The organism is Oceaniradius stylonematis (assembly GCF_003149475.2).
Lineage (GTDB): Bacteria > Pseudomonadota > Alphaproteobacteria > Rhizobiales > Rhizobiaceae > Roseitalea > Roseitalea stylonematis.
Genome location: NZ_QFWV02000008.1, coordinates 170431 through 285773 on the forward strand (window position 1 = coordinate 170431; position 115343 = coordinate 285773).

The window sequence follows — 115343 nt, forward strand, 5'->3', positions numbered from 1 at the left end:
TGACCGTTTTGCCGTAGACCATGTCGGTCGTGTACTGGACGAGTTGGGACGCGCCCGATGCAGCGGTGTGCGCCATGATGTTGGCGGCGCCGAACGTGTTGACCGGATAGAAGAACGGATAGCGGTCGATGCGCTTCTGGATCGGCGACAGCATCATCGCCGACAGGTTGTAGACCATGTCGTCGCCATCGACCGGCACGCCGGAGACGGACGCCGAATTGGTCACGTCGCAGTGTACGTGATCGACGGTGGCGTAGTGCGGCAGGTCCGATTTGTTGATGTCGGCGACCAGTACCTTTTCGCCGCGTTCGGCGAGATCCTTGGCGAGAAAGCGGCCGACGAAACCGTCGCCGCCGAAGATCACATGTTTCATGACTGTGCTTCGTCCGTAATGGCGGTTGCGGGTGAGGAATGGGTCGTGCGCGGCGTGTCCGACAGCGGCGAACCCGATTGCGCGACGAGGACCGTGCCGACGCAGATGAAAGCGATGCCGGCGATCTTGTAGGCGCCCAGATCCTCGCCGAAGAGCTGCCAGGCCAGAACCGCCACCGCCACATAGGCGAGCGACAGGAACGGATAGGCAAAGCTCAGATCGACCTTGGACAGGACGAACATGTGCGAGGCCATCGAAATGACGAACGTCGCCAGTCCGAAGAACACCCAGGGCTGGAAGATGATCAGCAGCGTCTTGAAGATCAGGTTCGGCTGTCCGAGGACCGCCGGCGACAGCGTCATCATGCCCTGCTTGAGCATGAGTTGCGCCGCTGCGTTGGTCGCGACCGTGAACAATATGAACGGTATGTATTTCATTGTCTGCGCCCGGCCCTCATCCGGTTTCTGTCTTAGGAGACCTTCGTTAGAGTTTGCTGAAGATCGTCGGTCGCAATTGACCCATTCCCGTTTTTGGACAGCATCAGCGCCGTCCGCCGCCAGAAATCCGAGCAAAGCGCGGGGTCGCGCAGTGCCTCAAGTTGGTGCCAATGCGGAAAGCAGGCGGCGAACGTCTCCGCGCCCATGCGGGCATCCTTGTAGGGATTGACGCGTCCGCCCGCCTCCACCGTGATCCGGTCGAGTTCGTCCAGAAGCGCCAGCGTCTTCGGTCCCCGGTTGGGAAAATCGAGCGTCAGCGTGTAGCCCGGCACCGGAAAGCTCATCACGCCGGGCGATGCGATGTCGCCGAACCGCTTGAGAACGGTCAGGAACGAGGCCTGCCCCGCCCTGCGCGATGCGGCCAGCATGGCCGGGATCGCCGCGCGCGCCGTCTCGAACGGTATGGCGCTCTGGTGCTGGAACAGGCCCGCCGGCCCGTAAAGCCGGTTCCAGTTGCCGACCGCATCGAGCGGATAGAAGAAACCGGCAAAACCGGTGACGCGGTCGCGTCCGGCCTTGCGCGCCTTGGCGAAATGGAACGCCGCATTGAAGGCTCGGAGGCTGAAATGGTTGAGCGCCGAGAGCGGCAGTTCGAACGGTACCGACAGGCGCGGCGCGTGAACGGCGGTGCGGTAGTCGCCATCATCGGCGTGGTTCGCCGTCATCAGGACGCCGCGTTCGCCGTTCAGCTGATCGAGCCAGGCGACCGCATATTCGTTGGCCGCATCGGCCGCATCGGCCTCGTCGAAATAGGCGTCGAGCGTCGCAAAGGGCTGCAGCCGCTCGATGAGGTTGAGCGAACCGACCTTCATCATTTTCAGGCGCACGCGCGTGATGATCCCGGTCAGCCCCATGCCGCCGATCGTCGCGGCGAACAGTGCCGGGTTCGCGGTGCGCGACAGCGTGTGGGTGCCGTCCGAGCGGACCAGTTCGATCTGCTCGACATGCCGGCCCAGCGTGCCGCGGACATGATGGTTCTTGCCGTGCACATCGTTGGCCACCGCGCCGCCCAGCGTGACGAAGCGGGTGCCCGGCGTCACGGGCAGGAAGAAGCCGTAGGACGCGCAATAATCGATGATCCGATGCAGCATCACGCCGGCTTCGGCTTCCAGAACGCCGCTGTCCGGGTTGAACGCGACGATCCGCGCCGAACCGCGCATGTCAGCGAGTGTGCCGGCATCGTTGTGGCAGGTATCGCCATAGGAGCGGCCATTGCCGTACGGCAGAAGTGAGCCGGGCGCCGCATCGCGCAGCGCCTCGGCGGTCAGCGGGCCGGCAACCGCCGCACGCCTGGCCGGACGGACCCGGCCGAACCCGTCATAGACCGAGCGCATGGAAATCGACCGCGCCGGCGGCGAACATCAGAGCGGCGCCGAAGACGATCATCAACTGGCTGCGCCAGTCGGTCGCGATGAAAACGACCGGGTCGTCGTTGAACTCGCGCCGCTTGGCCAGAATCCAGATGCGCATGATCAGATAGAGGACCAGCGGGCAGATCGGCCAGATCATCCAGGGATGGTCGTAGAGCTGGTAGACCGCCGGGCTGTCGAGATAGAGTGCCAAAACGACGATCGCCGAAAAACCCGACGCCATGCCGGCCTGGGCGATGACTTCCTTGTCCTCGGGACGATAGCCGCGGCCCGACAGCCGCTGTCTTTCCGAGATCTTGGCCAGATCGAGTTCGACATAGCGTTTGACCAGCGCCAGCGACAAAAAGAAGAAGATCGAAAAGGCCAGAAGCCAATAGGACGGCTCGGCGCCAACCGCCGCCATGCCGGCAATGATGCGCACCGTATAAAGGCCGGCCAGCGTCAGCACATCGAGCAGCAGCCAGCGCTTGACCTTCAGCGAATAGGCGGTCGTGGCGACGAAATAGAGCGCCAGCACGATGCCGAACAAGGGCGGCAGCGTCATCGTGATCAGCACCGAAAACGCCATCAGACCGAAGGCGATCTTGATGCCGGTCGCCGGATCGATGCGCCCGGCGGCCAGGGGCCGCTTGCACTTGGTCGGATGGCGGCGGTCCATCGACAGGTCGAACAGGTCGTTGAAGACGTAGACCGCCGACGCCAGGAAGCTGAACGCGAAGAAGGCGCCGATCAGATGCACCAGCGTCACCGGCTCGAAAACCGTATGCGCCAGCACGGCCGGCACGGCGATCAGCACGTTCTTGGCCCATTGATGGACGCGCAGCATCCTGACCACGTCGGTCAGGCTGGTCTGGCCGTGATCGACAAGGATCGCGCCGCCATGGGCATCCGACCAGGCGCGCGCCTCGCGGTCGGGCGCCACCACATAGGACCGGCGCGCGGCTTCGAAGACGGCCACATCGTCTCGGCTGTTGCCGACATAGTCAAAGCCCGCATCGCCATAGTCGGCGACGAGGCGCGCCCTCTTGGCGGCCGATTTGAGATTGGTGTCCGGCGTCGATCCGATCACCCGGTCGAACAGGCCGAGATGGGCGGCGATCCGTCCGGCATGGTCCTGGGCGCTGGCCGTCGCCAGTATCAGAACGCGACCGCGTTCCTTTTCCGCTTCCAGAAAGCGCAGCACTTCGGGCCGATAGCCAAGGCTGGCAGGATCGACGCTGACCCGGGAGAACACCTCATGTTTGAAGCGCGCCTTGCCGCCGAGCAGCCAGACCGGCAGCATCAGCGCGAAAAGCGGATTGGCGCGCACGAGGCGGAACACGCATTCCCACAGAAGATCGCCGGAAATCAGCGTCCCGTCGAGATCCACCGCAAGAGCGATTGCTGTGTCGTCAACGCGCGCATCCATGTCCGGCCCCTTGAAATTTCCCTTGGGTTAGGCGGACAAATTACCGGATCGGCGCGAAAAATGCGGTGAACGGCTTGGGTTAATGGGGGTTGAAGCGCCGCTTATCGGCGGTGATGGTTAGCGCATGCTGAATGCCTGCGAAGGCATTATCGTCAAATGCTGCCTATTGGCTGATGATGGCATCCGAGCCGAGCAATTCGACGGATTCGGAGCCGGCCAGCGCGGCGCGATCGCCATTGGGCAAGGTGATGAAACAGCCCGCGGCGCAGAATGACACCGTCTGCCCCGCGCCGATAACCAGTTCCGATTTCACCCCGTTTTCCGTGACGACAAGCGTGCGTGGCTCGCTGTCCTGATTGGTCAGCGAAGCGGCCAGAGCCGGCGATGCGATTTGGACGGACACCGCCAGAACGGTTATCGCCCGGAAAACATGTCGCTTTTCAGACATGGCGCCAACCTAGAACCGAAACGGCAATCGTTCAACTGTCATCGGGCCGGCGTGCTTCGCCCGCTTCGATCTCACCGAACGGCTCCTGCGGCAGCTCGACCGGAACGTCCGCCTCGGGCTGCACCATGCGCAGATTGACATCGCGCTGCGGGAACGGGATTTCGATGCCCGCCGCCTTGAAGCGCTCGAAGATCGCCATGCGCAGTTCGGTGCGAACCGTCAGCCCGTAGCCGATGTCGGACAGGAAACCGTACAGCGTGAAATCCAGCGAGGACGCCCCGAAATCGTCGAACGAGACGAACGGTTCGGGATTGCCCAGAATGCGCGGATGGTCGGCGGCGATCTCCAGCAGCAGATCGTGCACCTGTTGCGGGTCGCTGCCATAGGAGACGCCGACCGAAACCGTGACGCGCCCGAACGTGTTGCGGTGCATCCAGTTGGACACCGCTGAATTGATCAGTTCCGAATTGGGCAGGATCAGCGTCTTGCGGTCGAAGAGCTGGATCTCGGTCGCCCGCACCGAAATGTTGGTGACCGTGCCGGTATAGCCGCCCGCCTCGATGATGTCGCCGGACTTGAAGGGCCGTTCGGCCAGAAGGATGAGGCCCGAGACGAAGTTGGAGACGATGTTCTGCAAGCCGAAACCGATGCCCAGCGACAGGGCGCCGGCGACGAGTGCCAGCTGGCTGAGGTCCAGCCCGGCGGCCGAAACGCCGATCAGCGCGGCGACGGCGATCCCCGCATAGCCGATTGCGGTTCGGATGGAGTTGCGCACGCCCGGCTCGACCCGGCTGCGCTCGAGCACGCTGCCGTCGAGCCAGCGCTGGAAACGCTTGGTCACCAGATAGCCGACAAAGAACAGCACGACGCCGGCGGCGATCGAGGTGAGCGAAATGGAGATCGAACCGACCGGAATGTCGGTGAAGAAGCGCGCGCCGAAGGCGCGGATTTCAGGCCAGCGAAAACCCCATTGCAGCGCCAGAACCGGAAGCCCGACGAGGAAGACGATCGCCGACAGCGCCATGCCGAGCACCAGCGCCAACTGGTCGACGGAGGTTTCCGAAAGCGACAGTCTCCGGGTGAGTGCCGTGCCCAGCCGCGACTGCCCAAAGGCATGGTCCTGCGCGATCGCCTGCGCCGCCCGGTGACCCAGATAGACCGTCGCAAGGATGGCGCCCGTGATGACGATCTGCTGGGCGGCGAAGCGGGCAAAGCCGATATAGCCGGCCAGGGCCGCGCCGATCAGCAGCAGGCCCGACGCCACCAGCGGCCATTTAACCCAGCCCGGCCATGGGCGGGCCGCGGCATCGGCGGCCACATCGTCCGACACCGCGCCGGCATGGGGCGGGAACGGGCGAAGAAAGGCGATCACGACGAGCAGCGCGCCCACGGCGAGGCTGGTGATCAGGCTGCGCGCCACCGTGATCGGCAGCGATGCGCCGACGATCGTGTTGACCTGTTCGATGACGGTATCGATGACCGTCACCGTCGCCATGGCGACAAAGAACGCCTTGAGCGAACGGGCGGCCTTGTCGGTCACGCCGATCAGCCGCCAGTTGGGCTTCGACGGCGCGAAGACCGCTTCGGACAGGCGCCAGACCAGAACGACCGCCGCAACGCCGACCAGCAATCGCGTCAGTATGAACAGGATATCCGGCCGCATCAGGCCGGCCTGGTCGAGACCCAGAAGCGAGATCGCCAGGAACGCCCAGAACGCCAGCGTCGGCATCAGCGTGTACCAGAAGGCGTTGGTCATCCGCGCGAAATAGGTCGGCGGATCGTCGCCCTCGGCCCGCTCGATCCAGATGACGATGGTCCTGCGCGAGGCCCGGATCGCCACCAACGCCAGAGCAAGGATCATGAACACGCTTGCCAGAACGGTGTTCTGCTTGGTGCGCCAGGTGAAGCTGGCCCATGACGCAACCCGCCTTTCCAGCGCCGCACTGCGTTCGGCCAGATCGGCGATGAGCTGCGGACTGAATGCGCTGGTGATGTCGTATCGGCGCGAAAGCGTGTCGGTGAACAAGGTCCGCCGGCGCTCGGCGATCCGGTCGACGCCGTTGCGCGCCCGGATCGATTGGGCCTCCAACTGCCCGATCAGATCGTTGATCAGCGCCCGCTCGGCGGTCAGCGCATCACGCTCGTCCAGCCTGTCGGGGGCTTCGGCCGGCTCGCTTTCCGGCGGCGCAGGACCGAGCTGGTCGAGGCGGCCCCGCACGGTGGAAAGGCGCGGCGTCAGCGCGACACCCGCCGCAAGCAGATCGTCCTGCAAGGCGGTCAGTTCGGTCGCGATCTCCGCCAGCCGCGCATCGTCGTTCGCGCTCTCCTCGATATCGTTGATCAGCCGCTCGACGTCGCGGGTGAGCGCGACGACCGGCGTTTCGGCTCCGCTGCCGACGGGCTGGGCCTGCACCGGAATGACCAGGATCGAAAGAGAAAGGCAGAGGAGAAAAGTGCGCAACCAGATCATGCGCACACGCATATCACATCTGGAAGGAGTCGAAAGATGGCTTGACGGTCAATGACCGTCGCGGGAACGTCATCGGACGGCGAATTTGTATCATGCACGAAACGCCGCGCTGATGCAGATTGCGGGCGGCGTGCCGAAAGGTCCTTCATCCATGGCGGAATATTCTGCCCTCTCCATCGTGAAGAACGCTCTGACCGGAAACCGTGACTGGAAGCCGGCCTGGCGCAAGCCCGAACCAAAGCCGGCCTATGACGTGATCATCATCGGCGGCGGCGGGCACGGGCTGTCGACGGCCTATTATCTGGCCAGCGAGTTCGGCATCCGCAACGTCGCCGTTCTCGAAAAGGGATGGGTCGGCTCCGGCAATATCGGCCGCAACACCACCATCGTGCGCTCGAACTACCTGCTGCCCGGCAACACGCCTTTCTACGAGCATTCGATGAAGCTGTGGGAGAACCTCTCGCACGAACTCAACTACAATGTGATGTTCTCCCAGCGCGGCATCATCAACCTGTTCCACACGCCGGCCCAGGAAGACGACCATGCCCGGCGCGGCAATGCGATGATCCTGCAGGGCGTCGATGCGCGCTTCGTGCGGCCGCCCGAACTCAAGCGCCGCGTGCCGGCGCTGAACCTGTCGGGCTCGTCGCGCTTTCCGGTCCTTGGCGGGCTCGAACAGCCGCGCGCCGGAACGGCCCGGCACGATGCCGTCGCCTGGGGCTATGCGCGCGGCGCCGACCGGCGTGGCGTCGACATCATCGAAAACTGCGAAGTGACGGGCTTTGTCCGCGAGGGCGATCAGGTCACCGGCGTAGAGACGAGCCGCGGCCGCATTCACGCGCGCAAGGTGGCTGCCGCCGTCGCCGGCTCGACATCGCGCGTCATGGCGTTGGCCGGCATCAACCGGCTGCCGATCGAAAGCCATGTGCTGCAGGCGTTTGTCACCGAAAGCGTCAAGCCCTGCCTCGACACGGTGGTCACCTATGGCGGCGGGCACCTCTACATTTCGCAGTCCGACAAGGGCTCGCTCGTCTTTGGCGGCGACATTGACGGCTACAATTCCTACGCACAGCGCGGCAACCTGCCGATCGTCGAAGACGTGATGAGCGAGGTGCTGGAGCTGTTCCCGGCATTTGCGAAACTCCGCCTGCTGCGCTCATGGGGCGGCATCATGGACATGTCGATGGACGGCTCGCCCATCATCGCCAAGGGCCCCCTGCCCGGCCTCTATCTGAACGCCGGCTGGTGCTATGGCGGTTTCAAGGCAACGCCCGCCTCGGGCTGGTGCTTCGCCCACACGATCGCCCGGGACGAGCCGCACGAATTCAATGCCCCCTTCACGCTCGACCGCTTCCACCGCGGCTATGTCATCGACGAAAAGGGCCAGGGAGCGACACCGTGGAAGCATTGAGCATGTCGACGATTCCTCTCCCTCGTCCTTCGAGGTTCGCATCCCATCCCCTCATCCTGAGGTGCGAGCGCAGCGAGCCTCGAAGGGCGAGGGATGGGATGCTCGCACCTCAGGATGAGGGAAAGACATGATCATCCCCTGCCCCTTCTGCGGTCCGCGCGATCTGAGCGAATTCGCCTATTGCGGCGATGCGGACAATCTCGCTGCACGGCCCGATCCGGCGGCATCCGATCAGTCGTCCTGGAACGCTTTTGTCTATGACCGCACCAACCCCGCCGGCGATCATGCCGAAATCTGGCAGCATGCCGGCGGCTGCCGCCGGCATCTGCGCATTGTCCGGAACACGGTGACGCACGCGATATCTGACGTGACCATGCCGGGGGCGAAGGCATGAGTTCTCCGATTGACCTCGCCCCCACCCTTCATCCCTCCCCCGCAAGCGTGGGAGGGAAGACCTCGGCCCTACCGCCTTCTCGGCCAGAACCATCGCCCGGCTCAGAAATCGGCAATGCGTGTGCGATGACCACGCCCCCCCTCCCACATTTATGGGGGAGGGGTAAGGGGTGGGGGCTCGCCGCCGCCACACGCGAGGCCGCCCCATGACCAGCCATCGGTGCGCAGAAGGCGGAACGGCCATCGACCGAACCGACACGGTCGGCTTCACCGTCGATGGCCGGCAATATTTCGGCCTTGCCGGCGACACGCTCGCCTCCGCGCTGCTGGCCAATGGCGTGCGCGTGATGGGCCGCTCGTTCAAATATCATCGCCCGCGCGGGCTGATGGCCTTCGGCGTCGATGAGCCGAACGCGCTGTTCACGGTCACCACGGACGGCGTGCGCGAGCCGAACGTGCGCGCCACCGAGATCGAGATTTTCGACGGGCTTGCGGTCGAAAGCCAGAACCGGTGGCCCTCGCTCGACAACGATCTGATGGCGATCAACCAGCTCGGCGGCAAGGCGCTCGCCGCCGGGTTCTACTACAAGACCTTCATGGGTCCGGTGATCGGCCCGCTGAAGGGAACGCGTTTCTGGATGATGTGCGAGCATGTCATCCGCCGCGCGGCAGGGCTTGGCCGGCCGGGCACGGCGCCCGACAAGAGCCGCTATGAGCGCATCAACGCCTTCTGCGACGTGCTTGTCATCGGCGGTGGCCTCGCCGGACTTAAACAAGCGCATGAAGCGGCCGAGACCGGCAGGCACGTCATCGTCTGCGAACTGGAGCCGCGATGGGGCGGCGCGGCCGATGGCAAAAAAGAGTCTGAAATCAGACAGATCGTCGAATCGCTTGAATCACGACCCAATGTCACGCTGCTCACGCGCACGACGGTTTGGGGCTGGTATGACGGCAACATGTTGGCCGCGACCGAGCGCGTCAGCGACCATCTGAAGACGGCGCCCGAAGGCGCGCCGCGCCAGCGTCACTGGGTGATCCGCGCGGAGCACGTCGCGCTGGCGACAGGCGCGCTGGAACGCCCCATCGTCTTCCCCGGTAACGACCGGCCCGGCGTGATGCTGGCCGACGCGGGCCGGCGCTATACGGAGACGTTCGGCGTGCTGCCCGGCCAGCATCTGGCGGTCTTTGCCAACAATGACAGCGCCTATGCGACCGCCGCGGCCCTGCGCCATGCGGGCGCCAACGTTCGCGCCATCGTCGATGTCCGGCCGGAGATCGGCGCCGCAGCGCAACGGTTGGCCGACCGCGCCGGCGGCGCCCTGAAGCTCGGCCACGCGGTGGTCGGCACGAGCGGTGCCAAGGGGCTCAAGTCGATCTCTGTCGCCCGTTACAATCACGAGACGCGAAGCTTTTCGGGCGGCGCCGAGGAGATCGAGACCGATTGCCTGCTCGTCTCGGGCGGCTGGTCGCCGGTCGTCCATCTGGCGAGCCAGGCCGGCGCCAATCCGGTTTGGGATGATGCCCTGCAAGCCTTCCTGCCGCCCAAGCCTGACGCACACTGGTCGGTCCATGGCGCGGCCGCCGGCGATCTGGATTTCGATCACGATCTCTCCCCTGCCCCAGCCCCGGTCTTCGAGATAGGGCATCCGGGCAAGGCGTTCGTCGACTTCCAGCACGATGTGACCGCCGACGATGTGCGCCTCGCCCATCGCGAGGGCTTCCGCTCGGTCGAGCATCTCAAGCGCTACACGACGCTCGGCATGGCGACCGACCAGGGCAAGACCTCCAACGTGCCGGGCCTGGCCATCATGGCCGACGCGCTCGGCAAGCCGATCCCGGACGTGGGGACCACGCGCTTCCGCCCGCCCTATACCGCTGCGTCCCTGGGCTCGATCGCCGCGGAACGCTATGGCGATCTGTTCCCGCACCGGCTGACACCAATGCACGACTGGCATGGAGACCATGGCGCGCGCATGTATGCCGCCGGCCACTGGGAGCGGCCCGAAAGCTACAACCGGCCCGGCGAGACCGTCGAACAGGCCTATGTGCGCGAGGCGAAGACCGTGCGATCCGGTGCAGGCCTCGTCGATGTGTCGACGCTGGGCAAGATCGACATTCAGGGGCCTGACGCGGCGGACTTCCTCAACCGCGTCTACACCAACGGCTTTGCAAAGCTCCCCGTCAACAAGGCGCGCTACGGATTGATGCTGCGCGAGGACGGGTTCGCCATGGACGACGGCACCACGTGGCGCCTCGCCGAGAACCGTTTCCTGATAACCACCACCACGGCCAATGCCGGCAAGGTGATGAGCCATCTCGAACTGTGCCTCGATGTCCACTGGCCGGACATGCGCGTCCATGTCACCTCGGTGACCGACCAGTGGGCCGGCGCGGCGATCGCAGGGCCGAAATCGCGCGACGTGCTGGCCGCATGCGTCACCGGGACCGATGTCGGCAACGACGCCCTGCCCTTCATGGGCATTGTCCACGGCGCGGTTTCCGGCGTGCCGGTGATGATCTGCCGCCTCTCATTCTCCGGCGAACTGGCCTATGAGGTCTATTGCGGCGCCCATCACGGCACCCATGTCTGGGAAGCGCTGATGGCGGCCGGCGAACCTTTCGCCATCGCACCCTACGGGCTCGAGGCGCTGGGCACGCTGCGCATCGAAAAGGGCCATGTCACCGCCGCCGAGATCGACGGACGCACCACGGCGCGCGATCTGCATCTCGACTGGATGCTGTCATCGAAAAAGCCGTTCGTCGGCTCGGCCATGATGAACCGCGAGGGCCTGACGGACCAAAGCCGCTGGACGCTGGTCGGCGTCGTCTCGCGCTCGGGTGAAAAGCTGCACGGCGGCTCCCATGTGGTCGCCGGCGACCGCGACGGACCGGGCCCCGGCCTTGGCCATCTGACCGCGATGGCCTTCTCGCCCGAGATCAACGCCTATGTGGGTCTCGCGCTGGTCGAGGATGGCGGCAACAGGATCGGCCAGCATCTTTACGCGACCGATCCGGTGCGCTCGGGCACGCACATCCCGATCGAGATCGTCAGCCAACACATGGTCGACCCGAAGGGGGAGCGGATGCATGGCTGAACCCTTCGTCTCGACCCCGGTCATCACCGATGCCGCCGAAAGCCCGCTCGCCGGCCACTATGAGCAGGGCGAGTTCGGCAATCTCGATCGCGGCGCCCGGGTCACGCTCACCGAACGCTTTGCGTTGGCCATCTGCGATGTCTGCGCGTGGCCAGGCAGCGAAACCAAGGCGGCAAACGCCATCAAGCGCGCATCCGGTGCGTCTGTCACCAAGACGAAGGACGCCATTGCCGAAGACGCGCAGGCGTTCCAGCACGCGCCGGGGCGCTGGAGCGTGGTCGCCCAAAATCCCGCCCTGCCCGAAGCGCTGGCCAAGGCGGTGGGTGAGAACGGCACCGTCGTCGACCTGTCGCATGGCCGCACGGTGTTGCGCATCGACGGGAGGCAATCACGCCGGGCGCTGTCGAAGCTCTTTCCGATCGATTTCAGGTCGGACGCTTTCCCGCTGGAAAAGGGCCTGGCGACCAGGCACCACGAGATCTTCGCGCAGATCCAGCGCGTCGGCGAGGATGCCTTCGACATCATCGTCTTCCGCTCCTACGCCCGCGCCTTCTGGCACGCACTTCGAAAGGCCAGCGAGGAAGTGGGCTACGCGGTGGCGTGAGCCCGGCCGGGCCTAGTGGCAGTGAACAGAGCCAGCGCGGTTGTCCATATGACAGCATTGGCCGGGGGGTGAGCTCTTTCTGCAGCCGCCGCCGTGAGCATTGGCGAGCGTGGGCGCGAAAACGCTCAGCGCAACAAGAATAACAAGAAACCTAATCATCACGTCCTCCTCCAACTGAACGATCAATAGTTGTATTGCAAGGTATCGCACAACATTGACGTGAATCAAGCGGGCGAGAGAAACCCGACCAAAATCAGTCAAGAAGCATCGGCCGGGCGACGTCCGCCGATTAGATGCTCTAGCAACCGCTCTTCACATAGGCGTCCGGAACCGCCTCGGTCCAGGCAACGGACTGCGCCGCTTCGCGATGACCGTAGGGACCATCCACCAGACAGAAGAAACCGTTGCGGAAGTTCGGATAGTCGCCGGTGTCGATGACGTCCAATCCCGCCCCGCCGCCGGCCATCGGGCCGCCCCAATAGTTCATCCGGTCGACGAGGGCCGACCGGTCCTGGCCGCACCCGAGAACGACATACCAGCCGCAACCGCGAAACGAAGCCTGTTCCACGTGGTCGGGCGTGCCGATCTGATTGGCGCCCGCAGCGCCTGCAGCGCCCGCCGATGCCAGAAGTGTCGCCGCGACAGTCCAGTGCCGTGCCATGTCAAGAACCTCAACCGATCAACCACAATGGTGCGAGACTGCCAAAGCCCTGCAACGGCGTCACGTCAGTCACGGCCCGCGGGCCGTCCCGCCACATAGGCCGCCGTCACCGCCCGGTCGTCGCCGAGCGTCTGCAGGACGAACAGTTCCTCTGCCAGCGTCTCGACTGTTTCCATGCGCAACGCCATCGCTTCGGTCGCCCGTGCATCGAGCACGATGAAATCGGCTTCGGTGCCCGCGTCGAGCGTCCCGATCCTGTCCGCCATGCCGATGGCTTCCGCATTGCCCAGCGTCGCCTGCCAAAAGGCACGCATCGGATGATAGCGATGGCCCTGGAGGTTCAGCACCTTGTAGCCTTCGTCGAGTGTCTTCAGCAGCGACCATGATGTGCCGCCGCCAATGTCCGTGGCGATCGCATGCCGCACGCCGTCGCCCTTGATGCGGTCGAGATCGAACAGGCCGCTGCCCAGGAACAGATTGGAGGTCGGGCAGAACACCGCTACCGCACCGGTCTCGGCCATGCGCCCGATCTCGCGCGCGCTCAGGTGAATGCAGTGGCCCATCAGGCTTTTGCCGGTCAGAAGGCCGAAGCGCTCATAGACATCGGTATAGTCGGCAGCGTCGGGAAACAGCGCCTCCACCGCTTCGATCTCGCTATGGTTTTCGGACAGATGCGTCTGGATCAGGCATTCGGGATGCTCACGCGCCAGCGCCCCGGCCGCCTCCATTTGCGCATCCGTCGAGGTCAGCGCGAAACGCGGACTGATCGCGACTTCCAGCCGTGCTTCGCCGTGCCAGTCGGCGATCAGCGCCTTGGTGTCGTCATAGCCGGACTGGGCGGTGTCGGTCAGCGCCTCGGGCGCGTTGCGGTCCATCATCACCTTGCCGGTGACCAACCGCATGTTGCGCGTTGCCGCTTCGGCCAGAAGCGCGGTCGCCGACCCCTTGTGCACCGAGCCGAAGGCAACGCATGTCGTCGTCCCGTGCGCCAGCAGCATGTCGCAAAAGCGTTTGGCCATCGTGGCGGCGAAGCGCGGATCGCCATATCTCTGCTCTTCGATGAAGGTGTATGTGTTCAGCCATTCCAGGAGCGAGCCGGCATAGGAAGCCACCACCTGACCCTGCGGGAAGTGGATGTGCGGATCGATGAAGCCCGGCACGATCAGGTGCGGACGATGGTCGGCATAATCCGCGCCGCGATGGTCGGCCGGCAGGTCGGACCAGTCGCCCACCCAGGCGATGCGGCCGTTGCGGCAGACCAGCCCGCCATCCTCGATCAGGATGAAGGACGCTTCGTCGTCGGCACCCAGCGGCTCGTGGTGAAACCACAACAGCCGCCCGCGCACGATGGTGATGGTCCCGCCCTGCGTGCCAGATGCCATGTCCCGTTCCTTCCGGCCAAACGAGTCGACTATGGGCGAGATATGGGGCGGTTGGAAGGGTCGCGCTGCGACTTGGGCGGCAAGGCGGTTCGGCGGACGGTTAGCGGTTTTGCATGGGCGCGAAACCGCCTATGCTGGCGGCCCGGACACGGCGAACGCAAAGGCCCGCACCCATGACTTCCTGGCCCGACATGCAAGACATCACCATCGCGGACTTCGAGGCGCGCCGGCAAAGCGCGGTGAAACTCGTCGCCGAAGGCGAGTCGATGCCGCTCGAGATCGCCGAGATCAACCCGATGGGCCAATCGCAGCGCGAGGGCGGCGCCTTTTCGGTGGTGCTGCGCGGCCCGCGCGAACCGGTGGTCGACCAGGCGACGCACCATCTGGTGTTCGAGGATGACGGGCCGATCGACCTGTTCCTGGTGCCCGTCGGCGAGGACGCCTCGGGCATGCTCTATGAGGCGGTGTTCACCTGACGGCGAGCTTCGTCGCCGCTCAGTCGGCGTCCCTGCGCATCAGCCAGTAAACGCCCTTGTCCTCGCGCGGCGTGAAGCCGAGGCGCTCGTAAAGCCGCATCGCCGGATTGTTCTTTTCGACATGGATGCCGACGCCGAGGCCGCCGGCGCCGGCCAGCGAGATGACGTCCTCCATCATGGCGCGGCCGAGCCCCTGCCCGCGAACATCGGGCATCAGGGCGATGTCGATGACCCGGATCTCCGAGGGCCAGCGCTCCAGATAGAGCCGGCCGGCCGGCGCGCCGCCGCGCTCGGCGATCAGCCAGTCGGCATCCGGATAGTGCTCCATATAGTGGGCGTGCTGGGCTTGGAATTGCTGGTCGAGGAATGCCGCCTTCTGCGCATCGCTCCACGGGAGCGGCGCGACCTCCTCGGCGCGGGTGGCGGCATAGAGCGCGGACAGAAACCCCATGTCGGCGTCGGCGATGCGGCGGAAGGCCAGGCCGTTTGCGGCGGCGCGCGGCAGATGCGGCAGCGTCCGCGCGGCGGGCGCCCCGCCGGCCGCCGGCGCATGTGTCGGCATGTCAGTTCGTCTCGGGGGGTGTCAGGTCGCGCACGACGCCATAGGTGAAGATGCCATTGTCGGCCAGCATCGACCATCCGGCGGACCAGCTCGTCGAATCGGTGACGAACTGGGTGACGATCTTCAGGCTGTTGGTCTTGCTCATGCCCTGGAAATAGGTCAGCCGGCCATCGGCATTGTAGTCCATCTTCATCAGGCCGAAATCCTCGACCTTGCCGACCTGCTCCCAGGCCGTCCATTGCTGCAGCAGCGAATCGACCTGCTGCTTGTAATAGAGCTGCGCATGCTCGCCGACGGCCATCAGCGAAATGTGCCCGTCACCGTCGATCGCCGAGGTGACATTGAAGATGACGCCGCCCGTCATGCCGGGCCGCACCCATTCGCTCCAGCCCTCACCACCGGGAGGATCCTGCCGGATCTGCACCACTTCGGCCAGATTGCCGACCATGAAGATGTTGACCGCGCCCTGCCGGTCGAGAACGGCGGTCGGCACCGAACCGGCGCCGCCGCTCATCGCGTCATCGATCCGGACCCAGCCGGTCCAGTCGCCGGCCGCCAGCGCCGTGCCGGTCTTTTGCTGGTTGACATAGACCGCGCGGTCCTTGGGATCCTGCCCCAGCCCGATCACAAGAACGCGGCCATCGGCGTTGTTGGTGACGGCGATGGACGACACGTGCTCACCGGGCAACGGAATCCAGGCGCTCCACGGCTCGTCGGGCGGCTCGGCCACCTTGACATGCACGGTGATCGGTTCGGTCTGGCCGGGCGGCGTGATCTGCTCGGTCTTGTCGACGATCTTGGGCGGGTTCTGATAGATCCACCAGACATTGCCGCCGGAATCGTCGACACCGAAAATCTCGATCCGCCCGTCGGCGTCGCGCGTCATCGCGAGCACATGAAACCCGGCAAGCCCGTCCGGCATGCCAAGGCTCACAGGCGCGTTCCAGCGCTCGGCGCCGCCGGGCCCCTGCGGCGCCTCGTCGATATAGTGCACCGCAAGCGGCGCATCCTTGGTCTGCGCGACAAAAGCCACACGGCCATCGGTGGTCGAGCCGGTGCCGAGCACGATATAGGCGTTATCGTTGATCGTCGCCCATGTGCCGCTCCACGGCCCGTTCGGCGCGGTCTGCGCGGTCCACATGGGCTTGTTGCCCTGATTGACGTCGAGCCCGACCACCATCAGCCGCGACAGTTCGGCGAACGGCGTCTCTTCCAGTTCGCCAGCGGCCGGCAGGCCGGTTTCGTCTTCAAGGTCGATTTCGGTGCGTTCGGCGTCGCTCATGGTCGCGCTCCCTGATGTCCGTCTTGTCGGTCGGCTAGCCGCGCGACGGGTAAAGCCCGACCAGCGCGATGATGAAGTTCATCACCAGAAAGGGCTGCAAATTGTTGTGGGCCTGACTGCCGCCGGCATTTGGCAGCGCCGCCATCGGCACGAGATTTGCCGATGTGTTCGACTGGTAAAGCGAACCGCCCCTTGACCTTGCCAAGGCAACATTGGCCGCCAGCGTGCCCTGTTCACCATTTTCGCCCGACGCGCGCATCGTGTGGTTGTGGTTGGGCATTTGCGCTTCGCTCAGCGTCACCATCTCGGTGCCGCCGCGCTGGCCCAGGCGCCGCGATGTCAGCCCCGGCCCGCGGCCGGGATGCATCGGCGCACGCCCCTGCATGTTCGGCAGTGCGGTGGTCGACCGGCCGTCACCGCCATAGGTGGTGCCGATCAGCGAAAACAGGGCCGTGTTCTGCGAAATCGGCAGCAGCTGGCCGTTGCAGAACGCCCAGCCGCGCGGCGCGAAATTGCCGGCAAAGATGCGAATCTCGGCGGTGAACGGTTCGGACATGGTGCGTCTCCCTCAGTGCCGGCTCGGATAGATGCCGAACAGCGCGATGATGAAATGGACGCACAGATACGGCATCAGATTCGTGTGCGATTGGCTCCCACCGGTCCGGGAGACCGCCGTCGCGGCCATGTTCACGTCAAGCGCCTCTGTCGCGCTGAAAGGTTCGAGCACCGTACTGGTGCCAAGTCGGTTGCCGGAAGGATCGGGCAAGTTGGCGTTGCTGGTCGTTCCCTGCTCGGGATGGGTATGGCTTGGCAGTTGGTTGACCGTAAGCGTGACCTTCTCGGCGCCACCTTTCGCGCCCAGCCGGCGTTCCGAAAGGCCCGGCCCGTGGCCGGCGTGGATCGGCAGCCGCCCGCGCATGTCCGGCAAGCCGAAGGTGGTGCGGCCATCGCCGCCATAGATGGTGCCCAGAAGCGAGAACAGCGCATCGTTCTGCGACACGGCCAAAAGCTGGCCATCGCAAAAGGCCCAGCCGCGCGGGGCAAAATTGCCCGCAAACATCCGGATTTCTCCGACGAAAGGTTCGGACATGTTCGCGGCCCTCCCAAGCCCTTGGTAACGTACTGGCGCCGATCAGTTGCGCGAGGGAAACAGGCCCTGCAGGGCGATGCAGAAATTGACGGCGATGTAGGGCTGCATGTTTTCGTGCGACTGGCCGCCGCCCACGTTTGCGATGGTGCCGGATCGCAGGTTTGCCAGATTGCTCGCCGACGCGGAGTATGGCCCGCCGACCTCTCGCGCGAGAACGGCGCCGGTCGTGTTGATCGAGTTTCCGTCGGTCGACGACGCCTCAACATTGTGCGTGTGTTGCGGCATCTCGTTGGCCGCAAGCGCGTGGGTTTCCTCACCGCTCTTCTGCCCCTCGGTGTGGAACTGGCCGCCATTGGAGCGGCCGGTATGCATCGGCGTGCGTCCGCGCAGATCGGGCAGAGCGAAACTCGTTCGCCCGTCGCCGCCATAGGTGGTGCCCAAAAGAGAATAGAGCGACTGGTTCTGATTGATCGGCAGAATCTGCCCATCGCAGAAAGCCCAGCCTCGAGGCGGAAAGTTGAACGCCATTATGCGAACTTCGGCAAGGAACGGTTCGGACATTCGGAAACCCCTCGGCGAAACTGGTCAGCCAAGCCTACTTGTCAGCATTATGTCATTTTTTACTGGCTGTCTTTTTTGAAGGCTGCATGACAATCGCCCTTACTGTCAATGAAATATTTGAAGATTATTTGTTGCACTGCAATGACTTGTCGCCTTTGCCGGGTATCGGAACACTCTTCTATCGGAAGGTGCAACGCACCCTGCGGGGGATGCCGGCCAACGCGGATACACCGCGACCACGAGCGTCTCGCATTGCCGAGCTTTCAGGCGTCGACAAGGCAAGGCGCCCGCCGGCGCCAGGATGACACGGGGCGGAGCCGGCGTGTTGGCCTACGGTCCGTGTCGGCCTCTACGGCCTATGGCAGCGCACAGGGTGCCACACCGAAACTGATCGTGCCGGCGGTCTGCCGCAGGCGCATGACGCCGGTTGTGGCGTTGAACGGCGTATCGCCTCGGATTGTGCCGAAGAAGGCATTGCCGGAAAAGTTGGGCAGACCGTCGCGCCTATGGCAATGTGCAGGCAGCACTGCCGAAGTTGATTGTGCCAGTAACCGTTACAATACCGGTTCCGCCATTCACAGCCTGTATATTGGCACCGCTTGTCTGAACAGAGTTATGCGTACCTGCAGTCTGTCGAACTCGAATGATGCGGGAACCTGCACCAAAGGGTGCTCCATCAATTGTTCCGGAGAATGAATTACCGGAAATATTGGAGCATGTTGTACCGCCTGCAATTGTGTTGGCAACCTGGATCGGCCGGTCGAAGTCATGTTCCCTGAAGACGTTGTTGGTGATGGTGATGTTGCTGGTTCCCGCCATCACGTTGTTAGAGGCGAACACGCCTTCAAAACTTGCGATCTCCTGAATCGTGTTGTTGTTGATGTTGACGGTCATGGTGCTGCCGCCCTCGTTGCCGACACGGATGCCGCTGCCCAGTTGCGATCCCGACCCGGCCGTCCCGAGCGTGCCGATCGTGTTGTCGGTGATCGTGGCGCGGAGTGTGCCGACACCGGGCCCAAGCGTGCCGTTGGTGAACAGGTTGATCGCATTGGAGCGGATGCCGGTAATGGTGTTGCCAGCCCCTCCCGCATCGGCGCCATCGCGGATGTTGACCGTAAGCTGTGGCCCGGCGCCGACGCCATCTGAATCCAGGGTACCGGAGATTGCGACATTCATGCCATTGAACGTGCTGTCCTCGACGGTCAGCGTGCCGACATGGCCACGACCGACGTCCAGTTCCAGGCCGGTGCCCTGCAGACCGCCGGCAGCCCCCGACGCTGTGCCGTTGCCGAATATGGACGTGTTGACCGAGACATTCGTCGTTCCGGCATTGCTTGTGTTCACGCGGAGACCACCCGCTCCCACACCGGCCAATGTTTCCTGGAAGGTCGATCCGGTCACCGTCATGGTCAGGTTGCCACCGGCGGCGGTTCCCCCATCGCCGGTATTGTCGATGGCAAACAGATCGCTGCCCGTATCCCGGTTGATGAGGTTGGTGATGGTCACAGTGCCCGTCAGGCCCTGGAACTGGATGTTGTCCTCTCCAGCCGCATTGCCGAAGGCCTCGACGGTCGTATCGGTGATCGTCAACCCGGAAACAGATTGACCGGAAATGCCCACCTGACCGGCATTGTTGTTGCCATTGATATCAAGATTGTTGAGCGTCAGATTGGCAACGTTGGTCAGCTTCACTCCCGCATTGTAGTTCGCGATGTTGCCGCCGAACACGGATGAACCCGCGCCTTGCGTCGTTGCCACATTGGTCAGGTTCATGTTGCGCAGGTCGACATTGCTGGCGTTGGTCAGCTGAATGGCGTTGCCCGTTACGTTCTGGATCGTGCCGCCCGAGCCGTCCGTTGTGCCCGTTCCCGTCACCGTAAACCCGCCCGCACCCGTATTGTTCAGCACGATGGCGTTGGTTCCGCCATTTTGGGTCACGCTCTGGAACGTCACGCCCGCCGCGCCGATCGTCGTCCCGGAGATCGTGATGCTCGTCCCGCCCGTCGAATTCACTGTGTTGCCGGCATCCTGAACCGTCACCGTGCCGCCGCCGGTGGCGCTGAAACCCGTGCCGGAAGTGGTGTCGATATCCAGCGCGCCATTGGTGAAATTGACCGTGCCGTTGGTATTGCCGGTGACGACGACACCCGCGTTCGTGACCGTATTGACCTGCTTGGTGGTGCCCGAAAAGGTCACCGTCGCGGCCGTACCATTGTTGATGCCGCTGACAAGCAGGCCGCCCCCAGTGGCGTTGTTGTCGGTGAAATTGCCCGAAAGCGTGACCGAACCGCCCGTCAGTTCGGCCACTTCGGCGGCCAGACCGGTCGCGCCGGACGAGTTGACGTTCGTTGCGATGTTGATCGTCGCGTTGCCGCCGCTGGTGTTCGACCCGGCAGAACCAATCCTGATGGCCTGGAAGTTGCCCGTATTCGTGATCGTGCCGCCTTGAACGGTCAGACTTCCGGAGACGGTTTGCAGGTCGATGGCGCGATCGCCGCTGATGGCACTCACGTTCACGCTGGCGAATGTGGCGTTGAGCGCAGCATTGAAATAGCCGCCGATGGCCATTCCGCTCGTCGTCTGGATCGTGTTGCCCAGGCCCGAGACATTGACAGTGCCGCCGCCGGCCGCCCGGAACGCCCTGCCGACGGTCGTCGTGATGGCCAGTCCGCCATTGGTGAAATTGATGGTCGACGTGCCATTGTCTCCAACCGCCACGGCCGCGCCGGCCGCGCCGGTCGCACCGGTCCTGTTGACCACCTTGCTGGCGCCCGAGAAGGTATAGGTGCCTGCGGTGTTGGCTGCGACCGAAATCGCGGCATTGGCACCGGACAGGTTCAGGTTGCCCTGGAAATCGACGGTGCCGGCAGTGTTGCTGCCGGCGCTGATTCCACTGCTCGTTCCCGTCGTCGTCACTGAACCGCTAATGGTGACATTACCGCCACTGCGGTTGATCACGTTCGCGCCGGCGCCAGAAGCGCCGCTATGGGTCACGTTCGCGGCGATATTGACGGTGGTGTCGCCACCATTGATGAGAAGAGCGCTATTTGACTGGGTGGCGGTTGCGCCGAATGTGCCGCCATTGATGTTAACCGTGCCTGTCGGCGCGAAGCCACCGGTTTCGCCGACAAAAAGACCGAATCCACCGCCGTCGATGTCCACGGTTGTGAAGGTTACGGTTCCCGCCGGATCGAGAATTCTGATGCCTATTCCGCTTGCATTGTCGATCGTCGCCGATGCAAAGCTCATATTGGAGGTCGAACCTCCGGTTATCTCGATGGCGTCGCGCGTGCCGCCACCGGTCGTCCCGGCGCTGGTCACCGCACCGCCGCTCAAAGCGCCGCCATCCACATCCGACAGGAAGATCGCGTCGCCCGCCACCGAGCCGCTGTTCTGCAACGTGTCGAAATTGACCCCGGTGCCGATTGTGACCTGATTGAGGTTCAAGATCTGGCCCGTCGTCGTGTTGATCGTCTCGGTGCCGGCATTGGCGACGTTGAGCGTCAGCGAGCCGCCGGAACCGTCAGCGATGAAACCGGTGCCGGTCGTCGTGTCGATGTCGAGACCGCCGGTGAAGCTGACTGTCCGGTTGCCGGCACCGTCGATCTGAACACCACCGCCGGCAGTGCCCGTATTGTCGATGACCGTGTTGCCGAAACTGATCGTACCGTCCGAGGCGTTGACGTGAATGCCGGCGTTGGTCGAGTTGGTGATGGTCGTTGTGCCCGTGACCGTGAAAGTGGAGCCGGCGCTGCCCAGATCGATCTCGACGCCTGAGTCGGTCGAATTGGTCGAGGTCACGTTCTGCAGCGTGATGTTTGTGACCGTCGGGTTGATGAACACCGCCGTGCCGTTGTTGGAGGTGATCTGGTTGGTGCCACCCGGATCGTTGACGGTCACCGTACCCGAGTCGGTCGCACGGAAACCGAACGCGCCGACGCCGTTCACGGTGATGTCGACGCCGTTGAACGTGTAGGTGCCGGTGTTCGCGCCGCCTGCGCTGGTGCCCAGATCGACGCCGTCGCCATCGAAGCCGACGGCATTGCTGATCGTCGTCGTGCCGCCGAATGTGACATTGCCGGCCGAATTCTCGATCCGGATGCCGTCCAGCACCGCATTGTCGATGGTCGTTGTGCCCGTCACGCCGACCGCGGCGCCGGCAATATCCACATTGTCCACCCAGAAGCCGGTCCGGGCCTGGTTTGTGGTCAGCGACGCGAAATCGGTGCCGAAGCCGGTTGCGCCGGCACCGACACCGCTGACGAGAACGCCGAGCGTCGTGGTGGTTCCGCCCAGCCCTATTCGGGTGGCGCCGAAATCGATATCGACGCCGGTGCCGCCGATGCTGTCGATCACGATGCCGCGACCGGTTGCCTGGGCCGCCGTCCGGTTGATGTCGGTGGCGGCGAAATCGATGTCCTGATTGTTGCTGCCCAGGTTCGTGATCTGGATGCCGGCATCGGTGTAATTGTCGATCGTGGTCGTGCCCGTGACGGCGAAGCTCGAGTTGGCGGCAAGATTGAAAAGCACGACCCCGTCGGCGACGGTGCCGCTGCCATTGGCCGTGATCGAGGTCAGGGCGAAATTGAGCGCCCGAACGCTGCTCAAATTGACCGCCGGGCCACCGGTGATGTTGAAGTCGCCGGAGGTCGCAGACACGGACAGTCCTGCGCCGCTGGCGGTAAGTCCCGCGCCGTTGGCCGTGGCGACGTCGAGGTCGGCAAATGTCACCGAACCGGTGCTGCCGCCGGGGCCGGTCAGCTCGATCGCAGTGTCCGTGCCGCCATTGCCGTAGCCGGTGATCGCCACATTGCCGAAGGTCAGCGTGCCAGCGCTGTGGGCAGTCACTTCGATAACGCTCTCACCGGTCGCATTGGCCGATGTCACCGCGCCGAACTGGATGGCGCCGCCCGATTGGCTGGCAATGTCGATCACATTGTCGACGTTGTTCGCCGCGTTGATGGCCGCGTTGAACGTGACATTGCGCGCGCCCGCGCCGATGGAGACGACGGTGCCGGTCGTGCCGTCAATGTCGGATGCCGCGTCCACCGTGATTGCGCCGGTCGATGCGCCCGTGGCATCGATGGAAAGCGCGCGGCCGACATTGGCGGCGACCTGCGCGGTCAGATCGACATCGGTCAGCGCGACGCCACCTGCATTGTTGTTGAGCGCGATGCCCGTTCCGCTCGGCGTGATATTGGTGATCTCGACATTGTTGATGGTCACCGCATTGGCGGCGCCATTGACCGAGATCGCCGCATCGCCCGCGCCCAGACCCACCCCGTCGAACACCGTGTTGCGGATGGTCGAATTGCCTGCACCTGCCGCCGTCGCGACGATCGAGGTCGCTCCGCCATTGGAGTTGCTGGCGATGACCGTGTTCTGCGTGACAGTGCCGCCGGTGGCGCCCAGATTGCCCTCCACATTGGCCGGCTGCGTGGTGCCGAACGCGATCACGCGGCCGTCGTCGAAGCCGTCGAGCGACTGGCCGTCCTTCAGCGTGAAACCGTCCGCGCCGCCGCCGGTGACATCGATCGTCCCTCCAGCCGTGTGCGCGACAAACACGAACGTCTGGTCCGCATCGGCAAGCGCTTCTGCCGCAGCGACCGTGATCGTGTTCAGGCCGCCGCCGGTCGAAACGTTGAGCCCGTGCGTGCCGGCGGCGATCACGCCGCCCGTCTGGCTGACGAACACCGCCGACCCAGCCGCGCCGGGCAGGTTGGCGCTGTCGCCGGCGCCGAACATCACATCGTTGAAATCGAAGCTGGAAGCCGCCAGCGTGCCGCCGCCCACATCGACGGTGAAGGCGCCGGCCTGGCCGTTGACGTTGATCGACGATCCGGTGTCGCTGCCGCTCTCGCCGTCGCCGAAGGTGAACTGGACCGCGGCCGTGTTGTCGATGACCACGCCGCGATGCAAGTCGGTGATCGAACTGGACGGGCCACCGGCCGGGTCGATCTGGCTGCCCAGATTGACGATCTGGTTGCCCAGCACGCCGGTCAGATCGACGCCGATGGAACTGGTCGACGTGTCGGGTCCCGAAATGGCGACGGATTGGAAACTGACCGTGCCGCCCAGCGTCGCCGTTGAAAAATCGATGCCCTTCTGGTTTGCCGCGGCGCCCACATTGGTGATCGTGGTGACACCGAAGGTCACCGTGCCCGGCGTTCCGGCGATCGAGATCGCATCGGCGTTCGCAGCCCCGGCTGCCATCTCGATATCGACCTGGCCGAAACTGACATTGGCATTGGCGTTGACCAGCGCAATGCCGCCGGCGCCGGCATTGTTGATGTCGACCGCGCCGTTGAAGGCGATCGCACCGGCATTGTCCGACAGGTTGATGCCGGTATTGGCGGGACTATTCAGCGTGACCGTTGTTCCGGCGGAAAAGGCGACGTTGGCGCCAGCGGCCACGTTGGCGATCTGTATGCCGATGGTATCGGTAATGGTCGCGCCGGTGAAGCTGACCGTGCCGCCTGTCACGGTGTTGATGTCGATCGCGCGTCCGCCGGTCGTGTTGGCGATCGTGCCCGACACGGTGATGTTGCCGGTCGTGCCGCCCCGGATCGAGACCGCGTCGCCGCCATTGGAGGTGTGGCTGATGTTGGCGCCGAAATTGACGGTCATCGCGCCGCCATTGATGTCAAGCGCCTCGCCGGTTCCGCCCTTGGTCACCGTGCCGCCGGTGGCGGTGAAAGAACCGCCGCCATTGTTCTCGATCAGCACCGCGGTGCCCGTGGTGCCGCTGACATTCAGAGTGCCCAGATTGACCGCCGCGGTGGAATTGACCACACGCACGCCCTGGGTCGTCGAACCGGTGACCGATGTCGTGCCGGTGACCGTGAAGGTGCCGGCGATCGTATCCAGATTGACGCCGCGCCCGGCGCTGTTGGCCGACGACAGATTGTCGAAACTGACGCCGGCCGCGCCGATGGTCACGCCGTTGAGGTTGATGGCCTGGCCGGCGGTCGTCGTCACGCTCTCGTCGCCGCCGGTCGCGGCCACGGAGATCGTGCCGCTCAAGGCCTCGAAGCCGGTCCCGTTGACGGAGTCGATATCCAGCCCGCCGGTGAAATCGAAGGTGCCGCCCGCATTGGAATTGGCGATGGACACGCCGGTGCCCGCGCCGGTCACATCGATGTCGACAAGCCCGGCGAATGTCGCGGTGCCGCCGGTGGTGGTATCGATGTTGATCGCACCGGCATTGTTGGAACCGGTGCCGGTGATCGTGCCGTTGAAGGTGACATTGCCGCCGGTGTTGTTTTGCAGCGAGACCGCGCCGGTGGCGCTGGTCACCGTGCCGCCCACCGTGATCGCGCCAGACGCGCCGTTGCGGTTGGCGACCTGCACCGCGTAACCGGCGTTCTCGGAGATGTTGGCGTCGATCTGGACGGTGCCCGCGCCGGTGCCGTTGATCCGCGCGCCGTTGGCGATCGTGCCGCCCGAGACCACGACATTGGACGTGCGGGCATTGCCCGAGATGTCGAGGCCGGTGGTGACCGCCGTGCCGTCGATGTTGACGCTGGCCAGCGTGATCGTGCCGCCCATTGCGTCATTGATGTCGATGCCGCTGCCGGTCGAGGTGCCCGCCGTCGTCGCCTGATCGAAATTGATGCCGCCGGCCGCAACCGTCACACCATCGAGATTGAGCGCCGTACCCGTCCCCGTGGCGACAAGCCGCTCCGTACCCGCATTGGCGACACCAACCGTGCCGCCACCGGTGGCATTGAAGCCGATACCGTCTGCGGTCGTCACATCAAGCCCGCCGGTGAAATTGGCCGTGGTGTTGAGCAGGTCGACACCGTTGCCCGCTGTCGTCGCGACCGTCGTGTTGTTGAACGTGACCGTGCCGGTGACATTGTCCAGATCGATGCCCTGGCCGCCGGTGATGTTGCGGATCGTCAGGCCGGTGGATGTGATGCCGATGGCACCGGTGCCGGCCAGCCCGTCGCCGCCGGCCGTGTTCTCGATGATGAAATCCTGGGTCGTCACCGCGCCCAGCGCGGTCAGCGTGTCGCCGGCGCCGGTGTTGGTCAGCGTGGCCGCGCCGTTGCCGGTCGGATCGTTGATAACGGCCCCAGCGCCGGGCACGCCGGTGAAGTTGGCCGGAATGATCAGGCCGCTGGAGGCGAAGGTGCGGCCGTTGCCGAACGAGGCCATCGTCTGGTTATTGTGCAGCGTGAAGCCGTCGACATCGTCGATCGCAGCGCCGTCATTGATCAGTACGAATGTCGTGTTGGCGGTGATGATCGCGTCGGCGGTGATGACATTGGCGCGGTTGTTGACGTCCGAACCCGAGCCGTCGCCGGTGGCCGTCGCGGCGACGAAGACGAGGCCGTTGCCGCCGGCAGCGTTGAAATCGAGCGTGCCGGTGAAGATCACATCGTCGAAATCGTAAGAGCCGTTCGTCACCGCCGAACCGTTGGCGATCGCGGTGGTTCCGGCAATCGTCGAGCCCTGGTCGGTCGGGCTTTCGCCGTCGCCGAAAATGAAGGTTGCGTTGGACGCGGCGCTGAACTGCACGCCGACATTGACGCCGGCGATCGATGCGCTCTGTCCCGCGACATTGCTGTCGCCCAGCTGGACGGTGCCGGTGCCCGACGTGCCGGACAGATCGACGCCGGTCGTGCCGACGGCGGTGGTCGATGTCACATCGAAATCGGTGGCCGTCACATTGGCGTTTATCGTTGCGCCATTGAGGTCGAACGCGGTGCCATTGGCACCGGAGAGCGCGATGTCGAGATCGGCGAAGGTCACGGCGCCGCCGGTCGTGCCCTGGAAATCGACGCCCGTGCCTGCGCCCGCCACATCCACCTGCGTCATGGCGCCGAAACTGACCGGCGCCGTGTTGCCGTTCAGGTCGATGCCCGTGCCGGTGGTCGTGTCGATATCGAGATTGCCGGTAAAGGCGATCGTGCCGGCATTGTTCTGGAGATTGATGCCGGTCGCCGTGCCTGTGTTTGCGGTGACCGGGCCGCCGAAGGTGACGGTGCCGCCCGTCCGGTTGCGGATGTCGATGGCGCTGGCGGCACCTGTCTGGGTGACCGCGCCGTCATGGCTGATCGCGCCGTTGCCGCCCTCGATGCGGAACCCGCCGCCGGCGCTCGTGACCGTGCTGCCGGTCATCGAGAACGTGCCGGTGAGATTGGTCAGCGCAACCCCGATGCCCGCGCCGCCATCGAACATCGAATTGGAGACGTTGATCGTCGCGCCCGTGTTCTGGAACGCCAGACCGCCATTGGTGCTGCGCACGTCGTCGATGGTGGCGATACCGGTGAAACCGTTGCCGCCGATGCCAGCCGCCCCGTTGGTGGCGATGCCGCGCACGAAGGGGTCGGCATTGGCGCCGAAATCGACGCTCGCCACCGTCGGCCGGCCGCCAAGCCCGCCCAGCGTCAGCACCGACTGCAGCGCATCGGTCAGCGGCACGCTTAGCGTGCCCGTGTCTCCTGCGCCGACGACCCGCTGGTTGGCCGCGTTCAGCGCAAAGGCCGATGCGATGTCGCCAGCGACATCGACGGCGACGAACGTGTCGCCCGCACCGGCCAGCGACTGCGCGACGGTGAAGGTACAGGCATTCTGGACGCTCGAACAATCGCCCGTGCCCTGGGCGGTCTGCGCCACATGGAAGACCTGCAACGTCTGGCCGGTCGCCGCGTCGGTCACCGGTCCCATGTCCTCGACCGGCCCGTCCACTTCCGGCGCCACGACATTGTCGAAGCGCTGCACCGGCCGCACCATCAGATCGTCGATGTCGCCGAAACCCGCGCCCTCGTCGCCGCCATTGCGCGATATGCCCAGCGGCATGCGGAAGCGCAGCGTCGCATTGCCGTGCGTGCCGTTGTAATTGTCGTTGCGAAGTTCGCCGCCAATGCTCAGGCTGGCGCCGTCGAAGCCGAACGGATCGTCGAACTGCAGTTCGGCGCGGGCCAGCCCGCCCTCGACCCTGGTGCCGCCGCGCGCAAACCGGTAATAGCCGGCATTGACCCGGAACGTCGTGTCGGGATCGAGCTCGAAACGCAGGCCGGCCTCGACATCGAAGCCGGGAAGCGCCTGCTCCTGCCGCGAGGTGCCCGTCAGCACCACATTGGTGCCCTGCAAGGTGATGCCGCTGGTGGTCGTTCCGGCAACCGTGTAGGTGCGCGAGCCCGGCAGATAGCCATTGATGCGCACTTCAAACCGCTCGGTAATCAGTTCGGCGCCGATCGTGCCCTGGACGAAGCTGTTGCCATTGCTCGAATTGCGGAAATCGACAAAGCCGTAAACGCCCAGGATCGTGTCCTGGCCGAAGATGAAATCGGGCACGATGTGCCGCACGCCGCCGCCCAGTCCTGCTTCCTGGGAGGGCTCGCTGGTCAGGGTGCCGCGGGCATTGAGGAAAACCAGCCAGTCGTCGGCCTGCGCGACCGGCACGAAAAGATCGACCGTACCCGTCGAGCTGGGCGTGCCCGGGCGGGCGATGAAGTCGATATAGGGGCCCCATTTGGGTCCGGTCGATAGCGGGTCCGACGTTGCGCCGAATGCGTTGAGAATGCGCTCGCCGGCCGTCAGCGCGTAAGTCTCGGTATCGTGCCCGGACGGACCGGCGGCGGCCGTACCGACGTCGGCATCGCGGTCGCCGCTGAACGCGGCCCCGATCCGCTGGTCGATCGTCGCACTGCCGGAAGGTGAATCGAGAAAATAGTCGTGCGTCGCGTCTGTCCCGACCGGCACCATGGCCGGCTGGGCACCGGCGGATTGGATGGATGCATCTCCGGACGTCGGATCAAGACCGTCCAGCAATCCCGAAGCCAATGTGTCGCCGATACCGGCTGCGACCGCGAGCGCCGTCAGCGAAGCCGTCGCTGCAAGCCTGTGCCGGACTGCCTCGGGAACACGAAGGTGCTGCGACTCCGCCACGTCGAAACCGAAGGCGCCAGCCCGACCAACATGCAACATCCTGTCCACCCCCAACCAGGGCCCATAGCTCATCGCGGAATCGCGTCGATCCGCACAGCCATTGTTAGCCCGCCTGCCTTGCGCAGACCTGCCTTGCTAGGTCCTTGGCGGCATTGGAATTCTTCAATGCAGACTTGGCCGGGCCAGCAAGACACTTTCCCCTGGGAAATCGTTAACTGATGTTGCGCTTGTACGCCATGCGTTTGAAAACTCTATTCTTCCGATTGTTGCCATTTCGACACAGCCTTTTTGAGAAAAACGACCGAATGCGTTCAGTGAAAGGCCCCAAAAACAACCTATGGACGCTGAATTGACTATGTGCAGGCCAAACGTGCAGTCGGTCGGGCTGGACAGGACCCACACCGGTTGCCGATAGAGGATGCCGGCGCCGACACGTCCGACGGCGAAGGATGAGACTGCCGTGCACACAGGAAACACAGCCATGACTGGCCGCAACCGCCTCGCCCACAATACCGCGGTTGCGCTTCTTTTTGCCCTGTGGCCGCAGGCACAGGCCAACGCACAGACGCTCGCCGAACCGCATGGCGACTGGGTCGTGCAGTGCGCCGACCCTGGCAACCGGGCGTCGCGATGCCAGATGGCCCAGACTCTGACCGCCGACGGCACGGGCCAGCATGTCATGACGATGATCGTTCGGCCCGCCGATGGCGCCGCCGGCCTGACCGCGCTCGTCCGGCTGCCGCACGGGCTTTATCTGCCCGGCGGCATCGCGCTGCGGGTCGACGGCGGCGCGCCGGTGACGGCCCTCATCCAGACCAGCGATGCCGGCGGCGTCTATGCGTCCGTCCCGCTGCCCGCCGCGCTTGTCGATGCCATGAAAGCCGGCCGGTCGATGACGGTTGCCATGCAGTCGGTCAAGCGCGAGCCGATCGCGCTGACCGTGTCTCTGGCCGGTTTCACGGCGGCATCGGGCGCCCTCGCCGCCCGTTCAGGGGGAGATTGAGGCCATGACCGTCCATGAAGGCCGGAGCTTCAACAATGCGCGCATCGATCTCGATGGCGCTGCGTTCCGCAATTGCCGCTTCACCGGTTGCGAGATGGTCTATTCGGGCGGGCAGCCGCCGGAAATCACCGGGTGCCATTTCGACGATTGCAGCTGGTCGTTCGGCGGCAGCGCCGCGCTGACGCTCGGTTTTCTGTCGGCCATGCATGGCGGGGGCTTCGCGGATCTGGTGGAACGCACGTTCGAGATGGCGCGCCAGGGCCGGTTCGCCGACCTGCCGGCATCCGCCGCCGGCAGCGCGACGCCGGCCGGATCCGTCGAAAAATCAGACGCCGCCGACCGGGATCATCCGCTGATGTTCCGGATTCCAAGAGTGCTCAAACGGCCTCTGCGGCGGTAAACGGCCTGTCACGTCGGGGAATGGTGGGTGAGCAGGGACTCGAACCCTGGACCCGCTGATTAAGAGTCAGCTGCTCTACCATCTGAGCTACACACCCGGCCGGAGCGTTATCTAGGCCCGTGGCCGGGCTGTGTAAAGGGAGCGCGGCCCGCCGCAGGTCCGCACCAACAGGCCCGGTCAGCCCCCGTCAAACCGTCAGCCGTCCTTCGGCCACCTTGACGGCATGGCCGCCGATGCGCGCGGCATCGATGGCGCCGTCGCGTCCGGTGATCTCCAGCCTGATGCGCGACGGCCGGCCCATCTCGACGCCCTGCTCGATCCACAGCGCGTTCGGCCCTTCGGCAAGCCCGTCGAAATGGTGGACGGCGCCGGCGAACGCGGCCGCCGCCGAGCCGGTTGCCGGGTCTTCCGGTATGCCGTGATGGGGCCCGAACATGCGCGCGTGGAAGGCCGCATCGTGGGCGACCGTGTCCCGGCAGTACAGATAGGGACAGATGACGTCGAGCGGGTCCTGGCCGGGAAAGTGGGCGAGCCAGGCGGCCATGTCGAACCGGGCCCGCGCCATCGCGTCGAGCCCGGCGAGCGGCACGCACAGGAAGGGATTGCCCGCGCTCCACTGGCTGACGCGGTGGTTCTCGAACCCGATGTCACTGGGTGCCAGGCCCAGCGCAACCGCCACCGCGCCCTCGTCCAGGACCGCCTGCTGCGCCTCGGGCAGGCGCGGCAGGTCGAATTCGGCATAGGGCACCTCGCCGCCATGCAGCGCCACGCGCACCGGGCCTATGGCTTCCTCGATCACCATCAGCCGGTCATCGGGCCCGCCATCGCGCTCGGCCAGCGCGATCGCTCCGCCAACGGTCGGATGGCCGGCGAACGGCAACTCGCCGCCCGGCATGAAGATGCGCGCCGCGGCGGTGTGCGTCCGGCTGACGGCGGCGGAAAAGAAGATCGTTTCCGACAGGTTGAATTCGCGCGCGATCGCAGCCATCGCCGCGTCGTCGAGCATGTCGGCGTCGAACACGACCGCCAGCGGATTGCCCGCAAAGCGCTGGTCGGTGAACACGTCGTAGACCGCATAGGCAAGGCTCATCGCCCCTCTCCCCTCTCCACATCGTCAAAGTGCCACAGGGCCAGCGCCCGCGCATAGGGACGCAGCCGGTCGGTATCGTCGCGCGATCGGATGGCGATGAGCTCGGCCAGCTCGTCGTCGCCGGTCGCCGCCTGATGGGCACGCACCCGCGCTTCGCATTCGGCAAAGCTCAGCGCAAGCCGGCAGCGCCGCGCCACATACCAGGCATGATCGATGGACGCAGCGACCATCGCCGGATCGAAATCGGCCAGCGGCGGTTCAAGCCCGGTCTCCTCGGCCAGCTCGCGGCGGATGTTGCCGGTGATGTCGATCCGGCCGCCTGCGACATCGCCGGGATCGAGCGAGCCGGCGGGAAAATAGATCTGGCCGGCATTGGCCGTATGGTCGGCCATGCGCGCGGCGATGATCGCGCCATCTGTGGTCACGCCCAGCGAAGCGCCGGTGATGTGGACCGCGCTGCCATCGCGCCGATGATCGCGCCAGAAAAGGAAGGCGGCATAATCGGTACGGTGCGCCGTGCCGTGCAGAACGCCGCCATGGACCCTGACATCGGTGAACAGGAATTGCGGCCCGTTCCAAAGGCGTGGTTGCGCGGCGACCCGCCGGTTCCAATGGGCGGCGATCGCGTCCGCATGGCGCTCGACGAATGCCAGCGGCGCTTCCGTCACGGTCAATTGCGTCGAATCAAGCCGTACCAGCATGGGCGGGCCTTAGCATGATCGTTGCGGCCGGCGCAGCGGCACAACAGCACTTGCGGCTTGATCTCGATCAATTATATAAATGATCATCAATATAAAAGATATCCCATATTCCAATGGAGGTTCACCGATGTCGAACGCATCATCCCAACCGGCTCCGGCCTGGCAGCCGCTCTACTTCCTGGCGGCGCTGGGCGCAGGCGGCCTTGCCGTTTCCTTCTTCATGTATCTGATGTGGATGACGCCGCATGCCGGCCAGCCCATCCCGTCTTTCACCACGCTGCTCGCCGCCTTCAGTGACGGCACGCTGGCGATGAAGGCGCTGATCGCCGTCGGCGTGGCCGGCATCGCCGTCTTCACCGCGCTCTATGTGCGCCTGCTGATCTGGAACGTCGTCCGGTTCCGCGACTGGCATCCGTCGGAAGCGGCCATCACCATGCGCCGCACCAACACCGGCTCGTCCATCATGGCCGCGCCGCTGACCTATGCGATGGGCATCAATGTCGGATTCATCGTCGGCGCCGTGTTCGTGCCCGGTCTTTGGGAACGCGCCGAACTCCTGTTCCCGTTCGCGCTTTTGGGCTTTGCGGCGATCGGCGTCTACGCGCTCAAACTGTTTTCCGGCTTCATGACGCAGATGATCGTCGAGGGCGGGTTCGACTGCGCCAAGAACAACTCGCTTTCACAGATGCTGTCGGTCTTCGCCTTCGCCATGGTCGGCGTCGGCTTTTCGGCGGCTGCGGCCATGAGCCACAACCAGATCGTCTCGGTGATCGGCTTCATGGGCGCGAGCTTCTTCGTCGTCGCCGCGATCATCTTCGGAGCGATGTTCCTCGTCATGGGCTTCCGTTCGATGCTCGAGAACACGGCCAATCCGGAGACGGTTCCGACGCTGTGGATCATCATCCCGTTCGTCACCGTCGTCGGCATCGCGCTCTACCGCATGAACATGGCGCTCGACCACAATTTCGGCGTCGAGTGGCTGGCCGGCGACCGTTTCGCCTTCCTGACCACGCTGTTTGCCATCCAGATCCTGTTCGGTGTTCTGGGCTACGCGGTGATGAAGCGCACGCGCTATTTCGAGACCTACGTCTCGGGCCCTGCCAAGTCGCCCGGCTCGTTCGCGCTGATCTGCCCCGGCGTCGCGCTGTTCGTCTTCGCAAACTTTGTGATCAATCCCGGCCTTGTCGGTCTGGGCGTGATGGACAAGTTCTCGATCGGCTATTTCATTGCCTACGCGCCGCTGGTTGCGCTGCAGGTGCTGACGATCCGGACCTTCTTCCGCCTGTCGGGCAAGCTGATCACCACCGACCGGGCCGCACCGGCCGCCGCTGTCCCCGCCGAATAAGACACGAGGCGCAAACGCATTTCCGAGCCGCCGGCACCCTGCCGGCGGCTTTTTGCCGTTGTCGCTCTTCTCAATCCGGCGGCGCGCGATCCGTCGAACCGTTCTCGTCTGCGCGGCGCACCGGCTGCGGCAGGATGCGGCCGATCGCGGCCTCGCGGTCGCGCGCGCCGCCCACCGCCTGCCTTTGCCGCTCGAGCCGCGCCCGGTCGCGCTCGCGCGCCGTACGCACGGCCTGTACCCGCGCCTCCGCATCGTGGCCAAGCAGCGCCAACGCGCGGGCGCCCATCTCCATCCCCGACGCAGCCGTCTCGCGGACCACATCATCGACGCCGCGGTCGAGCAGCTGGATCGCGTGAATGCGGTCATAGGCCCGCACGATCAGCCGCGCCTGGGGAAACTCGCGCATGACAAGATCGGCGATCGCATCGGTCGCACCCTGCCCGTTTGTGCACACGGCGATCAGTTCCGCAGAACCGGCGCCGGCTGCGGCCAGCACATCGCGCCGCGCCCCGTCGCCGAAATAGACGCGCGTGCCGAACCGGCCCGCCTCACGCACCCGGTCCGCATCGCTGTCCAGATAGGTCAGCGGCACGTTCCGGACGAGCAGCGGCTGCGCCACCATCTGGCCGAACCGGCCAAAGCCGATGATCAGCGCGGTACCGCCCGCATCGGCGAAATCCTCGTCCATGGTGGCGGTCCTGGCGGGCGGCTGCAGCCACGCCAGCAGCCGCTCGTTCTGCGAGGACAGCGCCATCGAAATGGTGACGATGGAGACCATCACCGCCGCCAGTTCCGCGTCGATCACCTGTGCGGACGCCGCCGCCGCAAACAGGACGAAGCCGAATTCGCCGTGCTGGGCCAGCGCAAAGCCGAGCCGCATCGCCTTGTCGTGCTCGGTGCCGAACAGCCGGTTGACCAGATAGACGACAACGCCCTTGACCGTAACCAGCACCGGCACCGCCAAAACGATCAAAAGCCAGTTGCGCGCCACCGCCGACAGGTCCAGCGACATGCCGACCGCAACGAAGAACAGGCCCAGAAACAGCCCCCGGAACGGCTCGATGTCGGCCTCGACCTGGTGGCGATAGGAGGATTCGGCCAGCAGCACGCCGGCAATGAACGCGCCCATCGCATAGGACAAGCCGGCAAGCGCCATGATGAGAGATGCGAAGATGACGACGCCGAGGGCTGCGGCGGTCATCAGTTCGGGCGCGCGCGTCCGCGCCAGCACGTTGAACATCGGATCGAGCGCGTAGCGCGCCACGCCGATCAGGAGCACGATGGCGGCGATGCCGGTCAGGACGGCGGTGATGTTGGACGCAGCGGTCGCCTCGGCGCCGGCGACGGGCGCCAGCAGCGCAACCAGCAAAAGGAGCGGCACGATCGACAGGTCCTCGAACAGGAGCACGCCGATCGTCGTCTGGCCGAAGGGCGTTGCCCGGTCGCCGGCTTCGTCGAGCGCCTTGACCACCAGCGCCGTCGACGACAGGCCCAGCCCGAGACCGACAATGATCGCCGCGGTGAGGTCCAGCCCATAGGCGTAGACGACGAGGAAAAGCGCCGTGCTGGTCGCCGCAAGCTGGACAAGGCCCCGCCCGAAAATGGTGCCGCGCATCGCCCACAGCCGCGCCGGCCGGAATTCGAGCCCGATGACGAACAGGAACAGCACAACCCCGAACTCGGCAAAGCGCAACAACGCCTGGGGGTCCTCGGTAAACGACAGGGTCAGCGCGACGCCCGCCGTGATGCCCGACAGCAGATAGCCGATCACCGTGCCAAGGCCGAGCCGGCGCGACAGCGGCACGAACAGGCAGGCCAGCGTGATCAGCGCCAGCGCTTCGGTGAAACGCCATTCCAGCGGCGTCAGTCCGAACGGTGTGGCAACATCCTGCGCCAGCGCATCGCCGCCAAGCGACAGCCACACGGCGATGCCGGCAAGGGCAAACCGCGCCATGGCGAAAATGATCGTCATCTCTGGTGCCTTCGGACCATCATTGCGGGAAGATCGCAGCCGGCAGGCCGCGCCTTGCGCGCAAGCCGGCCCGCCGACTATGAAGGGCGCACGCCAACCCGACAAGTGGGCCAACCGGCCAGCAAGACCGGCCCGATGCACGCCAGTTCGACACCAGATGAACATCCCGCCAGCCGCCGGCCAACCCTGTCGGTGTTCGCGCTCGCCGTAGGCATCGTCTTCTTCGCCTTTTCGCTGACGCCGTCGCTGATCCCGCGCGATTATGTGCTGCAGGGCGTGCTCGGCGGCGTGGTGATGGCACTTGGCTACGGGCTCGGTCAGTTCAGCCTGCTGCTGTGGCGCTATGTCGCACTGCCCCTCGCCCGCGACAGGCTCGGCCGCGTGCTCAACGGCCTCGCCCTGGGCGCCGCGCTGATCCTCGCCATTGCCTTTCTGGGAGAAACGGCGGACTGGCAGAATTCCATCCGCGCCCGTGTCGGCATGGCGCCCGTCGATGCCGCTCATCCCGCCTATGTCGCGCTGATCGCGATCATCGTCTTCACGCCGCTGTGGATCGCCGGCTGGGCGTTCCAGTTGCTGATGGACACGCTGCGCCGCCAGTTGCGGCGGGTGATTCCCGTTCGGCTGGCCAATCTGTTGGGTCTGGCGCTCGCCGCCTATCTCGCCTGGGCGCTGATCGACGGCTTCGTGATCCAGCGCTTTCTGGCGTTTGCCGACGATGCCTATGGCCAGGCCTCGGCCCTTTTCGATCCCGACATCGCCCGGCCCGAGGCCGAACTGGCATCGGGAGGGCCCGTATCGCTCATCGACTGGAACGATATGGGCCGCTGGGGCCGCAACTTCGCCGCAACCGGTCCGGATGCCGATGCGATCAGCGCCTTCACCGGCCGGCCTGCCAAGGAGCCCATCCGCCTCTATGTCGGCCGCAACTCGGCGTCGACGCCGGCGGAGCGGACCGAGATCGCCTTTGCCGAGATGCTGCGCACCGGCGCTTTCGAGCGCAAGGTGCTGGTGATCGCCATGCCTGTCGGCTCGGGCTGGCTCGATGCGGGCTCGCACGATCCGCTGGAGATCATGCACGATGGCGACATCGCCACCGTTGCGGTGCAATATTCCTATCTGACAAGCTGGATCTCGCTGGTCTTCGAGACCGATGCCGGCCTCGACCAGGCGCAGACGCTGTTCGACCGGGTCTACCGGCACTGGCGTTCACTGCCCGAAGACCGCCGCCCGGAACTCTACCTGCACGGGCTGAGCCAGGGCGCGCTCGTCTCCCAGTCCTCGGTCGATCTGCTGACACTGATGGCAGCGCCGATCGACGGCGCGCTGTGGGCCGGCCCGCCCTTCGCCAGCGGGCTGTGGGGCCGCATAACCCGCGCCCGCGCGCCCGACAGCCCCTACTGGCTGCCGCAGGTCAATGACGGCGAAGTGGTCCGCTTCGTCAATCAGGACACCGACCTTCTCGATGATGCCGCGCACCGGTGGGGACAGGTGCGGATCGTCTTTCTGCAGTATGGCAGCGACCCGATCGTCTTCTTCGATCCGTTGTCGGCGCTGCGGCGGCCGGTCTGGATGAACGAAGAACCAGCGCCCGACGTCTCGCCCGAGCTCAGATGGTACCCGTTCGTCACCCTGTTCCAGCTTGCGCTCGACATGGCCTTGTCGCTGAACATCGAACGCGGCCACGGCCACAAATACATCGCCGAGGACTATATCCCCGCCTGGGTCGCCGTAACCCGCCCCGATGGGTGGACCGATGAAGACACACAGCGGCTGATCGAGCGGTTCCGGGGTTTCGATGCGGGGTGAGTCACATCCGGGCGACGAACGGCGAACCTCTGTCCGCCGTTTGCCATTTCACCATTCGCCTGCCGTCAGTTCTTTTCCTTGTCGACAAGCGCGTTCGACTTGATCCACGGCATCATGCCGCGCAGCTTTTCGCCCACTTCCTCGATCTGGTGCCCGTCATTGACCCGGCGGATGCCCTTGAAGCGCGCCGCGCCCGACCGGTACTCCTGCATCCACTCGGAGGTGAACTTGCCGGTCTGAATGTCGGTCAGCACCCGCTTCATCTCCGCCTTGGTCTCCTCGGTGATGATGCGCGGACCTGAGACATATTCGCCCCATTCGGCGGTGTTGGAGATCGAATAGTTCATGTTGGCGATGCCGCCTTCATAGATCAGGTCGACGATCAGCTTCACTTCGTGCAGGCACTCGAAATAGGCCATTTCCGGCGCGTAGCCGGCCTCGACCAGCGTTTCGAAACCGGCGCGGATCAGTTCGACCAGACCGCCGCACAGCACGACCTGCTCGCCGAACAGATCGGTCTCGCACTCTTCCTTGAAGTTGGTCTCGATGACGCCCGAGCGGCCGCCGCCGACGCCGCATGCATAGGACAGCGCCATGTCGTGCGCATTGCCCGATGCATCCTGATGAACGGCGATGAGGCACGGCACGCCGCCGCCCTTCATGTATTCGCCGCGCACCGTGTGGCCCGGACCTTTCGGTGCGACCATCAGCACGTCGACGCTCGATTTGGGTTCGATCAGGCCGAAATGCACGTTCAGCCCGTGCGCGAAGGCGATCGCCGCGCCGTCGCGGATGTTGGGCGCGATGTGGTCGCGATAGATGTCGGCCTGCAGTTCGTCGGGCGTCGCCATCATCATCAGGTCGGCCCAGGCCGCGCCTTCGGCAACGTTCATGACGGCGAAACCGTCGGCTTCGGCCTTGAGCGCCGTCGTCGAGCCTTCGCGCAGGGCGATGCGGACGTTCTCGGCGCCCGAATCCTTGAGGTTCATCGCATGGGCGCGGCCCTGCGATCCGTAGCCGACGATCAGCACCTTCTTGCCCTTGATCAGGTTCAGGTCCGCGTCGCGGTCGTAATACACACGCATGATTGTCTCCGTTGGATTTGTGTGGGTCAGGATTGCGCATCCGCCCCGTAAAGGCGGAAGAACTGGTCGACGGCCCTGGCGACGTGGGTTGCCATGGCCCGGTCGGAATTGGTGGCGGGAACATGTTCACCGAGCATCAGGCGTACATGCATGTCGCGCAGGATCAGCCCGTACAGCGTCTCGAAAGCGTCCAGGGTGTCCTCGAACCGCAAATGGCCGGCGCGCCTGCCCGCTTCGAGCAGCGCCTTGGCGCGCGACGACACGGCGCGGCGCCCCCGCGCCACCAGAAGGTCGCCGAGCCGGGAGCCCTCGCGGCTCGCCTGACCTATGGCGAGCCGGTTGAGCGCCAGCGACGCCGGTCCGGACAGAACGGTCAGAAGATCGACGCCGAACCCTTCAAGGTCGGCGCGGTATGTGTCGGCGGGACGCTGCGGGCCGGAACCGCCGACGGCAACGCGCACCTTGGACGCCTGATAGGCGATCATCGCCGCCAGCACCCCGTCGCGGTCGCCGAACCATTTGTAGAGGCTTTCCTTGGAGCAATTGGCCGCACGCGCAAGGCCGGCGGTGGTGATCGCCCGCTCGCCGCCCTCCACCAGAAGGCCAAGCGCCGCTTCGAGCACCTCCTCCTGGCGCGGCGTGAACGCCTCGTCCAGCGGCGCGCCCTCCATGTCGGCATCGTGATGCGCATTGTGGTGGTGATGGTCCATCTTGCCTCCCACCCGTCCGTACCGTACCGTTCGGTACGGTGTCAAGAGACAGGGCGGCGCCTCTTTCCGGCATGACCCGACAGGTGCCATAAGACGGCCATGACCGCGCACCCCCCGATTCCCGTCCGCGCCACGGAAGCCGCCGACATCGCCGCGCTGGCGGCGATCATCAACGCGATCATCGCCATCGGCGGAACGACGGCCTACGAGGACCCGTTCACCGAGGATCGGTTGGCGGCCCTCCTGCTCGACGATCCGCGCCTGATCTGCTGCCACACCGCGGTCGATCCTGCCGACGGAATGCCGGCCGGCTATCAGGTGCTCAAGCGCCATCCCGATCTGCCGCCGCACTGGGGCGACATCGCCACGTTCGCGCGGGTCGAGCCGAAACTGCCAGGCGTCGGCCGGGCGCTGTTCGCCGCAACCGCCGACGTTGCCCGCAAGGCTGGCTTGGTCGCCATCAACGCGACCATCCGGGCCGACAATGAAAGCGGGCTGGGCTATTATGGCAGAATGGGCTTTGAGAACCATGCCGTCACACGGGCCGTCCCGCTCAAGGACGGCACGCCCGTCGACCGGGTGTCGAAGCGGTTCCGGGTCGATGCATTGGCTGCTAAGGGCCCGCAATGACGGCATGTTGCCAGCCCGAAGACGGTTCGGCCATCTGCTCAACCGCAGCGCGATCAATGCCAGCCGCGGCGGTGACCGATCGAGCTACCGGCCGGGAAAGCTGATCGACGTCACATCGGCCTTGAAGAACGGAAAGTAATCGTCCGTGCCGAACCAGTTGCCGCCCTCGATGCGGGTCGGCAGCCGGTAGCCGCCGAACTCGCGAAAGTCTGATGTCGTGCCGCCAAACGGCTGGACCTGATACACCTTGTCGGCATTGACATCGCTCCAGCGCGCAATGACGACGCTGGTCGGCTGGCCCTGCGAATCGACAATTATGTCCACGCTCTGTTCGAGGCCGGCAAAAGACACGATGGCGCGCGCGCTGTCCGCATCAAGCGCCTCCCAACGCACGTTCGGACCGGGCAGCAGCGCGGCCGGCGTCCAGAACGCGGCCTCGGCCACGGTTCGTCCGAACGCCGAACGGAAATGGTCGGCATCACCGCTGATCCTTACCACCGGCACGAGGCCGAACAGCCAGAACCGCGTCCACGAAATGTCGGGCGTGGCAGCGTCCGATCCGCGGATCGCACCCGCCCGGACCTGCCAGACAAATCCATGTGGCGGCGCGAGAACCTGACACGCCTGCATCGGATCGAAGTGCGACCGGTTACTGTCTCCCCGCCCCAACTGCCCTTCCATCTCGATGATGGTGATCGTTCGAAGCGGCGTGCCTTCGGCAATCGTATAGAGAAAATACCGCTGTGCCGGCTCGGGCAGGCCGGCGACCATATCCGGCGAAAACGATCCGGACTGGATCGGGCGTATCTCCAGCAGCGCCCGCCAGGCCGCCGCGTCGGCCCGCCGATCCGCATGTCGCCAGCCGAAGAGCGCCACGACCGCAACGACCGCGATGACGCCGACGCAGACGAAAAAGACCGTCACTGCGTGCGCCATTGTTCCGTCCTCTCGCCGTTCCTGTCGTGAGCAACGGTGGCACGGCCAGGCTCCGGCGACAACGCGCGGCCTGCTTCAGGACGGCCGTTCTGTGAGGGCACCGAGGAACCGCATCACCGCGCCCGCCATGCCGAATTCGAGCGCTTCGGCGGTCAGCCCGTGGCCGATCGACACTTCGGCCAGATCGGGCACGCGCGCGACAAGCGCCGGCAGGTTGGCGACCGTCAGATCGTGGCCGGCATTGACGCCGAGCCCTGCCGCGCGCGCCGCGTCCGCCGTCTCGCCGAGGATCGCGATCTGCCGTTCGGCCTCGGCCGCATTGTCGTGGCAGGCGCCATAAGGTCCGGTGAACAGTTCGACCCGGTCGGTGCCGGTCGCCCTTGCCGCCGCAATGCCCGCCTCGCCCGCGTCGGGGTCGCAGAACAGCGATACCCGCATGCCGCCATCTTTCAGACGCTGCACGCAGTCGCGCAGGAAATTGCCCTGCCCTGAAAAATCCCAGCCATGGTCCGACGTCGCCTGGTTCGGATCGTCGGGCACCAGCGTGACCTGTTCGGGCTGGTTGGCTTCCACCAGCGCCAGGAAATCCTCGGACGGATAGCCCTCCACATTGAACTCGGCCTCCGGAAATGCGTCGTCGATCAGCGCCCGCAGCTCCGGCAGATCGGAAAAGCGCACATGCCGCTCGTCCGGTCTTGGATGGACGGTCAGCCCGTACGCGCCCGCCTCCAGCGCCATCCGGCCCAGATGCGTCACCGACGGCCAGGGCAGATCGCGCCGNGCAATTTCCGGCTTGATATAGCGCAATGCCGCACCGTGCCAGTCATAGGAGTTTTTCCGGGCAATCATTGTCCATGGCACCTGTTCGGAGCGCCCGATGATCGAAGTTGAAACCCTGCCCGGCGGAATCGTCTCGATCGACGTGACCGGCAAGCTCGACAAGGCCGACATCGAACACGTCATCACCGAACTCGAGGCTGCGCGCGAGGCGCACGGCAAGATCAGTGTCATTGTCGACCTGACCGGCTTTGCGGGCATGACCGCCGAGGCGCTGATCGCGGACCTGCGCTACGGCTTTTCCCATCTTTCGGAACTGGACCATTATGAGCGCATCGCGGTTCTGACGGGACACGACTGGATCGAAACGCTCGTCCGGCTCGAAGGCAGGGTTTTCCGGCGGGTCGACATTCGCTGCTTCAAGCCCGAAGAGCGCCAGCGGGCCCGCGCTTTCGCCAACGGCATGGATGTGGCGCCCGCCGAAACCACGCCGGGCATCGTCCGCGTGCCCACCGATCGCGGCAACATGCTTGCCTTCCGGATCACCGACACGGTCCGCGCCGCCGACGCCAAGGCCGTGATGGGTTTTCTGAACGACACCTATGCGCGGCACGACAAGATCGACCTGATTGTGATCATCGATGAGTTCGAGGGATTCGACCCGGCGATCCTGTTCGACACCGGCACATGGAGCACAAAGGCCAAGAGCCTCTCCCATGTCGGCCGCTATGCCATCGTCGGCGGCCCCGGCCATGTGCGCAACACGGCTTCGTTCCTCGGCGCATTCATGCCGGTGGAGATCAAGGCGTTCGCGCGCGACGAGGAAGACGAGGCCTGGGCCTGGCTGAACGCGGGCCCGCTTCTGGAAGTCTGACGGCGCTTGTCCGGGCCGTCCAGACGCACGTGTCGTGCAGAGGTTAAGCCCGAGGGTTACGGCGGTGGAAGCGTCCGCTTGCCGGCCTGATCACTTGACGATGGTCAGCCGCTCGGCGGCGCGGGTGATCGCCGTGTAAAGCCAGCGGTCGCGCATGTCGCGGAACGCAAAGCTCTCGTCGAACAGCATCACATTGTCCCATTGCGAGCCCTGCGCCTTGTGCACGGTCAGCGCATAACCATAGTCGAAATCGTCGAACCGCCGCTTGAGCTGCCAGCCCACGTCCTCGTCGGGATTGTCGAAGGCGGCCTTCAGCAGTTTGATCTTCGCAACGCCCCGGTCGGTGTCGCCATCGTCCGGCGAGACCAGAAGGTTGATGCCGGGCTTGGAGCCGGGCGCCGACGCGGTCATCACCTTCCACAGCGACCCGTTCAAGAGCCCCTTGGCCGGATCGTTGCGCAGGCACACCAGCTTGTCGCCGGCCTGCGGATAACGCGCGTCGAACCCGGCCAGTTGCCGCAGGCGCTGATTGTAGCGCCGCCGCGTCCGGTTGATGCCGACCAGCACCTGGTCCGCCTCGGTGACCATCGCCGTGTCGAGGTCGCCCTTGCCGATGATCTGCGCGGTGCCATAATCGCCATGCATGATCTCGCGTCCCTCGCGCACATCCATGGCGAGCCGCACGATCGGGTTTTCCGCCGCCTGGCGGTGGATTTCGGTCAACAGGAAATCGGGCTCGGCGTCGGTGAAGAAACCGCCGCCGGAGATCGGCGGCAACTGGCCGGGATCGCCCAGCACCAGCACCGGCGTGCCGAAGCTCAGAAGATCGCGCCCCAGTTCCTCGCCGACCATCGAGCATTCGTCGACGATGACCAGCTTGGCCTTGGCGATGTCCGACTGGCGGTTGAGCGCGAATGTCGGCGCTATGCCGGTCTTGCCGGTGACCTCGTCCGTCACCTCCTCCTCGCCGCGCGGCCGGTAGATCAGCGAATGGATGGTCTTGGCGTTCGAGGCGCCCTTGGCGCGCATCACCTGCGCGGCCTTGCCGGTGAAGGCGGCGAACTGGACGGTGCCATCGACGCCTTCGGCGAAGTGCTTGGCGAGCGTCGTCTTGCCCGTGCCCGCATAGCCGAACAGGCGGAACAACTGACTGTCGTCGCGCTTGAGCCAGTCGGCGACGGCGACCAGCGCATCGTCCTGTTGCGGGGAAAACTGCATTCGAAGGACTTAGGGGATTCGGCCGGTAGAGGAAAACGGAAAAGGCGCTACCTCCAACCGGCAGATGTCCACCTCGTGCCAATCATACGTCGTAACCGTCCCGTTTTCGGTGTCGCATTCCGGTTGGCCGTCCCGCCAACTCAACTCGACAAGCGAAAACACCATCCCGCTAGGCTAGCGCCCACCAAAGCTGTTTTCCGCATTTGTGCGAACGGCTTCTATGGCAGACGCCGTCGTCGCGAAGGTTTCTTCCAGCTTTCGAAACTCTTCGTTCTCCCGCTCCAGCTGGTCCAGCAAGTCGATCAGGTTATCAGTGTCGTTCCGCTCGCGGTTCTGGGCTTTCCTGCCAGCGATCCTTGCCACTGCGGCGCCCCATCTGGCTGCGCGTCTGACTTGTGCGACGTCAGCAGCTTCCTCGGCCATAGCTTCGCTCACTTCCTCAATCGCCTTCCACATCAGCTCCGTCGCTTCGTCTTTGGATGCCTTTGCGCTTTCTCGCTTGGCCCGCTGCAATCGCTCGCGCCACGAGAAAGAAAGATGTTGCTTCCGAAAATCCAATAGGCGCCGGCGACGTCCCTTTAGAAGCTCCGTCGCCTGCCACAGACTTCGCTCCGCCTGCATCTCCAATTCGGTGGCATTACTGAGAGCAGCGACGTAGTTTTCGTTGAGGCGTTTCCTGGCCGCTCTGATATTTGCCAGTTCCTCACGCGCGCTCGCGAGCGGCGAATTTCTGCTCGCCGTGATCGGCTTGCCCATTGCGCGAACGGGTGTCGCCATCACTTCGATGGCCAAGGTTTCCTGTGCCAGCTTGAGGTGCAAAGACATCGTCGCGATAGAACTCATCACCAAGGCGGCTGCGCGATCAAAGTTGCTCAGCATTTGTCGGGTTTGCTGAGCCCATTCGCGGACGCGGTCGCTCTTGCCCCACTTTTTCTCAAAAAAGCCCTCGAGAAATTCAATCGTGATCTGTTGGCCGTCTCGACGGACGTCCTCAAGATAGTCGTCGATCTCTGCGGTACAGGCGTCAGTAGCCGTTCGTCGGCGGGATGCTATGGCTGTGAAACGAGCAAACAGCTCCTCAGACTGGCTGACAAGCTCATTTTCCGGCAGTTCTTCCTTGCTTGTCATCGTCCCAAGATTCATCCCGTTGTATTGCCAAGTTTTCAGTCTTCCTCGAAAAGCAAACTGCGCGAAACTCTATTTGATGGCAATGCCACTGTCAGACCGGCCTGCCCGGTGGATCGACTCACTCTCTCTTCTCGAAAGTCGGGCACCGATTCGTGATCCAAAAAGCGAACTCTGGCTTCAAAGCGTGTGTGGCTCCAAACTAGGAGTGCCAGCCAAACCAACACCCCCCGCCCTGTGACCATTCGCACGGCGACGCCGACTGATGGCGCTCATGATGGCTCCCAATCGCGCGGTGGCACGCGCCGCCGCGTCCCACATCCAGCATTGGAGCGAACCATGAACCGCTATCTCTTCCCCCTTCTTGCATCCGCCCTTGCCCTCGCCGCCGTTCCGGCGACGGCACAGGAAATCGACGGCGTCTCGGTCGAAATCCGCACCGGCGGCGACGATCTGCGCGGCAATGACGACAACGCCTTTGCCTCGATCTGGTCCTACCGGGCCGACGGCCGCCAGCGCGGCATTCGCCGGCAGGTCAATCCCCGCGACCGCAGGATCAAGGACCACACGACGACGCACCTTTATTTCGATACGCCCGATGGCACCGAGGCGGACGACATCACCCTGTTCATCCTGAATGTGGAGGGGTTCTCGGGCGGCTTTGACGGCGACAACTGGAACGTCGATGCCATCCGCATCACCGGCATCAAGGACGGCATCACCGTCAAGGAATACATGAACGAGTTCGCCAACCCGCTGATCCGATTCACCGGCGACGTTCACACGTTCAGCCGAGACCTGCGCGTGCGATAGGCCAGCGGGCGCGGCAATTGCGGGCGCCACAACGGCGCCCGCCCGTCGCCTCGTCTTTCACTGTCGGCCGGCGCCGCATCACAGGGCGGCTGAACGCAAGAGCCTCCCCGGCACGATGGCCGGCAGCGTGCCGGCGTGCCCGAACATCTGCCAGGCAAGGGCGAGATTGCTGGTGACGACCGGCAGGCCAAGACGCTCCTCGACATCGTCGACGATGTCGAGCGTGCGCAGGTTCGTGCACGAGACGAAAACGGCGTCGACGTCCGCCCTGCCGCCGACGGCCAGCGCGGCCTGCCGGATCGATTCCGGATCGATCCGCGCCACCCGCGCTTCGACCTGTTCGCCAAACGACAAGATGGCCGGCACGTCCAGCCCCGCCGCCACGAGCGCTTCGCGGATGGGCCCGGCAACGCTGTCGATATAGGGCGAGACCAGCCCGATCCGGCGGACGCCAAGCGCCTGCAGCGCTTCGATGGTGGCCGTCAGCGGGTCGGCCACCGCCCTGGTCCGGGTCGCGCCACGGACGAGTTGGGCGACCCGATCGGCGCCGATCAATGTTGCGCCCGACGTGCAGGCATAGCCGACGCTGTCAAAGGCCGCGGCTGGCGGCAACAGGCTTGCGGACTGCGGCAGGGCAGCCTCCATCGTCGCGATCGTCTCGGGCGTCAGATCGTCGCCGGAAGCGATCCGCGTGACGTGCAGCGCGATGTCGGGCGCCGCGCACAGCCGCCGGAAATCGTGTTCGACAGTCTCGTCCACGCGAAGCGCGATCAGCCCGAACGTGGCGCGTGTTCCGATTGGCCCCGACAGCCGGTAGGACGCGCCCGTCACGGCACGAGCTCCGGCAACTCGGCGGGCGCACGCTTTGACAGAAGTTCCGGCCCGCCGGCCCGCAGCACGATGTTTTCCTCATGCACCATGAACCGGCCGGGAACGACCTCGGCGCCGGGCTCCAGTGTCAGCACCATGCCTTCGCGCAGGATCGTCTCGTCCTTTGGCGAAATCGATGGCCACTCCGTCAGCGAAATGCCCAGACCGTGACCGAACCGGCCCGGTGCGGGCGTTGCTCCGTGCGCGCGCAGCGAGGCGCTCAAAAGCCCGTGGACGGCTCGGGCGGACATGCCCGGGCGAACCGCGTCGAGCGCCGTATCGGTTGCGGCGAACAGGGCCGCATGCGCCCGAAGGACCGCGTCGGTGGGCCGGCCGACCGCATAGTTGCGGTCGAAGTCGCAGAAATAGCCGTCCTTGACCGCGCCCGTGTCGAGCATCAGCACCTCGCCGCGTTGCAAGGGCCGCTCCTCGGCGGGCGAGATGACATCGCCATAGCCGTCCCTTCCAGCGCCGCCGGCGAGATAGCTGACCCAGTCGGCGCCGGCCGCGAGCAGCGCGGCCTGGAACGACCGGAACAGGCCGGCAAGCGTTCCGGCACCATGCGCAATCTCGGGCACGCGGGCAAACGCCGCGTCCGCGACGGCACAGACTGCGCGGATGCGCTCGATCTCCGGCTCGGACTTGATCTCGCGCACCCGCCGCACGGGCTCGGTCGCATCGACAAAGCGTCGCGGCCCGATGCGGCCCGAGACGGCGTCATAGGTGGCAAGCGGCATCCGCAAATGGGTTTCCTCGCCCATCGGGACGCCGATCCGCCCACCTTCGGGCACCATCTCGCAAAGCGCCTCGGCCAGCAGGCTTACGCCGTCGTCGTCCGGATCGGGCGCATCCCACGACCGGATATCGCGGACCCAGCTCCGCCCCATCAGCGCGGCACCGATGGCCGGGATCACCGCAACGGGATCGCCGGACGCCGGTACGATCACGAACCACGGCCTTGCCGGGCTTTCCCAGAACCGCGTCAGGAACCCGGTGACATAGAAGATGTCGGCCGGTGTCGTCAGGAGCAGCGCGTTCAGTTCCGCGTCATCCATCTGCGCCTGCAGCCCCGCGACACGCCGTCGGAACTCCGCTGCCGGAAAGACCAGCGAGCGCTCAACCATCTTCGGGGCCTTCGCTGAGAAAGGCGAGAACGCGTGTCGCAAGGTCAACGCCGACCGCGCCCGTCAACAAGGCTGCCACGCCCGCGGCACCGGACGGCGTCGTGGCAAACCCTGCACGCCCGAGCGCCGCGACACCCGCCGCGGCCTCCGCCTCGGTGATCGTGACGAACAGGTCGGCGTCGCGCGCCAGGCCGGCCAGCGCGATCATCGAGGGCGTCTTGCAGTCGAGCCGGCCCATCGAGGACACCGGCCCGTCCGTATCGATCACCCTGCCGGCGCGGATGCTGTCGATCAGCGCAGGCGCGGCTTCCGGTTCGACGACGACGATCCGCGGACCATCGCCCCAGACCGACCTTGCATGGGCCGCGACCGCCGCCGCCATGCCGCCAACCCCGGCCTGCAACAGGATGACGCCGGGCGGGTCGCCGATCTGCCCGGCGGCCTCGCTCGCCATCTGCAGATAGCCCTCCATCACGCGATACGGCATCTCGGTGTAGCCGGGCCAGGAACTGTCGGACAGCAGCGTTGCGTCGGTGGCGGCGGCGGCTTCGGCGGCAGCCATGCTCTCCTCATAGGTGGCGCCTGCACGCCGAACCTGCGCACCCTTGGCCCGCAGCCGCTCGGCGAACGTCTCGGGCACGGTTTCGGCCAGGTAGACCACGGCGTCGGCGCCGAAAAGCCGCGCGCCTACGGCAACCGACAGGCCGTGATTGCCCGCACTGGCCGTCACGAAGGTGCGCCCGGCGAGCGCGTCCGACCAATTGTCTCCCTGACGCGCATCGGCGGCCTGGCGGGCAATGGCATATGCCGCGCCAAGGGCCTTGAAAGAGCCAAGCCCCATTCTCGACCGCTCGTCCTTGAGCATCAACTGGCCGACGCCGGCCTTTTCGGCCAGCCCCGGCGCATCCGCGAGCGGCGTCGGCGCGTGGGCCGGGCACAGGTCCAGAAGGTCGGCGACCGCCCGCCCATCATGGGCGGGCAAGGGCGAAACAAGGTCTGGCAGACCCGCGCCGCGGTGGGGGTTGATCAGGCGGTCGGCCAACGACCGTCTCCCCTTTTCGGTCTGCGACGCCGGCCGTGCACGCTCACATCACCTCGCGGCCCCGCCGCATGGCCGCGACGCCCGTGCGGCAGACCTCGACCAGGCCCAGCGGCGCCATGATGGCGATGAACTGCTCGACCTTGTTGGTCCGGCCGGTCAGCTCAAAGACGAAATGATCGACATTGGCGTCGATCACATTGGCCTTGAACGCATCGGCCAGCCGCAGCGCCTCGAGCCGGTTTTCCCCCGCACCGCGCACCTTGATCAGCGCCAGTTCCCGCTCCAGCGGCTTCTCGTAGCCTTCATGATGGGCGATGACGGTCAGGTCCGTCACCTTGTGCACCGGCACGATCCGTTCGAGCTGGGTATGGATCTGCTCCATCACCTGCGGCGTGCCGCTGGTGACGATGGTGATGCGCGACAGGTGCTTTTCGTGCTCGGTCTCGGAAACCGTCAGGCTCTCGATGTTGTAGCCGCGGCCGGAGAAAAGGCCGATCACCCGCGCCAGCACACCCGGTTCATTGTCGACCAGGATCGACAATGTGTGGCTTTCGGGCGCCGACGTGTCCTTGGTGATGAAATAGGCCGAGGCCGGTTCGGATTGCGGTTCGTTCATGGTCTGGGACTTTCATTGACGGGTGAGGAACGGGCAGCCGGCTTGAGGCGGGCGACCACCACGCCGGACACGATGATGACGAGCGCCGCCAGCGCGTTCAGGCCCGGCCGCTCGCCGGCGAACATGACGCCGACCAGAACCCCGGCCAACGGCACAAGAAGGTTGATCTGGCCGAAAAACGAAGCGCCCTGCCGCTCGATGATGGCGAACATGAACAGCGCGCCGACAGCGGAGGGGAAAACGCCCAGTGCGACAAGCGCCAGCACCGACGACTGCGTCGGCGTCGCGGCGAAGGGCTGCTCGAACAGGAACGTGAGCGGAACGAGGATCACCAGCGTCCACAGCGTGATATAGGTCATCAGCACCATGGGCGGATGACGCACGAGCTGCTTGACCGACAGCGCGTTGACGCCATAGGCCGTCGCCGCGCCGAGCACGGCGAGCTGGCGCCACACATCCCTGCCGAACCCTTCGACCAGCGCCGGCCAGAACAGGATGGCAAGGCCGATCAGGCCGAGCACGACGCCGGCCACCTTCGGCACCGTCAGCTTCTCGTCGCGCGTCAGGAAATGCGCCAGCACCAGCACGACCAGCGGCATGAAGCCCATCAGGATCGCCGCCAGCCCGCTGTCGATCACCGCAACGCCCCAATTGATGGCGGTGAACGGGATCACCGTGCCGGTCGCCGCGCAGACGATCATGAACAGCTGGTCGCGCCGCGTCGGCCGGAACAATGGCCGGCGCAGCGCCAGAACGATGCCGCCCAGAAGCAGTACGGCAAGCACCTGCCGGACGAGCGTGATCGTCAGCGGTGCGAAGTCGGCCACCGCGATCTTCGACAAAAGGAACGCGCTGCCCCAGATCAGCGAAAGCGTGACGAGCAGACCGTAGTCGGCAACGCCGGGAGCGGATCGGTTCATCTGCCGGCGCCGCGCAGGGGATCACACAAGCGCCTTGCCTTCGGCGCCGATCGCATTGGCGACCGCCTCGTCGGTCGCTTCGTCCGGCAGAAGCATCTCATTGTGTGCCTTGCCCGACGGGATCATCGGGAAACAGTTGGCCAGCGCCGCCACCCGGCAGTCGAAGATGACCGGCCCGTCGATCTCGATCATTTCGGCCAGCGCATCGTCGAGCTTGCCGGGCTTGTCGCAATAGATGCCATGGGCCCCATAGGCCTCCGCCAGCTTGACGAAATCGGGCATCGCCTCGGTGTAGGAGTGCGAGCGGCGATTGCCGTGCAGCAATTGCTGCCACTGGCGCACCATGCCCATATACTGGTTGTTGAGGATGAAGATCTTGATCGGCGTGCCGTACTGGATCGCCGTCGACATTTCCTGGATGTTCATCTGGATCGAGGCGTCGCCGGCAATGTCGATGACCAGCGCGTCGGGATGGGCGATCTGCACGCCCAGCGCCGCCGGCAGGCCGTAGCCCATCGTGCCCAGCCCGCCCGATGTCATCCAGCGATTGGGCTTGTCGAAACCGAAATATTGCGCCGCCCACATCTGGTGCTGGCCCACTTCCGTGGTGATGAACGTGTCCTTGCCGCTCGCCCTGGACGCCTCGTAGAGCCGCTGGATCGCATATTGCGGCATGATCACGTCGCCCGATGGCGAATAGGCCAGCGAGTCGCGTGCCTTCCACTTGCCGATCTGCTCCCACCAGGGCGCATGCTTTTTCCTGTCGGGCCTGTGGCCGGCCGATCGCCACGCGTCCAGCAGCGCCTCGAGCGCATGGGCCACATCGGCGACGATGCCGACTTCGGTGTGGACGACCTTGTTGATCGACGAGGGATCGATATCGATGTGGATCTTGCGCGAGTTCGGCGAGAACGCGTCGATCCGGCCGGTGATGCGGTCGTCGAAGCGCGCACCGATATTGATCATCACGTCGCAATCATGCATCGCCATGTTCGCTTCATAGGTGCCGTGCATGCCCAGCATGCCGATCCAGTTTTCGCCCGAGGCCGGATAGGCGCCCAGGCCCATCAGCGTTGAGGTGATCGGAAAGCCGGTCTCGGCCACCAGTTCGCGCAACAGCTCGCTGCCGCGATCGCCGGAATTGATCACGCCGCCGCCCGAATAGATGATCGGCTTCCTGGCTGACGCCATCAGCGCGACGGCGCGGCGGATCGCATCGGCGTCCGGGTCCATGACGGGCCGGTAGCTGACACGCTCCTGGGCAACGTGCGGCCCCTCATAGATGCCCGAGGCGAACTGGACATCCTTGGGTATGTCGACGACGACCGGACCCGGACGGCCCGTCTGGGCGACATGGAATGCCTCGTGCAGGATGCGCGGCAGGTCGGCGACCGATTTGACCAGCCAGTTGTACTTGGTGCAGGGCCGCGTGATGCCGACCGTGTCGCACTCCTGAAACGCGTCCGAACCGATCAGCGTCGTCGGCACCTGGCCGGTGATGCACACCAGCGGGATCGAATCCATCAACGCGTCCTGCAGCGCGGTGACGCAGTTGGTCGCACCCGGCCCCGACGTTGCCAGCACGACGCCGACCTTGCCGGTCGACCGCGCATAGCCTTCGGCCGCATGGCCGGCGCCCTGCTCGTGCCGCACCAGAATGTGCTCGATCGCGTCCTGCTGGAACAGTTCGTCATAGATCGGCAGCACCGCGCCGCCCGGATAGCCGAATATGTGCCGGACGCCATTGTCCTTCAGCGCTTCCAGCACCATCTCGGCGCCCGTCATTTCCTGGCCCGCTTTCGTGTCCGCCTTGGCATCCATTGTCTTCATCCCGTCCGGCTCTCTGGCCTGTGCACAAATTTTCGTCGTTTGCTTGCTGAAAGGCAATAAAAAAGGCTCCTCGAAGGGGAGCCTGTCATCGCGCATGGGTGGATCGTGCCCGGTGGCTACGCCACCTTGCCCATGCGCGGTCCTACTACGATAAGCATCGTCGTCATCATCATTGCGGTGTCATAGTCCCGGTATCGGAGCCGGTCAAGCCGTCCGCTGCGGTAGCGTTTCCTTAACCACGATCCCATAGCCTCGTGCGGCAACAGGTCCGGCTCCATGTACCGAAAAGAACAACCCGATCCGGGCGAGGCCCAACTGGCCAAGGAGCGCGCGCCGCTGCCGCGGCGCAACCGCACCGAAGGCCATGTCATCGAGTGCGACGGCAACCGTGCCGTCATCAGCGCGGATGTCGAGCCGGGCGGTGCGGTTTCGGAGGACTACTGGTCGGTCGGCACGCTGATCACCATCCGCGCCGACTCCAGGCGCACGGTCGGCATGCTCTACCAGATCGAGAGCGTCGAGCAGTTCTGGCAGTCCAAGACGCCCAACAAGGTGCGCCTTCATGTCGAACTGGTTGGCGAGATCGGCGACGATGCCGATGGCCGGCCGGTCTTCAATGGCGGCCTGTCGAGCTATCCGCATCTGGGCGCCGCAGCCCACCGCATCCGCAACGCCGACCTGCAGGCGATCTTTGCCAACACCGATCCGTCGGCTGTCTCTGTCGGCGCGTTGTCGCAAAGCCGCGACATTGACGCGATGGTGTCGATCAATTCGATGATCTCCCGCCATTTCGCCGTCGTTGGCACGACCGGCGTCGGCAAGTCGACCACCGTTTCGCTGCTCGTGCGCAAGCTCGTCGCCACCCGTTCGGATGTCGGCATACTGGTCCTCGACCCGCACAATGAGTTCGCCAGCGCGTTTCCCGACATTTCGGTGAAGATCGACGACACCAATCTCGACCTGCCGTTCTGGCTCTTCCGGCTCGAAGAATTCGTCGAAGTGCTGTTCCGCGGCCGGCCGGCCGAGCCCGAGGAGGTCGACATTCTGCGCGACCTCATTCCCGAGGCCAAACAGAAATTCAAGGCCGGCGGCACGGGCCGCGGCGCACGCAAACCCGGCGCTCACGGCAACATCACCGCAGACACGCCGATTCCCTACCGCGTGTCCGATCTTCTGGCGCTGATCGACCACCGCATGGGCAAGCTCGACGGTCGAGAGGCCCGCAGCGCGCTCAAGTCGCTGGCCGCGCGGATCAATGCTGCGGTCCACGATCCGCGCTATCGCTTCATGTTCGCCCACAAGACCATCGTCGACAATCTCGCCGAGGTTCTGTCGCACATCTATCGCGTGCCGGCGGATGGAAAGCCGGTCACCATCTTCCAGCTCAACGGCATCCCCTCCGAAGTCGTCAACGCCGTGGTCAGCGTGCTGTGCCGGCTGGCATTCGAGATGTCCGTCTGGAGCAAGGCGCGCATCAAGACAGTCGTCCTGTGCGAGGAAGCGCACCGCTACATTCCCGCCGACGTCGGCGCCGGCTTCGGCCCGACCCGCGCCGCCATCGCGCGCATCGCCAAGGAAGGCCGCAAATATGGCGTCAGCCTGGGCATCATCACGCAGCGGCCCAGTGAACTGGATCCGACAATCCTGTCGCAGTGCAACACAATGTTCGCCATGCGGCTGGGCAACGATGCCGACCAGCAGATCATGCGCAAGGCGATCACCGGAGCCTCGCGCTCCTACATCAATTTCCTGCCATCGCTGGCCAACCGCGAGGCGATCGCGTTCGGCCAGGGCGTCAGCACGCCGATGCGGCTGATGGTCGAGGCCGTTGCCGACGACTGCCTGCCGGGCAACGAGCTGCGCAGCCACACCGAGGTCGAGGCAGATGGCGGGGGCGCGGTCGACATGGCGGCCCTGCTGCAGACAATCCGCGATCCCGCGGAGGCGCTGACCGATGCCGAAGCGGGCGACGGGCTTGCCGTCTATGCCGAAACGGCGGCGGTGGGCGAGCAACGGCCCTCCGTCAGCGCTCGCCATTCAGCGGCCGGAACGCGCGAACCCATGCCCGCCGGACCTATGCCCGCCGAACCGGTGATCGGTGCCGGCGACGCCCATGCCGGCCTTTTTACCTATGAAGGACCGTTGCGCCGCGATCGCGACAAGCCCGCACACCGCCGCTCCGACCCGCCATCCTCTCCGAAGCGGCCCGAGAAGTCCGGATCGTCGCGCGACCTGATCAGCCGGTTCCGCACAAGGGACAAGTACTGACGGCGCCGAGTGAACCGCTTCAGGGCATCGTCGCCGGCGCGACGGCTTCGCCGGCATCGACCCTCTGCCACTCATCGCCCAACTGATTTCGGAACCAGGTCATCTGGCGCTTGGCATATTGACGGGTAGCGGTCTTGGCGCGGACGATCGCCGCGTCCTCTTTCATCGAACCGTCCAGGACCGCGCCCAGTTCGCGCACACCGATCGCCTTCATCGCCGGCATGTCAGGCGGCAGGCCGAGCGCGCGCAGCCGACGCACCTCGTCCAGAGCGCCGGCGGCGATCATCGCATCGAAACGCGCCTCGATCCGCCCGTAAAGCGCGACCCTGTCCGGCAGCACAACCCACCGCTCGGTGATGGAGTCGGGACCAAGCACCGGCTCGGCGGCCTGACCCTGCCAGTCAGCCAGCGGACGACCCGACGCTTTGAGAACCTCCAGCGCCCTCACGATGCGCTGGCCGTCGCCCGGTTCGAGCATGGATGCGCCCGCCGGATCGCACGCCGCCAGCTCCGCGTGCAAGGCCGGCGCGCCTTCGGCCGCAAGCCTGGCGCGCAAGTCGGAGCGGACCGCGTCCGGCACGTCCGGCATAGGCGACAGGCCCTCTGTCAGCGCGCGGAAGTAGAGCCCCGTTCCTCCGACGAAGATCAGCGGCGCGTCCGCCGGCAACCGTTTAAGCAAGGCCCGCACGTCACGCGCCCATGCGCCGGTCGAATAGGCAACCGCCGGCGCGACATGACCGTAAAGATGGTGCGGCACCGTCGCCATCTCGCGCGCCGCCGGACGCGCGGTGAGGATGCGCAATCCGTCATAGACCTGCATGGAATCGGCGTTGACGATGTGACCGCCGTGCCGCGCCGCAAGGTCGAGCGCCAGCGCCGACTTGCCGCTTGCGGTGGGGCCGGCTATCAGCGTGATCGTTCGTTCCATCTGTCCGTGGCTCTACCGGGCCGCATCTGCGCTCATGTCCCATATCATCACGCTGATTGCCAATCCTGCAACGCGCGCGCTCGATCCCGCGCTGGCCGAAAGCGCGGCGACAGCCGTCGGCGCACACGCGGTGACATGGCTCGGCGAGAGTCTGGCGGCCGATCTCGCCGTCGATCGGGCCGAGGGACATGCGGCAGCGCTTGCCGATGTCATCGGGAACGCTCCGATCGACCATGTCGTCCAGACCGATGAGGGGCCCGACGCGCGGCGCAGGGCGATCCTGCTCGCCGACATGGATTCGACCATGATCCGGCAGGAGTGCATCGACGAACTGGCCGCCGAGGCCGGCATCAAGGACAAGGTCGCGGCGATCACCGCCCGCGCCATGAATGGCGAGATCGAATTTGAAGGCGCGCTGCGCGAGCGCGTGGCGCTGCTCGAAGGTCTGCCTCTTGATGTGATCGACACAGTCATCGCCGAGCGGATCGAACTGACCCCGGGCGGGCGCGAACTGGTCCGCACCATGGCCGCCAACGGCGCCCATTGCGCGCTGGTTTCAGGCGGCTTCACCCATTTCACCGCACGGATCGCCGATATGGTCGGCTTTCACGAGCACCGCGCCAACCGCCTGATCCACGAGGACGGCAAGCTGACGGGCAAGGTGGCCGAACCGATCCTGGGCAAAAAGGCCAAGGCCGATGCGCTGACCGAAATCGCCGCCCGGCTGGGCGTCGGTACCGGCCGGGCGATCGCGGTGGGCGACGGCGCCAATGATCTGGCGATGCTCGAAATGGCCGGCGCCGGTGTTGCCCTGCACGCCAAGCCGGCGGTTGCCGAAAAGGCCGGCATGCGCATCGACCATGGCGACCTGACCGCGCTGCTGTTCATCCAGGGCTACCGCGAAGACGAGATCGTGCGCTGAAGCTGCGGCGCCACCACGCCTCGCCCTTCGAGGCTTGCCAACATCCCTCATCCTGAGGTGCGAGCATGGCGAGCCTCGAAGGGCGAGGGATGTTGGCGCCCACCTCAGGATGAGGGCGTGGCGGAGCAGATCCTCAGTCGATCCGGATGGTCACGAAGCGCAGCGCGCCGTCGGTGCCCGCAAGCATCAGCAGCGCATTGCGTCGATCGCTCTCCTGCAGCGCGGTGATCGCCTCTTCGACATCGGCGGGCGTCGATACGCTTTCCTGCGCGATCTCGACGATCACGTCGCCGGCCGCGACTCCCCGGTTTGCGGCGGCCGAACCCTCTTCGACCGCCGTGACGACGACACCGCCGGACACCTCGTCGGAAATGCCGAATTGCTCGCGCTGCGCATCGCCGAGTTCCGCGAGCGTCATGCCGAACAGTTCGACCGTCTCCACGGCTTCGCCGCCATCCTCGCCGGCCGGTTCGGCGGTCAGCGCAAGCTGCTCGCCATCCTCGAGCCTGCCCAGCGTGACCTGGACGGTCTGCTCCTCGCCATCGCGCAGCACGACGACATCGACTTCCTTGCCGACCGGCGATTCGGCGACGATCCGCGGCAGTTCGCGCATCGTCTCGACGGGCTTGCCATCGAAGGTGATGATCACATCGCCGGGCTCGATCGAGCCATCATCGACGGGCCCTCCTTCGATCACGCCGGCAACCAGCGCGCCCATCGTCTGGTCCATTCCCAGGCTTTCTGCGATATCGTCGGTGACCTGCTGGATGCGCACGCCGAGCCAGCCGCGCCGGGTCTCGCCGAACTCGCGCAACTGCTCGATCACGCCGATGGCCAGATCGGTCGGAATGGCAAAGCCGATGCCGATCGAACCGCCGGACGGTGAGATGATCGCCGTGTTGATGCCGATCACCTCGCCATTCATGTTGAACAGCGGACCGCCGGAATTGCCGCGGTTGATGGCGGCGTCCGTCTGGATGAAATTGTCGTAGGGGCCCGAATTGATGTCGCGTCCGAAAGCCGAGACGATGCCCACCGACACCGAGCCCCCAAGGCCGAACGGGTTGCCGATCGCCAGCACCCAGTCGCCGACCCGCATCGCCTCGGAATCGCCGAGCGGCACCGCCTGCATGTCGGGGTTTTCCGACGGATCGATCTTCAGGACCGCGAGATCCGTCTTGGGGTCCGTGCCGATGATTTCGGCCGTGATCGAACTGCCATCGTTGAAATTGGCGACCACCTCGTCGGCGTCCGCGATCACATGGTTGTTGGTGACGATGATGCCTTCCTCGGCATCGATGACGAAACCCGATCCCAGCGACTGCACGCTGCGCTCGCCGCGTCCCGGGCCCTCGCCGTCAGGCAGGCTGTCGAAGAACTCGTCGAAGAATTCCTGGAATGGCGATCCTTCCGGCAGGCGCGGCCGCGGCACGTTGCGTTCACCGCCGCTGACGCGCTGCGAGGTCGAGATGTTGACGACCGAATCGATCAGCCGGTCGGACAGGTCCGCCAGCGATTGGGGCCCTTCCTGGGCATGCGCAATGCCGCCCTGACCAAGCGGCACGGGTACCGGCTGCACCGCCGTCAGCGCGGCGATGCCGAGCGTTGCCAGAACCATTTTCGCGCGCGGCGCGGTCGAGCCAGAACCCATTGGCGCTTTCCTCCAAAGGCTGTGCCCTTGCGGGCGGAACAATGCCGACCGGACATCATCCGGACATGCGGTCGAAAATAAGGCCGCCTGGTTGTGATGCAAGCGCGGCGCGGGTCGGCGCCGCCCATGTCACGTCTTCGTGACGCGGACCCTCACAGAAAGGTCCGCGCCAGCCAGACGATTCCCACCCCGATCGCCGCCGAGACGAGCCCGGCGATGCGCAGCTGGTCCGCCGGCGCGGTGCGCAGGAACTCGCCGATCCGCCGCCCCAGGTCGGGAAAGGCGCCATAGACGATGCCCTCGATCACGAGAACCAGCCCGAGCGCGGTGACAAGGTCGGCCATGTCGGGCCGTCGTGCCGCTTACGGTGCCCGCCTCGGCGCCGGCGGCCGGCCTTCGGCATCCTGGAAGAACTGGAAGAACTCCGAATCGGGCGAAAGCACCATCGTCGTGCCGCCATCCTGCATGGCCCGCTCATAAGCGATCATCGACCGGTAGAACTCGAAGAAGTCCGGATCGCGCGTGAACGCCTCGGCGAATATGCGGTTGCGTTCCGCGTCGCCCTCACCGCGCAGGATCTCCGATTCGCGCCGCGCCTCGGACAGGATCTCCACGACCTGGCGGTCGGCCACGGCGCGGATGCGCTGGGCGTTCTCACGGCCGCGCGCACGAAGCCGCTCGGCTTCGGCAAGGCGCTCGGCGCTCATCCGGTCGAAGGTCTGCTGCGAGACCTCTGCGGTCAGGTCGGTGCGCACGATGCGCACATCGTCGATCGTCAGGCCGAGTTGCTGGGCGTCCGGACGCAGCAGGTCGCGCACCTCGCGCATCATCTCGGTCCGCTCCTCGGACAGCGCCGCCTCGAAGCCGCGCAGACCGTAGACCCGGCGCAGAGCCGCATCGAAACGGGTGCGCAGACGGGCCGCCGCCGAATTGAGATCACCGGAGACCTGCTCGCGGAAGCGCCGCGCATCGGTGATCTGGAACGTCAGGAAGGCGTCGACTTCATAGAAGCGGCCGCCGGACACCTGCACGGGCGGCGAATCGACCAGATCGAGCCGCAGCAGGCGGTCCTCGATAATCTGCACCGTGTCGAAGCCGGCAAAGGCGAACGGCGCCTTGAAGTAGAGGCCCGGCTCGGTCTTGACGTCCTGGATTTCGCCGAAGCGCAGCACGATCGCCTGTTCGCGCTCATTGACGACGAAGATCGACGCATAAACCAGAACGAGGATCAGGCCGAGAACAAAGGCGATGATCGGGATACGGTTGCCTGAAAACATTACTGGTTCACTCCATCCTGCGCGGTGGTCTGCCGGCGGTTCTGGATCTCGGGCAGCGGCAGATAGGGCACGACGCCCGAGCCTCCGCCTTCCTCGTCGAGGATCACCTTGTTGGAATTGCCAAGCACGCCTTCCATCGTCTCGAGGAACAGGCGCTTGCGCGTCACGTCCGGCGCCAGGCGATACTGGTCGTAGATCGAGATGAAGCGCTGTGCCTCACCCTCGGCTTCCTGCACGACCTGGGTCGCGTAGGCCGCCGCGTCTTCGCGGATCTGCGCCGCTTCACCCCGGGCCTGACCGAGCTGCTGGTTCGAATACTGGTTGGCTTCCTCGCGGAAGCGGTCCTCGTCCTGCTCGGCACGCTGGACTTCCTCGAACGCGTCGGCCACTTCGCGCGGCGGCGCGGCGTCCTCGATGGAGACCGTGTTGATCTGGATGCCGGCGCCATAGCTGTCCAGCGTCGCCTGCATGGAGGTGCGCACCTCGTCGGCGATCGCCGCACGGTTGTCGCGGAAAACGTCCTGTGCAGGACGGCGGCCGACGATCTCGCGCATGGCGCTTTCGGCCACCTGGCGAACCGCATCGTCGGGACCGGCCACGTTGAACAGGTAAGAGCGCGGGTCGATCACCGAATAAAGGACCGAGAACTGCACATCGACAATGTTCTGGTCGCCCGACAGCATCAGCCCGTTGGAACCGCCCCGCCCCGTGCCCGAGCCGACCTGGATCTGCTTTTCGACGATCTGAACCTTTTCTACCGTCTCGACCGGCCAGAAATGGAAGTGAAGACCCGGCGCCGACAGTTCGGCCTTGGGCTTGCCGAACAGAAGTTCGACCGCGCGCTCGTCGGTATCGACCTGGTAGAAGGCCTGCAGCCCGTAGAGCACCAGCGCACCGACGACGAGCAGGCCGATCAGGGCGCGGCCGCCGCCGCCACCGCCACCCGGAAGGGCGCGTTTGAGCCGGTCCTGGCCCTGACGGATGATGTCCTCGAGATCCGGCGGCTGGCCGCCGCCGCCCGGACGGTTGGGGCCGCGCGGCCCCTGCCCCCACGGGCCGCCGCCATTGCCGCCGCCACCGCCCCAGGGGCCGCCATTCTTGTCGCCGCCGCCGCCCCAGGGGCCGCCGCCGCCATTCTGATTGCTCCAGGGCATCCAAAACCTCTCGATACGAAAAAACAAGGCGTTGAGCCGAAAGGCCGAACGCACTCCGTAGAGGGGTTATAGGAACGCGCCCCTGCCCTTTCAACGAAAACCGGAGCGAAATCGGCATGGCCCGGTGCGGCCAAATTGCCGCGCGGGCATCCATCGGCGCCTGCCGGGCCGCCGCCCGCACGAACCGAAAATCCGTGACTTGCACGGCGACCGGGCCATATAGTGGTCGGTGCGCGCTGCGCGCGCTGTGTCAATTGGGAGGTAGGCATGACATTCATTTCACGCAGAACGTTCGTTTCGGCCACGCTCGCCGCGGGGCTCGCGCTCGGCTCGGCGAGCGGCGTGTTTGCGCAGGAAGCGCGCAATTACATCCTGGCGACCGCATCGACCGGCGGCACCTATTATCCGGTCGGCGTCGCCATCTCGACGCTCACCAAGGTGCGGCTCGAGCCCAAGGAAAAGATCGGCATGAGCGCCATCTCCTCGGCCGGCTCGGGCGAGAATGTCCGGCTTATCCGCGAGGGCGAGGCGCAGTTTGCGATCCTTCAGGGCCTGTTCGGCTATTACGCGGCGACCGGCACCGGCCCGGTCGAAGCGGACGGTCCGCAGGAGCATCTGCGCTCGGTCTCCATGCTGTGGCAGAATGTCGAGCACTTCATCATCGCCTCGGACCGCGTCGAAAGCGGAACCGTATCCGACGTACTGGCGCTCAAGGGCGAGGCGATGGCGATGGGCCGGCAGAATTCCGGCACGATCGGCTCCAACCGCACCATCCTGTCGGGCTTCGGCGTCGACATGGACAATGAGTATGAACTGGTTTTCGGCGGCTACGGCCCCAGCGCGGAAGCCGTCCAGAACGGACAGGCCGTCGGCATGTCGACGCCCGCCGGCGTGCCCGTCGGCGCGGTCACGCAGCTCTTTTCGGCCGCCGGCGACCGGGTGACGCTCCTGTCGTTCACGCCCGAGGAAATCGAAATGGCCGATGGCGGCCGCGGCCTGTGGACCGAATATGTCATCCCCGCCGGCACCTATCCGGGCGTCGATGAGGACGTGACGACCATCGCGCAGCCCAACTTCCTGGCGACCCATGCCGACATCCCCGAGGAGGATGTCTACCAGATCACCAAGACCATGTATGAGAACCTGCCCTTCCTGCAGGCGATCCACCCGGCGACCAAGGCGATGGCGCTGGAGCGGGCGATTGCCGGCCTGCCGGTGCCGCTGCATCCCGGCGCGGCCCGCTACTATCAGGAACAGGGTCTGGAAATCCCCGACAATCTGATGGCGCAGTAATGGCGCTTGCGGCGGGCGCGACCGTGCCCGCCGCGCTTTCTTCCTGACCGGCCGGTAAATCCATGCGCGCCGACACCATCCAGCAGACGCGCAGCCCCTCGCTGTTCGACCGGCGCGGGCTTTCGCTCGCCGCGCTGATCGTCGGCGTCACCATTTCGCTCGCCCATATCTGGATGAACTCGTTCGGCAACGTGTCGACCATCCACCAGAACGGCTTTCACTTCGCCGGTTTCGTGCTTTTGTGCGTGCTGGTCACGCCGCTGGTGAAGAAGGGCTGGGCCGAGCGCCCGCTGTTCCGCGCCTTCGACATCGCCTTCGGCGCCATGGTCGCCTTTGCCGCGCTCTGGGTCGTCAACGCCGAAAGCGCCATCTACGACCGCGGCGTGCGCCTGATCTGGTCGGACTGGCTGGCCGGGAGCCTGTGCATCATCGGCGTCCTCGAATTCACACGCCGCACCACCGGCTGGATCATCCCCTTCCTGATCGTCGCCTCGCTCACCTACATCGTCTGGTGGGGGCAATATGTGCCCGGCGTCTTCCGCTTCGGCGGCCTGTCGCCCGAAACGATCATGTTCCGCGCCATGTATGGCGACGACGCCATGTTCGGCACGATCGCCCGCATCTCGTCGACCTTCGTCTTCATGTTCATCCTGTTCGGCGCGTTCCTTCTGAAATCCGGCGCCGGCGATTTCATCGTCGATGTCTCCCGCGTCGTCGCCGGCCGCTTCATCGGCGGTCCGGGCTTCGTCGCGGTGATGGCGTCGGGGCTGACCGGCACGATCTCCGGCTCGGCCGTCGCCAACACCTCATCCACCGGCGTGATCACCATCCCGCTGATGAAGCGGGCGGGTTTCCCGAAATACTTTGCCGGCGGCGTCGAGGCCGCCTCGTCCACCGGCGGTCAGCTCATGCCGCCCATCATGGGCGCCGGCGCCTTCGTCATGGCGTCGTTTACCCAGATCCCCTACACGACCATCGTCACCGTCTCGATCCTGCCGGCGATCCTCTATTTCGCGACCGTGGGCTTTTTCGTGCGCATCGAGGCCAAGCGTTCCAATGCGACGGCCTTGGCCGAAGAGGACGGGCCGGGCTTCTGGGAAGTGTTCCGCCGCGGCGGGCCGCCCTTCATCCTGCCGGTCGGCCTTCTGATCGGGCTTCTGGTCTATGGCTACACGCCCACCTATGCGGCCGGCTTTGCGATCCTGACCTGCATCGCCGCCTCCTGGCTGACGCCGAACCGCATGGGCCCGGTGAAGATCATCGAGGCGCTGGAACTGGGCGCCCGCAACATGATCATGACGGGCATCCTGCTGTGCGGCGTCGGGCTGATCGTCAACGTCATCACCACGGCGGGCATCGGCAACACCTTCTCGTTGATGATCGCGCAATGGTCGGACGGCTCGATGCTGATCGCACTGGTGCTGGTGGCACTCGCCTCGCTCGTGCTCGGCATGGGTCTGCCGGTCACCGCCGCCTACATCGTCCTTGGAACATTGTCGGCACCGGCACTCAACCAGCTCATTCTGGAAGGCCAGACGGTCGAACTGATCGCCGCCGGCCAATTGCCCGAAACGGCGAAGGCCATGTTCATGATTGCCGTGCCCGACCAGATCGCCGCGCTCGCCGCGCCCATGTCGATGGCCGAGGCGCGCGCCATCGTCGATGCCCTGCCGCCCGAACTGATGCTGCAGGTCTACGATCTGGCGTTCGATCCGGCGGCGCTGACATTGGCGCTTCTGTCGGCGCACATGATCATCTTCTGGCTGAGCCAGGATTCAAACGTCACCCCGCCCGTGTGCCTCGCCGCCTTCACCGCCGCGGCGATCGCCGAGTCGCCGCCCATGAAGACCGGCGTCGCCGCCTGGAAGGTGGCCAAGGGGCTCTATTTCGTCCCGCTCCTGTTCGCCTATACGCCCTTCCTGTCGGGCAACTGGCCGGAAATGCTGGAGATTTTCGCCTTCGCCCTGCCCGGCCTCTGGGCTGTTTCCGCCGCCATTCAGGGCCATTGGGAAAACCGGCTCCATCCGATCGAGCGCGTTCTCGTCCTTGCTGTCGGCGCAACGCTGATGTGGCCCATCGGCGGGCTGGTGCATCTGGTCGCGCTTGCGGCGTTTGTGGGGTTGTTCTGGTGGAATGTCAGGAAGGGGCGGACGGCGGCGGCATGAGCGTTGGTGCAGCGCTCTCCATCCTCCGTCATCCCGAACCTACCCTCCGTCATTCCTGTGCTTGTCACAGGGATCCATTCCTGAGACCTTCGCGGGCATGCGCAAGGCTACGTGTACATCATGGCGTCGAAGAAGGGCGGAACGCTCTATGTCGGCGTGACATCCGACCTCGCCCAACGCGTTTGGGAGCATGAGAACGGCATCGGCTCCAAGTTCACCGCCAAACATGGCTGCAAGCGTTTGGTCTGGTTCGAAGAACATGACCTGGTCACACGTGCCATCACCCGCGAAAAGACGATCAAGAAGTGGCCACGCCCATGGAAGATCAATGCGATCGAGGCGATCAATCCCGAGTGGAACGATCTGCGGCCATGGTTGCTATAGTGCCTGCTCGCCAAGGCCTCCGGAATGGATCCCTGTGACAAGCACAGGGATGACGGCGGATCGGAGACGCCTCGGCGCGTTGTTCTGCCCAAACGGAGCGACACTCGACCGCCTTTGGCGCCCGTCTGATGCGGCCCATCGGCGGTCTGGTGCATCTGGTGGCACTGCGCGCGTTTGTCGGGTGTTGTGGTGGAATATGCGGAAAGCCAGACGCAGTAAAATGCCGTTCTGCGGACTTGGCTGCCGTTCATCTTGGCACGGCGAAAGTCTGCTACAGGTTTTGCCGTGACACTGTCATTTCAGGCCAAGGTGTCACCCGTTCCGGCAATCAAGCGGCGTAACATCGAGGCGAACTGATCCACCTCTTCATCCTCCCACCGATCGCCGAAAAGATAGCCTGCCCGCTTCGAAAACGTTGAAAGCGCTTCAGATAGCTTTTTTCGCCCGGTATCCGTAGCTACCACGAACACCAGCCGTGCATCCCGCTCATCGAGCTCTCGATCAACGAGACCGATTTTTTCCATTGGCGCGGCCATTCGCGTGATGGTGGATGCGCTGACATGCATGCGTTTCGCCAAATCAACACGGGACAGTTTGTTCGCCGCTGAGCGCTCAAGATGAAGCATCAAAAGAAACTCGTTCACAGATATTCCGTGAACTGCTGAAAATTCGCCGCTTAGCCCGGCCCGGAAGTCGTCAGCGACCTGAAGCAGACGCAGCGCATTGGTTGTGTGTGAATCGGTCATATGACATATCTATTGCAAATCGCTTGCTTGTGCAAGCATATTGCAAGATATAGAGCGCAACTTTTCCACATGAAAGGCAACTCCCACCATGGACTTTGAAACCTCATTCTCAATCGCTGGGATTCTCGCAATGATCGGATGGTTATCTCTGCTGATCTCACCGCTCATTCCGAAATGGTCGGACTGGATCGCAGGGACGATCATGCCAATGATCCTATCATTGGGCTACGTCATCCTGCTGATTATGCCGTCCTCGGGCAGTGGCGGTGGCTTCGGCTCGCTGGCCGATGTGATGGCGCTGTTCTCCTATGAGCAAGCCGCGCTTGCGGGTTGGGTTCACTTTCTCGCCTTTGATCTTGTCATCGGCGCATGGGTCTGTCGCACAGCTCGTGCGGAAGGCGTGAGCTTCTGGCTGGTTGCTCCCTGCCTGCCGGTGATCTTTCTATTTGGCCCTGCCGGGCTCCTCGCGTTTCAAGCCGTCCGCGCCGTTCGTATTCGAACAACGCAGGCGCAAGTATCTGTGTAAGCCGTCATTCGTACACAGCGCGGGATTGATCGGTTTGGGCTCAGAGCCCCCGCTCCCACACAACATAGCGCGTGGGGTGGCTGTCTCTTTCCCCCGCCGGCACACCTTCTTCGTGCATCGCCTTCCACACATCCGGGTCGATGTCGGGAAACACCGTGTCCCCTTCGATCTCGGCATCGACATGGGTGACGTGGAGCACATCGGCCAAAGCCATGGCCTGCGCGTAGATCTGGCCGCCGCCAGCGATGAAGATCGTATCCGGGGGCTCGGCGTCGGGATCGTCCGGGTCCGGCTCGAAGCTTTCCAGATGTGCTTTCGCCAGTTCCAGCGCCGCGCCGAGCGAGGAGACAGCCACCGTGCCGTCGGCGTGCCAGTCATGATCGCGGGTGACGACGATGTTGAGCCGGCCCGGCAGCGGCTTGCCGACGCTTTCGAACGTCTTGCGGCCCATGATCACCGGATGGCCTGTTGTCAGCGCCTTGAAGCGTTTGAGATCCGTCGACAGGCGCCAGGGCATCGCGCCGTCCCGGCCGATCACGCCGTTCTTCGACACCGCTACGATGACGGCGATGACCGGCGCGTCCGCCGCCATCACCGGTTGGCAACGATGAACAGCACGTCGAGATCGCGCTCCGGCCAGAAATCGTCCTTGACCATCTCGAACGTCGTCGGCCCGGTCTTGCTGACGCCCTCGCCGCAGAACGAGACCAGATTGCCGGTCGAGCCCTTGTCGACGACCAGCCGGAAGCGCTTGATCGGCCCGGCCCAGTTGGCGCCCGTCGTCAGCACATAGGAGAGCCAGGACTCGGTGTAGTAGGGCCCGCTGTCGGCGTCGGCCGATTCGAGCCGCCGCTTGGCCCCGTTCACGAAGGGCGCATCGATGCAGTAGCGCTTTTCATAGTCCGCATAGAGCGCGCTGCCCGCGCCCTCCATCAGGAAGAAGACGCCGGCCGCGCCGCCGACCGCCGGCGTATAGGTGTGGCGGACCTTCACCTCGGCATTGGCAGGGAAGGTCATGGTCCAATGGTAGGCCGATTCCACCGTCCAGCGCGGATAGGCCATGCCGGTCGGCGTGGTGCCGTCCGTGGCGACGGCCATTTCCACCGCGCCCGCCGCCTTCATGGTCGCGAGGTCCGCCGGCGCAACGCCGGACATGTCGATCTCATAGGCGTCATAGGGCGCAATGGGGACGCCCGCCCCGGTCAGAAGGCCGGTAATGTCGATCCCGCCGGCGCTCACCGCCCGCTGCTGAAGTTCGGGCGTCACCGGCATACCATCCACCTCCACGGTGAAGCCCAGGAAATTGTCGTCTTCGACCGGGATCGAGTTGCCCTCATACGGATTGAACGCGATGTCGGGCATCGGGAAGGCGACGATCGTCTCGACATCGTCAGCCGAATTGTTGCGGAACAGATAGTCGACCCGCACCTGGTCCATCGAGAGGTACAGCGTCTCGCTTTCGATGGAAACGACGTCCGACCGGCCGAGCACCAGCCCGCCCGCGCCGATCTCGGCCACCGAATCGTTCGCCGTCGCGCCACCGGTCGAACCCGCCAGCAGCCCGAACGCCAGAAGATATCGCAACATCTGCATCACACCGCCACCTTGGCCTTGATGTGCGGGTGGGGATTGTAACCGGAGATTTCGAAATCCTCGAACGCAAAATCGAAGATCGACGGCACGGCGCGCGTGATCTTGAGCGTCGGCAGCGGCCTCGGTTCGCGCGCAAGCTGGGTTTCGACCTGCTCGAAATGGTTGGCATAGATGTGCGCGTCGCCGAATGTGTGCACGAAATCGCCGACCTCGAGATCGCACACATGGGCGATCATGTGCGTCAAAAGCGCATAGGAGGCGATGTTGAACGGCACGCCGAGGAAGATGTCCGCCGAGCGCTGGTAGAGCTGGCAGGAGAGCCTGCCGTCGGCGACGTAGAACTGGAACAGGCAGTGGCAGGGCGGCAGCGCCATGTCATCGACCAGTGCCGGGTTCCAGGCCGAGACGATGTGCCGGCGCGAATCGGGATTGGTCCGGATGCCCTCGACCAGCTTTTCGATCTGGTCGATCGTTTTCCCGCCGCCCGCCGGCCAGGATCGCCACTGCGCGCCATAGACCGGGCCGAGATCGCCGTTCGCGTCGGCCCATTCGTCCCAGATCGAAACGCCGTTTTCCTTGAGCCAGGCGATGTTGGTGTCGCCGCGCAGGAACCACAGAAGCTCGATGACGATCGAGCGGATGTGCAGCTTCTTGGTGGTCACCAGCGGAAAGCCATCGGCGAGATCGAAACGCATCTGGTGGCCGAAGACCGACCGCGTGCCCGTGCCCGTCCGGTCGGCCCGGTCGGTGCCATTGTCCATCACCAGCCGCATCAGGTCGTGATATTGGCGCATGCGCCCTTATGGGCCGATTCCGGCGCAGGCGTCCATCCGCGCACCGCGCTTGCCCCAAGGAAAAGCCCCCGAACCGCGTGGCCGGGGGCTTTCGAAATTCGCGATGACGGGGCGGCTAGAGGTCGCCGAGCTTGCCCAGATGTTTGGCCACCAGGTAATAGAAGGTCACGCGCGCCTTCGAGCGGTCGCCCTTCATCTCCTCGCACACCTTGGCGACCACCTCGTCGCCGGCAGCCTGATCGGTCACGCCCAGCTTCTTGGCGCACCATTTCTCGCGCACCCGCTCCAGTTCGGACGGATCGGAGCAGGAAACGAGCGATGCGTCGCGCGAGCGCAATGCGATGCCCAGATGCTTGACGATCTTGTTGACGGTCGCCTCGTCGGCGCCCGCATCATATTTCTTCACATCGGCGAGATAGTCGGTCATGGGCATTCCCCCTCCAGTNCCATTGTCAACCGGCAAACAGGCGTTCGGCCTTTGAATCGTCGCGGCTTTCATCCTATATTGGGCGTGCCGGTTCGCCGGCTATGGCAATAAACGGGCGGTACAATAAGCCATTCGGACCCGGGGGCGGTACCCGGCGCCTCCACCAGGAACGCTGCTGCAGCCGATCGCAGCGCTGCTGATGGGGGCGAAACAGGATCGACGAGGGTGTAAAAACCGTACTTTTGCCCGGCATGATACCACCGTTATCGGGTCAAATTGTTAGTTGCAAACGACAACTACGCAGAGGCACGTCTCGCTGCCTAATGGCGGTGCGACAGCTTCACCTGAACTCCTAGCCGGTTTGCTCGGCTAGGCGGGGTCCGGAGGCACCTGGCAACAGAAGCCTCCACTTCTCCCCCTGCCCGCATTCGCCCTTCACGCCCGATCCGATGCGGCTTCCGTCCGCCCGACAGCCATGCCGGCCACTTGACCTGCGCGCGGCGACAGCGCACATCTACGCCATCTTGGCAACGGTGGGAAAACCGGCTGATGAGCGAAGACATTATCCGATATGACATCCTGGTGCAGAACGCGCTTCGCGGCGTGATCCGCAAGGTGTTGTCGGAGGTGGAGAAAACCGGCCTGCCAGGCAACCACCATTTCTTCATCACCTTCGTGACGACCGCACCCGGCGTGCGCATTTCCAACCGCATCCGCGAGCAATATCCCGAGCAGATGACGATCGTGCTGCAGCACCAGTTCTGGGATCTTGAGATCGGCGAAACCGGCTTCGGCATCGGCCTGTCCTTCTCCGACGTGCCCGAAAAGCTCTATGTGCCCTATGCGGCGGTGCGCGGCTTCTACGATCCTTCGGTCAATTTCGAGCTGGAGTTCGACGTCGCCGACGGCGACGCGGACGCGGTCGACGAAGGGGCCGCCAATGCCGACGATCCGTCCGGCGCGAGCCCGATGCCGGCCGAATCGGAAACCGTCAAGGAAGGTCCCGCCGCCAAAGGCGAGGACGAAGACGGGACCGCCGACGTCGTCTCGCTCGACGCGTTCCGCAAGAAGAAATAGCGCCGCTGAAATGGCCGTCCGCAAGCGCTCGGTCTCCATTTCCGGTCACCGCACCAGCTATTCCGTCGAGGACCCGTTCCAGGACGCGCTGCAGGCGCTGGCGGAAGATGAAGGCCTGTCGCTCGCCAGGCTGATCGCCCGCATCGATGCGCAAAAACCGACCGATTCCAACCTGTCCTCTGCGCTGCGGCTATTCGTGCTGGATGCGGCGATTGCCGGCCGGCTTACTGGCCCAATCCCTCGATCAGCGAACGAACCGCGTCCTCGCTGAAGTCGATGCCGGGCGCGGGTGCGGCCGGCTCCCCGGAAACGGGCGGCAGCGGCGCGCGCACCACGCCGTCGCCGTCTATGGTCCCGGGCGCCGGCATGGCGGTATCGGCAGGCTGGACGGTCTCTTCGGGCGCGCTTTCGGCCGTCGGCGTTTCAGGCGGCTCGGCGAGAAGCGGCGCGGGCGGCGGCGCCGGCGCATTGATCCGCTCGATTGCCGCAGCTTCCGCTTCGGCGGCCCGCCGCGCCTCGATCGCCGCAAGACGCTCGTCGGCGATGGCGCGCAGCCGGCTCTCCTCGCGCATTGCATTGTCCTCGGCGCGCAGATAGCGCGCATATCGCAATTCGCGCCGCATGCGCTGGCGCTCAAGAAGGCGTGCCTGCAGCCGCTCGATTCGCGCCTGTTCGATTTCGAGCGCGCGCTGCGTCACATAGGCGGTCACCGGCTGATAGCCGATCTCGGCGGCAAGCGTGTCCGCTTCGCCCGGGCCGAACGACAGATCGACCGCCGGCGCCATGCCGGCGATCGCCTCGGCGCCCGGATCGAGCGTCACGGTCAGCGCGCCGGCCGGCGCCCGTTCGATGAGATCGAGTGTCACATCGCCGGTCAGCCGCAGCCTGCCGTCTTGGTCGCCGATAGAGAGATTGGCGGCGCGCGCCACACCGCCGGTGACCGTCAGCGGGGCTTCGGCCGCGCCCAGCCCGGTCTGCCCTGCAAACAGCGCCTCGCGCACGACCGCTTCGATCTGCGCCGGCGTGATGCCGAATCCGATCGCGTCGGCGCGTGCAACGATCGCCGAAAACGCGTCGGGGTCGAGCCCCTCCACCATGATATTGTCCACGGCGACGACGCCCGTCCCGGTCAGCGATCGCCCTAGATCCCAGAACGTGCGGCCGCCACCGGTCAGCGACAGCGCCAGATCGGCCGTACCGGTAACCGGCACAGGCACCGCCACCAGATCGCCGAGCGCAAACGCCGCAAGCTCCACCTCCCCGCCGAGGCTCACCGCGCCGCCGGCATTCTGCACACGCATCGTCGCTGCGAACTGGCTGTCCTTGCCTGAAAGCGCGGTCATGTCCTGCACCGTGGCCATCCCGCCGTTCATCACCAGCGTGCCGTCGGCCTGTTCGAGCGTCAGGGGGCCGGCGAACAGCCGGTCCGCCGACCAGTCCAGATTGACCGCGACGCCGTCATAGATCGGCGCGCCGAAGCCCGTATCGGCCCCGATCGCATCGACGTGACCGGTCAGAAGCCCGGCAAGCAGCATCGCATCGAATGCGCCCAGATCGAGCCGTCCGCGCAGCGACCGGCCAAGCAGCGCGTCGTCCAAAAAGGTCAGTGCGCCGGCCATCCCGGTGCCCGCGACGGCGCCTTCCAGTTCATCGAATTGCCATTGCGTACCGGCCCGGCCGATGGTGGCGGAAAGATCGAGCGGCGTGCCAAGCCCGGTGCCCGGCAGCACATGGCCAAGCGCCGACAGCCACGGTTCGGCATCGGACAGCGCGAGCACCGCATCGCCGGCGAAATCGGCGCCGTCGCGCGTGCCGTTAAAGTCCAGCCGGTCGGCGCCGGAGGTCGCGGTCAGCGACACCAGATCGTCGCCTCCCCCGGCGCGCCGCAGGGTGATCGCCACCTGACCGGAGGCGCCAAGACCCACCGTCGCGCCATCGGCGACCGCGGGCACGATGCCGGCAAGCGGCAAAAGACGCAGCGCGTCGTCATGAGCCACCGAACCGTCGACGGCCAGCCGGTCGATCCCTTCGGTCGCGCCGGTGTCGGCCAGATTGGCCTGGGCGAACAGATTTGCGCCGCCCAACATGCCTGAAAGGCTTGCCGATGCCTCGGTTCGGGCGCCGCCGTCGGCGGTGCGGGCCGAGCCGACCAGCGTCAGTTGCATGTCGGCAACCGCCGCCGGATCGCGTTCGGCGACGCCGGCCAGATGATCGAGCAGTTCGTGGCCGGTGAACCGGCCAGCAATGCCGGTGAAGAACGGTGCGCCGCGCGCGCCGATCACGCTGACATCGAAAGCCGCCGCCAGATCGCCTGCGCCCAACCGCTCGACGGAACCGGCCCCCGTCACCGACGCGCCGAAGACGCCGGTCGCGACCAGCCGGTCGATCTCCGTGCGGAGGCCGCGCGTGCGGATCGCGGTGTCGAGCTGCTCCAGCGTGACCCCGCCGGCATCGACGTCGCGCAGGTCGAGCAACAGGTCGACATCGTGCCCGGCAAGACCGCCCCCGCCCTGCCCCGCGCCGAACACGCTCGCCATCGCATCGAGCGTCGGCCGGCCGATCGTCTCGCCAGCCAAGGTGACCGACAGATAGGGCGTCGACAGCGCGCCGCCGCGCCGTGCGATGCGTCCCGTCAGCTGCGTGCCGCCGATGATCAACTCGACATTTTCGGCAAGCTGGCGCTCGGCGCCCAGCGTCACCCGAGCGCTCAACCCCGCGCCCGGCAATTGCCGGATCGCCTCGTCCACATCGCCTGCCAGCCAGCGCGCAAGGCCGGAAGGCTGGCGTGAGGCAACCACCAGATTGCCGGCGAACGATGCTGTCTCCATCGTCTCGCCCGGGCGCGGCAGCGTCAAAACGCCGTCGGCTTCCAGCGCGGTGCGGCCCGGAAACTGGGCGTCGAGCCGGTCGATTCGCCAGCGCCGCCGGTCCGCATCGCGCGGCTCGGGCCGGGCAAGCACCTGAACGTCGCGAATTGTCGTTTCGCCGGCAACGATCGCCGGCAGGTCGAGATTGATCGTGCCGGGCACTGCGGGCAGCGGCAGGCCGGCCAACATCGCGTTGATCGCCGCCATCCGCTCGGCGAGCCCAGCCGCATCGCCTTCCGCGGCTTCCGCACCGGTGGGCACGTTGACCTGGGTGCCGCGCGCGGTCAGCGTGTAGCCCGGCTCGGCGCCGCCGAACACCGATGCGGTACCGCTTATCACATAGGGGTCGGCCGGATCGCCGAACGCTGCGCGATATTCGGCGACATCGAGCCGCCGCGCCGTGGCGGCGAAATCGCCGTCGACGCGATAGGTCTGGTCGATGCCGTGGGGCAGCAGCGTCAGCCCGCCCGCATAGACCATCTCGCCGCTGTCGGCGTCCGGTGCGATGCGCCCCTCGGTGACGATGCGCACTAGCTGGTCTGGCAGGTTGGCGGCAACCCGCAGCGAAAACCCGTCGCGTTCGAGCGTCCCGGTTCCGATGGTGAATTGCGTGTTCAGCGTATCGATGCGCGCGGTGCCCTCGGCGCGCCAGGGCCCGAAAAAGCTGTTGGCCGAGACCGCCATGTCGATGCCCGAGACGGTCCAGCGCCGCTCGTCGAACGGGTCGAGCACGACCAGCCGGCCATTGCTGATCGCCGCGTTTTCAAGCGTGATCTGCGCCGGATCGATCGGGCCTGTCTCGGGCAATGGCCAGATCGGCGCGCCGGTCTCGTCCAGCGTGACGGTCATGACGGGGTCGGCGACACGCAGATCGAAGATCAGCACTTCGCCGGACAGAAACGGCGCCAGTTCCGCATCGAAGGAGAATTCGGCGGCGGTGATCAGTGGCGCCTCGGGCGGGCCGACCTCGACATCGGAAAAGCTGACCGAGGGAAAGGGCAGGATGCGCGCGCTCGCCTCGCCGGCCACGCGCACCGGCTGGCCCAGCAGCCGTGACGCCTCTGCCTCGAAGCGCCCCTTATAGTCGGACCAGTTGACGAACAGCGGCGCCAGAAGCGCGGCGAACAGCACCGCGACGATCAGCCCTCCGATCACAACGAAAAGGCGCAAAGTGCCGTTTCTCCTGCGCTTTCAAGCCAGCGTGCCCCGGGGTCAGGGCGGCATGCGCCTGTTGTCGGGCCTCAAAGCGACAAGATCAAGACGCAGGGCGCGCCGTCACAGACGCAATATCTTGCCGGGGTTCATGATGTTGTCTGGATCGAGCGTCCGCTTGATCGACCGCATCACGTCGACCGCGCCGCCCATCTCCATCTCGAGGAAAGCCATCTTGCCCTGGCCGATCCCATGCTCGCCCGTGCAGGTGCCGCCCATGGCCAGCGCCCGCAGGTTGAGCCGCTCGACGAAACTTTCCGCGGCGGCGATCTCCTCCCGGCTGGTATCGTCGATCAGCAGCAGCACATGGAAATTGCCGTCGCCCGCATGGCCGACGATGGGCGCCACCAGATCGTGCTCGGCAATGTCGGTCTCGGTATCCACGATGCAGTCGGCAAGCTGCGAGATCGGCACGCACACATCGGTGGAAATGCCCTTGGCACCCGGTCTCAGCGTCAGCGCCGCCCAATAGGCATCGTGGCGCGCCTGCCACAGCCTGGAGCGGTCCTCCTCGTGCGCCGACCAGATGAACGGTCCGCCGCCCAGATCGCCGGCGATCTCGCCGAAGGTTTCGGACTGTTCGGCAACGCCCCGTTCGGTGCCGTGGAACTCCAGGAACAGGCAGGGACCGACCGGCAGATCGAGCGAGGCATAGTCGATGATCGCCTGCATCTGCAGCGTGTTGGCCAGTTCGATGCGCGCCACGGGCAGGCCCATCTGGATGGTCGTGATCACCGCCTGGACCGCCGCCTCCAGCGTCGGAAACGGACAGACGCCGCCGGTGATCGCCTCGGGCTGTCCGGCGAGCCGCAACGTCAGCTGCGTGATGATGCCGAGCGTGCCTTCCGAGCCGATCATCAGCCGCGTCAGGTCGTAGCCGGCCGAACTCTTGCGCGCCCGCTTGGCGGTGGTGATCTTGCGGCCACTGGGCAACACGACATCCAGCGAGATCACATTGTCGCGCATCGTGCCGTAGCGCACCGCATTGGTGCCCGAGGCGCGCGTCGCCGCCATGCCGCCAAGGCTGGCATCGGCACCCGGATCGATCGGGAAGAACAGGCCGGTGTCGCGCAGATGGGTGTTGAGCTGCTTGCGCGTGACGCCCGGTTCGACCACGCAGTCGAGATCCTCGGCATGCACTTCGATGATGCGGTTCATCTGGCTGACATCGATCGAAATGCCGCCGCCGGGCGCGTTTACCTGGCCTTCGAGCGATGTGCCCGTGCCGAACGGAATGATCGGCACCCGGTGTGCCGCGCACACTTCGACCGCCGCCTGCACATCGTCGGCCGATTGCGCGAACAGCACGCCGTCGGGCATCTGCGCGGGAATGTAGGTCGTCGTGTGCGCATGCTGGCCGCGCAGCGCCGTGCCGGTCTGGAACCGCTCGCCGAAGCGCTGCTTGAGGATGCCCAGCACCAGCGCGATGCCGTCATCGTTGCGCGCCACCCGCGCCAGATCCTTCAACGCCATGTCCGTGCTCCCAGAACGTCCGTGCGTCAGGTGACAGCTTGGCCATGGCCTTGTCAAACCGGTCGCCGTCGGCGTGACGCCGCAGCGTGGCGGCAACCAGCGCGATCGAACCATGCGGCGCGAAATTGTGGTCGGCACGCAGCGCGCGCACCTCCGCCTCCAGCGCATCGCGCGCCGGAAAGCCGGCGCTGTGTTCGCTTGCCGTCCAGCCGGCAACGAAGATCGCCCGCAAAACGGCTGGCAGCGCGTCGGCGAAGACGAGCACCTCGTCGGGCCCGAGACGACGGCGAAATGCGAGCAGAACCGCCTGGACGACGGTGTAGGTCTGGTTGCGCGTCGCAAGGCCGAGCGCATCGCCCGAATCGGCCAGGAACGCATCGAAGCGCTGCGTGGCGAGCTGGTATTCCTGCGGCATGGGCATTGTCGGGCAACGGGCTCGTGTTAACGGTCTGCATCAAATTTGGGCAGATCACCTTGCCGCGATGCGCTGAGACCGTAATGTGGGAGCCGGTCGCAAACAAGCGGCCCGAGTCGCAGGAGGCGGCCGGAAGTCGCGGTGGGCAACGCAGACAGTCACACAACGCAGTTCATCAGTCCGGTAGCGGGTATCGAGCCCGGCTGGATCGACTATAACGGCCATCTGAACATGGCCTACTATCTGGTCCTGTTCGACAGAGGCTATGACGTCGTCGCCGACCATCTTGGCATGGGCGCCGAATATGCGCGAACCCGCCGGATGACCACCTATACGGGCGATGCGCGGATCGCCTATCTCAACGAGGTGCACCGGGACGCCGATCTGGTCACCACCTACCAGATCCTCGATCACGACGAAAAGCGCATCCATGCGTTCCAGGAACTGCGCCATGCCGGCGACGGCAAGGTTGCCGCCACCTGCGAAACGCTGACGCTGCATATCGACATGGGAGGGCCGAAAGTCTGCCCCTTTCCGGCCGACGTGATGGAACGCGTTGCAGCGCTGGCGGCCAGCCATGCCGGCTTGCCGGTCCCCGACGGCGTCGGCCGGCCGATCGGCATAAGGCGCCGGCCGAAGGTGGCGCCATGACGCCCGTCGAGCGCCTGCGCTTCTGGGCCGATGTGATGTGGCGCTGGGTGCGGCCGAACCTGCGCACCTTCCGGGAAACCCGTACGCCGAAACTGTGGCTCTTGTCGCTGGTCATCGGCGCGGCCGTGGCGGTCGCCGCCGTCATGTTCCGCGAGGCGATCGGTCTTGTGCAATATTGGTGGCTGCGCAACACCACCGAACAGACGCTCACGGCGGCGCAGAATGTCGGCTGGTACTGGGTGCTGGCCGCGCCCATCGTCGGCGGTCTGGTGGTCGGCCGGTTGCTGGAGCGGGTTTCGGCGCGCCGCGCCGGCAATGTCGCCGACGTGATCGAGGCGCGCGCGCTGACAGGCAGGCCGCTCGGCCTGCGCGACGGGCTCTGGTCCGCGGCGATTTCGGCGATCTCGCTGGGTTCGGGCGCCAGCGCCGGCCGCGAAGGACCCGTCATCCATCTGGGCGCGACGCTCGCCTCGGTCATCGCATCTCGCCGCAAACTGCCCGAATGGTGCGCGCGCACGCTTCTGGCCTCGGGCGTCGCAGCGGCGATCTCCGCCTCGTTCAACGCCCCGATTGCCGGCGTCCTGTTCGCCCATGAGGTGATCCTGCAGCACTATTCGATGCGGTCCTTCGTGCCGATCGTCATCGCCTCGGCCGTCGGCTCGGTGATCTCGCGCATCTGGTTCGGCGAGGCGAGCGCCTTCATCATCCCGGACTACCAGATCACCTCCTATTGGGAGTTTCCCGCCTTCGCGCTTCTGGGCGTCGTCGCCGCGCTCGTTGCGATCGCATTCCAGTTCGCGCTGTTTTCGGCCGACTATGTCGCCCGCTCCGTCACCATTCCGCTGCGCTACAAGCCGGTTGTCGGCGGCGCGATCATCGGCGTGATGGGCATCTTCTTTCCGCACATTCTGGGCGTCGGCTACGAAGTCACCGACAAGGTGCTGTGGAACCAGCTGCCGCTGTCGCTTCTGATCATGCTGATCGTCATGAAGACGGCGGCGACCGCGATCACGCTGGCGGCGCGGTTTGGCGGCGGCATCTTCTCGCCGGCCATCTATCTGGGCGCGCTGACCGGCGGCGCCTTCGGGCTGATTGCCGGCTCGGCCTTCCCGGACATGGCCTCGTCCGAGGGGCTTTACGCGATCCTTGGCATGGGCGCGGTGGCCGGCGCGGTGCTGGGCGCGCCGATCTCGACGACGGTGATCGTCTTCGAACTGACCGGCGGCTACGCGCTTTCGATCGCGCTCCTGCTGACGGTGGCCATTGCGCACGGCGTCAACCAGGCGGTGCACGGCCATTCCTATTTCCACTGGCAGCTCGAAATGCGCGGCCTGTTCGACCATCAGGGGCCGCACCGGCAATTGATGCGCACGAAGAAAGTCATGGACTTCATGGATGTCGTCGCCGGGGACGCCGGACGCGAAACCATCGATCCCGACAAGGACACGCCGGCGCTCAAGCCCGGAGACACGCTCGAACATGCGCTGCGCCAGTTCGATTCCGGCGGCCATGCGCGCCTGCCGGTGGTCGATCCGCGCGATCCGACGACGATCATCGCCTGGGCGACCCAGGTGCGCGCCCTCAGCTATTTCAACAAGGCGCTGATCAAGGCGAGCGAGGAAGAGCATAAGTAAGGGCCCCCGCCTCCCCCTTGAGGGGAAGCACACGAGACCAAGCGGAGCGCTGGTCGAGTGGGTGGGGGTGTCAATTGTCCGAGGCATCCGAACAAGACCCCACCGGGCTCTGTCTCGCTTGGCTCGCCAGTCGCCGACCTCCCCTCAAGGGGGAGGTGGAGACCAGCGCCGCTTCCTTTCGCCCCCCAAATCCCTACATTGCGAATCAATGAGCAATCCGTTCGACGACATTCCCTTCGACGACGCCCACGGCGCGGCGCCCGCGCCAAAACCGGCAGGCGGCGGCTCGGGCATCGCCGCGCGCGCCATGGGCGCCCGGCAGCAGCCGGACTATCTGACAGGCCTGAACCCCGAGCAGCGCCGCGCCGTCGAAACCACCGAAGGCCCTGTTCTGGTGCTTGCCGGCGCGGGCACCGGCAAGACGCGCGTCCTGACCACACGCATCGCCCATATTCTCGCCCAGGGGCTCGCCTGGCCAAGCCAGGTGCTGGCCGTCACCTTCACCAACAAGGCCGCCCGCGAGATGAAGGCGCGCATCGGCCTTCTGGTCGGCGGCGCGGTCGAGGGCATGCCGTGGCTCGGCACGTTCCATTCGATCGGCGTGAAGATGCTGCGCCGCCACGCCGAACTGGCGGGGCTGAAATCGGATTTCACCATCCTCGACACGGACGACCAGATCCGGCTTCTCAAACAGCTCATCCAGGCCGAGGGGCTGGACGACAAGCGCTGGCCGGCGCGCCAGTTCGCGATGATGATCGACGGCTGGAAGAACAAGGGTTTCGGCCCCGCCGACATTCCCGAGGGCGACGCGCGCGCTTTCGCCAACGGCAAGGGCCGGGAACTCTACACCGCCTACCAGAACCGCCTGAAGACACTGAACGCCTGCGATTTCGGCGACCTTCTGTGCCATCCGATCCGCGTCCTGAAGGCCAATCCCGACGTGCTCGCCGAGTATCAGCAAAAGTTCCGCTACATCCTCGTCGACGAGTATCAGGACACCAACACCGCGCAATATCTGTGGCTGCGGCTTCTGGCGCAGCGGCGGGTGAGCGCCCCCACCTCCCCCTTGAGGGGAGGTCGGAGAAGCGAGCAAAGCGAAGCTGATCCGGGTGGGGGTGACATCGGTGCCGATACCCCCACCCGGCTCGACACTGTCTCGCCGACCTCCCCTCAAGGGGGAGGTGGAAACGCTGCACCGCCGAATATTTGCTGCGTCGGCGACGACGACCAGTCGATCTATGGCTGGCGCGGGGCCGACGTCGACAACATTCTGCGCTTCGAAAAGGATTTTCCGGGCGCCACCGTCGTCAAGCTGGAACGCAACTACCGCTCGACCGCTCATATCCTCGGCGCCGCCTCCCACCTGATCGGCCACAATGAAGGCCGGCTCGGCAAAACCCTGTTCACCGACGCAGCCGACCCGGACGACCCCAAGGTCAATGTGCATGCCGCCTGGGACTCCGAGGAGGAAGCGCGCGCCGTCGGCGAGACGATCGAGCGCCACCAGCGCGACGGCAACAATCTCAACGACATGGCGATCCTCGTGCGCGCCTCCTTCCAGATGCGCGAATTCGAGGACCGCTTCGTCACGCTGGGGCTCAACTATCGCGTCATTGGGGGCCCGCGCTTTTACGAGCGCATGGAGGTGCGCGACGCGATGGCCTATTTCCGCGTCGTCTGCCAGCCTGCCGACGATCTGGCCTTCGAGCGCATCGTCAACACGCCCAAGCGGGGCCTCGGCGATGCCTCGGTGCGTCTCGTGCACGATTACGCGCGCAGGAAGGGCATGCCCATGCTGGCCGCCGCCGCCGAGATCGTCGCCACCGAGGAAATGAAGCCCAAGCCGCGCGCCGCCCTGCGCGGCGTCGTCGAGAACTTTGCCCGCTGGCAGGAACGGCTCGACAGCACGCCCCACGCCGAACTGGCCGAGACCATCCTCGAGGAAAGCGGCTACACCGCCATGTGGCAGGCCGATCGCTCCGCGGACGCGCCAGGGCGGCTCGAAAACCTGAAAGAGCTCATCCGCTCGATGGAGGAGTTCGAATCCATGCGCGCCTTCCTCGAACATGTCTCGCTCGTCATGGATGCCGAGCAGAACGAGGACCTGGACGCGGTGTCGATCATGACGCTGCATGCGGCCAAGGGGCTCGAATTCGACACGGTGTTCCTGCCCGGCTGGGAGGAAGGCCTGTTTCCGCATCAGCGCGCGCTCGACGAGGGCGGCCGGTCGGGCCTCGAGGAAGAGCGGCGCCTTGCCTATGTCGGGCTCACCCGCGCCAAGCGCAACTGCCACATCTGGTTCGTCTCCAACCGGCGCATTCACGGTCTGTGGCAGTCGACCATTCCCTCGCGCTTTCTCGACGAACTGCCGACGGACCATGTGGACGTTGCCGAACCGCCCACCTCCTATGGCGGTCATGGCGGCTACGGCCAGTCGCGCTTTGACCGCGCCGATACGTTCTCGACCAGGCGCGAATCGCCCGGCTGGCGCCGCGCGCAGGCCAACCAGACCGAGGCGACGCGCGGCAATTGGGGCTCGCGCTCGGGCATCGCCGTGGAGCGCATCGGCTATGGCGAGACGGATTCAGGCTTCGGCGCCGGCAAGGGTTCGGTCAAGGGCCGGGTGATCGAGGGCGAGCTGATCGCCAAATCCGTCGCCGACGAGCCCTCCGCCTTTGCCGTTGGCGACCGGGTGTTCCACCTCAAGTTCGGCAATGGCAACATCACCGCCATCGAGGGCAACAAGCTGACCATCGCCTTCGACAAGGCCGGCGAGAAGAAGGTGCTGGACGGGTTCGTGGAGATGGTGTGAGGGTCACTCGCTGTCACTGTGAAACTGTGATACTGTGTCGACATGAAGAATGTGACCATATCGCTGGACGATGATCTCTACCGCCGCGCCCGCATCCTTGCCGCCGAGGAGGACACGACGGTGACCGCTATGGTGCGCGCCTATCTGGAGGAGAAAACGCGGCAGAAGGATGAGTTCGAGCGGTTGTTGAAGTTGCAGGAAGACCTGCTGGCCACCGAGACAGGCCTCGACCCCGCCGAAAACCTCAGCCGCGACGAAATCTATAGCGAAAAGGGTGATGCCCGCTTTCGTTGACACCAATGTGCTGATCTACGCCATTGTCGGCGAGGAACATGAGCGGGCAAAAAGGCATATCGCCAGAGACATGCTTCGCCGTGACGATCTCGTGTTGTCCTACCAGGTCCTGACCGAGTTCTGTCACCAGGCGACGCGCCGAAACCGGTCAGGGGCGCTGACACCGGAAAGAGCGTCGCAATATGTACGGGCGTTTTCGCGCTTCCACATTGTGCCGGGAACGACAGACCTCGTGCTCACCGGCCTCGAACTGCGCCGCACCACCAACTATTCCATGTGGGACTGCATGATCATCGCTGCGGCGAAAGCCGGCGGCTGCGACACGCTGCTGAGCGAAGACATGGATCACAAACGCAACGTCGCTGGCGTCACTGTCGTCAACCCGTTTGCGTGACGCCCGGCGGCACCTCCGGCGCCAGCACCTCCAGGGCCCCCGGATCGATCCGGATGTCGACCGGGCTGCGCATTTTCACCAGTTCGCCATCGATTGCGGCACGGATCGTCCCGCGCCGGGTCAGCCTCAGCGCCGTCGCCGTCGTTTCCGAAACAAACGGCAGCTCCTGCCAGCTGCCCGTCTGGATCGCCGCGGCCAGCCTTGCAACATGCGCCGAACCGCGTGACCGGATGGCGTAAACGCCAAGCACGCCCTCATCGAGCCGGTCGGCGAACGGCAGATGCCCCGGCCCGAGCCGGTTGTTGGAGACAAACAAGGCGGCCATCGCGACCGGCCGCTCCACACCGTCCTGGTCGAGCCAGAGCCGCACGCGCGGCGGCCTTGCGATCAGGCGCAGCGCGGCGCGCGCCGTACCCACCAGCTTGCCCAGCCGGGAGCCGTACTTCACCCGGTCGCGGTCGGCGATCAGCTCTGGATGAAGACCCAGCGAGAATTCGTGGATGAACGGCCGGTCGTTGGCATAAGCGATGTCGACTTTGCGCACATCGCAGCCCGACAGCGCTTCGGCGGCGGCAAACGGATCGACCGGCAGGCCCAGCGAGCGGGCAAACAAGTTCATGTTGCCGCCCGGCACCACCGCCAGCGCCTTGCCGTGGCGGACGGCAAGCCCCGCCGCGAGCGATACCGTGCCGTCGCCGCCGGCCGCCAGCAGCCCGTCGGTCGTGCGGTCGGCGGCTGCCTCGCGCAACGCCTTGGCGGCATCCTTGTCCTGATCGCTGAAATCGATCCGGTGGCCCTGCGCCGCCAGCGCCTCGGCGATCCGCGCCTTCAGGGCGTCGATCTCCACGGACTTGAGCGTCGACGCGCCCGGATTGATCACGCCGGCGAAGGACAAGTCCCTCATCGCTGCGTCTACTCCGGCGCGCCGTTGGCCCAGGTCACGTCCTGACCGTAGAGCGGAACGGTCGACAGGTTCATCTTGGCCGAGCCTTCCTGCACCTGGCGTGAATGGGACAGGTAGATCAGCGTTTCGTTCTGCGCGTCATAGATGCGCTTGACGACGAGCTGCTTCCAGATGATCGAGCGGCCCTCGCGGAAAACCTCCTCGCCATCCTCGTCCAGCGCGATGTCGCCGATGGCGATCGGGCCGGTCTGCCGGCAGGCGATCGACGAGTTGGACGGGTCCTCGAACCAGTTGCCCTGCTGCAGCCGGTCGATCAGGCCGCGCTCGAAATAGGAGATGTGGCAGGTCACGCCCTGAACATCGGGATCGTTGATCGCGTCGATGATGATGTCGTTGCCGAACCAGTCGACGCCCACCTCGCCGACCTGTTCGGCTGCGGCCGGCGCCATGGAGGCGACCGCCGCTGCAAGAACGGCCCCGCATGACAGGGCAACAATCTGCGGACGAAAGAACATGGCAAACCTCTTTGTCATCTGTGGCAAACGCCACGGTCAGATGGAGGGTTCCCCGCGCCGGTTCAATGCCCGCTTTCTATTGCACCGCCTTCTTGTAGATGTGCCATGTGGCGTGGCCGAGCACCGGCAGAGCCACCAGAAGCCCCAGGAACACCGGGATCATCGCGGCGATCACCATCAGCGTGACGATGACGCCCCAGCCCAGCATGACCATGGGGCTTGCCGCCACTGTCTTCACCGAAGTGATCATCGCTGTGACGAAATCGACGTTGCGGTCGAGCAGCATCGGGATCGACACCACCGTCACCGAAAACAGCACCAGCGCCAGCACGGCGCCGACCACATGGCCGATGGCGAGAAACAGCCAGCCCTCAGGCGTCGTGAAGACGACATCGGTGAACCGCTCGAGCGTCGAAAACGACATGCGTCCCAGGATCAGCGCGATCAGCAGCCGCACCTGGTACATCCAGATCCAGAAGATGAACAGGACGACGAACGCCATGAACGCCAGTTCGCGCTTGGACTGAAAGCGGATGACCGACAGGATTTCGTTCCAGGCCAGAGGCTCGCCCGCAGAAAGGCGCCGGCTGACTTCATAGAGCCCGACGGCGGCAAACGGCGCGATCAGCGGAAAGCCGATCGCCACCGGATAGATCATCCAGGGCATGTCCCAGACGAACAGCGACTGGGCGATCAGAAGGCCGCCGATGACGTAGACGCCGGAAAAGAAAAAGCCGAACAGAGGCGCTTTCAGAAAATCGGCATAACCGGCATTGAAGGCTTCGCGAATGTCCTTGGCGGTCAACGTGTTGACGGCCGGCATCGTGCCGGCAACGCCGTTGCCATTGTCCGTTTTCGTGGTCGACATGGCGTCCTCCCTGCCAGTCTGTGGATCGTAGGTCTCCCAACCGACCGACCCGGGTCCGATCATGCCCGCCCTCGCCTGCCGAAATCAAGCATAACCGGCGCCCGCCGCCGATTTGCGCGCAATCCCCGCCGCCCGCGCTGGCCATTCCGGTCTCGTCTTGCTAGTCTGGAGCCATGGACGCAACCGCCCCCAGCCGGCCCAAGACCGCCCTTTTCGCCCCGGTCGCCATCACCGCCGCCATCCTCGCGGCGGGGCTTTCGGGTGTTTACGCGGTTTCGGACCGGGGCGCGGCGCTTTTCGTCGCGCTGATCGAAACCGGAATGGCGTGGTGCTTCTGACGCCTCACGGTCGGAATTGACGCCGCCGCCTGCGCGCAAATGCGCAGGTGAAATCGGGGCGCCGCGTGCGTAAAAGGACGGCATCCATCCCCGAACATGGACCCGTCCGATGCGTTATCTGTTCGCCGCCCTTGTCGTTGCCCTTGGCATCGCGCTGTTTGCGCTGACCTTCTCGATCGTCAACCAGCGCGAACCCGATGCCGCCTATGGCGTGCCGTTCGCGCTCGTGGACCAGGACGGCGCGCCGATCACCGAGGCCGCCTTCAGGGGGCAGCCGACCGCGCTCTTTTTCGGCTTCACCCACTGTCCGGAAATCTGCCCGACCACGCTTTACGAACTGGACGGCTGGTTCGCGCAGCTGGGCGAGGAGGGCGCCGACATCGACGCCTATTTCGTCACCATCGACCCCGAGCGCGACACGCCCGAACTGCTGGGCGACTATGTGGCCTCGGTCACCGACCGGGTGCGCGGCATCAGCGGCGATCCCGATGCGGTGCGCGAGATGGCGCGCGGCTTCGGCGTCTATTTCAAGCGCGTCGAACTGGACGATGGCGACTATACGATGGACCACACCGCCTCGATCTTCCTGCTCGATTCGGCTGGCGCCTTCCGCAAGACGATCGCCTATGGCGAAAACCCCGATACGGCAGTCGAAAAGCTGCGCGACCTTGCCGGAACCTGAGCTTTGTGCAGGCTCCAGGGAACCGACAGGCCTCTGGGCGGTTGACGTTGGCGCACAAGCTGCCATGTGATTGGCTGGCGCCACGCTGCGCGGAAGGGACATCCGCTTGGAACTGATCGCGATGAAGATCGCCGCCATCGGCGCGGCAGGCATTGCCGCCCAGTGGCTGGCTTGGCGGCTGCAACTGCCGGCCATCGTGCTGCTTCTGGCCGCCGGATTTGCAATGGGGCCGGCCACCGGTCTCATCGATCCGGTCCGCGACTTCGGCGAGATCTACAAGCCCGCGGTCGGGCTCGCCGTCGCGATCATCCTGTTCGAGGGCGGGTTGACGCTCAACTTCCGCGAGATCAGGGAAACCTCCCAGACCGTCCGGCGTGTGATCTTCCCCGGCGGGCTGTTCGTCTGGATCGGCGCGGCGCTGGCCGCCCACTATGCCGGCGGGCTGAGCTGGCCGGCCGCCATCATCCTGGGCGCGGTGCTGGTCGTCACCGGCCCAACCGTCATCATGCCGCTCCTGCGCTCGGCCAAGCTCAAATCCCGTCCGGGCGCGATCCTGCGCTGGGAAGCGATCATCAACGACCCGATCGGCGCGCTCTACGCCGTCGTCGCCTTCGAAGTGTTCCTGGTCTGGCAGGGCGCCACCAGCGCCGCGCAGATCGCCGTCGACATCGCGGTGGCCTTCGCCTTTGCCATCATCGCCGGATACGGGCTCGGGCGGGCGCTGGCCTGGGCATTCGGACGCGGCCATGTGCCCGACTACCTCAAGGCGCCGGTGCTGTTTGCCACCGTCATCGCCCTTTTTGCCCTGTCCAACCTGCTGCTGGAGGAATCCGGACTGCTGACGGTCACCATCATGGGCATCACGCTGGCCAACTCCAGGATTGCATCCCTTACCGAAGTGCGCCGCTTCAAGGAAACCGTGACGATCCTGCTGGTCTCGGGCCTGTTCATTCTCCTGACCGCAGCGCTCGACTGGCCGACGATCCGGAGCCTCGACTGGGGCGCGGCGGCCTTCGTCGCCCTGCTTCTGTTCGTCGTGCGCCCGCTGGCCGTCTTCATCGCCACCATCGGCAGTCCGCTGAGCTGGCAGGAACGCCTGCTGGTCGGCTGGATCGCGCCGCGCGGCATCGTCGCCGTTGCCGTGATCGGCCTGTTCGGCACCTCGCTCGTCAATCTGGGGATCGAGGACGGCACCAAGATGATCGCCTTCACCTTCGCGGTCGTCGTCGCCTCGATCATCCTGCACGGCTTCTCGCTCGGCCCCCTCGCCCGCCGGCTCGGTCTGCGCTCGACCGAGGAGCCCGGCCTTTTGATCGTCGGCGGCTCGCGCTGGACGACCGCGCTTGCCGGCAAGCTGCACGAGATGGACGTGCCGGTCCGGATCTCCGATCCCAACTGGAACCATCTGAGCGAAGCCCGCTTTGCCTCGATCCCCGTCCATTACGGCGAGATCCTGTCGGAGCACGCCCACCACCATCTCGACCTGAACCGCTATGGCGCCCTGCTCGCGGCGACCGATAACGACGCCTACAACGCGCTTGTCTGTACCGATTTCGGACCCGACATCGGCCGCACCAACATCTTCCAGATCGGCGACCACAGCCAGCGCACCGAGCGCCAGACGCTCAGCTTCACGCTGGGCGGCAAGCAGCTCTTTTCGCCCGGCCTCGAAATTCACGAACTCGACCGGCGTGTCAGGCAGGGCTGGACCTTCCAGTCGACCCGGCTGACCGACGAGTTCACCCATGACGATTTCGTCGGCACCCGGTCGGTCGACACCCGCGTGATCCTGTGGCGCAAGCCCGGCGGCCGGCTTGTCTTTGCCGCTGCGGCCGCCGACCAGAAGCCGCAGAAAAACGACGTCATCCTGTCGTTTGCCCCGCCGCGCCCGAAAAAGGATGTGCCGGCGGCCAGTACGGCCAAGCCCGTTCCCGATCTTCCCGACGCGTGACCCCAGCCCCGATGAGCCAGGTCCGCGTCCACTTCACCGCCGCAAAGGCCGTCGCCGAACCGATGTTCGCGGCGATCGAGGCGGCACTCGAGGATGAGGGTTGGCCGGTCGCCATCTCCGAAACAGGCGAAGACAGCGGAGTGTTCGAGGTGTCCGTCTATGTCGAAGCCGACCGGGCCGAGGCCGCACGAACGGCCATCGCCGGCTGTTTTGGCGCCGATGCGGCAACGCCCGACTTCGGCATGGAGGAACTGGGCGATATCGATTGGGTGCAGAAATCGCTCGAATGCCTGCCGGCGGTCGAAGCCGGCCGCTTCATCGTGCATGGCGGCCACCAGCGCGATGCGGTTCGCGCCGGCACGATCGGCATCGAGATCGAGGCGGGACAGGCCTTCGGCACCGGCCACCACGGCACGACGAGCGGCTGCCTGATCATGCTCGACCGGCTGATCGCCCGGCGCAAACCCGAAATCAGTCTCGATCTGGGCGCCGGCAGCGCGGTCTTGGCGATCGCCATCGCCAGGCTGGCGCGCGCGCCGGTGCTGGCGACCGATATCGATCCGGTGGCGACCCGCGTCGCCGCCGAAAATGCGCGGCTCAACGGCGTCCACGCGCTGGTGCGCTGCGAGACTGCGACGGGATTCGGCCACCGCGCCTTCGCCGAAACCGGCCCGTTCGACCTGATCGTTGCCAACATTCTGGCCCGGCCGCTCATGGTCATGGCGCCCGACATTGCCCGCCATCTGTCACCCGGCGGCGACGTCATCGTGTCGGGCATTCTCACCGAACAACGGTGGAAAGTGCTGGCCGCGTTCCGTCAGGCGGGGCTTTTTCACTGCCGCACGATCGAGCGCGCCGGCTGGGTGACGCTGCACCTGCGCTAGCGAAGTCCAGTCTCAGCCCTCTTCGATTGCTTTTTTGAGTGCGTCGTCGATCCGCGACTGCCATCCGGCGCCCGTCGCGCGAAAATGCTCAACCACGTCGGCACTTAGCCGGATCGAGACCGGAACCTTTTTGGGCGTTTTTTGCGGTCCGCGCGTCTTTGGGAAAGCGTCGCGCACTTTCGGCGGCAGTTCGGCAGCAGGTTTGGCGCGCACAAAATCGGCGTCGGTCCATTCCTTCTCGGCCCAATCGTCGTTTTTGGTTTTAGGATCGGCTGGCAACATATCACCCGATCTCCTTTTCATGCGCGCGGCGCAGCATAATCACTCTGGCGCGGTCGCCGCGCATCGTGAAGGCCAATGCGTGGTAGACACCATCAAGCAGGCCCCAAGCACGATATCGCGTTTCGCCATAGTCGAACCGCGTGTCCTCGATGAATGCCCGAATCTCGAAATCGACTGCCCGAGCCAATGAAATGTCGTGCTTTTCGAGATTACGACGATCCTTCTCAGGGTCGAACTCGATCTCCACTTCAGAAACCTAGCACGGATCAAGCGACAACGAAAGCAAATTGCATATACAATAAAAACGCAAACCAAACAAAAAGGCAGCCCCGGGACGCACCCTGCGGACTGCCTTGATGGNGTTCGCCTTCAGCGTTTCATCGTCCAGCATCAGAAGCGTGCCGTTCACATATCCGGCCACCTGGCGCGAACGCGCTTCGATCATTGCGTCGAGCGCGGAGCGAAAGAAGCTTTTGCGGTTCTGGTTGGCCATGTCGTGTCTCCTTTGGAGCGTTGTGACACCGCCAAGATGGGCCATGCCGGTGCTCTCCGGTAGGCCGGAAAACGCAGGGCGGCCATGCGTTTTTCGCATATGCGAACAATCGATTTTGCAACGCAATATTCATGTTTGCGGCCGGACGCCCGTTGAAGAAGCGGCGGCGGGCGGCTAGCGTCCGGCGGCAACACACGAGCCCCGGGTTTCATGTTTCAGTCCTTCAAAACGCCATCCGATCCATCGACCGGCAAACCGCGCCTGAAGGCGGTGCGCGAGCGCATGGCCGCGATGGACGTGGACGTGTTTCTGGTGCCGCATGCCGACGCGCACCAGAGCGAATATCTGCCGCCCCACGCAGAACGGCTGGCCTGGCTGACCGGTTTCACCGGGTCGGCGGGCATCGCCGTTATTCTGCGCAATGCGGCCCATGTCTTCGTCGACGGCCGCTACACGCTGCAGGTGCGCAATCAGGTCGATACCGGCCTGTTCGCGCCCGAAAGCCTCGTCGATACGCCGCCGCACGAATGGCTGGCCGACAATCTCAAGGCCGGCACACGCGTCGGGATCGATCCGTGGCTGCACACCATCGCCGATACGCGGCGATTGGACAAAGCCTGTGACACGGCGGGCGCGACGCTGGTCCGCTGCGCGGTCAACCCTGTCGATGCCGCCTGGCAGGATGCGCCGCCCCCGCCGGCGACGCCGATCCGTGTCCACCGGCCCGAACATGCCGGTCGCAGCGCGAAGGCAAAGCTGCGCGATCTCGCCAGGGCCGTGCGCGACAAGGGTGCGTCCGCCACCGTGCTCACCGATCCGGCCTCGGTCTGCTGGGCGTTCAACATTCGCGGCTCCGACGTGGTGCACACGCCGCTCACCATGGCATGGGCGATCATCCCGGCGCGCGGGCGGCCCACGCTTTTCGTCGATCCGCGCAAGCATTCCGGCGATGTCACCGCCTATCTGCGGAACCACGCGAACCTGGCCGCCCCCGACACCTTGGAGGAGGCGCTCGCCGAACTCGGGCGTTCGGTCAAAAAGCCCGTCATGCTCGATGCGGCGCGTGCCAACGCCGCCATCGCCGACGCCATCGAAGCGGCTGGCGGAAGCACCGTCGCCGGCACCGACCCGGCCATCCTGCCGCGCGCCATCAAGAACCGTGTGGAGCGCAAGGGCGCCATCGAGGCGCAGCGCCGCGACGGCGCCGCCATGGTCGCCTTTCTCGCCTGGCTGGACGCACAGGATCCGGCCAAACTGGACGAGATCGCCATCGTCAAGCGCCTGGAAACGATCCGCGTCGAGACCGCCGGGCGCCTGGGCATGCCCATGCGGGAGATTTCGTTCGACACGATCTGCGGCACCGGCCCCAACGGCGCCATCGTTCATTACCGGGTCGATGAAAGCAGCAACCGCAAGGTCACGCCGGGCGAGCTGATCCTGATCGATTCGGGCGCGCAATATGATGACGGCACCACCGACATCACGCGCGTGGTGCCCACCGGCGCGCCGTCGGACGCACATCGCCGCCATTTCACGCTGGTGCTCAAGGGCATGATCGCCATCTCGCTCGCCCGTTTTCCCGAGGGCACGCGCGGCGTCGATCTGGATGTTCTGGCGCGCCGCGCGCTGTGGGCGGCGGGCCTCGACTACGGCCATGGCACGGGCCACGGCGTCGGCTCCTATCTGGGCGTCCATGAAGGTCCGCAGAACATCTCACGGCGCGGCATGGCGGCGCTGAAAGCCGGCATGATCGTCTCCAACGAACCGGGCTACTACGCCGAGGGCAGCCACGGCATTCGCATCGAAAACCTCGTCATGGTCGAACCGGCCAAGGTGCCGGAGGGCGGCGACATCGCGGTGCACGGGCTGAAGACGCTGACACTGTGTCCGATCGACCGGCGGCTGATCGAGACCAAAATGCTCGAACCGCCCGAACGGCGGTGGCTGAACCGCTATCATGCGCGCGTCCGCCGCGAACTGTCGCCGTTGATCGACGACCGGGCGGTTCTCGACTGGCTTGAGCAGGCAACCGCGCCCGTGCGCTGAACTTGCAGGACCGCGTCGAACGCCCCCCACCCTTCATTCCTCCCCCGCAAGCGTGGGAGGGAGGACATCAACCGCCGCCACTCTCTCCAAGGGTCGGGCCGGGTTCAAAAACCGCAGGTACGCTGCGCCGCCGAGGTCTTCCCTTCCACATTCATGGGGGAGGGATGAAGGGTGGGGGCAACACTTAGCGGCAGCTAGATCGCCTGCCGCAGCAGCCAGACCAGTGCCCAGCAAATGCCCAGCATGGCAAGCGTCGGCAGGCGCAGGGCCAGCACGATGGCGGCGGCGATGGTGATCGCCTCGGCAAGGCCGAAGAACACCGCGTAGGGCGCGACGATAGCCGTCAGGACGGCTGCCGGCACCGCGTTCAGCGCCGCCTCGACACGCGGCGGGATACGCTCGAAGCGCGACAGCACGGCGTGGCCGCCCACACGCGTTAGATAGGTCGCAACCGCGCCCGCAAGGATCACCCAGGCCGTCGCCGAGAGCACCATCGCCTCACACCACCAGCTTGTGGCCGGGCCTGACGCCGATGATGGCGGCAACCGCAACGCCGGCCAGCCCGCCAAGGCTGACATGCCACGGGCTGCCGACGAAATGATAGGCGGCGACCGAGGCGACTGCGCTGGCTGCCACCACCGGCAGCCAGTTGGCGCGGCCGCGAAAGCCCATCACCATGCCAAGAAAGTAAAGCGGCAGCAGGAAATCGATCGCATAGGCGGCCGGATCGTCGATCAGGCTGCCGAACACCGCGCCCAGCCAGGCTTCTGCCACCCATAGCGCATAAACCGGCAGCGCAAGCCCCAGATACCAGGCAAAGGGCGTCGCAATGCCCTTCTCCGCCTTCTGTTCGGTCGTCGCGAATTGCGGATCGGTCATCAGCGCGAAGGCCAGCGCCTTCTGCATCCGCGAATAGGCGCCGATCGTCTGACCCATCGTCGCCGAATAGAGAACATGCCGGAAATTCACCGCCAGAATCGAGAAGACGACGATCCACGGCGCGATGTCGGCGCCGAACAGCTCGATGCCGACCATCTGGCTGGCGCCGGCATAGACGGTCGCGCTCATCAAGGTGGCCTCGAACGGCGTCAGCCCGTTCTCGGCGGCCAGCGCGCCGAACAGGAGGCCGAACGGCGCCACCGCGATCATGATGGGCACCGCGTCGCGCACGCCGCGCCAAAAGTCCGACTGAGTCGCTGTCATGAAGATCTCCGATCCTCCGGTTAGCGCGCGGCGGGCCGGGGTGTCACGTCAGTTTTTGTCACCGCGACAATCAGCGTGGCTGAAAGGCGGTCTCCGCCGCGTCGCATCGGCCGTCGCAAACGGCGAAGCGCGGGCCGGACGGCCGCGATAGGGTTCACGGTGAAGCGAGACCGCCATGACGCATCATCTCAGTGACGACGCCGACCTGTTCTACCTGCTCCGCGAATTCGATGTGGCCTATCGCTACGCGCCCCATGGCGGCAGCGCGGCGATCCGCGCCCACATGCGCCGGGTCCGCGAGCGTATCAGCCGGGTGCTGAAGGACAATCCGGCCGTCGAATTCACCGTACCGTCGCGCGTGCCGGTCAACGCGCACATGACCCGTGCGCTCGACAATGGCCAGCAGGACGCCGCCGAGGGTTTCGTGCGCGCCACCGCCAAGATGGCCGACCGGTTCGCCTGGCAACACGGCTATGAGAAGATGCCGGCGGCGCTGGCGCGCAAATACGGCTATGCGGACATTCTGGGTCCGGGCGGGCTGGTGCGGGCAGAAGACATCGCGCTCGGCTTCGTCCTGTTCGGGCCCGGCTGCGTTTATCCCTCGCACAAGCATGACGGCATCACCGAGAGCTACATCGTCTTGTCGGGCGCCTGTTCGCAGAACGACATCGGCGTCTTCCGCGCGCCCTCGATGATCTTCAACGCGCCGGGCACGACGCACACCATCCGTACCTCGGCGAACGAGCCCTGCCTGCTCGCCTATGCCTGGACCGCCGAACCGCAGGACATGGGCGCCCACAAGATGCGTTTCAGCCGCACACGGCGCCCGAAGGACGCGCCCGGTCGGTCGTGACCGGACATCGACGCCCGGCGCCGCTCACAGCCCTTCAGTGCGGTTGAACCACTCGTCCTCGTCGATCACCTCGATGCCCAGTTCCGTCGCCTTTTTCAGCTTGGAGCCGGCACCCGGCCCGGCCACGACCAGATCGGTCTTGGACGAAACCGAGCCGGACGCCTTGGCGCCCAGCCTGTCGGCCATCGCCTTGGCCTCGTCGCGGCTCATCCGTTCGAGCGATCCCGTAAAGACGATGGTCTTGCCGGCGAACGGGCTTTCCGTGGCGGGCCGCTCGGCGTCCTCGACAGTGAGCTGGCCGACAAGATCCCCGACCATCTGGAGATTGTGGTCCTCGCCGAAATAGCGCGCCACCGCATCCACCACCGCGCCGCCAATATCCTCGATGGCATCCATGTCCTCGCGCGCGCCTTCATCGCCCGCCGCGATCTTGCGTGCGGCCGCATCGAACTCGGCCCATGAGCCATAGGCGCGTGCCAGCGTCCGCGCCGTCGTCTCGCCGACATGGCGGATGCCGAGGCCGAAGATCAGCCGTTCGAGCGGGATCGTCCGCCGCGCCTCGATCGCGTCGAACAGGTTCCTGGCCGAGACCTCGCCATAGCCGTCGCGGTTCTTCAGCGCGGTCAGTTCGGCGGCATCGTCGCGCGCCCTGAGCGTGAAGATGTCCGCCGGCGCGCGGATGCGCAGCGGGTCGTCCTCGGGCAGATCGTGGAAATAGTCGATCTGCTTGTCGCCGAGGCCGTCAATGTCGAACGCCTTGCGGGAGACAAAGAGCTTGAGATGCTCCTTGCGCTGGAACGGACAGGCAAACTCGCCGGAACAGCGCCGCACGACCCCCTCGCTGCCGCCGGCCGTCGCCTCGCGCACGATCGGCGTCTTGAGCGGACACGGACATGTCTCGGGAAAGGCGAAATCGGCGGCATCGGCCGGCCGCTTCTCTGGCACGAACCCGAGGATCTGCGGGATCACGTCGCCAGCGCGTTGAACGATGACGGTGTCGCCGATCTTGATTCCGAGCCGGGCGATCTCCTCGGCATTGTGGAGCGTCGCGTTTTCGACCACCACACCGCCGACGGTCACCGGTTCGAGCCGCGCCACCGGCGTCAGCGCCCCCGTGCGTCCGACCTGGATGTCGATGGCGTTCAGCACCGTCATCGCCTTTTCGGCGGGAAACTTGTGCGCGATCGCCCAACGCGGCGAGCGCGAGACGAAACCGAGCCTTTGCTGCAGCGCCAGATCGTTGACCTTGTAGACCACGCCGTCGATGTCATAGGGCAGTTCGCCCCGCTCCAGCTCGACCCGCCGGTAGTGGGCGAGCAGCGCCTCGACATCGTCGAACACGCCCATCAGCGGATTGGTGACGAAGCCGTATTCGTCGAACTTTTCCACCATGCCCATCTGCGTGTCCGACGGCATGGCGCTGACTTCGCCCCACGCATAGGCGAAGAATTTCAGCGGGCGGGACGCGGTGATCGACGCGTCGAGCTGGCGCAGCGAGCCGGCCGCCGTGTTGCGCGGGTTCACATAGACCGGCTTGCCCGCCTCCTCCTGCCGGCGGTTCAGTTCGGCGAAATCGTCCTTGGTCAGATAGACTTCGCCCCGCACCTCGAACACCGCTGGCGGGTCGCCGGCGAGCGTTTCGGGAATGTCGGCGATGGTGCGCGCATTGGCGGTCACGTTCTCGCCGACCGCGCCATTGCCGCGCGTCGCCGCATAGGCGAGCCGGCCATCCTCATAGCGCAGCGACAGCGACAGACCGTCGATCTTCGGCTCGGCGGTCAGCGCCAGCGGCGTGTCCTCGCCCATTTTCAGGAAGCGCCGCACCCGCGCAGCGAAGTCGTGGACGTCCTGATCGGAAAACGCATTGTCCAGCGACAGCATCGGCACGCGGTGGGCGATCTTCTCGAACTTCTCCGACACCGCCGCGCCGACCTGTTCGCTCGGGCTGTCGGCACGCTTGAGGTGCGGAAACCGGGCTTCGATCGCCGTGTTGCGCTGCTTGAGCGCATCATAGTCTGCGTCCGAAATGAACGGCGCATCCTCGCCATGATAGGCGACATCGTGCCGCGCGATCTCACCCGCCAGCCGTGCCAGTTCGGCCGCCGCTTCGGCTTCGGTCAGGGCGTCGACGGATTTGGTTTCGGCCGTCATGGCAGTGTCCGCTGTAGATACGACAGCGCAGGATTAGCGGGATTTGCCGGGCGCGGAAAGGCCCGTCGCGCACCCACCTCCCCCTTGAGGGGAGGTCGGAGAAGCAAGCGAAGCGAAGCTGATCCGGGTGGGGGTATCAACTCTCCCGGCCGTTGCAGAAACACCCCCTCCCGGCTCTGCGTCATTGCATTCGGCAGTCGCCGACCTCCCCTCAAGGGGGAGGTGGCACGTTCAACTACCCAGCCCCCGCAAGAAGCTGCTCGGCCGCCGCGCGGGCTTCGGCGGTGATCTCTGCGCCGGCCAGCATCCGCGCGATTTCCTCGCGCCGCGCATCGCGGTCCATCTCGGTGACCGAGGTCACGACGCCGCTGCCGTTTCCGCCGCTCTTTTCGATCAGGAAATGGTGCGCGGCGCGCGCGGCCACCTGCGGCGCGTGCGTCACGGACAGCACCTGCACGCCGTCCGACAACCGTCTCAACCGCCCGCCGATGGCATCGGCCACCGCGCCGCCGACGCCCGTGTCGATCTCGTCGAAGACCAGTGTCGGCGCCGAGCCCCGGTCGGCCAGCGCGACCTTGAGCGCCAGCAAAAAGCGCGACAGTTCGCCCCCCGAGGCGACCTTCATCATCGGGCCGGCGCGGGTGCCCGGATTGGTGCGGACCCAGAACTCGACCTCATCGATGCCCGCCGGCGTGCGGCGGTCGGCGTCCGTCGTGCGGTGGACGATGAACTCGGCCTTGTCGAGCTTGAGATCGGGCAGTTCGGCCATCACGGCGCCGGTCAGCGCCTCTGCGGTCTCGGCGCGCCGGGCCGACAGGTCGGCCGCCGCCCGGTCATAGGCGACAAGCGCCTCGCGCGCTTCCCGTTCGAGGCCCGAAAGCGCCGCTTCGCCGGCATCGAGATCGGCAAGCTGGTCGGCCATCGTCACGGCCAGCGCCGGCAGATCGTCGACCGCGCAATCATATTTGCGGGCCGCCGCGCGCAGGCCGAACAGCCGCTCCTCGGTGCGTTCGAGCGCCTGCGGATCGTGGTCGCTGTCGGCGATCGCCTGCTCGATGCGGTTCTGCGCCTCGGCAAGATGATCCAGCGCTGCGGCCAGATGCTCGTTGACATCGTCGAGCAGCCCCGGAACTTCGGGCGCCTTGCGCTCCAGCCGCCGCAGCAGCCCGGCAATCTCCGGCACCGACGAGGCTGGCCCGCCCAGCGTTTCGTTCGCATCGTTGAGATCGCCGGCCACCTTTTCGGCGGCCATCATCGCGGAGCGCTTTTCCGCAAGCGCCTCTTCCTCGCCCGCTTCCGGCGCGAGCTTTGTCAGTTCATCGACCGAGGCGCGCAGGAAATCGGCCTCCCGCGCCGCCGCCTCGATGCGCGCGCGCTGCCGGGCAAGCGTCGCTTCCGCGTCCTTCCACGTCCGGTGCAGGCTCGCCACATGGGCAGCATCAGATGCAAGGCCGCCAAAGGCGTCCAGCAGATCGCGGTGGGACGCGGTGTCGACCAGCGCCCGGTCGTCATGCTGGCCGTGAATTTCGACAAGCTGCCGGCCGGCGTCGCGCAGGATGGCAACGCTGACCGTCTGATCGTTGACGAAGGCGCGCGTGCGCCCGTCGGCGCTCTGCACCCGGCGGAAGATCACCGGTTCCCCCGGCTCCACGGCGACGCCCGCATCCTCGAACAGGCCATGCAGCGGATGGCTGGCGGCCAGATCGAACACCGCCGTCACCTGTCCGTCTTTCGCGCCCTGGCGCACCAGACCGGCATCGCCGCGCCCGCCAAGGGCCAGCGAAAGCGCATCGAGAAGGATGGATTTGCCGGCGCCCGTCTCGCCGGTCAGAACCGCAAGGCCCGCCTCGAAGCGGATCGCCAGCCTTTCGATCAGCACGATATCGCGGATCGACAGCTCGCTGAGCATTGCAAGATGTCCGGGTCAGCCGCCGGCCGGGCGGACCAGCACGTTCTGCGTCGCACGGGAAATCCACGAGCCGGCGTTTTGACGCGGCTCCAGGCCGCCGGTCGCCAGCAGCGCGTAGGAATCGGCATACCACTGGCTGTCGGGGAAGTTGTGGCCCAGGATCGCCGCCGCAGTCTGCGCCTCGGAAGCAAGGCCCATGGCGAAATAGGTCTCGGTCAGCCGCGCCAGCGCTTCTTCGACGTGGCGTGTATTGCCATATTCCTCGACCACCAGCCGGAAGCGCGGCAGCGCGGCGGCAAATTCGCGCCGTTCGAGGTAATAGCGGCCGACCTGCATTTCCTTGCCGGCGAGCTGGTCGCGCGCGGCACGGATCTTCGCCTTGGCGTCTTCCTCGTAGATCGAGCCCGGATAGCTCTCCAGCAGCCGGTTGAAATTCTGGATCGCCAGCTGCGTGTCGCGCTGGTCGCGCGTCACTTCGGGCATCTGGTTGAAATAGGAAAGCCCGATAATGTACTGCGCGTAGGCCGCGTCTTCATGGGTTGGATAGAGATTGACGAAGCGCCGCGAGGCCGCGATCGCTTCGTCGAACCGGCCCATCCGGTAGGATGTGAAGGCGGCCATCACGTTCGATTTGCGGGCGAATTCCGAATAGGGATGCTGCCGGTCGACGGCCTGGAACTTGCGCTGCGCCTCGCGCAGCCGGCCCGTGTTCAGATTGGCCAGACCCTGATTGTAGAGCACGTCGGCGGGCTCGATCGTGTCGACATAGCTCGACAGATCGACGGAGTCGTTGTCGCGGGCACACCCGCTGACGCCCGTCGCGGCCAGCGCGACAAGGGCCATCATCGTGCCGATGCGCACGGTGCGCGATGCTGATACTCGATTGGCGCTCATGAACCAGCCCGTCTCCTACTGCGCGCAGCAGGTTTTCCCCGCCGCGCGAACACCCGCCCGTTTACCCGTTCGGGAACCCTGCGGCAACGCCTGCAAAGGAATTGGCGCGATTTTGTGGCGGTTGCCGTTAACGGCGCCTGCCGCCGCCCGTCAAACCGCCCAAGGCGCGTAGACCTGGCCGGTCACGGCGACCAGATCGCCGGCATAGACGATGGCGTGCGGCACCGGGGTTTCGACGATCTCGTAAGCGGCCGGATCGGCCAGCAGCGCGCGCAGCGCGATCGCGTTCAGCCGGTGGCCGCCGCGATAGGACGAAAAACAGCCGATGAAATTGGCGCCGGCGAGCGCCAGATCGCCGACCGCATCGAGCGTCTTGTGCCGCACGAACTCGTCGGCATAGCGCAGGCCTTCGCAATTGACGATCGTATGATCATCGCCGATGACGACAGAATTGCCCAGCGACGATCCGAGCGCATGGCCCGAGGCCCAGAGCCGCTCGACGTCCTTCATGAAGCCGAAGGTGCGCGCATCGGCCAGCTCGGCGCAGAAAACGTCACCATCGATCTCGTCGCGGAATTCCTGCCGCCCGATCGCCTTGCTTTCGAAATCGATGACGATCTCGTAGCGCGTGCCCTCATGCGGGCGGAACTCGGCCCAGGAACCGCCATGCTCGACACGCACGGTCTTCTTGACGCGGATATAGCGGCGCTTGACCAGATGGTGCTCGATGCCCGCTTCCTCGATCGCGGCAATGAAGATACGCGCGCTGCCGTCCATGATCGGCACCTCCGACGCGTCGATCTCGACGATCACATTGTCGAGCCCCAGCGCCGAGAAGGCGGCCATGATGTGTTCGATGGTGGAAACGTGGACGCCGGCGGGGTCGCCGAGCATGGTGCACAGATCGGTGGCGCCGACCTGCGAAACCACTGCGGGAAGATCGACCTTGGAGCCGTCATCGAGAATGCGCCGGAAGACGACGCCGGTATTGGGCTCGGCGGGATGCAGCGTGATCGACACTTCCGCGCCCGTATGCACCCCGATTCCCGACAGGCTTACCGCTTTGCGCAGTGATGCCTGATAGGCCCGCAGATCAGTCCCCATGAGCTATCCCTGCTCTTATTGTTGTGCGAAACGTCCCGTTCCCCGGACCTGTTTCGTAGCGTCTGACGAAGGGACACCCTCTCCACTTCGCGCCGCACATTAGTCGCGAGTCGGCGAAACGGCCAAATCACGGATGGTTACCATATGTAACGCGCATGGCCCGCCGGTTATGTACATTCACGAGTACAATCAGTGGTTTAACAATTGGCGAACGGGGCGCTTGCGGCGCCCCGTGAGCAGGTTGGCGACGAGCCGGCGGCCGGAGCCGAAGTCAGTTGGCCTGGCGCCGCAGGAAGGCAGGGATTTCCAGCTGGTCGTCGCTGTCGGCCACCGGCGACGGCGCCTGGGCGCGGCCATGGTCGTCGAGATGGCCCTTGCGCGGCGCATACAGCGCCGCATCGGCACCGAGCGTGCGGCGCGGCTGGCCGGCTCCGTGCTCGATCGACCCGGCCGGGCGCAGGCGCGGCGGCTCGGGCGCATCCATCTCGTCCTTGCGCGACAGGCCGTGCGTCAGCCGCTTGAGCAGGCCCAGGGGACCGCGCTCGTCATGGGCGTCGTGATCGTCATGCGCGGTGTCGCGGGCTTCCACTTCCGCCTGTACCATGGGCGGAAAATCCTCCACCTGCGGCATGCGCGGCTGCGGTGCAGGCGCTTCGGCCGTCGGTGCTTCGGGCATCGGTGCCGGCCGGGCCGGCGCACTGGCGGCTGCGGACGCTGGCAGGTCGGTTGCCGGGCGGGCCGGCATCGGCTGCGGCGGGGACTGGAACAGCCGGCTCTGCGGCCGGAATTCGCTGTCGGCCTGCGCCGGGGCGGCGGCGCCGGTCGTCGTGGACGCCATCTCGAAGGCCGCCATGTCGCGCTCGGTCTCGGCGATCACGTCGTCGCTGACAGACGGAGCCGGTGCCGCCGGCGCGGCCGCAGGGGTCGAAACGGTGGTCTGCACCGGAGCCGGCTGGCTGCGCGCGGCGGGCCGCAGCACCGACGGCTTGTCGGCACCGCTGTCGGGCTTTGCGGCGGGCGCTGCCGCACCGGTCACCGCGCGCGGGATCGACGAGGGCGCCGGTCGCGCAGCAGCCGCAACACCCGATTCGATGCCGGTCGCGACGACCGATACGCGGATCAGCCCTTCCAGCGACTCGTCGAATGTCGCGCCCAGGATGATGTTGGCGTCCTGGTCGACCTCTTCGCGGATGCGCGTTGCCGCCTCATCCACCTCGAACAGGGTCATGTCGCGACCGCCGGTGATCGAGATCAGAAGGCCGCCCGCGCCCTTCATCGAGGTTTCGTCAAGCAGCGGGTTGGCGATCGCAGCTTCTGCGGCGGTCATGGCCCGGCCTTCGCCGGACGCTTCACCCGTGCCCATCATCGCCTTGCCCATGTCGCGCATCACCGAGCGCACATCGGCAAAATCGAGGTTGATCAGCCCTTCCTTGACCATCAGGTCGGTGATGCAGGCAACGCCGGAATAGAGCACCTGGTCGGCCATGCCGAACGCGTCGGCAAAGGTGGTCTTGTCGTTGGCGATGCGGAACAGGTTCTGGTTCGGGATGACGATCAGCGTGTCGACATTGGCCTGCAACTCCTCGATGCCGTCATCGGCGGTGCGCATCCGGCGCTGGCCTTCGAAGTGGAACGGCTTGGTGACGACGCCCACCGTCAGGATGCCGCGCTCGCGCGCCGCGCGGGCGACGACCGGCGCCGCGCCGGTGCCGGTGCCGCCGCCCATGCCGGCGGTGACGAAGCACATATGCGTCGAATTGAGGTGATCGTTGATCTCGTCGATGCATTCCTCGGCCGCCGCGCGGCCGACATCGGGCTGCGAGCCGGCGCCCAGCCCTTCGGTGACGCCCATGCCCAGCTGGATGATCCGGCCCGCCTTGTTCATCGACAGGGCCTGCGCATCGGTGTTGGCAACCACGAACTCGACGCCGTCGAGCCCGCCGGTGATCATGTTGTTGACCGCGTTGCCGCCGCCGCCGCCCACGCCGAACACGGTGATCCGCGGCTTGAGCTCGGTGATGTCCGGCTTTTGGAGATTGATTGTCATGGTTTCATCCTCTGTGTGTGCCAGACCGGCCTGCGGCGCTGGGGCCTTGTTGCCTTCGTCCGTGTCTAGAAGCTCTCTTTTATCCATTGTGTCATCCGCCCGAGCGGCCCTTCTGTTCCGGTCAGCCTGACCGACGCGGTTCCACGAAAACGTTCGCTTGAGTGATCATTGGCCGCCACCTGCGGATAGACCATCAGGCCGACGGCGGCGGCAAAGGCCGGACCCTTGGCGGCGGCCGGCAGCCCGCGCACGCCCAAGGGCCGGCCGATCCGCACATTGCGCCCCAATATCCTGCGCGCCATGTCGGTCAGCCCGCCCAGTTGCGCCGCGCCGCCCGTCAGCACGACACGCTTGCCGACCACCGACGAATAGCCGGACGCATTGATGCGCTCGCGCAGCATTTCCAGCGTCTCCTCGACGCGCGCGGCGATGATGCGGTTCAAAAGGCTGCGCGGGATCTGGTGTCCGCCCTCGTCGCCATCCTCGCCCATCGCCGGCACCTGGATGATGTCGCGGTCGTCGACCGAGGTGGCGATCACCGAGCCCTGCATGACCTTGAGCCGTTCGGCATCCTCGAGCCGGCAGTTGAGCCCGCGCGCAACGTCCATCGTCACGTGATGGCCGCCCAGCGGGATCGACTCGGCATGCACGAAACGGCGTTCGGAGAAGATCGCGATCGAGGTGGTGCCGCCGCCCATGTCGACGCAGGCGCAGCCCAGTTCCAGTTCGTCATCGACCAGCGTCGCAAGGCCGCTCGCATAGGGCGTGGCCACCAGCGTCTCGATGGTCAGATGGGCGCGGTTGATCGCCAGTTCGAGGTTGCGCACCGGCGCCGCATCGGCCGTCAGAAGGTGCATGTTCAGCGCCAGTTCGTTGCCGATCATGCCGCGCGGATCGACGATGCCGCGCTCGCCGTCGAGCATGTGGTCGATCGGCAGAAGGTGGACGACGTGGCGGTCGACGCGCGCCGCCCGCGCGATCGCCGCGCGCAGCACCTGTTCAATTTCACGCGGCGAGACCGGCTTGTCCTTGAGCGGCAGTGTCGCCGTGCAGGTCGATGATTTCGGCCGCCCTGCGCTCAGATTGACGATCATCGAATCGACGGTGACGCCGGCCATCCGTTCGGCGGCTTCGACCGCATGGCGGATCGCCCGTTCGGCGGCGTCCAGATCGACCAGAACGCCCGACTTGATGCCGAGCGAACGGGTGTGGCCGATGCCGATCACTTCGCCCTGATGGGTGCGGCCCGACAGGAAACGACCGGTCTCGGACGGCATCATCCTGGCGATCATGCAGACCGTCTTGGTGCTGCCCAGATCGAGCACCGTGACGGTCGCCGTCCGGCGGCTGCGCTTGCCGGTTTCCTGGGTGCGGGCGGGCGCCATCAGATGCGGTTCCCCCGCCGTGCCTGTTCGCGGGCCGCATCGCGCGCCTCGATCAGCGCCTGACGCGCTTCAAGGGCGTTGCCGGTCAGCGCAAAAAGGGTGCGATCCTCCAGCCGCATGTCGATGGCGGCCAGATCGCGGCCGAACACGTCCAGTTCGTCTTGCATGGTGACGAGACGCTCGAGCGCCCGCTCGACGCCCGTCTCGGGCAGGCGGACGGTGATGCCGTTGTCGAGCCTGAGATCCCAGCGCCGCTGGCCGACGCGAATATGGGCGCGCACGCGGTCGGCGACGATCGGGTATTGCTGCACGGTGGCGACAAAGCCCGCGCCGGTCTCGGCGGCGCCCTTGCCGACCAGAAGCGGCAGCGCGGCAAGGCGCGGATGGGCCGCATAGCCGCCGATCACCGCGCCGTCCTGCTCGATCACCGACAGGGCCTCGCCGGTCTGCCACACCGCGAACGGCGACCGTTCGCCCACTTCGACGACGAGCTTGGAGGGATAGACCTTGGCGATGCGGGCGCTGGCGATCCAAGGCAGGTCGGTCAGCGCGGAGCGTGCGGCGGCCGGCTCGATCGAGACCAGCGACCGCCGTCCGTCGAGCCCGAGCGCGGCAAAGACGTCGTCGACCGGCGTATAGGTGTTGCCGGACAGTTCGATCTCTTCGACGGCAAAGCCCATCGCCGCGGTCGTCTGCTCGACAGCCTGGCCGAACTGGCCGCCAAGAACCGATCCATAAAGGATCGCCCCGCCGATCACCGCGCCGAACAGCATGGTTTCGGTGCGCGGCGGCACGCTGACATCGCCGGAGACCAGACGCTGGATGAACCGGACGGGTCGGCGCAGCGCGCGCGGCAGCACGCGGGTGCGTGACCCGCGCTTCGCCGAGGCCGCGCCGGCTCCCGCTCCGATCCGATCTGACGTCAACGCATGCAAGTTGCGTCCTCCACCATCCACTCAAGCAATTCACCGAACGAATGACCGGCATGAAGGGCGATCTCCGGAACCAGCGAAGTCGCCGTCATCCCCGGTTGCGTGTTGATTTCCAGCCAGATCAGCTCCCCGTCGGCGGAGAACCGGTCATCGTAGCGAAAATCCGAACGCGTCACGCCCCGGCACCCGAACGCCTGATGTGCTTTCAGCGCCAGTTTCGTTATCGTTTGGTAAATATTTGGTGAAATTTCCGCCGGGCAGACATGTTTTGAACCGCCTGAAACATATTTTGAATCATAGTCGTAGAACTGGTGGCCGACCGGTATGATTTCGGTCACGCCCAGCGCCACATCGCCCATAACGGCACAGGTCAGTTCGCGTCCGTGAATGTAGCGCTCGACCATCAACCGGTCGCCATAGGCCCATTCGTCGGAGGTGATGATCTGCGGCGGATGGGCCTGGTCGGCTTGGACGATGACGACGCCGAAGCTCGACCCTTCGGACACCGGCTTGACCACATAGGGCGGCTGCATGGGGTGCTTGGAGGTGAAGGCATGCCGGTCCATGACCTTGGATTCGGCGACCGGAATGCCGTGCGTCTTCGCCAGCCGCTTGGACATTTCCTTGTCCATGGCGAGCGCCGTCGCCAGAACGCCCGAATGGGTGTAGGGGATTTCGAGATATTCGAGAATCCCCTGGATCGTGCCGTCCTCGCCGAACGGGCCGTGCAGCGCGTTGAAGGCAACGTCGGGCTTCAGATCGGCCAGTGTCTGGGCCACGTTACGGTCGACATCGACGCGCGTGACGCGATAGCCGACCTTTTCCAGTTCGTCCGCGCAGGCATTGCCGGAATCAAGGCTCACAGGCCGTTCGGAGGAAAATCCGCCCAAAAGGACGGCGACGTGTTTGTTGGGCATGGTCTCTCCGGTCTTGCGCGCACCGCCGGCGCACGGCACCGGACGGCGCAATCATAGGCTGCGAAACTTGACGCACGCTGGAATGGCGGGACCGCTGAATGCCTGCCGTCAAAGGCCGATATTGGGCCGCAGCGCGAAAAAGCGGTGGCTGAGAAGGATCGCCGCGACCAGAAGGCCGAGCGCCATGCCGACCCAGACGCCGACGCCGCCGAACCCGAGCGGAAAGGCGAGCAGCCAGCCCAGGAACAGACCGACCGGCCAATAGGCGAAGACCGCGATGATCATCGGCACGCGCGTGTCCCTGAGCCCGCGCAGCAGCGCGGCGGCGATCGCCTGGGCGCTGTCGACAAGCTGGAAGCAGGCACCGACGAACAGCAGCGGCACCGCATAGGCCAGAACCGCCGCCGTGTCCGGGTTGCTCTGGTCCAGAAACAGCGCGATCAGCGTTTCGGGAATGGTGAAGAACAGGAGCGCGCTGGTCGCGGCGAAGGCCAGGCACATGGCCATGACGGTCTTCGCCGCCCGGTCGAGCCCAAGCGCATCGCCACGGCCGTGATAGTGGCCGACGCGCGCGGTCGCCGCCTGCGCCATGCCCATCGGCACCATGAAGGCGAGCGAGGCAAGCTGCAGCGCGATGCCGTGCGCGGCGAGCGCGACGACGCTGATCCAGCCCATGAAGATCGACGAGAAGATGAACAGGCCCGTCTCGGCGGTGATCATCGTTCCGATCGGCAGGCCGATGCGGAACACTTCGCCGAAGGCCGGCCAGTCTGGCCGCCAGAACCGCACGAACAGTTCATAGGGCCGCGCCCGCTCGTTGAGCGCCGCATAGGCGACCAGCAGCCCGAAGACGAGAAGATTGGTGCCCAGCGTCGCGATCGCCGCGCCGCGCATGCCCAGTTCCGGCGCGCCCCAATTGCCGAAGATGAACGCCCAGTTCAAAAGCGCGTTGAGCACGACGCCGGCCATCGTCGCCCAGAAGACGATCCGCGTGCGCTCGATCACCGTCAGAAAGCCGCGCAGCGTCCACCACAAAAGAAGCGGGAAGATCGACCATTGCGCGATGCGCATATAGACGCGCGACAGTTCGGCGACCGCCGTGTCCTGGCCGAGCGCCAGCATGATCGGCTCGATGAACCACAGGACCGGCATCACGGCCAGGCAATAGAGCGCGCCGACCCACAGCCCCATGCGCACCGAGCGGCGCACCTGGCGCTGATCGCCCTGCCCCTCGGCGGCAGCCGCCATGGGCAGCACCGCATAGGCAAAGCCGGCGCCGAACATCATGATGGTGAAGAGGATCTGCGTTGCGATCGAGCCGGCCGCCAGTTCGGTGACGCCGTACCAGCCCAGCATCACCGTGTCGGTGGTGTTCATCGCCATGCCGCCAAGCTGCGAACCCACCAGCGGCACGCCGAGCGCCAGCGTCGCCCGCGCGTGGGCGGACCAGCTCATCGGCGCGGGCGCCGAGCCGAGGCTGTGCGATGCTGTGCTCATCGCCCGCCTCTACGCCCGCCGCCGTGCCCTGCCAAGCCAATTGTTGTGACCGGGACAAAGATTGGCAGGGCCGCTCAAGCAAGAAAACCCCGCCGATGACGGGGCTTATTGTTGGTGCTTGGCGCTCTGATCGATCGATGCTTGAAGTCCGCAAGAACTTGCCCCGGTGGGCGTTCACTCCGCCGTCAGTTGGGCGACAACCGACGTCCAGTCTTCAAGATGATAGGTCAGAACAATGCGGCCATTTTCGACGGTCAGTATGTCGATTGACATGGCTTCGAAGCTCTTGCCCGTAGCCGGGTCAACACCGAAGAACGGACCTACAGGCGTCCCCCGGAACAGGCTGCGCACGACGAACCGCCCGTCATCGAGATCGATGATTTCCTGTGGTTCCCACACCAAATCCGGCACCACCTGGCCAAGAAAGGCGATGGTGTTCAGCATGCCCTGCGCGCCCTCGCCGCCGGGCGGTGCGGGAATTGAGACAACGTCGGGCGAGAACAGCTCGTAGTACCGCTCTTCCGTGGTCCCGGCCGGGTCGGTGAGCACATCGGTATAGAATGCGCGTACGGTTTCCTGGTCGGATGCCAGGGCCGGGCTGCCGAGGGCGGCGAAGACAAGGGCGGCGGCAAGAGTCATTCTCATGGTAAAGGTCCTTTCAGATCGGTTGGCTGGCCGAAATGTGGGCCGCGCCCGTGGTTAGACAATTTGTTACCAATAGGTACGAAAAAGTGGCACACGACGTCAAGAAAAAAATACCGGATGGTATAAAAATGACTGGAGACGGTACGAAACGCGGCAGGGGCCGCCCAAAAAGTCTGAGCAGGCAAGAGGTGATTGACCTCGCCATGAACGCCTATTGGCGCGAGGGACCGGCAGAGGTTTCCCTTAACTCGATCTGCCAGCGCGCCGGCGTTGCGAAACCGTCGCTCTACCGTGAGTTTGGTGATGAGGATGGACTGACCGCTGCGGTCCTTCAGGCCTACGCGGACGCCGTGCTGAGCCAGGTGCTGAGGATCGTCACGGGCCCGGAAAGCTTCGACCAAAAAGTCGAGGATCTCATCCGTTACGCGAGCGAAGACGCACTCTCGGACAATGGCTGCCTCTATGTGAAGATGCAGGCCGCCACCCACCGCTTCGGGGAAAAAACGCAAGCGCTGATTGCCGCAATAGATGCCGGCGCCGAGGAAGCCTACGCTGCCCTTCTGACGGATGCCCGGCGCACGGGCCATGCACCCGAGTCGATCCCGACTCGGCTGGGGGCCCGCTACATGATGTCGCAAATCACCCTTGCACTCGTCTTGCGGGCGGCAGGCGAAGAGCCGCTGCTCGTCAGGGACCTGTTGACGCTTGCCCTGTCGGTTTTCCCGTCGGACAAACAAGACCGGCACTGACGGGCGCGCCGCCAAGACAATCAACCGAAGGCCAAACTCGAGCCCCCCGGGGACCTGTCATTGGAAAGGTCGACAGGTCACGGCCGCAGCGCGCTGCGGTCGTGCCGTTCCTTGATGCCGGCGATCTCGCGCAGCATCACCGAAAGATCCTCGATCGCGTGCCGTTCCTCCTCGGTCAGTTCGTCTACCGGCTTGAAGTGCCTGAGAAGGACCGTCAGCACATCGCCCATCCGCCCCAGCTGCTTGCCGTAGGAGCCCACCTCGTCAAGCACCGCCTGCTCGACTTCCGGCGCGCTCGACCGGCCGAAATTGACGTTGATCAGACCGACCTGGCTGCCGGTCGCGGTGAACATCGAGTTCCATTGTTCGAACCATTGCGAGACGTCTCCGGACGGAAACTCGATTTTGATGGGACGATAGACTTCGTTCATGGCGCGCTTCCATTGGCTATGCTTGCGATGCTGCATTGCAGCATAAAATGACATGTCGGGGAAGGAGGGGGGTATTGGGCGATGGTTTGGGTAGACCCATCCTGCAACCATCGCGGAGCGCAGAGAGGCCGGCTCTGCGGACAAAGCGGACCATCGACCTGCGAAGTCAAATGACGAGCCGAGACATTCGTCCATTCAAGAAGTCGATCTCCAATCACGCCATAGCCTTCCAAGTCCGATTCTGCCATAATATTACATGATCAGCACTTACCGGGGGATTCGAGATGAAAAAGACGATTTTTCTTACAACTTTGTGCTTGTCGTTCTCTATAGCATCCTACCCTTTTGCTCAAGAATTGACCGCCCCCCAAAAAAATGCTGTCAGATATGCAAATAGCTATCTGAGCTTTAAAGGTTTCTCGAAGGAGGGTCTTATCGAGCAACTATCGTCTCCCTACGGAGACAAGTACCGCGTTGAAGATGCAAGAGCAGCAGTCGAAAGCCTCTCCGTTGATTGGAATGCGCAGGCGGTCAGATCAGCCCAAGATTACCTCGATATGATGGGCTTCTCTTGCGACGGCCTGATTGAACAACTGTCGTCGGAATTCGGAGACAAGTTCACGAGAGATCAAGCTGCCTTTGGCGCGAGGCAAGCGGGGGCTTGCTGAGAAGGGGCCGCAAGCCTCTCTTTCGCTTAGTCCCAAGCGCAGCCGCTTCGCCGGGACGAAGTCTGGTAGGGTCGTCCGCAAAAGGCCCGGACCAGACCTCGACCAGCCCCAGTCCACACCCCTACCCCAACAACCTTTCCTCAAACGGATAGCTGGACAAATTCTCGAACCCCGTTTCGGTGATCAGAACCTGGTCTTCGAGCTTGACGCCGCAGCTGCCGCCCACCTTGCCGGCATAGACATCGACGCACAGCGCCATGCCCGGCTCGAGCGGATAGTCGAACGCGCCCTCGACAAAGTCTTCGGGGTAGTAGATCGACGGAAACTCGTCGCACAGGCCCACACCGTGCATGAAGACGCCATAGCGCTGCGCGCGGTAGGCTTCGGGCAGATGCACGCATTGCGCCGTCAGCTCCGAAAAGGTCACGCCCGGTTTCAGCAGGTCCATATTGGCGAACATGTGGTCGTGGGCGACGCGGTAGGCGTCGCGCTGCTCGGCATTCGGTTCGCCATCGCCGACGAACCAGGTCCGGCTCATGTCGCAGCACATGCCATAGGGGCCGATCAGGTCGGTGTCGAAGGCCAGAAGATCGCCCTCAAGCAGCCGGCGCGGCCCCGCCTCCTGGAACCAGGGATTGGTGCGCGGGCCTGAACTCAAAATCCGCGTTTCGATCCATTCGCCGCCGCGCTTGATGTTCTCGGCGTGCAGGATCGCCCAGAGTTCGGTCTCGGCAATGCCCGGTTCGCACGCCTTTTCCATCTCGGCCATGGCGATCTCGCAGGTGGCGATCGCACAGCGCATGGCGTTGATCTCGTCTTCGGACTTGATCAGCCGCGCATGCTCCATCACCTGCTGGCCCGAGCCGATCGCAAGCCCCCGCGCGGTCAGGGCGCGCGCGCCGTGCAGTTCCATCTTGTCGATGGCCAGCCGCCGCGAGCCATTGCCGTGAGCCCGCATCAGATCGTCGATCTGCGCGGCGAACTCGGCGGCGATCGCGTCCTCCTGGTCGCCGGCGACGAAATAGAACATGCCCGCGCCGACGCGCACCTCGTTGACCAGCGGCAGATGCGCCGACAAATGCTCGCAGCGCTTGTAGTCCCAGACCACCATGTGGCCGTCGGCGCCGACAAAGCAGGCGCGCGCCCAATTGTGCAGGATCCACACATGCATGTTGGAACTGTCGGACGCATAGCGGATGTTGAGCGGATCGAACATCAGGCAGCCGCCATAGCCGCGCCTGTTGATCTCGGCGACGGTGCGGTCGAGCCGCACCTTGCGCATCCGCTCGACGTTCGGCGGCGTGATTCCCAGCGCCTCCCATTCGGCAAAGGCGACATCGGTCGGCCCGATTTCGAGCCGGTCGGGGTCGAGCGGCGTGCCGTCCGGCTTGAACAAGTGCGTCGCGCGCCGCCGCGACGGGTCGATCTTGCGGTTCGACGAGGAAAAGGGCTGTTCGACGTTCATGGGCCACCCGGAAGCACATGCGGGCAGAAGCATCCGCATCGGCCCATCAGGCTGCCGAATTGCGATTTTGTCGATTTCAGAAAGCGGCGTTCAAGGTCGCTTTTCGGGCAGGCTACAAAAGCCGCCCCAGGAACGGCTGCACGGGTTCTTCGCCATCGGCATATTCGCCGATCCGCTTGATCTCCCAGTCGAGCCGGATGCCGGAATGGTCGAGGACGCGCGTGCGCACCGTCTCGCCCAGCATCTCGAGGTCATGGCTGGATGCGCTGCCGGTGTTGATCATGAAGTTGCAGTGCATCGGCGACATCTGCGCGCCGCCGATGGTCAGCCCGCGGCAGCCGGCCTTGTCCACTTCCTTCCAGGCCGAACTGCCCGGCGGGTTCTTGAAGGTCGAGCCGCCGGTCTTTTCCCGGATCGGCTGGACGGTCTCGCGGTGCTCCTGCACCTCGTCCATCATCTTTGTGATGACCGCCTTGTCCTCGGCATAGCCCTGGAAGATCGCCTCGGTGAAGATCAGGTCCGCCGGCGCGGAGGAATGGCGATAGGCATAGCCCATGTCTTCATTTGTCAGCACATGTTGGCGGCCCTGACGGTCCACCGCGTGCACCTCGACGACCCGCTCCTGCGTTTCAACGCCATTGGCGCCCGCATTCATGCGCAACGCGCCGCCAACCGAGCCGGGAATGCCGTGATAATGGTGAAACCCGCCAATGCCCGCATCGCGCGCGGCGGCGGCCAGGCGCTTGTCGGGCACCGCCGCACCGGCACGGATGCGGTTGTCGTCCAGCACGTCGATCCGGCCGAACCCCTTGGCCGACAGGCGAATGACCACCCCCCTGACCCCGCCGTCGCGCACCAGAAGGTTCGAGCCGACGCCGACCACAAGCACCGGGACATCGGCGGGCACCGCGGCCAGAAAGGCGGCCAGATCGTCCGCATCGGCTGGCTGGAACAGGAGTTCGGCCGGCCCGCCGGTGCGGAACCAGGTGATCTCGCTCATCGGCGCGTTGGCCTTCAGCCGGCCGCGCAGATCGGGCATCAGCGGCTCGAGCCGCGCCAGCAGCGCCGCACCGTCGACCGTGCTCATGCGGCCGCCTCGCCGGCCAGTTCGCCGGGCAGCGCATGGGCCCATTGCGTGATGTTGCCGGCGCCCAGATAAAGCACATAGTCGCCGTCCCTTGCCTCCGCGCGGACGATCGGCGCCACATCCTGGGGGCCGGCGATGGTGCGCGCATCGCGATGCCCGCCGGCCTTCATGCGGCTGACAAGCTCGTCGGAATCGACGCCTTCAATGGGCGTCTCGCCGGCCGGATAGACCGGTGCGACCAGCGCTGTGTCGGCCTGGTTGAAACAGGCGGCGAACTCGTCGAACAGGTCGCGAAGGCGCGTGTAGCGATGCGGCTGCATGACGGCGATGACGCGGCCCGTGCCGGCTGCCTGCCGCGCCGCCTCCAGCACCGCCTCGATTTCGACGGGGTGGTGCCCGTAGTCGTCGAAGATCCGCACGCCGTTCCAGTCGCCCGTATGGGTGAAGCGGCGCCTGACGCCGCCAAAAGCCAAAAGCCCCTCCTTGATCGCTGCCGGCGTCAGGCCGAGCTCATGGGCGACCGCAATCGCCGCAGTGGCGTTGGAGACATTGTGCGCGCCCGGCATCGGCAGGCGCAGCCCGTCGAGCGCGATCGTCCTGCCGCTCTTGCGGTCGCGGATCTCGACGTCGAACAGCGAGGTCGCGCCATCCATGCCGCGCGGCGTAAAGCGCACATCGGCCTGCGGATTGCGGCCATAGGTGACGAGCCGCCGGTCGGTGACGCGGGAGACCAGCGCCTGGACCTCGGGATGGTCGATGCAGCAGACGCCGAAACCATAGAACGGGACGTTCTCGACGAACTGCCGGAAGGCCGCGCGCGCCGCATCGAATGTGCCGTAGAAATCCAGATGTTCCGGATCGATGTTGGTGATCACGGCGACATCGGCCGGCAGTTTCAGGAACGTGCCGTCGCTTTCGTCCGCCTCGACGACCATCCAGTCACCCTCGCCCATGCGGGCGTTGGTGCCATAGGCGTTGATGATGCCGCCATTGATGACGGTCGGATCGAGCCCGCCCGCGTCGAGAAGCGTCGCGACCATGGAGGTGGTCGTCGTCTTGCCGTGCGTTCCGCCGATGGCGATCGCGTTGCGGAACCGCATGATCTCGGCCAGCATCTCGGCGCGGCGCACGATCGGCAGCAGCGTTTCGCGGGCGGCGATGAGTTCGGGATTGTCGGGCTTGATGGCGGTGGACACGACCACGACTTCGGCATCGCCCAGATTGGCCGCGTCATGGCCGACAAAGACCTTTATCCCCTTGTCGCGCAGGCGCTGCTGGTTGGCACCATCGGCCTGGTCGGAGCCCTGGACCGAATAGCCCAGATTGTGCAGCACCTCTGCGATGCCGCTCATGCCGATACCGCCAATGCCGACAAAGTGCACCGTTCCGATGTTTTGCGGCATTTTCATCAGCGTTGTTCCTGTCGTGTTTCACCCGTGCCGGGCTCGAAAGTCGGCCGGCGACTGACCTTCCGCAATAGCCTCGGTCAGATCGGCAAGCAAGGCGGCCGCATCGGCGTGCCCCGCCGCTTTCGCCCTGGCCGCCATCTCCGAAAGTCCCGGCGGATCGCCCAGAAGCTCTGCGAAAAGGTCTGCGATGACCTGCGGCGTCAGCTCCGACTGGCGCCGGACCAGCGCGCCGCCGGCATCGGCCAGGGCCTCGGCATTGGCCGCCTGATCGTGATCGAGCGCGTAAGGATAGGGCACGAAGATCGCCGGCCGGCCGATGGCGGCGATCTCGGAGACGGTCGAGGCGCCCGAACGCGCCATCACCAGATGCGCGGCGCCGATCCGCGCCGGCAGATCGGCAAAGAACGGCGACACATCGGCCTTCACGCCGAGCGCCTCATAGGCGGACATGGCGTCGCGCTCATCCTCGGGCCGTGCCTGCTGGGTGATCTCGATGCGAGCGCGCAGCTCTTCGGGCAAAAGGGCAAGCGCGGCGGGAATCGCCTCGGAGAAAAAGCGCGCGCCCTGGCTGCCGCCGAAGACGACGAGCCGGACCGGACCATCCGCGTCCGGTGCATCATAGGGCATTGCGGCCGCCTCGATCACCGGCGGGCGGACCGGATTGCCGGTCACGACGATCTTGTCGGCCATCGGGCCATCGGCCTTCAAAAACCCGCCGGCGATGGCCGTCACCCGGCCGGCCAGCATCCTGTTGGCCCGGCCCATCACCGCGTTCTGCTCGTGGATCATCGTCGGGAATGTCCCGGCAGCCACGAATACGGGCGGCACCGTGGGATAACCGCCAAAGCCGACCACCGCGCCGGGCTTGAGTTCGGCCAGCAGGCGGCGCGACTGCCGCATGCCGGCAAAAAGCGAGAGCCCCGCGCCGATCAGCCTGAGCGGGTTCTTGCCCGAAGGCGTGTCGGAACGGATGACGTGCATCGGGCCCGGGAAACGGCCGGCATATTTCTCGGCGCGGGCGTCGGTCGCAAGATGGACGGACCAGCCGCGCGCGATCAACTCGTGCGCCAGCGCTTCGGCGGGAAACAGATGCCCACCCGTGCCGCCCGCCGACAGAAGGACCGTGCCGCCGACCACCGCCATCTATTCGGCGGCCTGCATCGCGGTATCGCCGGAAAAGCGCACGTGGCCGAACCGGGTCGCCGGCCGGCGCCGTGTCAGCGCGAGCACGAAGCCCGCGGTGATCGCCACCGCCAGCATGGACGACCCGCCATAGGAGACGAACGGCAGCGTCATCCCCTTGGCCGGCAGCAATTGCAGATTGACCATGATGTTGATCATCGATTGCAGGCCGATCAGCGTGACGAGACCGGCAACGGCAAGCCGCCGGAAATGGTCGTCCTCGCGGAAGGAGCGTGTCAGGCCGCGCAGGACAATCAGCGCGAACACGGCCACCAGAACCATGCACAAGAGGATGCCGAATTCCTCGGCCAGAACTGCGAAGACGAAATCGGTGTGGCTGTCGGGCAGGACCCGCTTGATCGTGCCCTCGCCCGGCCCCTGGCCGAACCAGCCGCCGCGCACGATCGCCTCGCGCCCGGTGTCCACCTGGAACGTGTCGCCGGCGCCGGACAGGAACCCGTCGATCCGGCTGGCCACGTGGGGCAGCGTCAGATAGGCGCCGGCGAGGCCCAGTATGCCGATGCTGCCAAGGACGACGATCCACAGCCAGCTCATGCCGGCCATGAAGAACATCGCTCCCCAGGTGGCGGCGACCAGAACGGTCTGACCCAGATCGGGCTGCGCGACCAGCAGCGCCGCGATCGCCGCGAACAGAACGCCGGCAAGCAGGTTTCCGGGTATGTCGGGGCGCCGCAAATGCTCCGAGAACAGCCAGGCACAGATGATCACGAAGGCCGGCTTCATGAATTCCGACGGCTGAATGGATACGCCGGCCAGACGGACCCAGCGGCGCGATCCCTTCACCTCGACGCCAAAGAACAGCGTCGCCACCATGAGCGCCATCGATCCCAGGAGCACGACCAAGGCCACACGGCGCACCTGCCGGTCTTCGAGAAAGGAAATTCCGATCATCACCGCGATCGCCGGTATGATGAACATGGCGTGCCGCTCGACGAAGTGGAACGTGTCCAGACCGATGCGCTGGGCGACATCGGGGCTGGCCGCGAACGACAGGACGATGCCGAAGGCGATCAGCGCGAAAAACGAGAACAGGAACCAGCGGTCCACCGTGCGCCACCATTCCGTGACCGGCCGTCTGTCGCTGCGTCGGTGCATCACTGTCCTCCCTGCGCGGCGCGCGCCGGCGCGGCATCGGTTTCAAGCGCCTCGACCGCCACGGTGAACGCAGCGCCGCGCTTTTCGAAATTGGCGAACTGGTCGAAACTGGCCGCCGCAGGCGCCAGCAGCACGACCGGTTCGGGTGCCTTGCTTTGCGCCGCATCGGCAGCGGCATGACGCACGGCGACATCGATGGTCGCGGCGATCTCGAACGGCACATGGCTGCCGAGCGTGGCGGCGAAAGCGGGCGCCGCCTCGCCGATCAGATAAGCCTTTGCGATCCGGCCAAACAGCGGCGCAAGCGGCGCGATGCCGCCTTCCTTGGCCAGGCCGCCGGCAATCCAGTGGATCGCATCGAAGCTGGCGAGCGACCGCGCCGCCGCGTCGGCATTGGTGGCCTTTGAATCGTTGACGAACAGCACCTTGCCCTTTTGCGCGACGATCTGCATCCGGTGCGCGAGCCCGCCGAAAGAGGCCATCCCGGCCATGATCTCTTCATCATCGAGACCGAGCATGCGGCAGGCGTGCAACGCGGCCAGCGCGTTTTGCAGATTGTGGTCGCCGCGCAGCGCTGGCGCGCCGGACAGATCGACCGCATCGCGATCCGTCGCGACACTGATCCGCGTCACGTCCCGGCCGTCCTTTTCCAGAAGGTTGGCGATCGACGCGCACCAGACATCGTCCGTGCCGATGATCGCCGTGTCGGCGCGCTTGACGAGCTGCTTCTTGACCAGCGCGTAGTTCTCCATCGACCCGTGCCGGTCCAGATGGTCGGGCGACAGGTTCAAAAGGATGCCGATGCCGGGATCGAGACCCGGCGCCAGATCGATCTGGTAGGACGACACCTCGACGATATGGATGCGGGTCGCGGCGGGCGGTTCGAGTTCGAGCACCGGCACGCCGATATTGCCGCCCATCTGCACATCGCGGCCCGCTTCGCGCAATATGTGCGCGATCAGCGCCGTGGTCGTCGATTTGCCGTTGGTGCCGGTGATCGCAACGAACGGGGCGCCGGGCGCGATCCGGTCGCGCTGCCGGCAGAACAGTTCGATGTCGCCGATCACCGGAACCGCATGGGCCCTGGCCTTGTCCACGGTCCAGTGCGGTTCGGGGTGGGTCAGCGGCACGCCCGGCGCCAGCACCAGCGCGTCGAACGCCGCCCAGTCGGCCGATGCGAGGTCGCCTGTTTCAATGCCCGCATCCGCCGCCTTGGCGACCGTGTCGGGATTGTCGTCCCATGCGGTGACTCGCGCCCCGCCCGCCACGAGCGCGCGCGCGGTCGCCATGCCCGAGCCGCCGAGCCCGAACAGCGCGCAGTGCATGCCCTCAAATGCGGTCACCGGGATCATCGGCCTACCTGAGCTTCAGCGTCGACAGGCCGACCAGCGCCANGAATGGGCGCCATCAGGAAGACGCGGCGCCCCGTCATCTTGAAATAGGCGACCTGGATGATCACCGACATGGCTTCCAGGACGAACAGCCCGCCAATGATGATCATGACGATCTCGTGCTTGGTGGCGACCGCGACCGCGCCGATCAGCCCGCCCAGCGCCAGCGAGCCGGTGTCGCCCATGAAGATCGCCGCCGGCGGCGCGTTGAACCACAAAAAGCCGAGCCCGGCGCCGATCACCGCGCCCAGAACCACCGCAAGTTCGCCGGTGCCGGGCACGAAATGGATCTGCAGATAGTCGGCGAAGATCGCATTGCCCGACAGGTAGGCGATGACGCCGAACGATGAGGCCGCGATCATGATCGGAACGATCGCCAGCCCGTCCAGCCCGTCGGTCAGGTTCACCGCATTGCCCGCCGATACCATCACGAAGGCGGCGAACGGGATGAAGAAGATGCCCAGATTGATCAGGAAATCCTTGAAGAAGGGAAAGGCCAGCGACGAGGAAAACGGC

The 115343-nt window shown here is 65.5% G+C and carries 98 protein-coding genes, 1 tRNA gene, 1 other RNA gene and 3 pseudogenes (2 of these 103 only partly in view); 35 read left to right on the top strand and 68 right to left on the bottom strand.

Going from position 1 to position 115343, the window contains the following annotated elements; translation table 11 throughout:
• The 6 genes from DEM25_RS14020 to DEM25_RS14045 form a co-directional block, all read right to left on the bottom strand.
• On the bottom strand, positions 1–373 hold the 5' portion of the coding sequence (locus tag DEM25_RS14020; RefSeq protein WP_109766346.1) for an NAD-dependent epimerase/dehydratase family protein. The gene continues 641 nt to the left of window position 1, outside the view; only the first 373 of its 1014 coding nucleotides appear in the window; it begins with the start codon at positions 371–373; the stop codon falls past the left edge of the window.
• Positions 370–810, bottom strand: coding sequence for a DMT family transporter (locus tag DEM25_RS14025; protein WP_196780390.1), 441 nt, complete (start codon positions 808–810; stop codon positions 370–372). The genes DEM25_RS14020 and DEM25_RS14025 overlap by 4 nt, the downstream gene beginning before the upstream one ends.
• 32 nt (positions 811–842) lie before the next feature.
• The gene (locus DEM25_RS14030) at positions 843–2204 is read right to left on the bottom strand and encodes an FAD-binding oxidoreductase (protein ID WP_109766347.1); all 1362 of its coding nucleotides are present in this window, start codon (positions 2202–2204) and stop codon (positions 843–845) included.
• The gene (locus tag DEM25_RS14035) at positions 2188–3648 is read right to left on the bottom strand and encodes a UbiA family prenyltransferase (RefSeq protein ID WP_109766348.1); all 1461 of its coding nucleotides are present in this window, start codon (positions 3646–3648) and stop codon (positions 2188–2190) included. The genes DEM25_RS14030 and DEM25_RS14035 overlap by 17 nt, the downstream gene beginning before the upstream one ends.
• A gap of 163 nt (positions 3649–3811) precedes the next feature.
• Positions 3812–4096, bottom strand: coding sequence for a hypothetical protein (locus DEM25_RS14040; protein ID WP_245412921.1), 285 nt, complete (start codon positions 4094–4096; stop codon positions 3812–3814).
• A 31-nt stretch (positions 4097–4127) separates the two neighbouring features.
• Positions 4128–6566 (bottom strand): mechanosensitive ion channel domain-containing protein, encoded by a 2439-nt coding sequence (locus tag DEM25_RS14045; protein ID WP_158585275.1) that lies wholly within the window; start codon positions 6564–6566, stop codon positions 4128–4130.
• Between the two features lie 151 nt (positions 6567–6717).
• On the opposite strand from DEM25_RS14045, the gene DEM25_RS14050 reads away from it, so the two are divergent.
• The 4 genes from DEM25_RS14050 (at position 6718) to DEM25_RS14065 (ending at position 12069) form a co-directional block, all read left to right on the top strand.
• The gene (locus DEM25_RS14050; protein WP_109766476.1) at positions 6718–7977 is read left to right on the top strand and encodes a sarcosine oxidase subunit beta family protein; all 1260 of its coding nucleotides are present in this window, start codon (positions 6718–6720) and stop codon (positions 7975–7977) included.
• 127 nt (positions 7978–8104) lie between these two features.
• Positions 8105–8371, top strand: coding sequence for a sarcosine oxidase subunit delta (locus DEM25_RS14055; protein ID WP_109766350.1), 267 nt, complete (start codon positions 8105–8107; stop codon positions 8369–8371).
• A gap of 205 nt (positions 8372–8576) precedes the next feature.
• A complete protein-coding gene (locus DEM25_RS14060) occupies positions 8577–11465 on the top strand; it encodes a 2Fe-2S iron-sulfur cluster-binding protein (protein WP_109766477.1) in 2889 nt (962 codons plus the stop codon).
• Positions 11458–12069 (top strand): sarcosine oxidase subunit gamma family protein, encoded by a 612-nt coding sequence (locus DEM25_RS14065; RefSeq protein ID WP_109766351.1) that lies wholly within the window; start codon positions 11458–11460, stop codon positions 12067–12069. Before DEM25_RS14060 ends, DEM25_RS14065 begins: the two co-directional genes overlap by 8 nt.
• 298 nt (positions 12070–12367) lie before the next feature.
• Here the strand turns inward: DEM25_RS14065 and DEM25_RS14075 are convergent, their stop codons facing one another.
• Together DEM25_RS14075 and guaD are read right to left on the bottom strand one after the other, a co-directional pair.
• Positions 12368–12730, bottom strand: coding sequence for a hypothetical protein (locus DEM25_RS14075; protein WP_109766353.1), 363 nt, complete (start codon positions 12728–12730; stop codon positions 12368–12370).
• A 65-nt stretch (positions 12731–12795) separates the two neighbouring features.
• Positions 12796–14112, bottom strand: coding sequence for a guanine deaminase (gene guaD, locus DEM25_RS14080; RefSeq protein WP_109766354.1), 1317 nt, complete (start codon positions 14110–14112; stop codon positions 12796–12798).
• A gap of 173 nt (positions 14113–14285) precedes the next feature.
• Here guaD and DEM25_RS14085 point away from each other — a divergent pair, with 173 nt between their 5' ends.
• Positions 14286–14588: a DUF6916 family protein gene (locus tag DEM25_RS14085; RefSeq protein ID WP_120222764.1), complete on the top strand. Its 303-nt coding sequence runs from the start codon at positions 14286–14288 to the stop codon at positions 14586–14588.
• Between the two features lie 19 nt (positions 14589–14607).
• Here DEM25_RS14085 and DEM25_RS14090 read toward each other — a convergent pair whose 3' ends face one another.
• The 6 genes from DEM25_RS14090 to DEM25_RS14115 form a co-directional block, all read right to left on the bottom strand.
• On the bottom strand, positions 14608–15150 hold the full coding sequence (locus DEM25_RS14090) for a GNAT family N-acetyltransferase (RefSeq protein WP_109766356.1): 543 nt from the start codon (positions 15148–15150) through the stop codon (positions 14608–14610).
• 1 nt (position 15151) lies between these two features.
• Positions 15152–16432, bottom strand: a complete 1281-nt coding sequence (locus tag DEM25_RS14095) for a DUF8189 domain-containing protein (RefSeq protein ID WP_109766357.1) — start codon at positions 16430–16432, stop codon at positions 15152–15154.
• Between the two features lie 34 nt (positions 16433–16466).
• On the bottom strand, positions 16467–16988 hold the full coding sequence (locus DEM25_RS14100) for a phage tail protein (RefSeq protein WP_109766358.1): 522 nt from the start codon (positions 16986–16988) through the stop codon (positions 16467–16469).
• Between the two features lie 12 nt (positions 16989–17000).
• A complete protein-coding gene (locus DEM25_RS14105; RefSeq protein WP_109766359.1) occupies positions 17001–17522 on the bottom strand; it encodes a phage tail protein in 522 nt (173 codons plus the stop codon).
• 42 nt (positions 17523–17564) lie between these two features.
• Positions 17565–18083, bottom strand: a complete 519-nt coding sequence (locus tag DEM25_RS14110; protein WP_109766360.1) for a phage tail protein — start codon at positions 18081–18083, stop codon at positions 17565–17567.
• Positions 18084–18587: 504 nt separating this feature from the next.
• Positions 18588–29021, bottom strand: coding sequence for an inverse autotransporter beta domain-containing protein (locus DEM25_RS14115; protein ID WP_147393330.1), 10434 nt, complete (start codon positions 29019–29021; stop codon positions 18588–18590).
• 442 nt (positions 29022–29463) lie between these two features.
• Between DEM25_RS14115 and DEM25_RS14120 the strand changes: the two genes are divergently transcribed.
• Entirely contained in the window at positions 29464–29985 is a 522-nt protein-coding gene (locus tag DEM25_RS14120) for an invasion associated locus B family protein (RefSeq protein WP_158585276.1), read from the top strand.
• Between the two features lie 4 nt (positions 29986–29989).
• Positions 29990–30385 (top strand): hypothetical protein, encoded by a 396-nt coding sequence (locus DEM25_RS14125; RefSeq protein WP_109766363.1) that lies wholly within the window; start codon positions 29990–29992, stop codon positions 30383–30385.
• A gap of 21 nt (positions 30386–30406) precedes the next feature.
• Here the strand turns inward: DEM25_RS14125 and DEM25_RS14130 are convergent.
• From DEM25_RS14130 to DEM25_RS14140, 3 genes are all read right to left on the bottom strand, one after another.
• A tRNA-Lys gene (locus DEM25_RS14130) sits at positions 30407–30482 on the bottom strand.
• Positions 30483–30572: 90 nt separating this feature from the next.
• Entirely contained in the window at positions 30573–31475 is a 903-nt protein-coding gene (locus DEM25_RS14135) for a PhzF family phenazine biosynthesis protein (protein ID WP_109766364.1), read from the bottom strand.
• Entirely contained in the window at positions 31472–32176 is a 705-nt protein-coding gene (locus tag DEM25_RS14140) for an NUDIX hydrolase (RefSeq protein ID WP_109766365.1), read from the bottom strand. The genes DEM25_RS14135 and DEM25_RS14140 overlap by 4 nt, the downstream gene beginning before the upstream one ends.
• A 127-nt stretch (positions 32177–32303) precedes the next feature.
• Here DEM25_RS14140 and DEM25_RS14145 point away from each other — a divergent pair, with 127 nt between their 5' ends.
• Complete coding sequence (locus tag DEM25_RS14145; RefSeq protein ID WP_109766366.1) at positions 32304–33521, top strand: TsoY family (seleno)protein; 1218 nt, start codon at positions 32304–32306, stop codon at positions 33519–33521.
• Between the two features lie 70 nt (positions 33522–33591).
• On the opposite strand, the gene DEM25_RS14150 is transcribed toward DEM25_RS14145, so the two are convergent.
• Entirely contained in the window at positions 33592–35493 is a 1902-nt protein-coding gene (locus DEM25_RS14150; protein WP_158585277.1) for a monovalent cation:proton antiporter-2 (CPA2) family protein, read from the bottom strand.
• A gap of 135 nt (positions 35494–35628) precedes the next feature.
• Between DEM25_RS14150 and DEM25_RS14155 the strand changes: the two genes are divergently transcribed.
• Entirely contained in the window at positions 35629–37302 is a 1674-nt protein-coding gene (locus DEM25_RS14155) for an alpha/beta hydrolase (RefSeq protein ID WP_109766368.1), read from the top strand.
• A 65-nt stretch (positions 37303–37367) separates the two neighbouring features.
• Here the strand turns inward: DEM25_RS14155 and ilvC are convergent, their stop codons facing one another.
• Both ilvC and DEM25_RS14165 read right to left on the bottom strand, forming a co-directional pair.
• Entirely contained in the window at positions 37368–38387 is a 1020-nt protein-coding gene (gene ilvC / locus DEM25_RS14160; RefSeq protein ID WP_109766369.1) for a ketol-acid reductoisomerase, read from the bottom strand.
• 26 nt (positions 38388–38413) lie between these two features.
• A complete protein-coding gene (locus DEM25_RS14165) occupies positions 38414–39097 on the bottom strand; it encodes a TetR/AcrR family transcriptional regulator C-terminal domain-containing protein (RefSeq protein ID WP_375565678.1) in 684 nt (227 codons plus the stop codon).
• A 99-nt stretch (positions 39098–39196) separates the two neighbouring features.
• Here DEM25_RS14165 and DEM25_RS14170 point away from each other — a divergent pair, with 99 nt between their 5' ends.
• Positions 39197–39727: a GNAT family N-acetyltransferase gene (locus DEM25_RS14170; protein ID WP_109766370.1), complete on the top strand. Its 531-nt coding sequence runs from the start codon at positions 39197–39199 to the stop codon at positions 39725–39727.
• Between the two features lie 84 nt (positions 39728–39811).
• Here the strand turns inward: DEM25_RS14170 and DEM25_RS14175 are convergent, their stop codons facing one another.
• Positions 39812–40663 carry a DUF6544 family protein gene (locus DEM25_RS14175; RefSeq protein ID WP_109766371.1) on the bottom strand — a complete coding sequence of 284 codons (852 nt, stop codon included), beginning with the start codon at positions 40661–40663 and terminating at the stop codon, positions 39812–39814.
• A 75-nt stretch (positions 40664–40738) separates the two neighbouring features.
• Positions 40739–41470 (bottom strand): pyridoxine 5'-phosphate synthase, encoded by a 732-nt coding sequence (locus tag DEM25_RS14180; protein ID WP_439650706.1) that lies wholly within the window; start codon positions 41468–41470, stop codon positions 40739–40741.
• 70 nt (positions 41471–41540) lie between these two features.
• Here DEM25_RS14180 and DEM25_RS14185 point away from each other — a divergent pair, with 70 nt between their 5' ends.
• Entirely contained in the window at positions 41541–42314 is a 774-nt protein-coding gene (locus DEM25_RS14185; RefSeq protein ID WP_109766372.1) for a SpoIIAA family protein, read from the top strand.
• Positions 42315–42404: 90 nt separating this feature from the next.
• On the opposite strand, the gene DEM25_RS14190 is transcribed toward DEM25_RS14185, so the two are convergent.
• Complete coding sequence (locus tag DEM25_RS14190) at positions 42405–43532, bottom strand: ATP-dependent DNA helicase (RefSeq protein ID WP_109766373.1); 1128 nt, start codon at positions 43530–43532, stop codon at positions 42405–42407.
• Positions 43533–43706: 174 nt separating this feature from the next.
• Positions 43707–44660: a hypothetical protein gene (locus tag DEM25_RS14195; protein ID WP_147393331.1), complete on the bottom strand. Its 954-nt coding sequence runs from the start codon at positions 44658–44660 to the stop codon at positions 43707–43709.
• 336 nt (positions 44661–44996) lie between these two features.
• On the opposite strand from DEM25_RS14195, the gene DEM25_RS14200 reads away from it, so the two are divergent.
• Complete coding sequence (locus DEM25_RS14200) at positions 44997–45470, top strand: hypothetical protein (RefSeq protein WP_109766375.1); 474 nt, start codon at positions 44997–44999, stop codon at positions 45468–45470.
• 78 nt (positions 45471–45548) lie between these two features.
• Here the strand turns inward: DEM25_RS14200 and DEM25_RS14205 are convergent, their stop codons facing one another.
• Genes DEM25_RS14205 through DEM25_RS14230 form a run of 6 tightly spaced genes read right to left on the bottom strand, consistent with a single transcriptional unit; the run spans position 45549 to position 51872 of the window.
• Positions 45549–46301, bottom strand: a complete 753-nt coding sequence (locus DEM25_RS14205; RefSeq protein WP_109766376.1) for a maleate cis-trans isomerase family protein — start codon at positions 46299–46301, stop codon at positions 45549–45551.
• The gene (locus tag DEM25_RS14210; protein WP_109766377.1) at positions 46298–47464 is read right to left on the bottom strand and encodes a M24 family metallopeptidase; all 1167 of its coding nucleotides are present in this window, start codon (positions 47462–47464) and stop codon (positions 46298–46300) included. Before DEM25_RS14210 ends, DEM25_RS14205 begins: the two co-directional genes overlap by 4 nt.
• Positions 47457–48506: a pyridoxal-phosphate dependent enzyme gene (locus tag DEM25_RS14215; protein WP_109766378.1), complete on the bottom strand. Its 1050-nt coding sequence runs from the start codon at positions 48504–48506 to the stop codon at positions 47457–47459. Before DEM25_RS14215 ends, DEM25_RS14210 begins: the two co-directional genes overlap by 8 nt.
• A gap of 43 nt (positions 48507–48549) precedes the next feature.
• Entirely contained in the window at positions 48550–49122 is a 573-nt protein-coding gene (gene ilvN / locus DEM25_RS14220; protein WP_109766379.1) for an acetolactate synthase small subunit, read from the bottom strand.
• The gene (locus tag DEM25_RS14225; RefSeq protein ID WP_109766380.1) at positions 49119–50042 is read right to left on the bottom strand and encodes a DMT family transporter; all 924 of its coding nucleotides are present in this window, start codon (positions 50040–50042) and stop codon (positions 49119–49121) included. Before DEM25_RS14225 ends, ilvN begins: the two co-directional genes overlap by 4 nt.
• 21 nt (positions 50043–50063) lie before the next feature.
• Positions 50064–51872 carry an acetolactate synthase 3 large subunit gene (locus tag DEM25_RS14230; RefSeq protein ID WP_196780391.1) on the bottom strand — a complete coding sequence of 603 codons (1809 nt, stop codon included), beginning with the start codon at positions 51870–51872 and terminating at the stop codon, positions 50064–50066.
• A gap of 276 nt (positions 51873–52148) precedes the next feature.
• On the opposite strand from DEM25_RS14230, the gene DEM25_RS14235 reads away from it, so the two are divergent.
• Positions 52149–54140: an ATP-binding protein gene (locus DEM25_RS14235; RefSeq protein ID WP_109766382.1), complete on the top strand. Its 1992-nt coding sequence runs from the start codon at positions 52149–52151 to the stop codon at positions 54138–54140.
• Positions 54141–54159: 19 nt separating this feature from the next.
• On the opposite strand, the gene miaA is transcribed toward DEM25_RS14235, so the two are convergent.
• Positions 54160–55068, bottom strand: a complete 909-nt coding sequence (miaA, locus tag DEM25_RS14240; protein WP_109766383.1) for a tRNA (adenosine(37)-N6)-dimethylallyltransferase MiaA — start codon at positions 55066–55068, stop codon at positions 54160–54162.
• Positions 55069–55102: 34 nt separating this feature from the next.
• Between miaA and serB the strand changes: the two genes are divergently transcribed.
• A complete protein-coding gene (gene serB, locus DEM25_RS14245) occupies positions 55103–55990 on the top strand; it encodes a phosphoserine phosphatase SerB (RefSeq protein WP_109766480.1) in 888 nt (295 codons plus the stop codon).
• Between the two features lie 133 nt (positions 55991–56123).
• Here serB and DEM25_RS14250 read toward each other — a convergent pair whose 3' ends face one another.
• From DEM25_RS14250 to hflK, 4 genes are all read right to left on the bottom strand, one after another.
• Positions 56124–57641, bottom strand: a complete 1518-nt coding sequence (locus DEM25_RS14250) for a Do family serine endopeptidase (RefSeq protein WP_245412922.1) — start codon at positions 57639–57641, stop codon at positions 56124–56126.
• Between the two features lie 152 nt (positions 57642–57793).
• The gene (locus DEM25_RS14255; RefSeq protein ID WP_109766384.1) at positions 57794–57985 is read right to left on the bottom strand and encodes a DUF2065 domain-containing protein; all 192 of its coding nucleotides are present in this window, start codon (positions 57983–57985) and stop codon (positions 57794–57796) included.
• 18 nt (positions 57986–58003) lie between these two features.
• A complete protein-coding gene (hflC, locus tag DEM25_RS14260; protein WP_109766385.1) occupies positions 58004–58918 on the bottom strand; it encodes a protease modulator HflC in 915 nt (304 codons plus the stop codon).
• Positions 58918–60072, bottom strand: a complete 1155-nt coding sequence (gene hflK / locus DEM25_RS14265) for an FtsH protease activity modulator HflK (RefSeq protein WP_109766482.1) — start codon at positions 60070–60072, stop codon at positions 58918–58920. Before hflK ends, hflC begins: the two co-directional genes overlap by 1 nt.
• 267 nt (positions 60073–60339) lie before the next feature.
• On the opposite strand from hflK, the gene DEM25_RS14270 reads away from it, so the two are divergent.
• From DEM25_RS14270 to DEM25_RS14280, 3 genes are all read left to right on the top strand, one after another.
• Complete coding sequence (locus DEM25_RS14270; RefSeq protein ID WP_109766483.1) at positions 60340–61365, top strand: TAXI family TRAP transporter solute-binding subunit; 1026 nt, start codon at positions 60340–60342, stop codon at positions 61363–61365.
• A gap of 62 nt (positions 61366–61427) precedes the next feature.
• On the top strand, positions 61428–63530 hold the full coding sequence (locus DEM25_RS14275; RefSeq protein ID WP_109766386.1) for a TRAP transporter permease: 2103 nt from the start codon (positions 61428–61430) through the stop codon (positions 63528–63530).
• 117 nt (positions 63531–63647) lie between these two features.
• A complete protein-coding gene (locus DEM25_RS14280; protein ID WP_281004553.1) occupies positions 63648–63914 on the top strand; it encodes a GIY-YIG nuclease family protein in 267 nt (88 codons plus the stop codon).
• 299 nt (positions 63915–64213) lie between these two features.
• Here the strand turns inward: DEM25_RS14280 and DEM25_RS14285 are convergent, their stop codons facing one another.
• A complete protein-coding gene (locus tag DEM25_RS14285) occupies positions 64214–64660 on the bottom strand; it encodes a MarR family winged helix-turn-helix transcriptional regulator (protein WP_109766388.1) in 447 nt (148 codons plus the stop codon).
• A gap of 88 nt (positions 64661–64748) precedes the next feature.
• Between DEM25_RS14285 and DEM25_RS14290 the strand changes: the two genes are divergently transcribed.
• Positions 64749–65186 carry an ABA4-like family protein gene (locus DEM25_RS14290; RefSeq protein ID WP_109766389.1) on the top strand — a complete coding sequence of 146 codons (438 nt, stop codon included), beginning with the start codon at positions 64749–64751 and terminating at the stop codon, positions 65184–65186.
• A 40-nt stretch (positions 65187–65226) separates the two neighbouring features.
• Here DEM25_RS14290 and DEM25_RS14295 read toward each other — a convergent pair whose 3' ends face one another.
• From DEM25_RS14295 to DEM25_RS14310, 4 genes are all read right to left on the bottom strand, one after another.
• Entirely contained in the window at positions 65227–65778 is a 552-nt protein-coding gene (locus DEM25_RS14295; RefSeq protein WP_109766484.1) for a dihydrofolate reductase, read from the bottom strand.
• A complete protein-coding gene (locus DEM25_RS14300; RefSeq protein ID WP_245412923.1) occupies positions 65778–66779 on the bottom strand; it encodes a DUF4424 domain-containing protein in 1002 nt (333 codons plus the stop codon). The genes DEM25_RS14295 and DEM25_RS14300 overlap by 1 nt, the downstream gene beginning before the upstream one ends.
• Entirely contained in the window at positions 66779–67573 is a 795-nt protein-coding gene (locus tag DEM25_RS14305; protein WP_109766390.1) for a thymidylate synthase, read from the bottom strand. Before DEM25_RS14305 ends, DEM25_RS14300 begins: the two co-directional genes overlap by 1 nt.
• A gap of 115 nt (positions 67574–67688) precedes the next feature.
• Positions 67689–68000: a DUF2853 family protein gene (locus DEM25_RS14310; RefSeq protein WP_109766486.1), complete on the bottom strand. Its 312-nt coding sequence runs from the start codon at positions 67998–68000 to the stop codon at positions 67689–67691.
• 47 nt (positions 68001–68047) lie between these two features.
• Here DEM25_RS14310 and ssrA point away from each other — a divergent pair.
• The 3 genes from ssrA (at position 68048) to DEM25_RS14325 (ending at position 69348) form a co-directional block, all read left to right on the top strand.
• Positions 68048–68411: a transfer-messenger RNA gene (gene ssrA / locus DEM25_RS14315) on the top strand.
• 138 nt (positions 68412–68549) lie between these two features.
• Positions 68550–69077, top strand: coding sequence for an SspB family protein (locus DEM25_RS14320; protein ID WP_109766391.1), 528 nt, complete (start codon positions 68550–68552; stop codon positions 69075–69077).
• A 10-nt stretch (positions 69078–69087) separates the two neighbouring features.
• Positions 69088–69348 carry a ribbon-helix-helix domain-containing protein gene (locus tag DEM25_RS14325; protein WP_109766392.1) on the top strand — a complete coding sequence of 87 codons (261 nt, stop codon included), beginning with the start codon at positions 69088–69090 and terminating at the stop codon, positions 69346–69348.
• On the opposite strand, the gene DEM25_RS14330 is transcribed toward DEM25_RS14325, so the two are convergent.
• From DEM25_RS14330 to DEM25_RS14340, 3 genes are all read right to left on the bottom strand, one after another.
• A complete protein-coding gene (locus tag DEM25_RS14330) occupies positions 69302–73114 on the bottom strand; it encodes an AsmA family protein (RefSeq protein WP_109766393.1) in 3813 nt (1270 codons plus the stop codon). The genes DEM25_RS14325 and DEM25_RS14330 overlap by 47 nt on opposite strands.
• Before the next feature lie 105 nt (positions 73115–73219).
• Complete coding sequence (locus tag DEM25_RS14335) at positions 73220–74629, bottom strand: FAD-binding oxidoreductase (RefSeq protein ID WP_109766394.1); 1410 nt, start codon at positions 74627–74629, stop codon at positions 73220–73222.
• A complete protein-coding gene (locus tag DEM25_RS14340) occupies positions 74589–75044 on the bottom strand; it encodes a DUF2267 domain-containing protein (protein ID WP_342633484.1) in 456 nt (151 codons plus the stop codon). The genes DEM25_RS14335 and DEM25_RS14340 overlap by 41 nt, the downstream gene beginning before the upstream one ends.
• Positions 75045–75185: 141 nt before the next feature.
• On the opposite strand from DEM25_RS14340, the gene DEM25_RS14345 reads away from it, so the two are divergent.
• The 6 genes and pseudogenes from DEM25_RS14345 (at position 75186) to DEM25_RS14365 (ending at position 80829) form a co-directional block, all read left to right on the top strand.
• Complete coding sequence (locus DEM25_RS14345) at positions 75186–75695, top strand: thioesterase family protein (RefSeq protein ID WP_281004548.1); 510 nt, start codon at positions 75186–75188, stop codon at positions 75693–75695.
• The gene (locus DEM25_RS14350; RefSeq protein WP_109766396.1) at positions 75692–77329 is read left to right on the top strand and encodes a chloride channel protein; all 1638 of its coding nucleotides are present in this window, start codon (positions 75692–75694) and stop codon (positions 77327–77329) included. Before DEM25_RS14345 ends, DEM25_RS14350 begins: the two co-directional genes overlap by 4 nt.
• Before the next feature lie 208 nt (positions 77330–77537).
• Positions 77538–78381 (top strand): annotated as a pseudogene (locus DEM25_RS18525) (ATP-dependent helicase); the annotation flags it as partial.
• Positions 78382–78530: 149 nt separating this feature from the next.
• Positions 78531–80141: pseudogene (locus DEM25_RS18530) on the top strand (ATP-dependent helicase); the annotation flags it as partial.
• Between the two features lie 42 nt (positions 80142–80183).
• Entirely contained in the window at positions 80184–80435 is a 252-nt protein-coding gene (locus tag DEM25_RS14360; protein WP_109766398.1) for a hypothetical protein, read from the top strand.
• Positions 80419–80829, top strand: coding sequence for a PIN domain-containing protein (locus DEM25_RS14365; RefSeq protein WP_109766399.1), 411 nt, complete (start codon positions 80419–80421; stop codon positions 80827–80829). Before DEM25_RS14360 ends, DEM25_RS14365 begins: the two co-directional genes overlap by 17 nt.
• On the opposite strand, the gene DEM25_RS14370 is transcribed toward DEM25_RS14365, so the two are convergent.
• From DEM25_RS14370 to DEM25_RS14380, 3 genes are all read right to left on the bottom strand, one after another.
• Entirely contained in the window at positions 80813–81733 is a 921-nt protein-coding gene (locus DEM25_RS14370; RefSeq protein ID WP_109766400.1) for a diacylglycerol/lipid kinase family protein, read from the bottom strand. The two genes, DEM25_RS14365 and DEM25_RS14370, sit on opposite strands and share 17 nt — an antisense overlap.
• A gap of 8 nt (positions 81734–81741) precedes the next feature.
• The gene (locus DEM25_RS14375) at positions 81742–82182 is read right to left on the bottom strand and encodes a CreA family protein (protein WP_245412924.1); all 441 of its coding nucleotides are present in this window, start codon (positions 82180–82182) and stop codon (positions 81742–81744) included.
• A 142-nt stretch (positions 82183–82324) separates the two neighbouring features.
• Positions 82325–83116, bottom strand: a complete 792-nt coding sequence (locus DEM25_RS14380) for a DUF2189 domain-containing protein (protein ID WP_196780392.1) — start codon at positions 83114–83116, stop codon at positions 82325–82327.
• A gap of 173 nt (positions 83117–83289) precedes the next feature.
• On the opposite strand from DEM25_RS14380, the gene DEM25_RS17825 reads away from it, so the two are divergent.
• From DEM25_RS17825 to DEM25_RS14395, 4 genes are all read left to right on the top strand, one after another.
• Entirely contained in the window at positions 83290–83454 is a 165-nt protein-coding gene (locus tag DEM25_RS17825; RefSeq protein ID WP_158585278.1) for a hypothetical protein, read from the top strand.
• A gap of 109 nt (positions 83455–83563) precedes the next feature.
• Positions 83564–84136 carry an SCO family protein gene (locus DEM25_RS14385; RefSeq protein ID WP_109766401.1) on the top strand — a complete coding sequence of 191 codons (573 nt, stop codon included), beginning with the start codon at positions 83564–83566 and terminating at the stop codon, positions 84134–84136.
• A 106-nt stretch (positions 84137–84242) separates the two neighbouring features.
• The gene (locus DEM25_RS14390; RefSeq protein ID WP_109766490.1) at positions 84243–86087 is read left to right on the top strand and encodes a cation:proton antiporter; all 1845 of its coding nucleotides are present in this window, start codon (positions 84243–84245) and stop codon (positions 86085–86087) included.
• 11 nt (positions 86088–86098) lie between these two features.
• A complete protein-coding gene (locus tag DEM25_RS14395) occupies positions 86099–86971 on the top strand; it encodes a 50S ribosomal protein L11 methyltransferase (RefSeq protein WP_109766402.1) in 873 nt (290 codons plus the stop codon).
• 12 nt (positions 86972–86983) lie between these two features.
• On the opposite strand, the gene DEM25_RS14400 is transcribed toward DEM25_RS14395, so the two are convergent.
• Complete coding sequence (locus tag DEM25_RS14400; protein ID WP_109766403.1) at positions 86984–87253, bottom strand: BrnA antitoxin family protein; 270 nt, start codon at positions 87251–87253, stop codon at positions 86984–86986.
• Position 87254: 1 nt separating this feature from the next.
• A complete protein-coding gene (locus DEM25_RS14405; protein WP_109766404.1) occupies positions 87255–87500 on the bottom strand; it encodes a BrnT family toxin in 246 nt (81 codons plus the stop codon).
• 456 nt (positions 87501–87956) lie between these two features.
• Between DEM25_RS14405 and DEM25_RS14415 the strand changes: the two genes are divergently transcribed.
• Complete coding sequence (locus tag DEM25_RS14415; protein ID WP_109766406.1) at positions 87957–89792, top strand: aminopeptidase P family protein; 1836 nt, start codon at positions 87957–87959, stop codon at positions 89790–89792.
• Positions 89793–89986: 194 nt separating this feature from the next.
• Here DEM25_RS14415 and DEM25_RS14420 read toward each other — a convergent pair whose 3' ends face one another.
• The gene (locus DEM25_RS14420) at positions 89987–90283 is read right to left on the bottom strand and encodes an AzlD family protein (protein WP_245412925.1); all 297 of its coding nucleotides are present in this window, start codon (positions 90281–90283) and stop codon (positions 89987–89989) included.
• A 7-nt stretch (positions 90284–90290) separates the two neighbouring features.
• Positions 90291–90995, bottom strand: a complete 705-nt coding sequence (locus tag DEM25_RS14425) for an AzlC family ABC transporter permease (RefSeq protein WP_109766408.1) — start codon at positions 90993–90995, stop codon at positions 90291–90293.
• A 175-nt stretch (positions 90996–91170) separates the two neighbouring features.
• Between DEM25_RS14425 and DEM25_RS14430 the strand changes: the two genes are divergently transcribed.
• Positions 91171–91848 carry a dimethylsulfonioproprionate lyase family protein gene (locus DEM25_RS14430; RefSeq protein WP_109766409.1) on the top strand — a complete coding sequence of 226 codons (678 nt, stop codon included), beginning with the start codon at positions 91171–91173 and terminating at the stop codon, positions 91846–91848.
• A 24-nt stretch (positions 91849–91872) separates the two neighbouring features.
• Here DEM25_RS14430 and ligA read toward each other — a convergent pair whose 3' ends face one another.
• The 10 genes from ligA to DEM25_RS14480 all read right to left on the bottom strand — a co-directional run bounded on the left by ligA (position 91873) and on the right by DEM25_RS14480 (position 105323).
• On the bottom strand, positions 91873–93999 hold the full coding sequence (gene ligA / locus DEM25_RS14435) for an NAD-dependent DNA ligase LigA (protein ID WP_109766410.1): 2127 nt from the start codon (positions 93997–93999) through the stop codon (positions 91873–91875).
• A gap of 235 nt (positions 94000–94234) precedes the next feature.
• Positions 94235–95908 (bottom strand): DNA repair protein RecN, encoded by a 1674-nt coding sequence (gene recN / locus DEM25_RS14440; RefSeq protein WP_109766411.1) that lies wholly within the window; start codon positions 95906–95908, stop codon positions 94235–94237.
• Positions 95909–95923: 15 nt separating this feature from the next.
• Complete coding sequence (locus tag DEM25_RS14445) at positions 95924–96802, bottom strand: outer membrane protein assembly factor BamD (RefSeq protein WP_375565705.1); 879 nt, start codon at positions 96800–96802, stop codon at positions 95924–95926.
• A gap of 150 nt (positions 96803–96952) precedes the next feature.
• Complete coding sequence (gene lpxC, locus DEM25_RS14450; protein ID WP_109766412.1) at positions 96953–97906, bottom strand: UDP-3-O-acyl-N-acetylglucosamine deacetylase; 954 nt, start codon at positions 97904–97906, stop codon at positions 96953–96955.
• A gap of 271 nt (positions 97907–98177) precedes the next feature.
• Positions 98178–99953 (bottom strand): cell division protein FtsZ, encoded by a 1776-nt coding sequence (ftsZ, locus tag DEM25_RS14455; protein WP_109766492.1) that lies wholly within the window; start codon positions 99951–99953, stop codon positions 98178–98180.
• A gap of 65 nt (positions 99954–100018) precedes the next feature.
• Complete coding sequence (gene ftsA, locus DEM25_RS14460) at positions 100019–101338, bottom strand: cell division protein FtsA (RefSeq protein WP_109766413.1); 1320 nt, start codon at positions 101336–101338, stop codon at positions 100019–100021.
• A complete protein-coding gene (locus DEM25_RS14465) occupies positions 101338–102198 on the bottom strand; it encodes a cell division protein FtsQ/DivIB (RefSeq protein WP_158585279.1) in 861 nt (286 codons plus the stop codon). The genes ftsA and DEM25_RS14465 overlap by 1 nt, the downstream gene beginning before the upstream one ends.
• 62 nt (positions 102199–102260) lie before the next feature.
• Positions 102261–103187: a D-alanine--D-alanine ligase gene (locus DEM25_RS14470; RefSeq protein ID WP_109766493.1), complete on the bottom strand. Its 927-nt coding sequence runs from the start codon at positions 103185–103187 to the stop codon at positions 102261–102263.
• A gap of 108 nt (positions 103188–103295) precedes the next feature.
• Positions 103296–104684, bottom strand: a complete 1389-nt coding sequence (locus DEM25_RS14475) for an MATE family efflux transporter (RefSeq protein WP_109766415.1) — start codon at positions 104682–104684, stop codon at positions 103296–103298.
• A gap of 174 nt (positions 104685–104858) precedes the next feature.
• Complete coding sequence (locus DEM25_RS14480; protein ID WP_158585280.1) at positions 104859–105323, bottom strand: ester cyclase; 465 nt, start codon at positions 105321–105323, stop codon at positions 104859–104861.
• A 194-nt stretch (positions 105324–105517) separates the two neighbouring features.
• On the opposite strand from DEM25_RS14480, the gene DEM25_RS14485 reads away from it, so the two are divergent.
• The gene (locus DEM25_RS14485) at positions 105518–106078 is read left to right on the top strand and encodes a TetR/AcrR family transcriptional regulator (RefSeq protein ID WP_158585281.1); all 561 of its coding nucleotides are present in this window, start codon (positions 105518–105520) and stop codon (positions 106076–106078) included.
• 77 nt (positions 106079–106155) lie between these two features.
• Here DEM25_RS14485 and DEM25_RS14490 read toward each other — a convergent pair whose 3' ends face one another.
• Positions 106156–106509 (bottom strand): hypothetical protein, encoded by a 354-nt coding sequence (locus DEM25_RS14490; protein WP_109766418.1) that lies wholly within the window; start codon positions 106507–106509, stop codon positions 106156–106158.
• A gap of 284 nt (positions 106510–106793) precedes the next feature.
• Here DEM25_RS14490 and DEM25_RS14495 point away from each other — a divergent pair, with 284 nt between their 5' ends.
• The gene (locus DEM25_RS14495) at positions 106794–107177 is read left to right on the top strand and encodes an Ltp family lipoprotein (protein ID WP_109766419.1); all 384 of its coding nucleotides are present in this window, start codon (positions 106794–106796) and stop codon (positions 107175–107177) included.
• A 121-nt stretch (positions 107178–107298) separates the two neighbouring features.
• Here DEM25_RS14495 and dddP read toward each other — a convergent pair whose 3' ends face one another.
• From dddP to mraY, 7 genes and pseudogenes are all read right to left on the bottom strand, one after another.
• Positions 107299–108642: a dimethylsulfonioproprionate lyase DddP gene (gene dddP, locus DEM25_RS14500; RefSeq protein ID WP_109766494.1), complete on the bottom strand. Its 1344-nt coding sequence runs from the start codon at positions 108640–108642 to the stop codon at positions 107299–107301.
• 112 nt (positions 108643–108754) lie between these two features.
• Entirely contained in the window at positions 108755–109729 is a 975-nt protein-coding gene (murB, locus tag DEM25_RS14505) for a UDP-N-acetylmuramate dehydrogenase (RefSeq protein ID WP_109766420.1), read from the bottom strand.
• Positions 109726–111138 carry a UDP-N-acetylmuramate--L-alanine ligase gene (gene murC / locus DEM25_RS14510; RefSeq protein WP_109766421.1) on the bottom strand — a complete coding sequence of 471 codons (1413 nt, stop codon included), beginning with the start codon at positions 111136–111138 and terminating at the stop codon, positions 109726–109728. The genes murB and murC overlap by 4 nt, the downstream gene beginning before the upstream one ends.
• A gap of 21 nt (positions 111139–111159) precedes the next feature.
• A complete protein-coding gene (murG, locus tag DEM25_RS14515) occupies positions 111160–112275 on the bottom strand; it encodes an undecaprenyldiphospho-muramoylpentapeptide beta-N-acetylglucosaminyltransferase (protein WP_109766495.1) in 1116 nt (371 codons plus the stop codon).
• A gap of 6 nt (positions 112276–112281) precedes the next feature.
• Positions 112282–113436 (bottom strand): putative lipid II flippase FtsW, encoded by a 1155-nt coding sequence (gene ftsW / locus DEM25_RS14520; protein ID WP_109766422.1) that lies wholly within the window; start codon positions 113434–113436, stop codon positions 112282–112284.
• On the bottom strand, positions 113436–114788 hold the full coding sequence (gene murD, locus DEM25_RS14525) for a UDP-N-acetylmuramoyl-L-alanine--D-glutamate ligase (protein ID WP_109766423.1): 1353 nt from the start codon (positions 114786–114788) through the stop codon (positions 113436–113438). The genes ftsW and murD overlap by 1 nt, the downstream gene beginning before the upstream one ends.
• 44 nt (positions 114789–114832) lie before the next feature.
• Positions 114833–115343 (bottom strand): annotated as a pseudogene (mraY, locus tag DEM25_RS14530) (phospho-N-acetylmuramoyl-pentapeptide-transferase) (its annotated part continues 461 nt past the right edge of the window); the annotation flags it as partial.

What these genes read in the sequence shown, in the direction of transcription:
- DEM25_RS14350 (WP_109766396.1), top strand. Translation starts at nt 75,692, where the DNA reads ATGACGCCCGTCGAGCGCCTGCGCTTCTGGGCCGATGTGATGTGGCGC.
- DEM25_RS14365 (WP_109766399.1), top strand. Translation starts at nt 80,419, where the DNA reads ATGCCCGCTTTCGTTGACACCAATGTGCTGATCTACGCCATTGTCGGC.
- DEM25_RS14400 (WP_109766403.1), bottom strand. Translation starts at nt 87,253, where the DNA reads ATGTTGCCAGCCGATCCTAAAACCAAAAACGACGATTGGGCCGAGAAG.
- DEM25_RS14290 (WP_109766389.1), top strand. Translation starts at nt 64,749, where the DNA reads ATGGACTTTGAAACCTCATTCTCAATCGCTGGGATTCTCGCAATGATC.
- DEM25_RS14210 (WP_109766377.1), bottom strand. Translation starts at nt 47,464, where the DNA reads ATGGTTGAGCGCTCGCTGGTCTTTCCGGCAGCGGAGTTCCGACGGCGT.
- DEM25_RS14270 (WP_109766483.1), top strand. Translation starts at nt 60,340, where the DNA reads ATGACATTCATTTCACGCAGAACGTTCGTTTCGGCCACGCTCGCCGCG.
- DEM25_RS14035 (WP_109766348.1), bottom strand. Translation starts at nt 3,648, where the DNA reads ATGGATGCGCGCGTTGACGACACAGCAATCGCTCTTGCGGTGGATCTC.
- DEM25_RS14475 (WP_109766415.1), bottom strand. Translation starts at nt 104,684, where the DNA reads ATGAGCACAGCATCGCACAGCCTCGGCTCGGCGCCCGCGCCGATGAGC.
- DEM25_RS14325 (WP_109766392.1), top strand. Translation starts at nt 69,088, where the DNA reads ATGGCCGTCCGCAAGCGCTCGGTCTCCATTTCCGGTCACCGCACCAGC.
- DEM25_RS14430 (WP_109766409.1), top strand. Translation starts at nt 91,171, where the DNA reads ATGACGCATCATCTCAGTGACGACGCCGACCTGTTCTACCTGCTCCGC.
- DEM25_RS14135 (WP_109766364.1), bottom strand. Translation starts at nt 31,475, where the DNA reads ATGAGCCTTGCCTATGCGGTCTACGACGTGTTCACCGACCAGCGCTTT.
- DEM25_RS14045 (WP_158585275.1), bottom strand. Translation starts at nt 6,566, where the DNA reads ATGATCTGGTTGCGCACTTTTCTCCTCTGCCTTTCTCTTTCGATCCTG.
- DEM25_RS14040 (WP_245412921.1), bottom strand. Translation starts at nt 4,096, where the DNA reads ATGTCTGAAAAGCGACATGTTTTCCGGGCGATAACCGTTCTGGCGGTG.
- DEM25_RS14075 (WP_109766353.1), bottom strand. Translation starts at nt 12,730, where the DNA reads ATGGCACGGCACTGGACTGTCGCGGCGACACTTCTGGCATCGGCGGGC.
- DEM25_RS14445 (WP_375565705.1), bottom strand. Translation starts at nt 96,802, where the DNA reads ATGAGCGCCAATCGAGTATCAGCATCGCGCACCGTGCGCATCGGCACG.
- hflC (WP_109766385.1), bottom strand. Translation starts at nt 58,918, where the DNA reads ATGTTTTCAGGCAACCGTATCCCGATCATCGCCTTTGTTCTCGGCCTG.
- DEM25_RS14105 (WP_109766359.1), bottom strand. Translation starts at nt 17,522, where the DNA reads ATGTCCGAACCTTTCGTCGGAGAAATCCGGATGTTTGCGGGCAATTTT.
- DEM25_RS14255 (WP_109766384.1), bottom strand. Translation starts at nt 57,985, where the DNA reads ATGGCCGACCTTGTCACCGCGCTCGGGCTGGTTCTCGTGATCGAGGGC.
- ilvC (WP_109766369.1), bottom strand. Translation starts at nt 38,387, where the DNA reads ATGCGTGTGTATTACGACCGCGACGCGGACCTGAACCTGATCAAGGGC.
- DEM25_RS14140 (WP_109766365.1), bottom strand. Translation starts at nt 32,176, where the DNA reads ATGCTGGTACGGCTTGATTCGACGCAATTGACCGTGACGGAAGCGCCG.
- DEM25_RS14285 (WP_109766388.1), bottom strand. Translation starts at nt 64,660, where the DNA reads ATGACCGATTCACACACAACCAATGCGCTGCGTCTGCTTCAGGTCGCT.
- serB (WP_109766480.1), top strand. Translation starts at nt 55,103, where the DNA reads ATGTCCCATATCATCACGCTGATTGCCAATCCTGCAACGCGCGCGCTC.
- DEM25_RS14490 (WP_109766418.1), bottom strand. Translation starts at nt 106,509, where the DNA reads ATGAACGAAGTCTATCGTCCCATCAAAATCGAGTTTCCGTCCGGAGAC.
- DEM25_RS14030 (WP_109766347.1), bottom strand. Translation starts at nt 2,204, where the DNA reads ATGCGCTCGGTCTATGACGGGTTCGGCCGGGTCCGTCCGGCCAGGCGT.
- DEM25_RS14090 (WP_109766356.1), bottom strand. Translation starts at nt 15,150, where the DNA reads ATGCCGACACATGCGCCGGCGGCCGGCGGGGCGCCCGCCGCGCGGACG.
- DEM25_RS14100 (WP_109766358.1), bottom strand. Translation starts at nt 16,988, where the DNA reads ATGTCCGAACCGTTCACCGCCGAGATTCGCATCTTTGCCGGCAATTTC.
- DEM25_RS14375 (WP_245412924.1), bottom strand. Translation starts at nt 82,182, where the DNA reads ATGGCGCCGGCCGCAGCCGAACAGGTCGGCGAGGTGGGCGTCGACTGG.
- DEM25_RS14085 (WP_120222764.1), top strand. Translation starts at nt 14,286, where the DNA reads ATGACTTCCTGGCCCGACATGCAAGACATCACCATCGCGGACTTCGAG.
- DEM25_RS14395 (WP_109766402.1), top strand. Translation starts at nt 86,099, where the DNA reads ATGAGCCAGGTCCGCGTCCACTTCACCGCCGCAAAGGCCGTCGCCGAA.
- DEM25_RS14425 (WP_109766408.1), bottom strand. Translation starts at nt 90,995, where the DNA reads ATGACAGCGACTCAGTCGGACTTTTGGCGCGGCGTGCGCGACGCGGTG.
- DEM25_RS14340 (WP_342633484.1), bottom strand. Translation starts at nt 75,044, where the DNA reads ATGCCGCAGGAATACCAGCTCGCCACGCAGCGCTTCGATGCGTTCCTG.
- DEM25_RS14275 (WP_109766386.1), top strand. Translation starts at nt 61,428, where the DNA reads ATGCGCGCCGACACCATCCAGCAGACGCGCAGCCCCTCGCTGTTCGAC.
- DEM25_RS17825 (WP_158585278.1), top strand. Translation starts at nt 83,290, where the DNA reads ATGGACGCAACCGCCCCCAGCCGGCCCAAGACCGCCCTTTTCGCCCCG.
- DEM25_RS14380 (WP_196780392.1), bottom strand. Translation starts at nt 83,116, where the DNA reads ATGTCGACCACGAAAACGGACAATGGCAACGGCGTTGCCGGCACGATG.
- DEM25_RS14470 (WP_109766493.1), bottom strand. Translation starts at nt 103,187, where the DNA reads ATGCCCAACAAACACGTCGCCGTCCTTTTGGGCGGATTTTCCTCCGAA.
- DEM25_RS14110 (WP_109766360.1), bottom strand. Translation starts at nt 18,083, where the DNA reads ATGTCCGAACCGTTCCTTGCCGAAGTTCGCATAATGGCGTTCAACTTT.
- DEM25_RS14120 (WP_158585276.1), top strand. Translation starts at nt 29,464, where the DNA reads ATGACTGGCCGCAACCGCCTCGCCCACAATACCGCGGTTGCGCTTCTT.
- DEM25_RS14050 (WP_109766476.1), top strand. Translation starts at nt 6,718, where the DNA reads ATGGCGGAATATTCTGCCCTCTCCATCGTGAAGAACGCTCTGACCGGA.
- miaA (WP_109766383.1), bottom strand. Translation starts at nt 55,068, where the DNA reads ATGGAACGAACGATCACGCTGATAGCCGGCCCCACCGCAAGCGGCAAG.
- DEM25_RS14125 (WP_109766363.1), top strand. Translation starts at nt 29,990, where the DNA reads ATGACCGTCCATGAAGGCCGGAGCTTCAACAATGCGCGCATCGATCTC.
- DEM25_RS14495 (WP_109766419.1), top strand. Translation starts at nt 106,794, where the DNA reads ATGAAAAAGACGATTTTTCTTACAACTTTGTGCTTGTCGTTCTCTATA.
- DEM25_RS14230 (WP_196780391.1), bottom strand. Translation starts at nt 51,872, where the DNA reads ATGAAGACAATGGATGCCAAGGCGGACACGAAAGCGGGCCAGGAAATG.
- dddP (WP_109766494.1), bottom strand. Translation starts at nt 108,642, where the DNA reads ATGAACGTCGAACAGCCCTTTTCCTCGTCGAACCGCAAGATCGACCCG.
- DEM25_RS14250 (WP_245412922.1), bottom strand. Translation starts at nt 57,641, where the DNA reads ATGGGTTCTGGCTCGACCGCGCCGCGCGCGAAAATGGTTCTGGCAACG.
- DEM25_RS14165 (WP_375565678.1), bottom strand. Translation starts at nt 39,097, where the DNA reads ATGGACCATCACCACCACAATGCGCATCACGATGCCGACATGGAGGGC.
- DEM25_RS14295 (WP_109766484.1), bottom strand. Translation starts at nt 65,778, where the DNA reads ATGGCGGCGGACGCGCCGGTCATCGCCGTCATCGTAGCGGTGTCGAAG.
- murC (WP_109766421.1), bottom strand. Translation starts at nt 111,138, where the DNA reads ATGAAAATGCCGCAAAACATCGGAACGGTGCACTTTGTCGGCATTGGC.
- DEM25_RS14195 (WP_147393331.1), bottom strand. Translation starts at nt 44,660, where the DNA reads ATGACAAGCAAGGAAGAACTGCCGGAAAATGAGCTTGTCAGCCAGTCT.
- DEM25_RS14385 (WP_109766401.1), top strand. Translation starts at nt 83,564, where the DNA reads ATGCGTTATCTGTTCGCCGCCCTTGTCGTTGCCCTTGGCATCGCGCTG.
- DEM25_RS14145 (WP_109766366.1), top strand. Translation starts at nt 32,304, where the DNA reads ATGTCGAACGCATCATCCCAACCGGCTCCGGCCTGGCAGCCGCTCTAC.
- DEM25_RS14095 (WP_109766357.1), bottom strand. Translation starts at nt 16,432, where the DNA reads ATGAGCGACGCCGAACGCACCGAAATCGACCTTGAAGACGAAACCGGC.
- DEM25_RS14065 (WP_109766351.1), top strand. Translation starts at nt 11,458, where the DNA reads ATGGCTGAACCCTTCGTCTCGACCCCGGTCATCACCGATGCCGCCGAA.
- ftsZ (WP_109766492.1), bottom strand. Translation starts at nt 99,953, where the DNA reads ATGACAATCAATCTCCAAAAGCCGGACATCACCGAGCTCAAGCCGCGG.
- DEM25_RS14170 (WP_109766370.1), top strand. Translation starts at nt 39,197, where the DNA reads ATGACCGCGCACCCCCCGATTCCCGTCCGCGCCACGGAAGCCGCCGAC.
- DEM25_RS14320 (WP_109766391.1), top strand. Translation starts at nt 68,550, where the DNA reads ATGAGCGAAGACATTATCCGATATGACATCCTGGTGCAGAACGCGCTT.
- DEM25_RS14310 (WP_109766486.1), bottom strand. Translation starts at nt 68,000, where the DNA reads ATGACCGACTATCTCGCCGATGTGAAGAAATATGATGCGGGCGCCGAC.
- DEM25_RS14360 (WP_109766398.1), top strand. Translation starts at nt 80,184, where the DNA reads ATGAAGAATGTGACCATATCGCTGGACGATGATCTCTACCGCCGCGCC.
- DEM25_RS14200 (WP_109766375.1), top strand. Translation starts at nt 44,997, where the DNA reads ATGAACCGCTATCTCTTCCCCCTTCTTGCATCCGCCCTTGCCCTCGCC.
- DEM25_RS14175 (WP_109766371.1), bottom strand. Translation starts at nt 40,663, where the DNA reads ATGGCGCACGCAGTGACGGTCTTTTTCGTCTGCGTCGGCGTCATCGCG.
- ilvN (WP_109766379.1), bottom strand. Translation starts at nt 49,122, where the DNA reads ATGAACGAACCGCAATCCGAACCGGCCTCGGCCTATTTCATCACCAAG.
- DEM25_RS14060 (WP_109766477.1), top strand. Translation starts at nt 8,577, where the DNA reads ATGACCAGCCATCGGTGCGCAGAAGGCGGAACGGCCATCGACCGAACC.
- recN (WP_109766411.1), bottom strand. Translation starts at nt 95,908, where the DNA reads ATGCTCAGCGAGCTGTCGATCCGCGATATCGTGCTGATCGAAAGGCTG.
- DEM25_RS14300 (WP_245412923.1), bottom strand. Translation starts at nt 66,779, where the DNA reads ATGCAGATGTTGCGATATCTTCTGGCGTTCGGGCTGCTGGCGGGTTCG.
- guaD (WP_109766354.1), bottom strand. Translation starts at nt 14,112, where the DNA reads ATGGCATCTGGCACGCAGGGCGGGACCATCACCATCGTGCGCGGGCGG.
- murB (WP_109766420.1), bottom strand. Translation starts at nt 109,729, where the DNA reads ATGAGCACGGTCGACGGTGCGGCGCTGCTGGCGCGGCTCGAGCCGCTG.
- DEM25_RS14305 (WP_109766390.1), bottom strand. Translation starts at nt 67,573, where the DNA reads ATGCGCCAATATCACGACCTGATGCGGCTGGTGATGGACAATGGCACC.
- DEM25_RS14155 (WP_109766368.1), top strand. Translation starts at nt 35,629, where the DNA reads ATGCACGCCAGTTCGACACCAGATGAACATCCCGCCAGCCGCCGGCCA.
- lpxC (WP_109766412.1), bottom strand. Translation starts at nt 97,906, where the DNA reads ATGGGGACTGATCTGCGGGCCTATCAGGCATCACTGCGCAAAGCGGTA.
- DEM25_RS14150 (WP_158585277.1), bottom strand. Translation starts at nt 35,493, where the DNA reads ATGACGATCATTTTCGCCATGGCGCGGTTTGCCCTTGCCGGCATCGCC.
- DEM25_RS14235 (WP_109766382.1), top strand. Translation starts at nt 52,149, where the DNA reads ATGTACCGAAAAGAACAACCCGATCCGGGCGAGGCCCAACTGGCCAAG.
- DEM25_RS14370 (WP_109766400.1), bottom strand. Translation starts at nt 81,733, where the DNA reads ATGAGGGACTTGTCCTTCGCCGGCGTGATCAATCCGGGCGCGTCGACG.
- DEM25_RS14185 (WP_109766372.1), top strand. Translation starts at nt 41,541, where the DNA reads ATGATCGAAGTTGAAACCCTGCCCGGCGGAATCGTCTCGATCGACGTG.
- murD (WP_109766423.1), bottom strand. Translation starts at nt 114,788, where the DNA reads ATGATCCCGGTGACCGCATTTGAGGGCATGCACTGCGCGCTGTTCGGG.
- DEM25_RS14190 (WP_109766373.1), bottom strand. Translation starts at nt 43,532, where the DNA reads ATGCAGTTTTCCCCGCAACAGGACGATGCGCTGGTCGCCGTCGCCGAC.
- DEM25_RS14480 (WP_158585280.1), bottom strand. Translation starts at nt 105,323, where the DNA reads ATGACTCTTGCCGCCGCCCTTGTCTTCGCCGCCCTCGGCAGCCCGGCC.
- ftsW (WP_109766422.1), bottom strand. Translation starts at nt 113,436, where the DNA reads ATGCACCGACGCAGCGACAGACGGCCGGTCACGGAATGGTGGCGCACG.
- DEM25_RS14335 (WP_109766394.1), bottom strand. Translation starts at nt 74,629, where the DNA reads ATGGCGTTGAAGGATCTGGCGCGGGTGGCGCGCAACGATGACGGCATC.
- DEM25_RS14115 (WP_147393330.1), bottom strand. Translation starts at nt 29,021, where the DNA reads ATGTTGCATGTTGGTCGGGCTGGCGCCTTCGGTTTCGACGTGGCGGAG.
- ligA (WP_109766410.1), bottom strand. Translation starts at nt 93,999, where the DNA reads ATGACGGCCGAAACCAAATCCGTCGACGCCCTGACCGAAGCCGAAGCG.
- DEM25_RS14415 (WP_109766406.1), top strand. Translation starts at nt 87,957, where the DNA reads ATGTTTCAGTCCTTCAAAACGCCATCCGATCCATCGACCGGCAAACCG.
- DEM25_RS14025 (WP_196780390.1), bottom strand. Translation starts at nt 810, where the DNA reads ATGAAATACATACCGTTCATATTGTTCACGGTCGCGACCAACGCAGCG.
- DEM25_RS14225 (WP_109766380.1), bottom strand. Translation starts at nt 50,042, where the DNA reads ATGAACCGATCCGCTCCCGGCGTTGCCGACTACGGTCTGCTCGTCACG.
- hflK (WP_109766482.1), bottom strand. Translation starts at nt 60,072, where the DNA reads ATGCCCTGGAGCAATCAGAATGGCGGCGGCGGCCCCTGGGGCGGCGGC.
- DEM25_RS14055 (WP_109766350.1), top strand. Translation starts at nt 8,105, where the DNA reads ATGATCATCCCCTGCCCCTTCTGCGGTCCGCGCGATCTGAGCGAATTC.
- ftsA (WP_109766413.1), bottom strand. Translation starts at nt 101,338, where the DNA reads ATGGCGCCCGCCCGCACCCAGGAAACCGGCAAGCGCAGCCGCCGGACG.